The following is a 109,080-nucleotide window of genomic DNA, read 5'->3' on the forward strand; positions in this document are numbered from 1 at the left end:
GATCCCCAAAAATCAGTGTTGAATCTGATTTGCCGGCCCGTGGGAATCCCAATTCCTTAAATCGTCACTACGGCCTAAAATGAAAAAGCTCATCCTTCAGATGCAGATGTCGGTCGACGGCTTTGTCGGCGCGGACGAGGGGCGTCGCTGGCAGCTCTGGGAATGGGGCGATGACAATGCCTGGGACGAAGAACTCAAGCAGGATTTCAACGCTATCTTCCAAACAATCGACACCATCCTGTTGAGCCGCAAGATGGCCGAGGAGGGGTATCTGACCCATTGGGGCAACGCGGCGAGAAAATACCCGAAGGATCGCTTCTATGCCTTCGCGCAACGCATCGTCGAGGCTGAGAAGATCGTGGCGAGCGACAAGCTCGAGGCTTCGCGCTGGGAACGCACCCGCGTCGTCAGTGGCGACCTGCCGCGCGAGGTCGATGCGCTGAAGCAGGGCGCGGGCGGCAACATCGCCGTGTTCGGCGGCGCGGGCTTTGCCGCCGCGCTGATCGCCGCCGGCCTGGTCGACGAGTTCCAGCTCTTCATCAATCCGGCGGTTCTGGGCAGCGGCCGCCGCATCTTCGAGAAGGGCGGTTTTGCCAAGCTGAAGCTCCTCGGCTCGAAGCCCTATGCCAGCGGCATGGTGGTGAGCCGCTACGCGCCGGCACAATGAGGAGCGACACCGAGGTCGCGCCGGCTTGAATCAATCCGTCAGTGCGTCTTCTCAACCGCCTGTTTGGCCGTGCCTTTCGCGCATCGGCGGCGAGCCGCCTCCGCTGACCAACCGCAGGTGCGCGCCTCGCCGGCCGGGCCGTGGCCAAACCGCCTGGTCGTTGCCCGCCGCGACGAACCAGCGGGCCTCGCGCGATGTCAGGCCGATAAGCACCCGGCCGGCATATTCGGCCGGCGCGCCATTGCCCGCATCGAACACCGCCCAACTGCCGCCGGGCGGCTCCTGCACCGCGACGAACCTCATCGCAGACTCCATCTGTGAAGAGGTGGGCAATATAGCAGGCGCGACTTGGCGTTCCTATGACGTGGCTCACATTGGCACACTTTTGCGGTGGATAGCACGGCTCCGGCAGCAAGCAGGCCGTGTGTTCCACCAGTCTCCTTGGCTGCCGGTCGCCCTATTGACCAGCCTGGTCAGCGTCGGTCAGCGTGCCGAGGAAGGCGACGATGTCGTCGATCTCGGCGTCGCTCAGCGCCGGCTTGTCGCCCGGCTTTTTGCGGTTGAAGGGTGGGTCGGTGTTGAGGTTCGGCCAGTAAGCCTTTGGCAGATCGTCGAATTTGTCGACCGTGCCGTCCGCCTTCTTCGGATACCAGCGCCCGGGATCCGTATCGCGGCTGGCGTAGAAGGCGACCGCCTCGCGCAGCGAGTGGAAATAGCCGTTGTGGAAGAAGCTCTTTCGCAAGGCCACGTTGCGCAGGGTCGGCGTCTTGAACAGGCCGCAATATTCGGCGCGGCCTTTGAAATCGGTGCGCAGCGGTCCGCACAGGCCGAGGTCGACATAATTGGGATCGGCGTTGGCGGGGATCGCCGGATTGCGCGGCACGGCGATCGCGATCAGGCCGTAGTCGGTGAACTGCGGCGGCTCGCCGTCATTGGCGGGCTCGCTGAGATGGCAGCTCGCGCAATTGCCCTTCGCTTCGTCCTCGAACAGCATGCGGCCGCGCAATTCCTGCGCCGAGAGCTGCGCCTTGCCGGCGAGGAAAGCATCGTAGCGGCTGGAATAGGGATAGAAATCGGCGCTGCTCTGCTCGAATGTGCCGAGCGCTTCGACCGCGGCGTCGAAGGCATCCTGCGGGTGCTCGAACACATCGGCGCCGAACGCCGCCTCGAAGGCGCCGGCATAGGGCGCCTTGCGCAGCGCCGCGACCACCTCGGCCTCGTCCTTGTTGCCCATCTCGAAGGGCGACAGCAGCGGGATCCTCGCCTGGTCCTTGCCGTGGTCGGCGCGGCCGTCCCAGGTCAGGCCGCCGGTCGGGCCATTGTCGACGCTCTCGTCGCCTTCGTCCTCGGAGTCGTAGAAATGCTCGGTGAAGGCAGGCGCCGCCTGCAGGTAGCGCAGCGACGGCACGGCGCGAACGCCGGGCTGGTCGAGCTTGGCTCCGCCCATCTCGACGGGTGCCGCCGAGGCCGGCCCGAAGGCGTGATTGGGATCGTGGCAGGACGAGCAGGCCTGCTTGCCCGAGGCGGAGAGCGAAGGGTCAAGGAACATCTGCCGCCCGAGCGCCGTCAGCGCGTCGGCGCGGGCGAAGGCTTCCTGGCGCGACATCGGACCGGGGTGGACACCGGACCGCTCCGCGGTGCTCGCAGGCGCGGTCAAGCCGACGATCGAGGCCGCCAGAAGGGTGATCGCGTGATTTTTCCGTCCCATCGTCTGTGGCGACATCCCTGATTTCCTTCGCCCGATTTCGTTCGCGACGTAAGGATCGAGTGCAACGGATTGATGACTGGCTTTCTCGCTCACGAAACCGTGTTCGGACACTGCGGAAATGTCACATGGGTGACAAGGCTCCGAAGTAGCTCGGCATTGATGCAGTTGCGTTCCTGCATTGCCGTCCTCCAGCCATTCCCAAGCCACGAGGCATTTCCCGATGACCCGATTCTTTCTCTCCCCCCGGTCCTTCCTCTCGCTTTGCCTTGCCTCCACGGCGCTGGCATCGTTCTCCGCTGCTGCCCACGCGGCTCCTCCCGGCTACGACAAGATCGACACCGTCGTCGTCATCTACGCCGAGAACCGCAGCTTCGATAACCTCTACGGCGCCTTCCCCGGCGCCAACGGCCTGGCCAACGTTTCGCCCGACCAGGCGCGTCAGCTCGACCGCGACGGCAAGCCGCTTTCCGAACTGCCGCCGGCCTGGGGCGGCTTGACCGGCAAGGGCGTCACGCCGGCGGTGACGGAGGCGCAGAGCGCGCATCTGGCCAACGCCACCTTCGCCATCGACGATCCCAAGGGCTTCAACGAGGGCACCAACGTCGTCACGCACGACCTCTGGCACCGCTTCTACCAGGAGCAGATGCAGATCGACGGCGGCCGGAACGACAAGTTCGTCGCCTGGGCCGATTCCGGCTCGCTGGTCATGGGCCACTATGACGGCTCCAACCTGCCAATGTGGGCGATCGCCAAAAAATACGTGCTGGCGGACAATTTCTTCCAGGGCGCCTTCGGCGGCTCCTTCCTCAACCACTTCATGCTCGCCTGCGCCTGCGCGCCCCACTATCCCAATGCCGACACCAGCCCGGTGAAGGGCCAGATCGCCGTTGTCGAGCCGGATGGCGTGACGCTGAAGCCGGCCGACAACTCGCCCGCCTCGGCGCTGGGCGGCGTGCCGAAATTCGCCAATGACGGCGCCATCACGCCCGACTTCTACGCCGTCAACACCATGCAGCCGCCTTACCAGCCGAGCGCCAACAAGCCGGCCGAGGGCGGCGACGCAGCACTTGCCGATCCGGCTGCGCCCACCACGCTGCCGCCGCAGCACGAGATCACCATCGGCGATCTGCTCTCGCTCAAGGGCATTTCCTGGGCCTGGTATGCGGGCGCCTGGCAGGCGGCGCTCGACGGCAAGAACGCCACGCCCGTGCCGAACTTCCAGTTCCACCACCAGCCCTTCAACTATTTCGCGGCCTATGCCCCGGGCACGGCCGCGCGGGCCGAGCACATCAAGGATGGCGGCCTTGACGGCGTGGAGTTCATCAAGGCGATCGACGACGGCAAGCTGCCGTCCGTCACCTTCTACAAGCCGCAGGGCAACCTCAACGAACATGCCGGCTATGCCGATGTGACCTCGGGCGACCAGCACTTGGCCGACCTCGTTTCGCATCTGGAGAAGAGCCCGCAATGGGCCCATATTCTGGTCGTCATCACCTATGACGAGAATGGCGGCTTCTGGGATCACGTCGCGCCGCCCAAGGCCGACCGCTGGGGCCCGGGCAACCGCATCCCGGCCTTCATCATCTCGCCCTATGCGAAGATGGGCACGGTCGACCACACCCAATACGACACGACCTCGATCCTGCGTTTCATCACCGCCCGCTACGACCTGCCGGTGCTGCCGGGCATCGTCGCCCGCGACAAGGCGCTGCGCAACAACGATCAGCCGCCGATGGGGGATTTGACGGCCGCGCTCGATCTGACGAAGTAGCGTTTCAGAACTGGACACCTCTCCCCCGCCAGAGGCGGGGGAGAGGTGTCCGCGAAGCGGACGGAGAGGGGGCCTTCGTAGGGCGCTCCCCCTTTCCGTCTCGGCTTAGCCGAGCCACCTCTCCCCCATTTCATGAGGGCGAGGAAACGCCAATCGCCCACGGCCTGCCTCGGCGATTGCCTCAGTGAATTCCCGTCCGCTATCAATGTCTCCGAATTGGAGACCACGCGATGGCAGACCTGAAAGTCAGAACCCGAAACGCCGGCGCGCTCGCCGTCCTGCCGCCGGGCGGCCTGCCGGTGGTCACTACACCGACCGGCGGCACCGTCGATGTGGTCACGCAGGTCAGCGCGTCCGGCTTCAGCCCGCTCGACCTGCTCTACGCCTCGCTGGCTGCCTGCATGGTGCTCAGCGCCCGCATCGTCGCCACCCGTCTCGGCGTCGCCGACCGGCTGGGCGAGATGAGGGCGGATGTGACCGGCGACAAGGCGAAGGACGAGCCGTCGCGGCTGGAAACCTTCAATATTCGCCTGACGATCGCCGGCGACCTCGACGCCGCGACGAAAGAACGGATCCTGGCGGATGCCGAGGATATCTGCACCGTCTCAAACACGCTGCGCGGCGCGCCGGCACTTCACGCGAAGCTCGGGTGAGGCCGATGGCGCATCTTTCGCCGATCGACTACGCCACCGCTTCCGCCGAGATCCGCGCCGAGCACGACCGCGAGCTCGCGCTGCGCGGCCGCATGACAAACATGAAGCGCATCCTGCTTCACTCGCCGGCCGCCCACCGCATCTACGCCGAATGGTTCACGCTGCGCGATCTGCTGAAGCCAACGCTCGACGACCGCGCCATCTGGCTGTTCTCGAAGACGATCGCCGAGGCGATGCGCGCCGAGATCCCGGTGACCTTCTTTCGCCGCGCGCTGATCGAGAACGGCCTCGATCCGGAGGCGATTGAGCCGTCGACCGACGAGGCGCTGCTGATCGGTTTCGGCAAGGCGGTTGCCGCCGACGCCAATGCCGTCCCGGACGAGACCTGGGCCGCGCTCAAGGCGCGCTATGACGAGGCGTTGCTGGTCAATCTCGTTGCCTTCGCCGGCATCATGGTGGCGACGTGTGTGTTTACCAATGCGGTGAAGGTGGACCTCGATCCGGAGCTGGAGGCGTATCGCCAGCAGTGAAGCGCGTTTTCCCTTCTCCCCCTTGTGGGAGAAGGTGGATCGGCGCGCAGCGCCGAGACGGATGAGGGATGTTCCAGCTTGGCGAGAGGCTTGAAATCGCCGCCGCCTCATTCCTGCCAGCACTCCTCATCCGACCTCGCTTAGCGCGGCCACCTTCCCCCACAAGGGGACACAAGGCGAGAAGGGTAAAGTCGGCGCCCACCTCCGCAGGAATCGGGTGGCCCCCGCATCGCCTTCGCCCCACTTTGATGGCAAGCAAGGAGGCAACCCATGACCATCCATTCTCTGAACACCAAGCGCGTCGGCCGCTCCGCCGAATCCCGCGTCGACGCGCAAAACTGGCATGCGCTGGTGTCTGATCTGAACGCCCATGGCTGCGCCGTCGTGCCCGGCCTGCTCCCGCCCGAGGAATGCGCCGATATCGCTGCGCTCTATCCGCATGAGGAGCATTTCCGCAGCCATGTGGTCATGGCCCGCCACGGCTTCGGCAAGGGCGAATATCGCTATTTCCGCTATCCGCTGCCTGACCTGATCGAGGGACTGCGCATCGCGCTCTATCCGCGCCTCGCCACGGTCGCCAATGACTGGAACGAGAAGATGGGCGTGGCGCAGCGTTATCCGGCCGAACACGCTGCCTTCCTGAAGCGCTGCCACGACGAAGGCCAGGTGAGGCCGACGCCGCTTCTGCTGCAATACGGCCCCGGCGACTTCAACTGCCTGCATCAGGATCTTTACGGCGCACTCGCCTTTCCGCTGCAGGTGGCGGTCCTGTTGTCCGAGCCGGGTGAGGATTTCACCGGCGGCGAATTCGTGCTCACCGAGCAGCGCCCGCGCATGCAAAGCCGCGCCGAGGTGGTGCCGCTGAAGCGCGGCGATGCGGTGATCTTTGCGGTTCACAACCGGCCGGTGCAAGGCACGAAGGGGTACTATCGCGTCAACCTGCGCCATGGCGTGAGCCGCTTGCGGTCAGGGCGGCGGCATACGGTCGGGATCATCTTCCACGACGCGAGGTGAGTAGGCAATAGGCAATAGGCAATAGGTTACGTCGAGGCCGAGAAGCGATGAGGGGTTCCTTTATCCCGCGCATTCGATTATTGGCCCTACTCCCTACTCCCTACTCCCTACTCCCCACTCCCTACGAGCCCATGATCCGTCTTGAAAATATCGGCAAGCAGAACGGCCGACAGATCGTCTTCATCGAAGCCTCGGCCGCCTTGCAGAAGGGCGAGAAGGTCGGACTGGTCGGCCCGAACGGCGCCGGCAAGACGACGTTGTTCCGCATGATCATCGGCCAGGAGCAGCCGGACGAGGGCCAGGTCTCGGTCGATCGCGGCGTCACCATCGGCTATTTCAGCCAGGATGTCGGCGACATGGGCGGTTTGAGCGCCGTGGCAGAGGTCATGGAGGGCGCAGGGCCGGTCAGCGCGGTGGCCGCCGAGATGCGCGAGCTCGAACATGCCATGGGCGATCCCGACCGCGCCGACGAGATGGACCAGATCATCGAGCGCTACGGCGAACTGCAGCACCGCTTCGAGGAACTCGACGGCTATGCGCTGGACGGCCGCGCCCGCGAGGTGCTCGACGGCCTCGGCTTCAGCCAGGAGATGATGGACGGCGACGTTTCGAAACTCTCCGGGGGCTGGAAGATGCGCGTCGCGCTTGCCCGTATCCTCCTGATGCGGCCCGACGTCATGCTGCTCGACGAGCCGTCGAACCATCTCGACCTCGAAAGCCTGATCTGGCTGGAGAAATTCCTCAAGGATTACGACGGCGCGCTGCTCATGACCTCGCACGACCGCGAGTTCATGAACCGCATCGTCAACAAGATCATCGAGATCGACGCCGGCGCACTCACCTCCTATTCCGGCAATTACGAATTCTATCAGGAGCAGCGCGCGCTGGCCGACAAGCAGTTGCAAGCGCAGTTCGAGCGCCAGCAGGCGATGCTGGCCAAGGAAATCGCCTTCATCGAGCGTTTCAAGGCGCGCGCTTCCCATGCCGCCCAGGTGCAGAGCCGGGTGAAGAAGCTCGACAAGATCGACCGCGTCGAACCGCCGAAGCGGCGCCAGACGGTGGCCTTCGAGTTCCAGCCGGCGCCGCGCTGCGGCGAGGACGTGGCGACGCTGAAGGGCATCCACAAGGCCTATGGCAGCCGCAATATCTATTCGGGCCTCGACTTCCAGATCCGCCGCCGCGAGCGCTGGTGCGTGATGGGCGTCAACGGCGCCGGCAAGTCGACGCTTCTGAAGCTGGTCGCCGGCGCCTCCGAGCCGGACGAGGGCTCCGTCGCGCGCGGCCCGAGCGTCAAGATGGGCTATTTCGCCCAGCATGCCATGGAACTGCTCGATGGCGAGCGCACCGTCTTCCAGACGCTGGAGGACTCGTTTCCGCAGGCCGGTCAGGCGCCGCTGCGCGCGCTTGCCGGCTGCTTCGGCTTCTCGGGCGACGAGATCGAGAAGAAGTGCCGGGTGCTGTCGGGCGGCGAGAAGGCGCGGCTGGTGATGGCGCTGATGCTGTTCGACCCGCCCAACCTGCTGGTGCTCGACGAGCCGACCAACCATCTCGACATCACCACCAAGCAGATGCTGATCGAGGCGCTGTCGCAATATGAAGGCACCATGCTCTTCGTCTCGCACGACCGCCATTTCCTGGCGGCACTCTCCAACCGTGTGCTGGAACTGACGCCAGACGGCATCCACACCTATGGCGGCGGCTATACCGAATATGTCGCGCGCACCGGCCAGGAAGCACCGGGGCTGAGAGGGTAGGCAGCAGGGCCGGCCCTCGGCCGACAGCGCTTCATCTGGCGTCAGAGCGCGTCGTAGACGGCGTCGATCAGGGCCTTGCGGCGCGGGTCCACATCGTCGAAACCCACCATGCGGTTGGTGACATAGCCGAACCCAACGCCGGCGCCTGGGTCGGCAAAGCCGATGGCGCCGCCCCAGCCGGTATGGCCGAATGTCTGCGGCGATGCGCGGCGGGCATAGACAGGATCCTCGATCTGATAGCCGGCGGCGAAGGCGGCTGGCAGCGCGAAGCTGTCGTCCATGCCGCGAAAGCGCGGCCGTGCGGCTTCTTCGATCGCCGCGCGGCCGATCAGGGGCTTGCCCTCAAAGCTCCCGCCCGCCGCCATCATGCCGTAGATACGCGCCAGCGCGTGCGCGGTGGACTGGCCGTTGCCGCCCGGCACCTCGGCGGCACGCCAGGCGCGGTCGTTGGGCGCCAATGCGCGGGGCGTTGGATTGTCGCATGCGTGGGGAAAGGGAGAGGCGCGCACGAAGTCGACCCAATCGGACGTCTTCGGGCCCTCGATCATCTCGGCGGCGCGGGAATCCTGGGCTTGCGGCAGGCCGACATGGAAATCGGCCCCAAGCGGGACTGCGATCTCTTCCGCGATGAAACATCCGATACTGCGCCCGTCGACGCGCCGCAGCACCTCGCCGGCAAGATGGCCGTAGGTGAGGGCGTGATAGACGCACCGGCTGCCGGGCTCCCATAGCGGCGACATGGCGGCAAGCGCGTCGGCATAGGGCACCCAGGCGAGCAGGCCAGCCTCATCCATCGGCACGGCGAGACCGTTCAGCCCGGACTGGTGCGACATCACCTGGTCTAGCGTGATGTACTCCTTGCCGCCCGCCGCGAATTCCGGCCAATAGCGCGCCACCGGTGCGGCATAATCCAGCTTGCCGCGCTCCACCAGCATCGCGATCGCCAGCGCCACGACGCCCTTGGTCGAAGACCAGACATTGACCAGCGTGTCACGCCGCCACGGGCGGGTGCGCGCGGCATCCGCATGGCCGCCCCAGAAATCGACGACCGTCCTGCCATGGACCACGACCGAGACGCCGCCGCCATGCTCGAGGCCTTGAGCGAGACACCAGGCGAACGCATCGCGCACTCCGGCAAAACGCGGATCGCAGACGCCGTCTATGGTCATGCGCGAATTCCCACCAAATGCGCCTCAACCGAACAGCTTGGTCACAAAGCCGCTGAACCAGGCAAGCTGCGCTGCGTGGTGGGCCGCCATCAACCTGTCCTGTTCGTCCCGGTCCTGCGCGCCGAGCGTTCCGTAGGGCGCGCCTTGCCGTTCCTGCCAGCGCCGAAAGCCGGCCGGACCCTGCTCGGCATGGAATTGCAGCGCATAGGTCTTGTCGCCGATCCGGAACGCCTGGTTGGGGAACGTGTCGCTCGAGGCGAGATGCACGGCGCCGGCCGGCACGGCGAAAGTATGAAAGTGGTTCTGCGGCAGGAAGAGCGGCCGGTCGAGGAAATCGCCGGCTTCGGCCGTCGGCGTGATCTCGAAATAGCCGAACTCCCGGATGCCGCTTTCCACCGGCCCGACATCGGCGCCGAGATGCCAGGCGATCTGCTGCGCGCCCTGGCAGATGCCGAGCAGCGGCAGATCGTTGTCCAGGCAATGCTCGATCAGCGCGGCTTCGTCGTTTAGGAACGGGTGTATGTCGGTGTCGAAGACATTGAACGGACCGCCATAGATCACCGCTCCATCGACGGACCCGAGGTCGATCGGATCGCCCTTGAACGGCATCGCGGTCGTGATCGCATGGCCGTTCGCCTTAAGCGTCGTCTGGACATGATCGTCGCCCGGCTCTTCCGAATGCCTGACCAGAACAATGCGCTTCATAGGAACACCTGCCGCTCATGCCGTAGGAATACGATAAAGCTAAGCGGGCTGCCGAAAATGTGCCAGCGCCCAGTTCCGACTGGACGCCGGCAGGCCGCGCAAGCGCGGCACCGGGGCTCACCCTCTCGCCAACCCGCGATCGATCAGTCGCGCCAGGCGCGCCGAGAAGGCCTTGGCGTCAGCCGGCTTGTCGCCGTCGAGCACGCGCGCTTCGTCGTAGAGCAGGTGCGCTGCGTCTTCCTTGAACGCTTTTTCGTCGTCGCCGAGCTTTGCCAGCGCCGCCACGCGCTCATGGCGCGGGTTGATCTCGAGGATCGGTTTGGCGGCCTTCTCGAGCCGGCCGGCGGCATTGAGCAGACGTTCGAACTGGCGGTCCGGGCCATGCTCCGGCGCGACCAGGCAGACGGCGCTTTCGGTCAGCCGGTCGGAGGCCTTCACGTCCGACACCTCCTCGCCAAGCGTGGTCTTCACGAAGGCAAGGAACGTCGCGATGTCGGATGACGTCTCGGTGTCCGGCTTTGCTGCGTGCTCGGGCAGCGCGACATCGGCAAGCTCGGCCGCGCCCTGCGTCACCGACTTGAATGGCTTGCCGTCGAATTCCGGCGCCATCGTCACCCAGAAACTGTCGACCGGGTCGGTGAGCAACAGCACCTCGATACCGCGTGCGCGAAACCCTTCCAACTGCGGCGAGGCCTCCAGCCGGGCGCGGTCGTCGCCGGCCATGAAGAAGATCGCCTTCTGGCCTTCCTTCATCGCTCCAACATAATCGGCAAGGCTGCGCCAGCCTTCGCCTGAAGTCGTCGAACGGAAGCGGGCAAGCTTCAGCAACTGCTCGCGCCGCTCGTAGTCCTCGTAAAGCCCTTCCTTCAGCACGACGCCGAAATTTTCCCAGATTTTGGCGTAGGCTTCGGCATCGTTGTCGGCGAGCTTTAGGAGATCGCCGAGAACGCGGTTGGTCACGCCCTTGCGGATCGCTGCGAGCAACGGGCTTTCCTGGATCATCTCGCGCGACACGTTGAGCGGCAGGTCGGCGGAATCGACCAGGCCGCGCACGAAGCGCAGGTAGCGCGGCAACACGTCGGCGTCGTCGGTGATGAAGACGCGCCGCACATAAAGCTTCATGCGGCCCTTGCGGTCCTGGTCGAACAGGTCGAACGGCCGCGATCCCGGCACGAAGGCGAGAACGCTGTATTCCTGCCGGCCCTCGGCGCGGAAATGGATGGTCGAGGCCGGCTCGTCATACTGGCCGGCGATGCTGCGGTAGAAGTCGGTATATTCTTCCGGCTTGATCTCGCTCTTCTGCCGCACCCAGAGCGCCGTGCCGTCGGCAATGTCGCGCGGCTCGGCGCCGGGTTTCTCGACAAGCGTGATCGGCACCGGCACATGGCCCGACTGCGACTTCGCCAGGCCCTCGAGCCGGTAGGACGTGGTGTAGGAAGAGGCGTCCTCCATCAGATGCAGCACCACACGGGTGCCGCGCCTGGGCGCCGCCTCGAGCGGCGCCGGCGCGATTTCATAGGTGCCCTTGCCGTCGGATGACCAGCGGAAGGCCTCGTCGCTGCCGGCCTGGCGGCTGATGACGTCGACCCGGTCGGCGACCATGAAAGCGGAATAGAAGCCGACGCCGAACTGGCCGATGAGCTGCGTGTCTTCCGCCGCCTTGCCCGCCTCTACGCGCTCCAGGAAGGCGCGCGTGCCGGAGCGCGCGATGGTGCCCAGGGCCTCCGCCATCTCGTCGCGGCTCATGCCGATGCCGTTGTCCTCGACGACAAGCTCTCTGTTGTCCGGATCGGCCGCGATCGTGATGCGCGGCTTGGCATCGTCACCCAGAAGCTCGGGCCGGCTCACCGCCTCGAAGCGCAGCTTCTCGCAGGCATCGGCCGCGTTGGAGATCAGCTCGCGCAAGAAGACGTCACGGTCCGAATAGACCGAATGCACCATCATGTGCAGCAGCCGCGAGACGTCCGCCTCGAATGTCCTGGTTTCCGTATTCTGATCCGTCATCTCGCCTTTCCCAAATCTCCATTCTGCCTGACGCGCCAGAGGCGTTTCAGGGATTCATCCCACGATTGTTCAATTGTGCCGCGGCCCGGGCGGGACCGGCTTCGGCAGGACAATATCGGGATGCGAGGGGAAGGCAACAAGAGGCGGCGAGAGGTATGTGGAAAGCCGACTCCATCGAACGCTCTGCGATCGGATCGGCAGGGGGACTCTGTTTTTAGCGCTCGTTTGTGGCTTTGAAAGTCTTCGCATCGCTCATGTGAATGATGACAAGCAGCTCGCTGTCTTTCCCTTTTGCTGAGCATGCTTTCAGCACCTGCCCTGAGAGAACACTAACATATGTTAAGAGCGGAAGAAGGGATCACCTAGGGCGGAACCGCATAAGGTTGGGACCGGCGATAACCTTAAATTCTGGTTTCCTTTGCCCAGGCTTCCCGAACGGAAGGTAAAGGGATAGATTAGCAATTCGTTAAGTACGCTTGGGGCGAGCGTAAAAGGTGTGTCGTCGATCGTAAGGGATGTGCCGTGATGAATTTCAAGTCTCTGATAAAGCGGGCCGAGGACGTCGATAAGGAATTTCAGGAACTTCAATCGGATCTGGCGGAAGCATTCGAGGACGTTCTTAAAGATGATGAACGGCAGCCCTCGGAGGACGATGCCGTTGCCGGCCAGGAACTGGTGGCAAGCGACGAGAATCCGCCTGCTGAAGAGCCGTCCGGCACAGCGACATCGCGGCTGACACCGCATACCCAGACGCGGCTGGCCGCTCTGGAGGCCGTCGCCGGGCTTTTCCGGGATGGCCAGAGCCATCTGCAGGAGATCGAAGCAAAGCTGGCGGAGATCGCCACCGCGCACCATATGACGCGCGAAGTCCTCAACGTGTTCCATCGCGACGTGTTGCGCTCCAACGAGCTGGAACTGGCAAACCTCGCTCTCACCACGGAACACAAAACGCTTTCAGAACAACTGCTTGACGCCGCCCGCAGGCAGCGCGAACGCGACGGCGCGGCCGAGGCGTGGCAGCAGCGCGAGGCGAGTCTCGTTCAGGACCGGGAGCAACTGCGCTCAGCGCTTGCGGCCGTGCGCCTGGAGCTGGTGGAGATGGGCAACGAGAGCACCAGGCGCGAGACGGAGTTCGGCGAGATCGCCAAGGCTCTGGCGGCCAAAACAGTGGAGCTCGACAGACGCGGCGCCGAGAACAAGCTGCTGCGCGAAAAGCAGGTCGGCCTCTCGGTCGATCTGGAGCAGGCGCAAAAGCGCGAGGCGGAGGCCCGGCACAGGTTCGACGAATTCGCGGCAACCCACGCCGGCGAAACCGCTCACATCGCCGAGCTGATGGCTCAACTCGGCAACCACGAAAAAGAGGAAACCCGACTACAGAAAACGCTGGAGGCAACGCAAGCCAAGCTTGCCGAAACCGCCGAGATGGCGCGGATCGCCGAAAGCGACAGTGCCGCCGAACTGGCGCGCGGTCAGGCGGAAATGCGCGGTTTGCGTGCTGAGATCCAGGAACTGCAATCGCGCCTGGATCACGTCTCGGCCGACAACGACGAAGCCACGGCCGAGATCGCCAGGCTCAGGGCGCAGTTGAACGATGCCGTCACCGAACGCCAGATTGCGGAGGAAAGGCTCGCCGTTCTCAAGGACGAGAGCGAAACCGACAAGAAGAACCTGTCCGCGGTCAGCACCAATCTCTCACAGCTTTCGCTGCAGCAGGCGTCCGAGCAGATCCAGCTCGATATCCAGAAGCAGGAATGCGAGGATCTGCACGCCGAAGTCGAAGCGCTCAATGCCCGCATCCGGGAATTGCTGCCTTACGAACGGCTGCATAGGGTGACCGACGCAAGGTCGCGCAAGGATGCCCCGCCTCAGGCCAATGGGATCATCGCGGAAGCGGGGCGCGCCACCGCCCGGCGTGTTGCTCGGCGCAACATGCGGGCAAACGGAAGCTGAGAAATCGCTGCGTAATTCCGGAGATCGCTCTGCCGGCTATTGCCCCGCCATGCCGTCGGCAAGATCCTGCGCCTGCTTGAGCAGCGCCGGGAAGGACGGATCACCAGGCAGGCGCTGGGCCATGCAGGCGCGGTAGTCGGCGTCGCCCTTTTCCCAGGCGGCGTTGGCGGCATCGGTGGCGGTCGAGTCGTCCTGGTCCGCGCCGTCATCGCTCTGCTGGGTTTTCTGCGCGGCGGCGTCGGCGGCTGCCCACAGCGAACCGCACGCCGCGATCTTCGGCACGGCGGGCGAGGCGGGCGCTTCGGCAATCAGCACGCGGTCGCCCTTCACGACCGCCACGACGACGTGCTGGTCGTAGATCGGTCCGACATCCTGGGTCCAGCCACCGAGCCGGGCGACCACCGCATCGGCGCCGTCGGGTTTCTTCAGCGAAAAATCGAGCGTGCCGGAGAATGCCGCGTCGCTGCCGATGGCCTGGGTGTAGAAACTGTCGAGCTTCAGCGCCGCGCCGATATCGGCGGGCAGCTTGAAATCTGCTTCCGTTTCGGCCGATTTGGACTTGAGCCAGCGTTCGGTCAGCCCGCGCGTCGAGGCGACGATGCTTGGGCCGTCGTCGCTCTGGGCATATCGCAGCCCATCCAGCATGCCATAGCCGATGTCGGAAGCGTTGAGGCTTTCGATGTTCATGGTGCCCGTCGTTGGAAAGCCCTTGACCGCAAGCGGGCCGAGAATGGCGGCGAGACGCTGCTGCAGGTCGGCCAGCGCCTTCTCGTTCTGGGCATCGATGGTTTCGATTGCGGTATTGGCGCTTTCCTGCGCGGTGATGTCGGCAATCGCCTTGTCGCGCGCCGCGACGTAATCGTCTTCCGGCGAGGCGGCGAGCGCCGTGCTGCCCGCCAGTGCAAAGAGAAGCGTTAAAACCAACCGCATGCTGCACCCCAAAATAAGCGATCAAGAACCCTTGCGAGCCATCGCCCGACTTGGCGGCTTTTGCGTGGCGGAAATCAAGGCAGCGGCAAATCTTTATTCCGCTTTGCGCTTCTCCACCTCGGCCTTCCGCAGCAGGAACCGCTGGATCTTGCCGCTTGGCGTCTTCGGCAGTTCGCTGACGAACTCGACCTCGCGCGGATAGGAATGCGCCGACAGGCGCTTCTTCACATGCTGGGCGAGTTCCTCGGCCAGCGCCTCGCTGCCCTTGAAGGCGGGCGCCAGCACCACGAAGGCCTTGACGATCTCGGTGCGCTGCGGATCGGGCACGCCGACCACCGCCGCCTCATTGACCGCCGGATGCTCGATCAGCGCGCTTTCGACATCGAACGGCCCGATGCGGTAGCCGGACGAGGTGATGACGTCATCGGCCCGGCCGATGAAGGAGACCGAGCCGTCCGGCTCATATTCCACCGTGTCGCCGGTGCGGTAATAGCCGCCCACGATCGCCGGCGTCTCGGCCTCGTGGTAGCCGCCGAACCAGCGCAGCGGCGATCTGGCGATATCGACCGCGAGCACGCCCGGCTGGTTGGGGCCGAGCTCGTTGCCTTCGTCATCCAGCACTACCATGCGGTATCCCGGCATGGCGAAGCCGGCCGAGCCGGTGCGCACGATATGCGCCAGCCCATGATGGTTGTTGACCATCATGCCGTTCTCGGTCTGGCCGTAATGGTCGTGGATCGGCGCGGCGAGGTTGGCGTCGAACCAGCGGATCACTTCCGGGTTGAGCGGTTCGCCGGCGCTGCTCACCACGCGCAGCCTGCCTTTGACGCGCGCCGCGGCCTCGGGCCCTTCCGCCATCAGCAGGCGATAGGCCGTCGGCGAGCCGGCAAGGCTGGTGACGCCCAGGCGCTCGATGATGTCGTAGGTCGATTTGGCGTTGAAGGCGCCTTCGTAGAAGGTGGTGGCGATGCCGAACTGCAACGGCCCCGTGATGGCGTAGTAGAGCCCATAGGCCCAGCCGGGATCGGCGATGTTCCAGAAGATGTCGTCGGGCCGTAGTCCGATCGCGTCGCGCATATAGGCGCCGAAGGCGAGCAGCGCGCTGAGCGGCACCGGCACGCCCTTCGGGTGCCCGGTGGTGCCGGAGGTCGACATCATCATGAACAGGTCCGGGCCCTTGCGCATCACCGGCTCGCAGCGGGGGGAGGCGGCCGCGAGCGCCGTGCGAAAATCGATGTCGCCGGCGGGCAGCGTGTCGCCGCGTCCAAGGATGGTGGCGATGCGCGGACGGTTCTCCACCTCGTCGAGCTTGGCGCGGTTGGCGGGGTTGGTCACCACCAGCTTCGCCTTGCTGTAATTCAGGCGATGCTCGACCGCCTTCGGCCCGAAAGCCGTGAACAAGGGCTGGTAGACCGCGCCGACGCGCCACGTGCCGAGGATCAGCGCCACCAGCTCGGGAATGCGCGGCAGCATGCCCGCCACGACATCGCCGGGCCGTACGCCAAGTTCCTTCAGCATTGTGCCGACGCGGCCCGACATGTCGGCGAGGTCGTCGAAGGAGTATTCGCGCAACTCCCCGCCGGCCGAGATCGCGCGGAGCGCCAGCCGGTTCTCGCCCGTGTAGCGGCCGCAGCATTCGACATAGGCATTGATGCCGGTGGCCGGGTCGCCGTGAAGGCGCGCGATCTCGTCCTCGATGCGGAATTGCGCAACGGCATCCTCATAGCGCGGCCGCGCTTGCGTCTTGGTCATGGCAATCCTCCCTCGGCGGCGCACATCTCCCCATGATCGCCGCTGGGCGAGATTGCATGAAAAGAGGACGCGGGTCGATTGCGGCGAAAGTCGAGAGTGAGGCGACGACGGTTGCGCGAAGGAACGCAAGCTTTCGCCGCTCAAAGCGTTTCCAACCAGCAAGTTAGTGGCCAGCTAGCTTTGCGGCAGTTGAATTCCCTGCGCTTCCATGTGCCGTTTCCAGCGGCCGCGCAGCTCAGCCGGCCGGCAGCCGATGCGCTCGTCGAGAAAAGTCGCGGCGGATATCCGGTCGGTGCGGAAATGACGGAAATCCTGGCGCAGCTCGCACCAGGCGGCGAGCAGCCGCACCGTTTCGGCATAGCCGATCATCGTCGGCCAGACGACGCGCTCACTCTCGTCGCCCTGTTCGTTGCGGTAGAAGATACGGATCTTGTGGCCGTTGCGGATCGAGGCCCGCGCCCGCGCGATATCCAGCCCGTCGGGCAGGCTCGCGCGGCTGAGCGGCGCGCCGACGCTGGGCTGGCTGACGAAGGGGCGCAGCCGCTCGGGTACGACGGTGGTGATCTTGGCGATCAGGTCGCGCGCCGCGCCCGCCAGCACCGCATCGCCCTTGTCGGCCACCCATTGCGCGCCGAGCACCGCCGCCTCCAGCTCGTCCGGCGTCAGCATCAGCGGCGGCATGTCGTAGTCGCGGTCGAGCACATAACCGAGGCCGGCCTCGCCCTGGATCGGCACGCGCTGTCCGATGAGGTCGGCGATGTCGCGATAGACCGAGCGGCGCGAGATTTCGAGCTCTTCGGCGATCTGGCCGGCGGTGATCGGCCGGCTCGAGCGCCGCAGGATCTGGATGATCTGAAACAGTCTGTCGGCGCGGCGCAAGGCATGTCTCCTGTTGCCACTATGGTGGCAGCAGGCCTGGTCCACAAGTCGGGGCAGGGTGCCTGAACGGGCGCGTCCAGCCGCGAGGATTTCTTCGTCGGCCACTCCACGGAGACGACCAAATGAATTTCGTTTCGACCCGCATCATCACCACCGACGTCAAGCGGCTCGTGGCCTTCTACGAGACGGTCACGGGCATCAAGCTCATACTCTATACCGAGGATTTCGCCGAGCTCGTCACCGCGGCCGGCACGCTGGCGATCGGCGGCACGCGCACGCTTCGACTCTTCGGCGGCGACCATGTCGCTAGCCCCGCCGAGAACCGCAGCGCCATCGTCGAGTTCCGCGTCGCCGATGTCGATGACGCGTACCGTCGGCTGGGCGGTTTCATCGATGGCGCGCTGGTGCAGGCGCCCACCACCATGCCATGGGGCAACCGCTCGCTTCTGTTTCGCGATCCCGACGGCAATCTGGTGAATTTCTTCACCCCGGTGACGGCGGAGGCGATCAGGAAGTTCGAGCGGTGAGGCAGATCGACAGGGGCGGGCGCATTTCGCCAGTGTTTCCCCTCCTGCCCATCCTCCGAAGCTGCTGCGGAGGATAGTTGTGCAAGGATTGGCCGCGTGCGCACCACCCTGTACTATGGCCTAGTGAATGCAGGGAGGGGAGGGCGCGCATGCGGCTTGATCGGAATCTCTGTCGTTTCAGGATTTGGGCCGTCGTCGTGGGGTTCGCACTTTGGCCCCATGCGACGGCGGCTGACCCCATCACGCCCGAGCGGATCACTGCCGCGCTATCCAGGCTCGAAGTGCTGGCGCAAGGCGCCGTCGCCAATGGTGATGTTCCCGGCCTCGCCATCGCCGTCGTGCACGACGACGAGGTGGTCTTTCTCAAGGGGTTCGGTCATCGCGAAGCCGGAAAGCCGGAGGCCGTCGATGCCGACACGGTGTTCCAGATCGCTTCGCTCTCCAAGCCGGTCTCGTCCACGATCGTAGCCGCGCTGGTCAGCGACGGAGCGGTATCCTGGGATTCCAAGGTCGTCGACCTCGATCCGGCCTTCCGGCTTGCCGATCCCTATCCAACCAGTGAGCTCACCATCCGCGACCTGTTTTCGCATCGCAGCGGGCTTCCAGGCACCGCTGGAGACGATCTCGAGGACATAGGCTATGATCGCGCCACGATCCTCCACCGTCTGCGCTTCGTGCCGCCATCGTCGAGCTTTCGCGCCGGCTACTCCTACTCCAATTTCGGACTGACCGAAGGCGCCATCGCGGCCGCCAAACCGACAGGCAAGCCCTGGGAAGAAATCGCCGAGGAGAAACTCTACCGTCCGCTCGGCATGGCCTCGACCAGCTCCCGTCTCGCCGACTTCATGAGGCGCGCCGATCGCGCCGCGCTCCACGTCAGGGTCGACGGCGTCTGGGCTGCCAAGATCAGGCGCGATCCGGACGCCCAAGCGCCTGCCGGCGGCGTCAGCTCAACCGCGCGCGATCTCGCGCAATGGGTACGCCTCCTGCTCGGCGACGGCTCCTGTGCCGGCAAGACCCTGATTGCCGCCGATGCGCTGGACCAGACCCACGTGCCCTTGATGACGCGCGGCAAGAACCCGGTCTCCGGCGGCGAATCCTTCTACGGCCTTGGCTGGAACATCGAATTCGGCCGGCACGGCCTGAGCTGGAGCCATGCCGGCGCCTTCAGCGTCGGCGCCCGCACCCTGGTGACGATCTTTCCAAAGGAGAAGCTCGGTATCGTCATCCTCGCCAACGCCTTTCCGACAGGAGTGCCGGAGGGGCTGTCCGACAGCTTCGCCGATCTCGTCTTCGACGGTAAAGTCGAGAAAGATTGGATCGCGGCGTGGAACGGCATCTATGTCGGGCTGTTCGGCCCGATGATCGAGGCGGCCAAGGCCGCCTATGCTAGCCCGCCGTCCAGGCCGACCCCGTCCCGGCGCGCCGGCGCCTATGCCGGCCGCTATGCCAACGACTTCATCGGCGATGCCGTGGTGTCGGGCGCCGGCGAGGGCCTTGTGCTCAAGCTCGGACCGTCAGGGGCGCGATCCTATTCGTTGGCGCATTTCGATGGCGACCGCTTCGTGACCTTCCCTGACGCGGAGACACCCGACAGGCCCGCCGGCGTCAGCTTTGCCGTCGGCCCCGACGGCAAAGCGTCGGCGATGACCATCGATTTCCTCGACGACAATCACATGGGCACGCTGCGACGTATCCCCGATTGAAAGCGGTTGGGCGGTCAGGACGCCCGCCCGTACTGGAGCAGCGCGAAACAGTCGCCGCTGCCTGATTTCGACTGCGTCAGCACCGGCTTCGACCGGTCGAGCCATTGCTGGTGCGATTTGGCATCGGCCTCGATCTCATCGACCGGGACAGCTTTGACGAAGCCGCGCCCCTGGCTGAAAAGCCAGCAGGCCCGGGCCAGATGCCTTCTGGCGCGCTGGCGCAGCAAGTCGGCATCGTAGAAGATGTCGAGCACCTCCTGTTTGATCCTGCGTTCCTTTTCGGGATCGGCGACCCCTGTCTGCGCCGGCTCGCCGCCGATCGTCTGCTGCAGGTCCTTGTAGTCGAGCGCAAGCTGTGTGGTGGCGTATTTGATCTCGCTCTCGTCGCGCACGATGTCGAACCACAGCCTGGGATCAAACTCATTGACGACGAAGGAGGATTCGAAATCGCGCGACAGGTTCAGTATTTCGAAGTCGCCAAGATCGACGTCGCGCTCGACCAGGAGGATCTTGGCCGCCTGTTTGCCGAGCTCTGTCCCCTGTAGGCTGACGGCGGTGTTCTTGCCGCCGAGATCGGGGCTGAGATATGGGCCGCCCTCATCCAGTAGCTCGTCGAACTCATCGAGCGACTGCATGACCGGCGCGCCGCGGGCGATGCGCGCGGCGAGCTTGGCGAGCACCTGCTGCAGCTCGGTCTCGCGTTTGCGCTGGTCCTGGTAGTTCTGCTGGAAGAAGAAGATGAACAGCGAGACGCCGATGCCGATCAGGATCACCCCCAGCTGCGAGAAGACGTTGCGGTAGTATTCCAGCAGCTTTTCGCGGTGGCGCACGTCGTCGCGCACGCTGAGGGCTACGCGCAGATTGACGATCAGCGAGAGGATCAGCAGTCCCGCGCCGACCAGGATGAGACCGCCGATGAGGAGGTAGCCATGACCTGCGCTGAAATTCATCTGTGTCGTCCCGAAGCCCCTGAGAGCGCAGACTAAAGCTATTTCGCTCAAATACCTATGGTGCTGCTGGAGCCGCGACGTCGCTCGCCATTGACCCCGCCGTCGATCGGGCCGATATCCCGCGCGAATTGCCACCCGAGATCCCAATGACCTCAGACCTCAGAGAACCGGCCGCCGCGGGCGGTCCTGATTCCGCCCGAAAAAATGGCGCCGCCTGGCAAGACGACGTCCGCGCCGGTGTGCGCCATGTCCGCGACCTCGCGTCCCTGCCGCTCTCGCCGGCCGAGCGCGCCGCCGCGCAGGAAGCCGCAACCGCGCACAAGGTGCGCGTGCCCAAACCCTATCTCGATCTGATCGACTGGAACGACCCTGACGACCCGATCCGCGCCCAAGTGATCCCGTCGCCGGATGAGCTTGTCGCCGCCGAAGGCGAGCTCGACGATCCGATCGGCGACCATGCCTTCAGCCCGGTGTCCAGGCTGACGCACCGCCATGCCGACCGCGTGCTTCTGTTCCCCACCTATCAATGCGCGGTCTATTGCCGCTTCTGCTTCAGGAAAGAGTCGCTGACCTCGATCGGCCGCGGCTATACGCGCGAGGCGCTGGAGCCGGCGCTGGCCTATATCGCCGGACACCCCGAGATCCGCGAGGTGATCCTGACCGGCGGCGATCCGCTGTCGCTGCCCGACAAGGCGCTGGCCGAAATCCGCGCCCGCCTGGAGGGGATCGCGCATCTCAGGCTTCTGCGCATCCACACCCGCGTGCCGGTGGCGCTGCCGTCGCGCATCACACTCGGCCTGGTCGAGGCGCTGCATGGCCGGCTGATGGTGACTGTTGTGACCCACTTCAACCATCCGCGCGAGCTCACCGCCGAAGCCGAGGCGGCCTGCCGCACGATGCGGCAGGCGGGCTTCGTGCTGCTCAACCAGAGCGTCCTGCTGAAAGGCGTCAACGACAAGGTCGAGGTGCTGGAGGAGCTCTGCCGCGAGCTGATGTACCGGCTGGGCGTGAAACCCTATTACCTGCACCACGGCGACCTCGCGCGCGGCATGGCGCACCGCCGCACCACGATTGCCGAAGGCCAGGCGCTGGTCGCCGAACTGCGCCGGCGCCTCTCCGGCATCTGCAACCCGACTTATGTCATCGACCTCCCCGACGGCGGCGGCAAGGTGGCGCTGGCCGCGAGCCATATCGAGGGCCGCGAAGGCGATACCTGGCGGATCAGCGGCCAGGACGGCAAGGTGCGGGAGTACAAGGAAGTGATTGTCTAGACCGCCACGATCTGCGTTGCCGGCGTTCGGCGACTGCGCGTGCCTGCCCGACTTTGGCCCCATTGCGCGGCACAAGGAACTCCATCCCGCGCCCTGCATTCTATGAGAGGGAGCTGAAGGAGCGTTGCGTGAAGGCTTTGTTGGGAATTGCCGGCGGCTTCGTGCTGACCTTGGCCGTGTTTGCCAGCGGGCTTGCCTTCGCCACCTGGCTGCTCGCCGCCAAGCCGGTGCGGCAGGCAACGCCTGCGATCGGCGTTTCCGAGCTCTGGACGAAGGATGCCCAGCCGGTCGATCGGCAGGAACAGAACCTTCAACGCATTCCCGCCCGACAGGTAGTGGCTGCGCCCGCCAAGACTGGCGAGCCGGCCAAAGCCGATAGCGGAACGCAGACGACGGCGCTTGGCGGGGCCACGGCGGCTCCTGCGGCGCCGCCACTGCAGCCATTGCCCGACGTCTCTGGCCCGGGCCAGCCAGCGCCCGACGCCGGCGTGGCCAAACAGCCGGCGACAGTCGATCAGCAGGCGCAGCAGCAGCAATTGCCCGTCGCCCACTTGCAATGGTGCGCCACCCGCTATCGCAGCTACCGCCCGGCGGAAAACAGCTACCGTTCCTACAGCGGCGAGCTGCGCCCCTGCGTCTCACCCTATTACGATCCCGGCGACGGCCGCACCGCCTCGACGGGCGCAGGCCAGAATGACCAGACAGCAGCGAGCGATCGCCAGAACGCCATGCCTGACGACCGGACGAGCGACGATCAGATGAGCGACGACCAGGCCGAGATGGAAGGCTACGCCCCGTCGGCCGACGGCTACGCCACCACCTATGGCGGCCCGCCGGAAGAGATTTCGCCCGAGGCAGAGGCCGCCCGGGAACAGGCATCGGGTCGCCCGGTATCGGGCGACCACGTCGACTACTGCTTCAGCCGCTACCGCTCCTACGACCCGCAGGACAACTCCTACCAGCCCTTCGACGGCGGTCCGCGCCGCCAGTGCGAGTAGGGGAAGAGTCGCACTCCGAAAGGCTAGGGCCGCCAACCTCACCCTACGACCTTTCCCGGATTCATCACATTACCCGGATCGATCATCTCTTTGATCGCCTTTGCCAAATCCCGCTTCACCGGGTCCGCGTGCCGCTCATAGGCATCGCGCTTCTCCAGCCCGACCCCGTGCTCGGCCGAGAATGAGCCGCCGGCCTCGCGCAGACCCTCGTAAAGCACGTCCTCGATCGCTGCGTGCCGCTCATGCGAGACCGGCCCGTCGCAATTGATCGAGATGTGCAGATTGCCGTCGGCGAGATGGCCGTAGACGTATGGTGCGTAAGAGGCGTCGAGCGTCTTCAGCCCCGCCGCGATGCGCGCCACATATTGATCCAGCCCGCCGCCCGGCACGGACACATCGAAGGAGGGCGCCATGGGATGCGCGCGCTCGATCTGCTCGGTCTCCTCGCGCAGCCGCCACATCGCGGCGGCTTGCGCCTCGGAGCTCGCCACCAGCCCGTCGATGATGCCGGCCTCTTCCCAGACCGCCGCCAGCCCGTCCTCCAGCACTTGTCGAGCCGCCTCGATGCTGTCGGAGCCGAGCCCGAGCACCAGAAGGCAGGGCGCGTCGAGGGGCAGGCTGCCTGGCGCATAGTTCAGCGCCCGCTGCATGAGCGACGCGAAATTGCGCCACAGGATCTCGGCGCCGGTGAGCCGGGCGCTGGTCGAGTCCAGAAAATGCCGCACGATGCGCTGCGCGTTTCGTGCGTCCGGCACGCCGACAAGCGCGGTGGCGCTGGCGCCGGCAACCGGATCGAGCCGCACCGCCACGCGGGTGACGATGCCCAGCGTGCCCTCCGCGCCGATGAAGAGATGTTTCAAATCGTAGCCGGCGCTGGTCTTGAGCACCCGAGTGAGATCGCAAAACACCCGCCCGTCCGGCAGCACGGCTTCCAGACCGAGCACGCGGTGGCGCATCGTGCCGTTGCGAAACGCCATGATGCCGCCGGCATTGGTGGAAACCATGCCGCCGATCGTGGCGCTGCCGCGCGCGGCAAGGTCGATGCCCGGGTCCAGCCCATGCCGGGCCGCCGCCTCCCGCAACGCGCCGAGCGTCACGCCCGCCTGCACGATCGCCACGCGCGCGAACGGGTCGATCTCCTCGATTTGGTTCAGCCCGCCGAGATCGCAGATCACCTGGCCGGAGCAAGTCGCTGCCCCGCCCGCCAGCCCCGTGCGACCACCTTGGGGGACAAGGCTGATGCCATGCTCCGCACAGAATTTCACCAGCGCCGCAACACCCTCGACATCGCGCGGCCGCACCAGCGCCGAGGCGCCGAAATTGCGGGCATCGAAGCCGGGATCGCGCGACGCGAGCTCGGCGGCGTTCCAGATGGTCGAGGTAGCACAGGCAATGCGAAGGGAGGTGATGAGGGCTTTGTCGTCGCTCACGCTGGCTGGCTCCATCCAGGAATCCTTATCCTATAGATGCAGCAAAGCATGTGAGCCACCCGCCTTGGCGGGATCAGGATGTCCTGTGAGCGTCTTCCCGCCGTTTGACGTCTTGGATGTTCAGTTCGACAACCAGCTTTTCGGCCCGGCGTGTCCTGATGCCGACCATGATCTTCTGCTCGACCTCGGCAGGTTGGCCGGTGAAGATGTCGAAGACGGTCCAGCTGTTTGGCCGGTCCATTCGAAGCGCGTAACGGTTTGCCATGCTCACATTCCTTTTCGTTTGCGCCTCAGGCGACGGGCCGACCTTGTCAGGCCTTCACCATGACAAATACCGACACCGCCAAGGCGACGATCCAAAGCATCACATACAGCTTCAAGGCGAGCGATCCGTGTGAAGAGAGAGTCGCCAGCCCACGTGTCGCCGCATGCTCCAGGCGCTTGGATCTGACTGGCTCCGCCACGCTGGCGGCCGGCGCCTTGGCGTCGAATTTGCCGAAGGCGTGAGGCGTCGGTTCAGGCATGGAGAGGATCCCGAGTATCGAGGTGGTGGCGGGTGCCGGGAGCGGCGCGCCGGATGACGCGATTGCTTGGGAGAGCGGATTTCAAGGGTGCTTCTTCCTGTGTCGGCAAAGGCGAGGATGCCTGTCTTTATAGACCGCCTGACGGGCGATAGATAGGAATGCCGAAATCAACAGCTGGATTCCGTAAAAATATCGGGCGGAATAATTACGAGACTCGGAAAATATCAGCACGGATGAGAAGAATTTCTGTTTGTTTTTCAGTCTCCAAGCGACGCTTTTTTATTTAACCAGGAAAAATAAAGCGCGTCCGCCATCTTGTTCGCAGCGTAATTGGGGTGCATACATAAAATTCGTTGATTTGGTCGAGGTGGCTTTCGTCATAGTGAAGCCTCGCCATCCGCCTCCGAATTTTCGACAGCGAATGCACTGCGCCGCTCCCGGCGCGGCAACTCGCTTCGTTTGAACCCTGAAATGATGCCGGCGTTGACCACGGATGTACTGGCAGCGTCGGACATCGTTTCGGCGGTTCGGCTGGAATTGAAGCGGAAGGCGCATGCGCGCGTTTCCGCAGGAAGCCGCAAGTGACCACTCGCACCACGCCGACCGTCGTTCGCTTCAATGCGGCGTTTATGCTGCCGGGCTTCGATGCGCCGCGGCCGCCCGGCGACTACCGCGTCGATCTCGACGAGGAATCCCTCGAAGGGGCTTCGCGCAGCGCATGGCGCCGCGTGGCCGCCTTCGTTCACCTGCCGGCGATCTCCGCAAAAGAGTCCACGCGGCAAATGGTACCGATCGAACCGGCCAGGCTCGAGGCCGCGCTCGTCGAGGACCGGAGACAACCATGACAACCCTCTTGCAACGCAACGCACGCCCCATCCAGCACGGGGCTCCCCCTCGTCTTTTTGACATCGGACAAGCGGTCCGGCTGAAGGGCGGTGTTGGCGCCGGTCCGAAGACTGACGAAATCTATCGTGTCACCGGCACGCTGCCGCCAAAGGGAAGCTCCCCACAATACCGCATCCGCAGCGACGGCGAACCGCATGAGCGCGTGGTGACCGAGGACAGTTTGGAGCGCGTCGAGACGCCGGCATCGGACAATGGCATTGCCCTCATCGAAAGGACGTTCGGACATGGCCAGGGCACATAAGCGTTCCAACCGCGAGGCCAGGAAGCCGAAGCAGGAAAGTCTGTTTGGCAACCAGATCGAGTGCGCCGTCATCAATGCCCCGGCGAAGGCCAAGGACTGATGGCGCGGCGGACCCCGATGAAGGTCGTGATCGAATTTTATCGCACGCGTGTCGCCGACGACGCGCGTGCCGTCATCGGCCGCGAGACGGCGCTGGCGGCCGACCTCGATAACGCCATCGCGATCGCGCGGCTCTTGGCGAGGACGCTGAACATGCCGCAATGGCCGGACGCCGTCACGATCTCCGAAGCCGATGGCGCAGCCCTTTATTCGGAGATCATTGCCGCGCAGGGAGGCGGGGAAGGACGGGTATGAACAGAACCATCCCCAACGACGAAACCGAGCGGGTTCAAAATGCCGTATTCGGCGGCTCGCGAAACAACGGCGGCATCTTGGGCCATGACTTCAGCGACCTTCAATATGGTCGCCGCGTCGAATTTGATCATTCCTGGACCGTCTACCACGTCTTCACGGGAATTCCCGCCTATGTCGACGGCGTTCCGATGGTCGGTCTCACCCATGCGCATGCGACGAAAAGGATGTTGGATCTCAATCGTCGCAATGCCGCGGGCCGGAAGGAATGGAGTGGGACCCGGATGGCACTTGAACATACCGAAATGCGGGCGGATCAAACATGACGCTTGCCTTTCCAAATCCCAGCCGAAGTTTCGACGAGACGCGGAACGCCGTATGCTTCATTGGGCATGACGGTATGTTCCAGGTCCGTTTTTTCGTCGAAGTAGAGGCATTAGGCACATTTGGCGACCATCCTGGCGGCAAGGAAACTGCCGAGAACGCATACCTTTCGGCATTCGACGCGTTGCGCGGTTCCATCCAAGACGCCGCAAGCAAAGCTTATGCGCGCGAGCGGCGGAACTCCTACACCTTGACCTCCACCGGTTTCCGATAGGCGGGGAGCCGATATCGAAAGAACGAGCATGCAGGCAAGCGATGCGGCGGCTGGCAGTCCCCCTGGCTGTCGTCTTACGTGAAAGGATAACGCCGATGCGTTCGATGAAAACCCCCGAGGCACCGCCGGTCGCTATCAAGCCGGTCGTGAGGCGCTCAGACATCATGCCAGTGCGGCTGACGATCAGGAAGGACGAGGCAGCGCGGCGCAAACTCGCGGACACCGACGGGACAGTCAGGCGGGCACGCGAGATCGCGGAACGCAATCGCCTGATTTGATATTCCGCCACCGTCCGTTTGGGCCTTCTATCCTATGACCGGTTGCGACCCCAGGCATACCCAAATCCAGGCCGTACAATGATCCAGCGGGAGAAATGCCATGGCGATGAAGCCCAACTATCGATACGAGCGCAGTAAGCGCGATCAGGCGAAAGCGGCAAAGAAGGAGGCGAAGCTCGCGGCCAAAGAGGCGAAAGGCAAGGTAGTGGAGCAGGAAAACGAGCCGGAGCGGAATACTGACAACGGATGATGCCGCGTCAGGCCAGCCTTGGGGACTGCGATGACAAAGCGAGAGTCCGACCACTTCGAAATCGATGTCGAATGCCCTCGGTGCCACCACCAGGCCAAAACACGCGTAGGCTGGATTCGCACTCACACCCAGATGGAGTGCGAAAATTGCGGCGACATCATCGATATTGAAAACAGGAATTTCAGGTCACGTGAGGAGCCTTAGGAGGTCACCAGAATAGCGGCCTCGCGGGCGGCGACTATGAACGCCTTTCGCGCGAATGAGGCCGGGCGGCGCCCACTATTCGTATCCGCGCAGGCCTGAACGGCCGCACGATGCTTTTCGCTGCGTTTGCCGCGCCATCTTCTGAGCAGGAAGTCCAGGCACGCGGCCGCGTCGCCGATTGTCTCGTGCCCGCCGCCAGTCAACTCGGTGACAACCGTCACTGGCTGGTCGAATTTTTCATTAGCCATTGCTGGGCTTAGGCCGGCGCCCCCAACATAGCAAGCGTTGTTCTTACGGATCTGTCGAAAGGCGACCTCGATCGGGTCGCTCCGGCCGCGCGAAACAAAAAAATACTTTGGACGCGCGAACGCGGGTCATATCCGTACGAAGCGACAGCGAAGCTTCTGGACCGTCCGAAGCGAAGCTGCTGGACAGCCCGAAGCGAAGCTGCTGGACAGCCCGACCCGTTTAGCAAGAGGTCAAGCCGGACTGTCCTCGCCGCATCAGCGAGAGTCCACTGTGCGCCCACATTTCCTGCCTGGCTAGCGGAACTATCGAGAAGCGAGAGCCGTTGGGGACGAAAGGGGAATGCAATGGCGCGCGACAAAAGCCAGCCGACGCTTGACGATATCGTCAAGCGGCTAGTGCGGCAGACCGGCATCACCGAAGCTCAGGCGCTCGAACTCATTTACCTTGTCGGCCTGAACTGGCCATCTCTTGTGAGAGAGGCAAAGGCGCTCAAGGCCGGGAAATCATAGTCGGGTCCATGCGCCTGGCATTCGACGTCCCTTGCACGACAAATCCACTTGCATCCTTGCGCGTTCTTTCGTCGCTTGTACGCTGGCGCCGATTGCCGACTGGCTGGAGCAGTTCAATCATCCGTCTGCGACGACGTACTCTGCCGCGACGCTTCCAGCCATCGTAGCCACGGCCGATCCTGCGGCAGACCTAGCTCACCCAGATCGAGCACCCCACCTTCTGCCCCGTGGCCGGGTCCCGCACCGTCTTCGCGAACGTCCGGCGCAGCCCAACCCTGCTGGATGCGACATCCTTGCTGGCGAGATAGGCCGGGTCGCCGACTTCCCAATGGTAGCGTGTGTTTGCAAGCGCCCGTTTCCAGGTGAATTTCGAGCGGTAGGCCACCTTGCCAGGCGTGGTGTCGGCGAACCGGCAGTTGATGGTCGCCGGCATCATGCCCTTGGCGCTCATCGCGCTGACCGCCTTGTCGGCATCGTCGGTCGTCAGCCATTGGTCTATGCTGCTCGTCCGGTATGCGTCCGTGCCAGTTGGCTGGTGCGTCATACATCCTGCAAGCAGCATCAGCGCTACCATGGCGGCCCCTGTCTTGCCTGCTCGCTTGCTGTCTTGCCGATCGATGCCCATGCCCGTCTCCTTCCTGAAGAGAGTGGAAAGTCTCGGGCAAGAGGATGGTCCGCGCGCATCGCTTCGTATATTAGGCGCTTCACACGCCTTGCGAGCTTGGCCGCTATCTCCTCGCGTTGGCAGGGGGAGCGATCGCCCCTGGAACAATGTCGGTGTTTTGGGCCACCTTTATCTGCCAGCCGGCCTGTTCCTTCCCCACCACCAGAAGCAGGATGCCTTCCCGTGTTCCGGCTGGCGAGCCATCCGGAGCAGAGGCGCCGGTCAGGGTCCATCTATAGTGCACCGATGCAAGGCCAGGAGACAACTCGACTACGGACGAGACGACTCCCTCCAACCGGCTGTCGCGAAACATAGTCCCATGAGTCGCGCGGTGCGCCGCTTCGATCTCTGCGCGGCTTTTCCACCACATGCCCACGACATTGACGAAATTGGCATCCTCGGAAAACAGCGCCGTGAAGTCGTCCATGTCATGTCTGTTCCAGGCATCGGCAAAGGCAATGGCCGCATCCTCTGGCCTGCCGACCTCCAACCTCATGACATGATCTCCCTTGCTTTGCGCCAGCTTGGGATGAGACGATAGCGGCATTGGCAAGCCCTGTCACCGCGCTGCCACAGAACTCAGCCGCGTCAGTTGTTAACGGCTCCAATCCCCAAAATTAACCTTTTGTTAACCATTGCCCCGGCACCCTTTAACTATTGAGTAAGGATTCGCTTGGACGTGACCTTCGCCGCCCCTTTGCACAACAAATCGATCCGCTTTCGCGCCCGTTCGTTCGTCGCTTTCACGCTGACGCCGGAGGCGCCGATCGCCGACTGGCTGGAGGGATTGGATCACTGGATCGCCAACTCGCCGGGCTATTTCAACGGGCGTCCGGTGGTGCTGGATCTGAACATTTTGCAGCCGGGGCCGGAGGAGATTGGCGCGCTTGTCGGCGTGCTCGGCTCGCGCGGCATCCGCGTCTACGCCATCGAACTGGAAGGCGCCGAGCTCGGGCCTGATCTGCCGCCTCTGCTCGCCGGCGCCAAGGAGGCGACCGCCGAGGGGCTGCTCGGCCGGGCAGCCCGCAAGGCGCGAGCGGAAGAACTCGAAATGGCCGCCGCCGCCGGGGAGCGGGTGCAGGTGACCCAAGAAACCATCCAAGCGGCGACGCCGGCCGAGGCTCCGCAGATCGAGATGTCCGGCGACGAGCCGGTCGATCCCGAGCTGGCAAGGCTCGAAGCGGTGCGGATCGAGCCGGCGCAGACCGAGGCGGGGCAGGGCGCCGAGAGCGTGCGGACCGAGCCTTCGGCCGGCACTTTGATGATCAAGGCGCCGATCCGCTCCGGGCAGTCGGTCTTCCATCCGCATGGCGACGTGATCGTGCTGGGCTCGGTCGCGTCCGGTTCCGAAATCGTCGCCGGCGGCTCGATCCATGTCTATGGCACGCTGCGCGGCCGCGCGATCGCCGGCTCGGAAGGCAATATTTCGGCGCGCATCTTCTGCCGCAAGAACGAGGCCGAGCTGCTTGCCGTCGATGGCTGGTACACCACGGCCGAGGAGATGGAAGGCGTCTCGCGCGGCAAGGCGGTGCAGGCCTTCCTCGACAACGACGCGCTGTGCGTGGTGCCGCTCGGCTAGTCCGGCGGCGCAAGCTTCGGACCGGTTTCGCGTGCCAAAGTTGTTAACGAGTCCGCCGTGCCGCGCACGGCCAGAGAATAAAAACCGCCAATGGAGGCTGGATATATGGGCAAGGTAGTCGTGGTCACATCGGGCAAGGGGGGCGTCGGCAAGACGACCTCGACGGCCGCGCTCGGCGCCGCCGTGGCCAAGACCGGCAAGAAGGTGGCGCTGGTCGATTTCGACGTCGGCCTGAGGAACCTCGACCTCATCATGGGCGCCGAGCGCCGCGTGGTGTTCGACCTCGTCAACGTCATCCAGGGCTCGGCGAAGCTGTCGCAGGCGCTGATCCGCGACAAGCGGCTGGAGACGCTCTATCTGCTGCCGGCCTCGCAGACGCGCGACAAGGACGCGCTGACCGAAGAGGGCGTGGCCGAGGTCATCGCCCGGCTGCGCTCGGTGTTCGACTACGTGTTCTGCGACAGCCCTGCCGGCATCGAGCGCGGCGCCCAACTCGCCATGCGCTTCGCCGACGAGGCGGTCATCGTCACCAACCCGGAAGTGTCGTCGGTGCGCGACTCCGACCGCATCATCGGCCTGCTCGACGCCCGCACCATGAAGGCGGAGCAGGGCGAGCTGGTGCAAAAACACGTGCTGGTCACCCGCTACGACGCGGCGCGCGCCTCGCGCGGCGAGATGCTGTCGATCGACGACGTGCTGGAGATACTCTCCACGCCGTTGCTCGGCATCATCCCGGAAAGCCAGGATGTGCTGCGGGCCTCCAACCTCGGCTCGCCTGTCACGCTCTCGGAACCGCTCAATGGTGCCGCAAAGGCTTATCTCGAAGCGGCAAGACGCCTGGAAGGCGAGGACCTGCCGGTGGTCGTCCCCTTCGAACGCAAGGGCTTCCTCGACCGGCTTCTCGGAAGGAGGGCCGCATGAGCATCCTCGATCTCTTCAAGCGGCGCACCAGCGCGCCGGTAGCGCGCGAGCGGCTGCAGCTGCTGCTCGCCTATGAGCGCCAGAGCCGCGGCCAGCCGGATCTCGTCTCCATCCTGCGCGAGGAGATCATGGCGGTCATTGCCAGGCATGTGCAGATCGACCAGGACTACCTCCAGGTCTCGATGGATCGCGGCGCCACCATGTCGACGCTGGAGATCGACATCCAGATCCCCAACAAGAGCGCCGCGCCGCTCGCCATGGCGGGGTGAGTTGATGGGGTAGGCCGATCCGCGCAGCGGATCGGGGAGGGGGCGTGCCCTGACGCTCGTCATCCTCGGGCTTGACCCGAGGATCCATTCCGTGACCTTGCCACGGAGTTCGGCCGTGGAGAATTCTACAATCGTTGCAACGCTTTAACGTAACGGCATGGATCCTCGGGTCTGCGCGCGTTGCTTCGCTCCTTGCTCCGCCCTGGGACGGCGAAGGCGACAAGCTTCGCTCCCCTTGCCCCATCGATCCGCCTCCCGCTGCCTCACGACAGCGTGGCGCCCGCGCCCTATCTCCATATCTTAACCAGGGATGGAGCCAGGATTGACCGCAGCACAGGAAGCTAACCAACAGGCCCCTGTCGGCGCCATGCCGGTGCTTGGCCTGCTCGGCGCGATGCTCTCCGTGCAGGTCGGCGCCGCCTTTGCCAAGGGGTTGTTCCCGGTTCTGGGCCCGGAAGGCACGACCATGCTGAGGCTCGCCATTGGCGCGCTGATGCTGGCGGTGGTGCTGAGGCCCTGGAAAGTGCTGCCCTCGCGCAAAAACCTGCCCTGGCTCGCCGCCTACGGCATCACCGTCTGCGCCATGAACATGTTGTTCTATGCCGCGCTCCAGCGCATTCCGCTCGGTGTCTGCGTGGCGCTCGAATTCACCGGGCCGCTGTTCGTCGCCACGCTCGGCTCCAGGCGCCTGCTCGACCTTGTCTGGGTGGCGCTGGCCGTCGTCGGCATCGTGCTTTTGTCGCCGTTTGCCGGTATCAGCCGCGGGCTCGATCCGACAGGCGTGGCGCTGGCGCTGGCGGCGGGCGCCTGCTGGGGGCTCTACATCATCTTCGCGCAGAAGGCCGGCGCCGAACTCGGCGTGCGCACCTCCGCCTACGGCATGGCGATCGCCGCCGTGCTGGCGCTGCCCTTCGGCTTCAACGCCGCTCAGGCCTATCTCACCGACCCGCACATCATGGCGGGCGCCGCCGTGGTCGGCCTGTTCTCCAGCGCGCTGCCCTTCTATCTGGAAATGCTGGTGCTGGTCCGCATGCCGGCCAAAGTTTACGGCATGCTGGTCTGCCTGGAGCCGGCGGGCGGCGCGCTCACGGGCTTTCTATTCCTGCATGAGAAGCTCGACCTTTTGCAATGCGCAGGCGTCGCCGCCGTCATTGCCGCCGCTTTCGGCACGGCGGTTGCGGCGCGGCGGCCGATGCCGTTGCCGGCCTGAATCCATCTTCCGAACCAAGGCGATTCCTGGAAATGCGCGAAGCGGTCAGGCCCGGCGCTTCGCCTTGGCCTTCCGTCCGGAGCTGCTTCAAAACAAGGAGGCGCGGTGGTTTGCCGTTTCCGTGAAACAGTGAACCGCTTCGGAGCCCGCTGCTCGGAATTGGTAGGCTTTGGAAAATGCACCTCTGCGGCGGCAATATTCGACCGCACTCAGTGGTTGAAATAAGACTTAGGTCCTATGAAAGAATTGCAATAGGTCCGAGTGGACAAGACAAGGGTCGTGGGCCACTTCCTTATGCCTTGCCGATTGGGGATGCTTATGCTGCGACATTGCCGGTGGGGTAGTTCGGCCGACGGGCTGAAGGGTTGGCATGGGGAGAGCGGAATGCGCGCGGCGCGCGGGGGCTGCAGGCTAGTCTTGCCAGCACTGGCAGCGTTGGCGCTTGTCGTCACGCCTTTCAGTCTCTCCATCGATGGTCTCGTCGTGACCAAGGCCTATGCCGGCAAAGGCGGCGGTGGCGGTGGTAATGGCGGCGGCAACAACGGGAACGGCAACGGCAACAGCGGCGGAAACAACGGCAATAATGATGGCAACAGCGACAATGGCAACAGCAGCGCCAGCGCGGCAAGCACCGCCGATGTCGATAGTCACGTCAATGCTATAACCGGCGACAAGGTCGAGGCCACACGCAACAGAATCCAGGTCACGCACCGCAATGGAATGAAGGAGAAGATCGAGAACGGTCGGTTCAGGATGGAAGACAAGTACGGACGCACCATCGTCGACCGGAAAGCCACCATGGCCGATCTCAATCGCCTGAAGAATCTGTGAGACAGAGTTTGTGAGAGCGAGGTTTTATCGGGATTAGATCTTAAGGGACCGGAGGTCAGCGCTGCAAAATCAGGTTGCCACCTTTTGCTTCGTCTCTGCGGTCCTGATCGTCTTGCGGTAGAACTTGGCTACTCACCTTACCCCCGCCTTCGTGCGGGGGTAATTTTTTGCGCGGCAAGACCTGTCCGTTGCGACATTGGTCAGCCATGGCGCCGGAAATGGTCCGACTGGCCGGGGCATGGGTCGTGGGCCGCTTTCGTCGCCTCGCCGGATGTGAATTCTTGCCCTGGTCAAGACACCGGTTCCGCCTCGGCTGTGCCGTGAGCGGAACTTCGGCCATGCCGAGGCAGAACCGGAACGAAGAGAAAATATGCGAAACCGCCTCTTCAGCAGGCTTGCTTGGCTCGCGCTGCGCGCGTTTAGCGCGCTGGCGCTGACCGTTGCGCCTTGGCACGTCATCTTTGAGGGTTCGCCGAGGATTGCCGTAGCCACGGCCGATGCCGGCAACAGCAATAGCGGCGGGAACGGTGGTAATGGCGGCAACGGCAGTGGCGGCAATTCGGGTTCCGCCGGCGGCTCGAACTCAGGCAATAGCGGCAACAGTGGAAACAGCAATGCCGGCGGCAATTCCGGCAACAGCAATGCCGGCGGCGGCAACCCCAATGCCGGGCCGGGCAACAACAGCGGCAAGGGCAATACCGATCCCGGCGGTAAGAACAATACTGATCCTAGCGGTAAGAACAGCTACACCAACGCGGCAACCGGCGACACGCTCTCGATCGATGGCGACAAGGTTACCGTCATCCATAGCAACGGCATGAAGGAGCAGGTCCAGAACGGCCGTTTCGAGATGAAGGACGCGCAAGGCCGCACCATCATCGAACGGCAGGCGACGGAGGAAGATCTGTCACGCCTGCTGAACCTGTGAGGGTTGAAGAATTGAAGAAAGAGGGAACCTAGTTCCTCAGTTCCTTTCCCTCGCCTCGTGCATCAGCAGCGCCGCCTCGGTGCGGTTGCGCACATTGAGCTTGGCCAGCACCCTGGTCATGTGATGCTTGACCGTCTTCTCCTGCAGCGACAGCCGGGCCGCCACCTCTTTGTTGCTGAGCCCCTCCGCGACCAGTTTCAGGATCTCGGCCTCGCGGCCGGTGAGTTGGCCGAGCGGATCGGGCTTGCTGCCGGTGGGCTGCAAAAGGTCGGAAAGCAGCCTCGCCGACAGGCTCGGCGATACGTAGCTCTGGCCGTTGGCGACGTCGCGCAGGATCTCGGCCAGCGCCTTGGAGCCGACGCCTTTCAGCACATAGCCGCGCGCGCCGGCCTTCAGCGCCAGGGCGACGTCGGCGTTGGTTTCCGACACGGTGAGCATGACGATCTTCTGCTCGGGCATCGCTGAAAGGATGCCGGCCAGCGCGTTGAGGCCGCCGCCCGGCATGCTGATGTCGAGCAGGAGAATATCGGGTGTGCTGGCGCGCGCCAGCCTTTCGGCGTCCTCGGCGCTGGCGCCTTCGCCCACAAGTTCGAAGCCGCCTATCTCGCCGAGGCTGCGCGCCACGCCCTCGCGAAACAGGGGGTGGTCGTCGACTATTGCGATGCGGATGGATGTGCTCACGGTTGCTCCTCGACAGACAAGGTGATCACCAGCCTGGTTCCTCCCGGGCCGGTCAGCGTTTCGAACTGCCCGCCTATGCTTTCGATCCGTTCCCTGAGGCCGGCAAGCCCAAGGCCTTCGCTTCGGGCCGGGTCGAAGCCGGGGCCGGTGTCCAGCACCTCGACCAGGAGCTTGCCGCCCTTCGTCGTGGCTTTGACCTGCTGGCCTTTGCCCTTGCCGTGGCGGTAGGCGTTGTTCAGGCCTTCCTGCACGAAGCGATAGATGCTGATCTTTTCCGAGGTGCCGAGCTCCGGCAAGCGCTCGGGCAGAGTTAGCAACACTTTGGTGCTGGTGCGCCGCTCGTGCTCGGCCACCGCCAGCCGCAAGATATCGGCGATAGCCTGCGTTTCGATCTGCGGCAGCACCAGTCCGTTGCAGATGCCGCGTATCTCGCGCATCGCCTCGCCGAGCGTCTTGTGGATGCCGGCGATCTCGGCCTCGCGCAGCGTGCTCGATGTGGTCGGATCAACCAGCACCGGGCTGTCCATCCTTAGCGCGGCGAGCGCCACCAGTTGCGCCGGCCCGTCATGCAGGTCGGCGCCGATACGCCGCAGATACCGCTCGTTGATGGCGGTGGCGCGGCGCGAGGCGCGCTGGACGCGCTGGCGCAGCGACGAGTTCTGCGCCAGCGCCGCCTGCAATTCGGCAACCTTGGCCTCTAGCGCAGCCTGTTGGGTGACGATGGTGCGGCTGCCGCGGAAAACGATGCCGGAGAGCAGCGCCAGCGCCGCCGCGGTGGCGGCCGCCACCACCAGCCACGTCCATCTGAGCGCCGAGTTCAGCGTTTCCTGGAAATCGTCGGCGACCTCGTAGAATTCCGACACCGCCACCACTTCGCCCGACCAGGGCTCGCGCACCGGATTGTAGATCTCGAACAGCGGCGCGTTCACCGCTTTCTCGTCTCCCGATTCGGGATCGTCGCTGAGGTTGTTGTATTCGGCCACGACATTGCCGGCGAAGGCCGACTTCAGATTGGCGTTGGGCGGAAAGGTTCTGCCGATCAGGGCCGAGTCGTCGGAGTAGAGCACCATGCCGTCGCGTCGCCACAGCTTGAACGACACCAGCCTCTTTCCGAGCGCGCCCTGGCCGAGCGTCTCGTCCAGCGCCCGCTTGACCGAATCGTCGAGCTCGCGGCTCTTGCGCAGGTCAGGCAGCAGCGGCGCGATCACGCTGTCGACATAGAGCGCTGTCGTGGTGGCGGAATTGTGCATCACCCCTTCGCGAATCTGCGACGTCACCCACAGCCCGACCACGAGCATCACCGCCAGAAGGCCGATGCCGCCCGCGATCACGAACTGCCAAGCCAGCGACAGCCCGCTCCAGATTCGTGCAAGTCGCCTGAAATATCTCCCAAACATCGGCCCCGCTCACCCACCCGCTTGCAAGATTATAGGCGAGGGACGGCAATTGCGACACCGACCTTGGTCCGTGCCCATGGGGAAGGTTAATGGCGACGGGTTTGCGCGCTCTCGAACGGGCTTGGCTTCGCCAGCGGCGAGGGTGGCTCTCCCCGAGCGGCAAAAGCCCGCGTCATTCCTGTTGACGGGGAAGACGCGGGCCGGCTGCCACCTGAAATCATGGATGATTTTAGCAATGCCGAGACAACCACCAATCGAGCGCCGGGTCCATACCAAAAGACGTATAACCTGCAAGATATAGCGCCACGCCCGCGCCCTGGCCCGAGGCGGTCTTTTGTCGGGCGTTGTAGCTGTCATATAGCGGCGGACCTGCCGGTTGGATCGGCATGCAACCCGTCCACATCCGGCAGGCGGAGCCCGCATCGTCCCGGCAGAAGACGCGGACGCCGCGGCAAAATTTGCCCCCAAAAGAAGTCAGAGCCACGGTGTTGATGGGTCGAACAGCCGCCGCATATACGATGGGCTTCACCTCGCGGTTCTTGGCAACGCACTATGGACGCCGGCACAAAAAAACAAAAAAGAAACCAGCGGCTGTCGATCTTTGAGCTCGAAGCTCTGCGGGAAGCTTTCAGGCAGTCCGTTCGTGAGAACGACGTCGCGGAAGCGGAATGGGCGCAGCATGCCGAGCTTTTCGTCAGGAGGGCGCTGCAAAAGGGCGGCCGTCTTACGCGGGCTTGAGCGTTCGGGCGTAGAGCAATTCCAGGAAAAGTATGAGCGGTTAGGCTCGGCGCTTTCCCGTAGCCTTCCGTCCGGAATTGCGGTATCACGTCTCCAGCCGGTCGGACCATTGCGCTGGCGCATAGGACCTCAGCGACAATTGCGGGCGCAACGGGAAACGGACACTCTATTCCTGCGCCGGCTTCCCCCCAAGGAAACCCAATGGTCGGCGCTTTAGCCCGGCTTGTCCGTCAAAGAGCCGTACTCTTTTACCGCCAAGGCAAGCCGGGCTACCCCAGCCGCCGATCCGGCGCGCGCTCATGCTCGATACCGCTTGAAACAGGGCGCAAAGAAATGCGCTTCGCGGGTATCGTGACGCGTGGAGGTCCTGCCGCGCCACCGTCGAACAGGGAACGCGTTAGGGTCGAGGCGTCCGACCCGCCGCTTTCGACGGAACGAAAAGCGGGGCAAGCGCGTTTTCCGCCGCTATGTCGAGGATCCTTCACCATCGCAAGGCCGAAAGGCCTTTTCAGGCCTCGGTTGCCGAGGCCGAGCGCCTAGCGCGCGCGCAAAAGAATGCCAGGCTGAAGGATCTTCGCACGCACGCTTCGTGGCTGGTGCTCGATCCGCAGGCAAACTTCCAGGAGGAGATCGACTGTTCGGCGTTGTTCGGCGACGACCTGTCGATCCGAAAGGTCGTCCACGACGGCTAATGCATGTCGCGCAAAAGTGTGCAGCGGTTTTGCGATAACGACATGCATGAAAACAAAGGCTTAAAAGCGCGTCGCCAGAATCCGCTTCAGCGCGACGCGCTTAGGGCAATTCCAGGAAAAGTGTGTAACGGTTTTCCGTCCGGAATTGCATAAGCACAGAGAGTTGGAGCGGTTCGGCGCTTTCGCGAAACGCTCTTTAGCAAAGCGGCTCGAGCCTCAGACCGGCTGTAGCCCGACTGCGCCATCCTCGCGCGACATCTCGATGAGCCGCGCGACCGCCCATGGCGCCATCAGCGCAAAGAACACCGTGACATCGAGGAAGAGCGACCGTGCCAGATCGAACCCGCTGTGGTCGTAGCAGACTGCGAACTCCATCACGCCTGACCCCTATTGCGCTTGCCATTTCACGCTCTCGGCCAGCATGCCCCTGATTTGCATAAATTACAAGGGACAGCTAATTTAGCTGCCGAGTGAGATTCCGCCGGCATGCGCGGCTGCCCTGGCTGAAGGATCTAGGCCGGCTTCGGCCAAAACAGCCAGGCGAGGGCCAACGCCGCAAGCACCCAGAGCGCGATCATGAAGGCGAGCCCGGCCTTGCTCGCCGGCTTCTCGCGTCGCGCGGCCTCTTCGCGGAATTCCTGCATCAGATCGGACGGAACCAGCTTGACCGCGAGCATGATGCCGACAGGCACGATCAGCAGGTCGTCCAGGTAGCCGATGATCGGGATGAAATCCGGGATAAGATCGATGGGGCTCAGCGCGTAGGCCGCGACTGCGCCCGCGGCGGCTTTTGCATACCAGGGCACACGCGGATCGCGGGCGGCGATCCAGAGCGCAACCACATCGCGCTTGATCTTGCGCGCCCACCGCTTCGCCGTATCGAATGTCGACATGCCGCTTTGCGGGTCTTCAGGCCATTTGGCGATCGATGGCTCGGCCTCTCAGGCGCAGTCCCTCAACTCGACAACCTCGACGCCGAGGCGGAAGGCCTGGCCATCGGCATAGGAGCGCGCATATTGCTCGGCTTCGAAGGGAAAGATTAGCGTCGTGCCATAGGCGGTGACGCGCACCGTCCACTTCTGGCCCCTGACGAGTTCAACGCCGTGAAGCTTCGCCGTAACCATCTCACCCTCCTCAGATCCGGCACTTCGGCGACATCCGCATAACGTCGCCAAAGTCATTTGAATACAAATAATCCGACCTAATCGTGTCGTTGCGGTCTCGATTCCGATATTAGGCCGTTTACGTCCGTGAAATGGTTCACCGACAGCGGCGCTTTTTTGCGGACGGGCCGCGAGCGGGCTGGATGGCCTGCCTGGAACCGCGACGGCCCCAGGCGGGTTAGGTTCTTGGCTCACAAGGAGACCGCCATGATCCGCAAGCTGAAATCCGGCGAATACAGGCTCTATTCGCGCAAAATCGATCCGAGAACCGGCAAGCGCCGCAATCTAGGCACCTTCAAGTCGCGCGAAGCGGCGGAAAAGCACGAACGCGAAGTGCAGTATTTCAAGCGCCATTAGACCGGTCATCGTCCCACGACAGAATCGCGGCTCGGCCCCGGCTCACCCATGCGGTCGCGGCGGGGTGCGTGGGCGAGGGTGGCCCGGCACGTTCGAGCCGATATGGTCGAGGTCGCAACGTCGCGTCACCATCTCGACCGACCGGGTGTCGACGGTCACGCGCCCCAGAACCTGCACGGTCGTGCGTCCGAGATCCTCGTCGACATGCACGACCTCGCCCTCGAGTCTGAGCTTGTCGCCAGCCCTGGCATTGGGCTCGACCATCGAATATTTATGGCTGTCGCCGTCGAGCCTCAGCATCACGCGGTCCTCGGTGCGTTCGACCACCGTGGCGATGACAGCCACCCTGTCGCCTATTTCCACTGTCGGCCGTGTCATCGCGGCCTCCTTTCCGCCCTCGGCGATACCTGGCCGACGCAGCCGGCTGGCGCCACGCTGTGTGCCGGCAGCCGCTGAAATAAACGGCAAAACAAGCATTTGGTTGCCGCCGGCCGCCTGCAGCCGCGGGCGGCCGATCACATGAAGCCCGGATTTCGCGGCAGATACTGCGTCCAGTCGCCATAGCCGGGCGATGCCATCAACAGCATCGGGAAGGTGATGCGCATGCCTTGATCGATCGCGAGGCCAAGCGCGCTCCCGCATGTGCCCGGCAGGAAGGCTGATACGTTTTCGGCCGAGCGATCCGCCGCCAACAGCAACGCCGTTGCAAAGGCATCGCGAACGATATCGGGCCGCGTCACCGCCAGGGGACCAATATGCCCGCCGGCGTTGGTGTATCCGTAGCCGACCGCATCGCCGCCAGCAAAGAGCAGGACGCCTGTCGTCGACGGATCGGTGCGCAGGTAGCGATGATGCTTCACTCGCGAGGCGCCCAGGGCACGGGCGTCGATCTCGGCAAGTTTCTCCATCGTCGCGGCGCTGTCGTCCATTTCGACGGCGCGCAACGGCGGTCGAGCCAATGCCTTGGTCACCCGTTCGCGCGCGGCGCTGAGAAGGTAGATCGGCGTTTTGGGAAACAAGCCGTGCCGCATGTAAAGCCCCTGCGACACACGATTGAAGGTGAATGTTATAAGTGCCTTGTGGGCTGCGCCTGATGCGCGGGCATGCTCCATGGTCCGTTCCAGCAGCGTGTTTCCGATGCCGCGGCCTTGTCGGCCAGGATCGACGAACAGCTGGGCGAGGAACCAGATATCGCCGCATACCCAGCTCCAGGCGAAGCCCGCAATGTCCCCGTCGTCTTCCGCCACCCACAGGCCGCCGGGGTCGTCCTCGAGCGAAAACAGCTGGAAGTTGGGAGGGCTCGTCGCCGCCATCGGGCCAAAGCCGTGCCGAGTGGTAAGCTCATTGATGCTGGCCACCACCAGCGCATCGGTCGCCACGAGATCATCGGCGCGAGCAGGTCTGTAAACGAGCGACATTGAACAACCTCAGCCACGGAGCGTGAGCCGCAACGCCGATCGTATCAGCTGTCCATGCCTGCCGTCTCGGGCGCCATCAGCAAGCATCGTCCGGGGTCCGAGGCCGCGTTGACCCCCCGCGTTTGCCTGCTGCCCTGAGGGATTTCGGCCATCCAAGCTTCGCCATCGTCATCGAGGGAGCTTGTCGGCTAGCGGTGGACGGCCAGCCGCCTTGGCTCCGCGAGCACGTTCAGCACCGCCTTCAGCCGTCATGTCGGCCAGCCACCCGGCCGTTATGCCCGGTCGGTGGCGCACCAGGTTCCGCATGTCGACTGATGTCGCTGCCACGGCAGCGGGCTCGCGGCGGCTGGTTTGATTTACCTAACGCTGATCAGCGCCGTGCCGGCGATGGCCAGCAGCGCGCCGGCCCAGGCGGCCGCGGTCGGCCGCTGACCGCTGCGCAGCCACACCATCGGCAGGATGATGACCGGCGTCATCGAGGACAGCGTCGAGATGATGCCGGCATTGCCGGTGCGCAGCGCGGCCATCAGGCAGGACATGCCGAGCGAGGTGCCGACGAAGGCGGAAAGCACGGCGAGCCCGACCGTGCCGAACTGGACGGCCTCCCGCTTGCCCCTGCCGAACGGCGTCGCGGCGAGCGCGATGAACAGGATCACGGCAAGGCCTGAGCGCAGCGCCATGGCGCTGAACGGCTCGACGCCGGCGGCCATGGCCGGCCGCGCCAAAAGGGTGCCGATCGCCTGGCCGAATGCCGTCATGACGCCGAGCACGATGCCTGGTCCGAGGCGCCCGGTGAGCGGCGGGCCGGGCGCGGTGCTGACCGGCACGGTGGAAGGGGTGACGACCGGCATCGCCGGCGCCAGGTCGCCGCGCTTGAGGAACCGCCGCGGCATGCCGATGGCAAGCACGATGCCGGCAAGCGCCAGCGCCACGCCCAGCGCCTGCCAGCGGCTGATGGTTTCGCCGAGCACGAGATAGCCGAGCGCCAGGGCGAAAGGCGAGGTGAGCGAGAAGAGCAGCGCCGTGATGCGCGGGCCGACCGAATAGATGGTGGCGAAATAGGTCGAGCTGGCAATGCTGATGCCGGCGAAGCTCGATCCGGCAAGCAGCCAGAACTCCCTCGCTCCGATCGTGTGCCAGCCGCCGATCGCCAACGACACCGAGCCGGTCATCACGAAGGTTGCGAGCATCTGCCAGCGGGCAAGCTGGAGCAGGGGAACGCGGCCCTTGAGCTCGCTCAGGAACATGGAACTCAGCGCGCTGCATAAGGCGGCGGTGACGGCGAAGGCTTCGGGGGCGAACATGGCTGGCGGCTGCGAATCCGGGAACCGGACAATTGCCGATGCTTACGCCTGCGCGCAGCGCTCGGCTAGGCCGCGCGGGCGCGCGGCGTGCCGAAGATGGACCATGCGGCGGCGACGAGCGCCGCTATCGTGGCAAGCAGCACGCAGAGGCTCGGCAGGTGGAAGACCATGTCGCGCCATCTGGGCTCGACGACGGCGCCGGTGCTGAAAGACTCGCCGCTATACTGGCACAGGATCCACGACGCGCCGCTGCGCACCATGTCGGCGTCGATATCGGAGATCAGTGCTTTCGCGTTGCGTTCGGCTGAGGGCATCGTCGCCATATGGGTGAGCAGCGCCTTGGCGGTGGCGATGTAGGCGTGGCTGCATTCGTTGAAGGGGCTCTCCTCGTCGGCGAGGCTGCCCGGCATCAAGCCCCAGAGGCAATAGGTGAATTGCAGGTTGCCGTGATTGTAGAGCCGCCGGAAGGTCGGGTCGGTCGCGGTCTGGCGCTGGGCGAGCTCGAGGATCTCGCCGCGGTAGCGGGCGATCACGGCCATCTGGCCGTGGGTCAGGCTCGGGATCTGGATGCCGGGAGGAGGCGGGGCGAAGGATCCGCTATGCGCTTCGGCGGGTGCTGCCGCCGTCATGACCGAAAGGGCGGTCGCCAAAAAGAAAATGGCCGCCAGGGCACGGAACCGTGGCGGCCGACGCATCGGATTTCAGGCGAAGCGGCGGGCGGGGCTGCGCTGGTCGCGCGCAGCGACCACGCGCTCGGCAACCGGGCCGAAGCCGAGCCCGACGACGGTCCATAGCACAAGCTGGATGCCGAGCGAGGCGACGCGGAACTGCCACAGCACCGTCGCCGAGAAGTTCTCCGGTACTTCGTTGATGTCGGGTAGGGCTGCCTTCACCAGTGCGAAGACGACGAGGAAGGCGAGCCCAGCCACGATCGAGGCGTTCCAGGCGCCGAGCCGGGTCCACAGCCGCTGCGCCAGGCCGACCGCCGCCACCATCGCCGCGATCGAGACCACGATCATGATGAAGAACAATTCCGTGCGGTAGCCGATGGTCTCGGCATTGCCGACCGCAGGCGGGTTGGCCGGGTATTTGAGGCCGGGCACCACGATCACCGCCAGGAAGCCGAGCAGCGCGATGAGCGCCGAAGTGCCACGGGGCCCAAGCGAACCCAGCCGGCCATAGGCATAGGCGAAGACCAGCGAGAACAGCCCGCCGAGGGCGGCGCCATAGACCAGCACGCCGGTCGCGAGACCGATGCCGGCCTGCGTGACGCGGCTCACCATGTCGGGCTCCGGCGCCCCGCCGGCCGCCTGGGCCTGCTGTTCCTCGAAGGCGATCGCCTTGTCGACCTGCGGCTCGCCATAGACGCGGGCAAAGGCGAATGCCAGAATCCCCGCAACCAGCCCGACAAGCATGCCGCGCAGCAAAAGTTTTCCGACCATGTCGTTAACCCTCTAAGCAATTCCAGGAAAAGTGCGTAGCGGTTTTCCGTCCGGAATAGCGTTAACCCAACCCAGCAATTCCAGGAAAAGTGCGTAGCGGTTTTCCGTCCGGAATAGCGTTAACCCAACCCAGCAATTCCAGGAAAACTGCGTGCCGACTTTCCGTCCGGAATCGCGTTAGACCAAAATCGAAGCGGGTTCAGCGATGCTGAACCGTCTTAGTGGCAGGGGAAGCCGAGCAGGTGGCGGCCGTCATGCACGAATTCGTGCACATAGGTGCCGCGGATCAGCGACGTCGCGCCTTCTTCCGCCCCGACGAAATAGATCGCCAGCATCAACAGCAGGCCGGCGAAGATAGCCCAGGGCAGAAGCTCGCGAACCGGAATCGCAACCGGACCGTAGCTGGGGGCGAAGGTGGTGTCGGACATATTGACCTCCCGTGGGATACTGCGTCCCGTTGATCGAACAATGCTGCGGAATAAGGCCTGACTTTCGGCTGGTGCCGATCACAGTGGCGCGACCGTGCCGGACTCGCACCGGCTTCCAATCCCGTATAGCGCTAAAACACTTGTCAGCACTTCGTTCGCCTGTCAACGATATGTAATGGCCAACACGGCTTCGCGCGGCCGAAATTTCACTGGACCACGGAGTTTTGGGATGCTCGCCCGCCTGACGATGATCGCAAGCGGCGCGACGCAGGCCACGCGCAAGGGTCGTTTTCCGAGTGACGAGGCGCCGGAGCCGCGAGCCTTCGAGCGTGCCGGCGCGCTGGCCGCTTCGCTGCGCCGCGCCGACCGCGTCTGGACAAGCCCGGCGCTTGCCGCGCGGCAGACGGCCGAGGCGCTCGGCCTCGCGGCGACGGTCGAGCCGCTGCTTGGCGAACAGGATTTCGGGCGCTGGGCCGGCAAAGGCTTCGAGGAGGTGCAGGCCGAAGATCCGGAAGGCATGGCGGCCTGGTTCGCCGATGCGGAAGCGGCGCCCCATGGCGGCGAATCGCTTGCCGCCGTCGCCCGGCGCGGCGCCGCGCTGATGGAACGCCTGGCTTCCGAGAGCGGTCATACCATCGCGCTCACCCACGCCCTGCCGATCCGCGCGGCCATGGTGCATGTTCTGGGCGCGCCGCTCTCCTCGGTCTGGAAGATCGACATCGAGCCGCTGTCGCTCACCGAGTTCCGCGGCGACGGCCGCCGCTGGGTGCTGCATGCGAGCGGGGTCATTGTCGGTGGTTAAACAGTCCGGGCGCGGGTCGGTCCCGTGGACAGCGCGACTCGCAGTCAGCAGATGGTCAAGGAAGCGGTGGACGCTATGGTGAGGTGCCGCAGAACAGCGGGGCGAGGTTGATCGCTAGAAGGCGTTGGTCAAATCGATGGTCACGATATAGGCATTTCGTGGCCAGCACTTTCGAACTTCTCTCGGAAGCTCTTGAGCTCTCTTCGCCGCAGCCTTTGAATTGGGAGTAAAAGGACATCACGTCGAGTGACGTGAGTTTGCCCTCGAGATTTCCCCTTGCCTTGAACGTCGCCTTCAGGCGCAGGTCGACCGCCGATGCTGGAAATCGGACGAGGCTTAGAAGTTTGTCTCTTAGGTCGGTCCGGTCGTCCGCGCCGGCCGGAACAACTGAAGTCAGCAGTAGCGTAACAGTCAGCAGTCTGGTGATCACGGTCTACCGGTATAGTTTCGGGTATTTTGCCTTCTCGGTCTGGCAATTGCCCCCTCTCTGGACCGCCATAGCGTAAGCTCTTTCATAGGTATGAATGGCCCTGTCGAACTTACGTGGATTAGGTGTCAGGTGTTTAGCTCGGCCATCATACAAAAGGACAGGAACAGCTATCATGGCTTTTCCATCTTCAGTTGGCCTCAGCGCCGGGCACCTCTTCATTACGCCGAGGAGGTTGCCGGCGATTGTAGCGGCCAAATCTAACTTGGCGTCGGGCAGTCCAGCCAGGAACTCGATATTTGACTTCGCGGCCCAGGCAGCCGAAGACGTGAATGAAAGTAGTACGGTTGACGCCAAGGCGAGCCTAAGTTTCATTTATCCCTCCCAAGCCTTAACTGAGCGAAGCACGTCTAAGCCCGTGTGAATAGCTGGCGGCGCGCCAAGCGGCTTAGATTTTCGCGACCTCGCTCCGATCATCGCCCCAATCGATAGATTGGAGCAGCTAGGCTGCGCGCTTGTCGAACAGAGCAACCCGACGCCCCCCCGGAAAGCCGCAACAGCCGTCCGTCCGGACACAAAGCCGTTCCGCGTTTCAGTGATCGCTAACGGAACGGAAACGCCTCGCTGCTATGGTGCTGCCCTGTTGCGAGGAGAGCCTTGCCTGAGGAGCCCGCCGGATATGGCCAATTTTCCCGAGACCGAGCGCCGTCTTCATGCGCGCGAATTCGTGCTCAAGGAAGCCACGATCATCGCCGCCGGCGTCAGGATCGGCTGCTCGGTCAGAAATCAGCACGAGCAAGGTGCGGAATTGCGCGTCGGCGCCGATGTGGAGATCCCGGACCGCTTCCTGCTCGAGGTCCCGGCCGACGATACGGCCTATCGCGCTTTGGTGCGGTGGCGGCGCAACGACCGCGTCGGCGTGGCGCTCTACAGCAACGCGCCGAAGGACTGATGCGCGGCCGAAGCGAAAGCTGCTCAGCGAAGCGCCGCCCACCCCGTCACGAGGATGAGAACAAACGTGACCAGCGCGCCCGAGACGTAGAGGATCGTCCTGACGCTGCCGCCCTTGGCGGCGTTTCCCCCACGCAGGTAGATGACCATGTGTACGAGGCGTATCGCCAGGTGAACCCAGACAAGCACGGCGAGCGTCACCGGGCCGACACCGACCATCATCGCCAGCATCACGGGCACGACGAAAGGGGCCAGCGCCTCGACCGAATTCATGTGGACGCGGTCGATCCGGTAGAGCCGGTTGTCGTCGTCCGCCGGGACGACCGGACCCGAAAGCTTGCCCGCAAATCCCTTGGACGAGCCGGAATAGACCGCCAGCGCCACCGACAGGAGACAGAGCGCAAGCACGCCGAGCGTGCTCAGCCAATAAGCTTCCATTTTCCGCGCTCCTTCCAATGGCTGTCGTGTGGGCCAAGCCCTTCGGTACCGGGTGGTGCTGTCAGGCTGCCCGGGAAAAGAGGTCCTGGAACCGCTGCAGGTAGAGCGGCCAGCCCTGATCGCTGTCGACCCCGCCGCGCACGCTTTCCCAGCCTTGGCCATGCCGCTCGATATGGCGATGCTCGATTTCGACGCGGGTGCGGTTTTCCGCCTCGGCCGTGAAGCGGACTTCCCACTCGCTTGTGCGGGTGAGGTCGGTTTCGATCTGCCAGCGCGGGCTGATGTCCCAGCTCAGAAGCAGCCGGTTCGGCGGATCGTAGGCCAGCACACGGGCGAAGCGGCACTCTGAGCCATCGACGCCACGGTCGTAGACGTGGCCGCCGACCCGCTGCTCGAAGATCGTTTCCGCGATCGGGACGGCGAGCAGATTGTGCTCGCGCGGTTTGATGCTGCCGAAATCCTCGGTGAACACTTTGAAGGCGCGTGCGATCGGCGCCGCGACGACGACGGAATGTTTCACGGGCGCGGGTGCCGGCTGCTTGATCATGTTTCGTCCTCCGTCGGTTGCTCGACAAGCCGCGCGTAAGCCGCGAGCGTCTTCACCCAGAACTGGTCGATCTCCGCCCGGAAAGCCGCGAGGCCGTCCGGGTCGATACGGTAGATGCGTTCCTTGCCCGAGCGCGTGTCGGCCACCAGCCCGGCATCCTTGAGAACCTTCAGATGCTGCGAGACCGCCGGCCGCGTCACGGGCAGTGCATTGGCGAGCCCGCTGACCGAGCTGGGGCGGTCGACCAGCAGTTCGAAGATCGTGCGTCGCGTCGGATCGCCGAGCGCTGTCCAGTATTTCGCGTTAGTGGTCACTAACGCGAAAGCTAGGGCGGCACGTCTGTCCTGTCAACCCGGATGGAGAGTGCCACCCATGCGGCACGCACGTGGTCGACCTTGCCGGCCGCGCCTGGCGAGCGGTTCTGGATGGGGCCGAAAATGCGATGGTGTCCTATCCGCTGCTGATCGGCGAGGATGGCGGCAACAACGTGCGCAAAGAGCAACTGGCTGGCGAACCGCACCTTCATCGCCGAAGACGGTCAGGGCCGCATCATCGTCGGCTCGACCAAGGAAGCCTTCTTCTCCGTGGACAGGCTGGCGACCTTCCGGCTGAAAGCAGGACTCGAGATCAAGACCGCGCTCAATCTCGACGGCGGTCCCATCGCCGATCTCAGCGTGCGCTCGGGCAGCTACAGGTTGAAACACTACGCGTGGTGGGAGGCCCAGGTGTCGGAAGGCAAGGTTTCCCTGCCTGCAGGCGCCAAGGAACGTGCCTTGGGGCATGCCTGTCGTGCTCACCGTGGAGCGCAAATAGAGCATCTTCAGCGGGTCAGCGCTGCCGCTTTGCCTTGAGGCTTCGCGCCGCTTGCTCGATCGCCGCGCGGTCGTTGCCCAGCCGGTCGAGCAGTTCCTGCGCCTCGTCGCCGGAAATGCCGGTGCGCATGGCAAGCGCCTCGACCGTCAGCACATCCGCGCTGTCGATCTCGCGCGTTTCGGGCAGCGCATCGCCTGCCGTCAGCGGCAGGGCGGCCTCGCGGTCGATCTCCAACTCCGCCTGATGCCAGTGCCGTTCGTGATTGCCAAGGATGCCGCCCTCGCGTTGAAAGATCTCATAGGCCCGTTGCCTGATCTTCTCGGTCCGATCGTCGTCCATCGCCGTTCCTCCTTGCGTGTCACAAGAACGCAGGACATGGCGGAACGATCCGTGGCATCGCGAAGGTGATCGGCTGATGCGCGCAGCCGTCGAAACGCCCGGCCTGAGGACAATCCCATAGGGCGTCCCCCTCTTCGAGTGGGGGACGGCGCTGATGATTACCGCCGGCCAGCGGCCATTCCGATCCGAAACTGCGAACCCGGCGGCGCCGCTTCCCGCTTATGGCCCATATATCGCCACAGGCTTGCCGAACATGCCGGGCTCCGGTTTCACGCCCAGCCCCGGCCGTTGCGGTACGGCGATGTGACCTTGCTTGATGACGACCGGGTGCTTCGCGTCGAAATGGCCCTTGATGTATTCCTGCGCGATCCAGGCGCCTTCCATGCGGCGCGGCTCGACCGTGGCGGCCAGATGCACGCAGGCCGCCGCGATGATGTCGCCGCCCCAGGCGTCGTCGCAGCTGTGCGGCAGCGAGCGGATGGCGCAGAGGTCGCGCACCGTCGTCATCTTGGTGAGGCCGCCAAGGCGCGTCACCTTGAAGCCGAAGCCGTCGGCGATGCCGAGCGAGATGGCCCTCAGCACGGCGTTCTGGTCCTCGGTGCTTTCGTCGAGATAGACCGGATGCGTCACGCGGCCCTTCAGCGTCGCGATCTCGTCCATCGTGTTGCAGGGCTGTTCGAAGACGAAGGGGATTTGCTGGCAAAGCCGGTCGAGGTGGATCGCGGCGGCGACCGTCAGGCCTCGGTTGCCGTCGACAGCTAGCCGAGCCTTGTAGCCGACCGCTTCCCAGACCTTGTGGACGACGGCCACGTCCTCTTCCAGGTTGCGCCCGCCGATCTTGACCTGCAGGCGCGGGTAGCCGTCCCTCACCTTGTCGGCGGCGATCCGCGCCGTCTCGTCCGGCGCCCCGACGATCAGCGAATAATAGGCCGGCACGCGGTCGGTCAGCGCGCCGCCCAAAAGCGTCGAGACCGGTACGCCGAGCTTCTGGCCGAGCAGGTCGAGGAACGCCATATCGAACGCGGCCTTGGCGTAGCCGTGCCCGCTAAGCCGCTCGTCCATCTGTTTCGCCAGCTGCCTGATCGAGGCGACCTCCGATCCGATCAGGCCCGGCGCGATTTCGGCCATCGCGGCGCGGGCGCCAAGCGCATGATGCGGCTGGTAGACCGGGCCGATCGGACAGGTCTCGCCCCAGCCGGCAAAACCATCGTCTGTGACGATTTCGACCAGTGTGGAGTCGAGCGCCTCCACGTCGGCGCTGGCCATGCGGTAGACGCCGCCTTTAACCGGCAGTTGCGCCGAATAGACGTTGATGCGGTCGATACGCATACGGGCTTCCCTCCGAAGGACACGTCGGCAACGGGGCCTTTGCAGGCCCCGCCTATTACATCCGCGCCCTGGCCGACGTCGGGTCGTAAGGCGAATCCGCGATCACTTCGGCGGCCCTCCATTCGCCCAGGATCGCGACGTCGAGCTTCGTGCCGGGTTTGGAAAAACGCTCGGGCAGCAGCGCCAGCGCCACGTCATGACCGAGCGCGTAGCCATAGCCGCCCGACGTGATGCGCCCGACCAGCGCGCCGTCGCTGTAGAGTCCTTCATTGGCAAGGGAGCTTGCGCCTTCGGTGTCGATCCTGAGCGTCACCGAGCGGCGCTGGTCGTTGCGCTCCTTGTATTTCAGCACCGCGTCGCGCCCGACGAAGTCGCCCTTGTCGAGGCGGATGAAACGCTCCAGCCCGCTCTCCAGCGCGTTGAGCTCGGGATTCATGTCGCGGTACATGGCGCGATAGGATTTCTCGAGCCTGAGCGACTCCAGCGCATGCAGCCCGACCAGCCGCATGCCGTGCTTCTCGCCCTGCTTCAGGATCGCGTCGAGCAATTGACGCTGATAGGGCAGGGGGTGGTAGAGCTCCCAGCCCAGCTCGCCTTCATAATTGACGCGCAGCAGCCGCACGTCGCTGGCGAGAGCCACATTGCCGGTCTTGACGCCGAACCACGGAAAACTTTCGTTGGAAAGGTCGATCTCGGTGAGAGGTTGCAGCACGTCTCGCGCCTTCGGCCCGACGACCGTGAAACAGCCGCGATCGTTGGTGACGTTTGTCAGCTTCACGCTGCCATCGGTGGGGAGCAGCCTGGACAGATCGTCGAAATTCCAGCGCTCGGCGCGCGGCGTCGAGATCAGGTAGAGCAGGTCATCGCCGAGGCGCGCCACCATATATTCTGCCTGCACGCCGCCGTTGGCGGTAAGCTGATGCGCCAGCGTCACCTTGCCGACCGCCGGCAGGCGGTTGGCGATGATCCCGTCCAGCCAGGCGGCCGCGCCTCGTCCCGACACTTCGAACTTGGTCATCGGCGTCATCTCGACCAGGCCGACGGCGTTGCGCACCGCGAGCACCTCCTCGCCGACGAGGTTGCCCTTCGGCGTCCAGCGCCAGCTATACTGGTCCTTGGCCTCGACGCCGTCGCGCGCGAACCAGTTGGGCATCTCCCAGCCATTGAGCACGCCCCAGACGGCGCCGAGCTCGGTCAGCCTGTCATAGGAGGGCGCGGTCTTTTGCGGCCGCGCGGCGGGCATGTCCTGTCCGGGATATTTCTGCTCGGCATGCGTGCCCCAGGCCTCGCGCACCTTTTCGCGCGTCCAAGCCTTGTTGGCGTAATCGCCGAAGCGGCGTGGGTCGAGATCGGAGGTGTCGGTACTGTTGCCGCCTTCGACGATCCGCTCCGACAGATAATAGCCGATCGTGCCGCCCCACAGGATGCCGCCCGGCACGCCCTCGGCCAGCCACACATTGGGCAGGCCCCAGGCCGGACCCATCAAGGGCAGCTCGTCCGCCGTCATCTGGAAGGGGCCGCGCACATTGGCCTTGATGCCGACGCGTCCAAGCGCCGGGACGAGCTGCAGCGCCTGTTCCCAGTTCCACGACACCGCGTCGAAATCCTCTTCCAGCAGGTCGGCGCCGAACCAGGCGGGAACGCCATCCTCGGCGAAGAGCTTGAGGTGCTCGGTGCGCTCGTAAGGCCCGAACATGAAGCCGTCGCCTTCCTCGCGCAGATAGCCCTCGAAACCTTCGTCGCGCAGGATCGGCATTTCGGGCCGGCCCGCGCGCTTGCGCTCCACAACCTCCGGCACGGCTTCGGTGATCCAGTATTGATGCAGGATCGGGATCGCCGGGATGTCGAGGCCGAGCAGCGCGCCGGTCTGGCGCGCGTAATTGCCGGTGGCGCAAATCACATGCTCGCAGGTGATGTCGCCCTTGTTGGTCTGCACCACCCACTCGCCGCTGGCCGTCCGCTTGAAGCCGGTCACCTCGGTGTTGAGATAGACCTTGGCGCCGAGATCCCGCGCGCCCTTGGCCATGGCATGCGTCACGTCGGCCGGCGCGATATGGCCGTCGTCCGGATGATAGAGCGCGCCGAGCATTTCCTTGTTGTTGAGCAGCGGCCAGAGCTTTCGCGCCTCGTCGGACGTCAGCAATTGCGCCCGCATGTTCTGAACCTCGGCGACGCTCATATAGCTCTTGTATTCGTCGAGGCGGTCCCTGGAATTGGCGATGCGCAGTTGCCCGCATTTGTGCCAACCGACCGGCTGCCCTGTCTCGGCCTCCAGCCCTTCATAGATCTCGATGGTCTTGTTGATCATCCGCCCGACATTGATGTTGCGGGCGTAGGACGGGATCAGCCCGGCCGCATGCCATGTCGAGCCGGCGGTCAGCTGCGTGCGCTCCAGCAGCGCGACATCCGTCCAGCCGCGCTTCGCCAGGCCATAAAGGATACCGGCGCCGACGCATCCGCCGCCAACGATCACCACCCGCGCATGTGTCTGCATCAAACCACCGAAACCATATCATTGTTGAACGAGCGCCGCCGAAGCTACAGGCGGGGAAAGCCCGTGTAACGTCTTCAAAAACTGGGGGTCATGATAAGCTGGATTTATGCAACAGGTTACAGCGTGGCGGCCTCGCGACCCGCCGGCATTTCACTGTGCTTGCCCGTCTTGCGCCGTCTCTTGTTTGAAGTCGACTTTGGTGCCGGGCTTGACCATGGCGGCGAGATCTTCGGCATCCCAGTTGGTGAGCCGGATGCAGCCATGCGAGAAGGTCGTGCCGATCTTGCCCGGATCGGGCGTGCCGTGGATGCCGTAGCTTTCGATCGTGAGATCGATCCAGACGACCCCGACCGGATTGTTCGGTCCCGCGGCGATGGTGAAGGGCCGCTTGCTCCTCACCCCCTTGAAGGCGAACTTCGGATTGTAATGGTAGGTCGGATTGTGGACGACGCGCTTGACCTCCGCCGCGCCACTCGGCGCCGGCTTTTCCTCACTGCCGATCGAGGCGGGATAGACCGCAAGCGCCTTGCCTGACGCATCGAGCGCGCGCACCTGGCGGGCGCCCTTGTCGACCTCGACGCTGGCGACGGTCGCGGGAGGGTCGCCGCGGCCGATATCAGGCACCACCAGCGTGGTGTCGGCCTTCCTGAAAACGGTTTTGGGATTGAGCAGCCTCAGCAGTTGTTCGCTGACATGGAAGCGCTCCGCCAGTTTTTCCCGCGCGTTGCGATAGCCGAGCCGCTTCAGATGCGCCATCCGCTCCATGCGGGCGGGGATGCGCCTGGTGAACGGCCCGCGCACATCCTTGGCCGTGATCTCGTAGTTTATCAACACCGGGCCGGCGAAAGTCGCTGTGAGCTTGTCCCAGGTCTCCCGGGTGAGCTTGCCGTCGGAGGGCAGTCCGTTCGCCGCCTGGAAGGCTGCGACGGCCTTGGAAAAATTGTCGGAAAGGCGGCCGTCGATCAGGCCGGGAGAGAAGCGGGCGCGATCAAGCAGGATCTGCGCCCTGAGCACCATCGGATCGACGCCCTTCGGCTCGCCCTCGCTGAATTGCGCCTGGTTGACAGCGGCGAGGTCGAGCTTGGCTGCCAGCGTCCCGCCGCACGCGAGCGCGAGCGCCAACGCAACGACACCAAGCAGCCTGACCATCGACGTCACTCCAGGATCGCGACAAGAGCCTGTCTCTATGACGCGGCACGGCCGATGTGGTTCCTGTCGCGGGGAGTCGCACGAAGATCATCGCGAGTGTGCGCTTTCTCCTATAGACATTTGAATTTTAAGCTGGAAACCAGTTCCCATGAACGCAAAGAACTGGCATTATCGTGCCAGGGCCTGCGCATTTTCTGATTCCATGGCCCCTCGTGCTGGTAACCGACGGCTCCCCAACGCCCCCCGCCCATGCCGTCGGTTGCCCTGTTGGCGCTTTCCGGTCTGAGCCCCATGGGCTTCGTCAGTAGCGGCTGGTCATCGGCTGGAATTGAGCTTCTGGATGCGCCCCTTATCCAGCCGGAATACGCCGTCCGTGCCGCCTTGGATCTCGAAATCGGTTTGCAACTCGTCCCATGAGCCGAGATATTTGCCGCACTCAGCGCAATGGATCGCCGTTTCGGGTTGAGCATCGGCCGGAATTTGCAAACGGATGGTGCCGCAAAACGGGCATTCCAGTTTGTGGTCCAGATACTCGCCAGCCATGGTTGTGCAACATCGCGCAATCGGCACGTCTTCGCAAGGCTGGGATTTTGGCAAGCCTTTGCTTCAGCCCGGCCCGATCTCCTCAAACAGCCAATCGCGAAACGCCTTCACCTTGCGCTGGCGGATCGCCTCCGGCGGGTAGACGAGGTAAAAGCTGGAGACCGCTTTCAGCGCATGGTCGAACGGCCGCACCAGCCGGCCGGTGGCGAGATCGGCGGAAACCAGCATGGTGCGGCCGAGCACCACGCCTTCGCCCTGCACCGCCGACTCCACCGCGAAGGTGGCGGAGTCGAAGGTGAGGCCGCTGTTCGGGTCGATGCCCTCGACGCCGGCACTGGCAAGCCACGCCGCCCAGTCGATGCGGTAGCCGTCGCGGATCAGCGTGTGGTGTCTGAGGTCCTGCGGGTGCTTGAGCGGATGCGGACCCTCCAAGAGCTTCGGGCTGCAGACGGGAAAGACCTCCTCGCCGGTGAGGAATTCCGACGTCAGCCCGTGATAATGCCCGCCGCCATAACGGATAGCGACGTCGATGCCGTCGCCGCGGAAATTGGTCAGCTTGCCGGTGGTCGAGACGCGCACGTCGATGTCGCCATGCGCGCGGTGGAAACGGTAGAGCCTCGGCACCAGCCATTTGCCGGCGAAGCCGTCCGAGGTGCTGACATTCAGCGTCGAACCCGAATGGCGCGAGGTCGCCGTCTGCGTCGCCAGCGCGAGCTGGTCGAGCGTCTCGCGCACGGCAGCCGCATAGGGCTCGCCGACCGGTGTGAGCCGCACCGAGCGCGTGGCGCGTTCGAAGAGCTGCACGCCGAGCTGTTCCTCCAGATGTTTTATCGCCCGGCTGACGGCGCCATGCGTGAGATTGAGCTCGTCCGCGGCCCTGGAAAAATTCAGGTGCCGGGCGGCAGCCTCGAAGGCCGGGAGGGCATTGAGCGGCGGCAGTCTGCGGGTCATGGCCAGATCGATTTGTGAGTGTTGGTAACAAATCCTTGCCAAACTTTGGTTTGTCCGTCGAGCTTTTTCCAGCCAAAAATCCTCACAGAATTTGTGATCAACACTCACTTCAGATCAAACCTGCGAGGACACCATGGCCACCGTTCACCCCTTCCTCTGGTTCAACCTCGACGCCGAAGTCGCGCGCGACTTCTATCTGTCCGTTTTCAAGAACAGCCGCGCGTTGCAGAGCATCGAGTTCACCGACAAGCCGCACGCGATCTTCGACTTCGAACTGGAAGGCCAGCGCTTTACCGCTTTGAATGCCGGCGGCGTGCCGCCCTTCAACGAGCGCATCTCGCTCTACATCGAGACTGAGGACCAGGCCGAGACCGACTATTTCTGGAACGCGCTGACTGCCGACGGCGGCTCGGAGCAGCCCTGCGGCTGGCTGAAGGACAAATTCGGCGTCTACTGGCAGGTCATTCCCAGCGAAGCCCTGCGGCTGATGAACGACCCGGATCGCGCAAAGGCCGACCGGGCTCGGCAGGCGATGTATTCGATGAAGAAGATCATCCTCGCCGATATCGCGGCCGCCCACGCCGGCCGCGCCTGAACATCCCACAATTGAAGAACGGAGAAGACCTATGGCCAGTCTCACGGGAAAGAAGCTCATTGTCGTCGGTGGCAGCTCCGGCATCGGTTTCGGCGTCGCGGCCGCGGCGCTGGAAAACGGCGCCGAAGTCGTGATCGTCGGCCGCTCCGAGGAAAAGTTGAAGGCCGCCGAAAAGCGGCTCGGCGGGGCAGGGCGCGTGACTGGCATCGCCGCCGACATGGCCAATGAGGCCGAGGTGTCCCGCTTGTTCGAGGCAGCCGGCATCTTCGATCATCTGGTGGCCGGCACGCCACCGCCCAATTATCCGATCGGCGAGACCGACATGGATTTCGTACGCGGCTTCGTCGACGGCAAGCTGATCGGCGCGGTGATGCTGGCCAAGCATGCCGTGCGCACGCTGAACAAGGGCGGCTCGATGATCTTCACTTCCGGCATCAACAAGGACCGCCCGCCGGTCCCGGGCGGCTCGGTGGTCTCGGCGGTCGCCGGCTCTTTCAGCTATTTCGCCCGCGCGCTGGCGCTGGAGCTCGCGCCGATCCGCGTCAACATCGTCTCGCCCGGCTGGGTCGACACCGAGATGTGGGACGAGATCGTCGGCGAGGCCAAGTCAGGTTATTTCGAGCAGATGGGCGCGCGTATCCCGGCGGGAAAGATCGCCAAACCCGCCGACATCGCGCCCGCCTATCTCTATCTGATGCAGAACGAATTCATGACCGGCGAGACCGTCCACATCGACGGCGGGCAGCGGCTGGTGTGAGCGGGCAGGGCCGGACCTCTGTCTGAGGATCCGGCCTCATCCATCGCCGCTGCAAAGGCCGGGCGTCGCTTTCCAGGCCTTCGCCGGGCAATGGCGTTTCCGGCGGAACGCCAATATAGATGACGCTTGAATGAGCAGCGCCTCCGCTTCGTCGAGGAATGCCATGCGAAGGGTCATCGTCACAGCCATGTGGATTGGCGCCGCGACAGGCGCCAACGCCCATGACTGGTACGAAAACAAGGTTGACCCGGTAACGAACTTCAAATGCTGTGGCGGCACGGATTGCCGCCCCATACCGGAGTCTGCCGTGCAATCCAGGGCCGACGGCGGCTATGTCTATCTTCCCGAAGGTTTCAGCATCCCGCGAGAGCGCGTGCAGGAATCGCCGGACGGCCGCTACCATATCTGCGAGAACCATTACGTCATAACCAACCAGCCCTATCTGCGCTGCTTCTTCGCGCCGCGGCTCAAGGTCTCGCGGCTGCTCCCGCGCTGATCAAACGATCGCTCCTCGACTACGCTTAGGTCTGGTGATCGACATCAGCCGAATGCTCGGCCTGCGCGTATCCGAAATAGTCCATGATTTCCCGCGCTTCGCCGGCGTCGAAACGGCAAGCTACTTCCGTCGGCAGCCTGGATCGCCAGCCGCCCCTATAATCGGTGATCGGCTGGTTCACCTGGGCGTGCCGGCGAGCGGAATGCGCCGTGCGAACCACCTTTTCCCGCCCCCATACAACAGGCTGCTCGTGATAGTTCAGAATGCCCGGATCGAAGGCCACGCCGATGAAGCGGCACAGCCGTTCGATGGAAAGCGCCGGCGATTCGATGAAGTCCTCATAGCGCCATAGGATGCTTTCGCCCTTTTCGACGCGAAGCATCGAGGCCTTGCTGTCGGCGATCCATCTTTGGAAGGCCTTGTCGAAATCGCCCTCGTAACGCTGCCCGAGCGACGCCACGACATCCCTGCCGTCGCGCGTGACGACGATAAAGCGCGCGCCCGGGATCGTCTCGGTGATCTGCCTTGTATAGTGGATATGGTTCGGAGTCTTTTCGACCCAGACGCTGCGGCGTGAAATGGCCGCCTGCAATAAGACCAGGCTTAGCTTGGTCCATCGCGCTCCACTGTTGGAGACAAAAGCGCTTGTCTCGCGTCGAATGGCGAAGACATCCGGATGGGCAGCCAGTATCCGGGCGAGCAAGGTCGATCCCGTATGCCCACAACCGCAAATGAATATAGAAACCTTGGGCTTCGGAAGAAGCCGCACCACACCCCTATGCACGATTTTATTCTCCCCCGGAAATTTTAATGAACCTTCTTCTTCCGGAGATTGCAATAGGAAATGCTTATATGCGGTCGGCGACGAACAGCTAATTGCCGCTGACGACAGTGATCTGGAGGGCCGGGGCAAGCGCCGGGCGTCCGGCTGGTCCAGCCGGCGGAAACGACCAGGACGTTCTGCCGTCAAACGCGGTGCCGAAGCGCCGCGACGACCACCGCCATCGCCGGCGAGAGCTGTCGCCGGCTTGGGTAATAGAGGTGGTAGCCTGGAAAGGACAGGCTCCAGTCGTCGAGCGCGAGCCTCAGCCGGCCCTCGGCCACATGCTGGCTGACGAGGTCTTCCGGGACATAGGCTATGCCGTATCCGTTCAGCGCGGCGTCGACCATGGGGATGGTCGTGTTGAAGGTAAGTTGGCCCTCCACCCGCACCCTGAGCTCGCGGCCCTTTTTCTCGAACTCCCATGCATAGAGCCCGCCGAATGTCGTCTGCCGCAGGCAGATACAGTCATGCGCGACCAGGTCCTGCGGTGCTTTCGGGATGGGACGGCGCGAAAAATAGTCCGGCGAAGCCACCGCCACCAGCCGCCAGTCGGCGCCGATGCGCACCGCGATCATGTCCTTGTCGACGTTCTCGCCGAGCCGCACACCGGCGTCGAAGCGCTCCTCGACGATGTTGCGCATGCCGTTGTCGCTGTAGAGCTCGACGCGCAGGTCGGGATAGTCGCGCAGCATCGGCTGCAGCTTCGGCCAGACAACCATCCGCAGCGCATGGTCCGACAGCGTGATACGCACCGTGCCAGCGGGCCTGTCGCGGAAGGCGACCAGGCTCGACAGGTCGGACTCGATGCCTTCGAACCGCGGGACGAGCGACTGGTAGAGCCGCTCGCCTGCTTCCGTGGGCGCTACGCTCCGCGTCGTGCGGGTCAGCAGCCGCACGCCGAGCCGCGCCTCCAATTGCTTGATGGTATGGCTGAGCGTCGATTGCGACGTCCCGAGCTCGGCCGCCGCCCTGGTAAAGCTGCGCTCCCTGGCCACCGTCAGGAACCACAGCAAATCCTTCAGATCCTCGCGCTGCATGGGGCACCATCCCGGCTCGGCCGCTCGTTCAAGCTGTGGCGGTTCGTGGCCACCACTCGTCAATTCATATCAAGAATGGATAAGTTCATGCAGATTGCAATGGCTAATCCGGATAGTGCCGATGATCTATATAGCCGCCAGCGAAATGACTGGAGGGCTCGACGGCGAGCCGCGGCACATGGATACGACCTACGACAGCCAATTGGCGAAAGCCCAAGTGGGGAAAGTGCCCAGCGCCTGGGGAGCGGTGACATGTCTGTCGCTGCTCACCTTCGTGCTGGTGGCGTCGGAGTTCATGCCGGTCAGCCTGCTCACCCCCATTGCCAATGAGCTAGCCATCTCCGAGGGGCAGGCCGGCCAGGCGATCTCCGTCTCCGGCTTCTTCGCGGTCCTCGCCAGCCTGTTCGGCAATGCGCTCTTGTCGCGGTTGGACCGGCGGACCGTCATTGTCCTCTACACGGCCATCCTCGTGGTCTCCGGCCTGGCGATCACCTTCGCGCCGAACTATCTCGTCTTCATGCTCGGCCGGGCCCTGATCGGCGTGTCGATTGGCGGCTTCTGGTCCTTGTCCACCGCTATCCTGGCCCGCATCGTGCCTGGCGCCGACTTGCCCAGGGCGATCGCCATGCTGCAGGGCGGAACGGCCTTCGCCTCGGTGATCGCGGCGCCGCTCGGAAGTTTTCTCGGCGGCCTGATCGGCTGGCGCGGCGCCTTCTTCATCGTCGTTCCGATCGGCCTCCTCGCGATTGTCTGGCAGCTTGCCGTCCTGCCGAAAATGCCCGCGGGTGAGCAGGCTTCGGTCGGCAAAATGCTGGGCCTGCTCGGCAATCGCGTCTTCGCCATCGGCATGGCGGCCACCACGCTCGCCTTCATGGGCCAGTTTGCGCTCTCCACCTATCTGCGCCCCTTCCTCGAAAACGTCACCGGCCTCGAGGTGAATACGCTGTCGCTGGTGCTGCTTGGGCTGGGGCTTGCGGGCCTGGTCGGCACGTCGGCGGTCGGGCTCCTGCTCCGCTCGCATCTCGCGGCCGTGCTGGTCGGCTTGCCGACGGTTCTGGCGCTCATCGCGTTGTTGTTGATCGCGCTCGGTCCGTTCGCCATCGCGACCGCCGCCCTGCTGATCGCCTGGGGCCTGTTCACCACGCCGATTCCCGTCGCCTGGAACACCTGGATGACCCGGGTGATCCCGCACGATCTCGAGGCGGGCGGCGGGCTGCAGGTCGCGCTGATCCAGTTCGCCATCACCTTCGGCGCCTTCGCTGGCGGGCTGCTGTTCGATGCCGCCGGCTGGTGGAGCCCCTTCGCGCTCGGCGCCGTGCTGCTTCTCGGTTCGGCGCTGCTTGCCGCCGCGGCGACAGCGCGCGGGAGCAGCCATCGATGACGCGACAACCGGTCAGCCGGCGAACGCTGCTCTGCGCCGCGCTTGCAACCGTGGTCGTGCCGCGGCCGGCCAACAGCCAACACGGCAGGGACCCGGCCAACCAGGAGCCGACCGACATGAGGATCAGGATGACGTTCGATGGCCGGACCATGACCGCCACGCTCCACGACAATCCTTCTGCGCGGGACTTCTTCCCGATGCTGCCGCTGGATCTCAAGATCGAGGACTACGCGCACAATGAGAAGATCGCTTACCTGCCGCGCAAGCTGACCGAGGAGGGCAGCGGTCCATTCGGCAACGAGCAGCCCTACGATCTTTGCTATTTCATGCCCTGGGGCAATCTGGCGATGTTTTACGCCGATTATCGCCATCCCGGGCTGATCAGGCTCGGCCGCTTCGACGAGGGCCAGGAGGCCTTGCACGGTCGCGGCGCTTTCCCTCTTCACATCGAACGCATTTGACGACGTAAAGGAGATTACCATGGACATTCTTCGCGCAGGCACGCGGCCTTCCGGCAAGGGTCCGGCAAGTTGGTTCACCGGCACGGTGCGGATCGATCCGCTTTTCAATCCCTTCGACGCCGAGCGGGTGCAAGGCGCGCAGGTCACTTTCGAGCCCGGCGCCCGCACCGCCTGGCACACGCATCCGCTCGGACAGACGCTGATCGTCGTTTCCGGCCTCGGCCGCGTGCAGCGCGAGGGCGGCCCGGTCGAGGAGATCCGGCCGGGTGACGTCGTCTGGTTCGCGCCTGGCGAAAAACACTGGCACGGCGCGTCCCCCGCAACCGCCATGACCCACATCGCCCTCCAGGAGGTCAAGGACGGCAAGGTCGTCGACTGGCTGGAACACGTCAGCGACGCCGATTACGGCGCCTGAGCTTCCTGCCCGACCCTGTCTGATTGAACGAAAGGAAAGCAAGTGCTCGCAACCGTTCTTCACAAGCCCGGCGACATCCGCTGCGAGGAAGTCGCCGATCCGAAAATCGTGCGCCCGACGGACGCCATCATCAAGCTCTCGGCCAGTTGCATCTGCGGCTCGGACCTGTGGCCCTATCGCGGGCTGCAGCCGGTCGACGGCCCGCAGCACATGGGTCATGAGTATTGCGGCATCGTGGTCGAGGTGGGCAGCGAGGTGCGCAATGTCCGTCCCGGCCAGTTCGTCGTCGGCTCCTTCTGCCTCTCCGACAACACCTGCCCGCATTGCCGCTTCGGCTTCCAGTCCTCCTGCGAGCAGCGCGAGTTCATGAGCGGCGCCCAGGCGCCTTACGCCCGCGTGCCGCTGGCCGACGGGACGCTGGTGGCGACTTCCGAGGTTCCGCCGGCCGAGCTTATCCCTGACTTGCTGGCGGTGTCGGACGTGCTCGGGACCGGCTGGTACGCGGCCGATGCGGCCGAGGTGCGCGAAGGATCGACAGTGGTCGTCGTCGGCGATGGCGCGGTCGGCCTGATGGGCGTGCTCGCGGCCAGGGAGATGGGCGCCGAGCGCATCATCGCCATGAGCCGCCATGCAAGCCGCCAGAAACTCGCGCGCGAATTCGGCGCCACCGACATCGTGGCCGAGCGCGGTGAGGAAGGCATTGCGCGCATCAAGGAGCTGACCAGGGGCGTCGGCGCGGATTCGGTGCTGGAATGCGTCGGCACGGGAGAATCCTTCGACCAGGCGCTGGCCTGCTCGCGGCCCGGCGGCACGATCGGTTATGTCGGCGTGCCGCATGGCGTGAGCTTCGACGGCCAGCGCCTGTTCTTCGGCCAGAAGCGCATGCTGGGCGGCCCGGCGCCGGTGCGCCGCTTCCTGCCCGACCTGATGGAGCGCGTGCTGCAAGGCCGCATCAAGCCCGGCAAGGTCTTCGACCTCAAGCTGCCGCTGGCCGAGGTGGCGGAAGGCTACCGCGCGATGGACGAGCGCCGCGCCGTCAAGGTCATGCTCGAGGTCTAGGTTTCGCCGGCAGGTGGCCGCGAGCCCTCGGCAGTCGGGCCGAGGACCCGCGCATGTCAGTGCAGGGGCACTTCGGCCCACAGTTTGGTGGCAAAGCCGCGCTTGTCGAGCACCCATGGCTGGCCGGTGATCACCGCCTTGCCAGCCGCGCATTTGTAGGCATAGACGGCGTCGTGTCCCGTCGCGAAAGCCGGCACGACGTCGCCATTCGGGTTGGTCCTGCAGAACTCGTCCGCGCCGGGATTGTCGCGCGCGGCGTTCATCTTCGCGCAGGGCAGGTTGGCGCCGACGAAGCAGGCCAGCAGCTTGCCGTTCATGCAGCGATAGTTGGCTTGCGTCGCAAGCTCCGATTCCTGCGGCGCGCTCTTGGCCTCCGGAAACAGCTTCTTGAATGCCTTGACGGTGCCGGCGTGAAGCGCGTGCGAATAGGGGCGGACCGTGTCGTCGTTCTTCACCTGGCGGCAGAGCTTGTGGAGATCCTGCGCAGCCGCCGCCGTGGCGTTGCCGGCGGCAGCGGCGGTAAAGGCAAGTGCCGATGCAAAAAGGCCGATTGCCGAAAGACGAAACGCCGCCATTGTGACCTCCTCGGACTGGCCGGAGCAAAACCCGCGGAAAACCGTTAGGTCCGATTAAGACCATGCAGGAAGCCGCAAGGATGGCACAATCTGTCAACAAAAAGGAACCGCTCGCCTTCCACTTTGCCGATGACGGGCTGGTGCCCAACCATCCGCGCTGGCCGATGCTCGTCTATCCCGGCGCGGTGCAACTGCCGGACGACGTCGATCCGGCGGCCGTCTTTGAGGGTATTTTCGGCGCCAATGGCTGGGGCGACAGCTGGCGAGACGGCATCTACGGCTTCGTCCACTATCATTCGCGCATCCACGAGGTGCTGGGCATCGCGCGCGGCGCCGCCGAGGTCCGCTTCGGCGGCGATAAGGGCAAGGTGCTCAAGGTCAAGGCGGGCGACGTGGCGCTGCTGCCGGCCGGCACAGGCCATCAGCGCCTGTCCGCCTCGGCCGACCTTCTGGTGGTCGGTGCCTATCCGCCTTTCGGCACATATGATCTGTGCCGGAGCGCCGAGCAGCACGCCGAGGCGCTGCGCACCATCCCGGCTGTCGGCCGGCCGGACAAGGATCCGGTCCATGGCGGCGACGGGCCGCTGCTGAAAGCATGGAGCGAAGGCTGAAATGGCAAGGATCGTCGCCATCGAGCATCTGACGCTGGACGGTGTCTTCCAGGCGCCGGCGCGCGCCGATGAAGACACGCGCAACGGTTTTGCGCATGGCGGCTGGGGCATTGCGGGCAGCGACCCGCAGATGCAGGAGGTCATCGGACGCGCCATGGCCGGCGGCTGGTCGCTGCTCGCCGGCCGGACGACCTATGAGGATCTTTACGAAGCCTGGGCTGTCCGCCAGCCAGCCAATCCGATGACCAGGGCGCTGACGGGCGCGCAGAAATTCGTCGCCTCGCATGACGCCGGCTACGAACCGCGCTGGGAGAATTCGACGCTGCTTGCCGGCGATGCCGGGGAGGCCGTGCGCGCGCTTAAGCAAGGCCACGACAAGACGCTGGTCATGTTCGGCAGCGGCAAGCTGCTGCGCGCGCTGATGCGGCACGGGCTGATCGATGAACTGGTGCTGATGGTCCACCCGCTGGTGCTGGGGGAAGGCTCGCGCCTTTTTGAGCCGGGGCAGGCGCCGTCGGCGCTGAAGCTGTCGGACCTGGTATCGACCGCGACGGGCGTGGCGATTCTCACCTACGCGTTCGACGGGGAGGGCGCGGCGGAGCGGCCGCGGTAGAAACCGGGCCGCGGCCCACCGCCTACGGATAATGCGTCTTCTTCGGCGCGTAGGTCGACGGATCGACATCCAGTTCCTTCGGCAGCGGCTGGCTCGAGCACTGCAGGTGTATCTGGCGGGCGAGCAGCCGTCGCTGCTGCTGCTCGTGCTCCTTGGCGGCCGCGACGAGCCCCATGCTGTAGGGGCCAACCAGCACGCCGAAGCCCCAGCCGGGGTTCTGCTTCTCGCGGGTGGCGTAATCCGAGGCCGCCGTGCGGGCCTGCTGGCATTCCGGCGACGCCCATTTCGGATCCTGCTGGGGAAGCGAGGCGCCATAGTCGACTGGGGAGGATACGCACCCAGCCGCTGCCGCGCTCAGCGCGACGATCACCGCAATTCTCATCGTTTGAGTCTCTGCTAATTTAGGGCGAAGACTACACGGAACGCGTCTTCGCACAAGCGAGACGGCTCGAAAGCGGATGGAAGGACCGAGGGCCGCATCGTCGCACTTCGAGCCCGGTTCCCGGATTCTTTTTCAACGCCCCGTTCCATTTCCACCCGCCATTTCGTCCTTTGTTCGTCCACCGCAAAAAGGAGAACCGCAATGGCTGGAATGATCGTCATCTACAAGCAGCCGGCGGACGCGCAGGCGTTCGACAAGCATTATTTCGAGACGCACATACCGCTTGCCAAGAAAATTCCGGGTCTCAGGAAATACGAGGTCAGCCGCGGGCCTATCACGGTGCTGGCCGGACCACCCGACGTCTACCTGATCGGGATGCTGCATTTCGACGATCTCGACGCCATGAAGAAGGGTTTCGCGAGCCCGGAAGGAAAAGCGGCGGGCGCTGATCGCCGGCTTTACGCATCTGACGAGTCGGGCGTTCAGATGTTCATTTTCGACAGCAGTGAAGTTTAGAACCTGCGGCTGAGATAGGCCGATCCGCCGAGGCCAAAGCGCCACTCGGCTTCCACGCCTTTGGTCAGGCCGATCCGGCGACCGGCAAGGATCGCGGCCGGGTCGGCTTCGGAACGGGCGAATTCGAAAGGTGGCGCGGTCAGCGGCAGCCGGTTGTGCGAGCCGTCGATGCCCAGCGCCTGGCAAAGCTTGCCGGGGCCTGAGCAGAGCAGCCGCTCGTCATCCATTCCGCGCCGCGCGCGCATGGCGGCGATACCGGATTGTGGCTGGATGGCGCGGATCAGCACCGCGCTGCCCGGCAGGCACACCGCGTTCAGGCACCAATGCAGTCCGTAGGAGCGGTACACGTAAGCGGTGCCGGGCACGCCATACATCGGCGCGTTGCGCGGCGTGCGGCCGCGAAAGCTGTGCGAGGCCGGGTCGTCGGGCCGGTACGCCTCGGTTTCGACGACGATGCCGCCGACGCCACTGAGCTCGAGCCTCGCGCCGATCAGCGCGCGTGCCACGACAACCGCGTCGCGGGCGAAGAAGTCGGCGGCGGAGCCAGCACTAAATGGCATGGTGATTGACGTCGATCGGGCAGGCCATCTTTGGCGCGCCGCTCAACCCAAAAGATTGCGCGCCGTGCGCATGAAGATGCGCGAGCCGATCGGGATGAGATCGTCGGGGAAATCATAGTCGGGATTGTGCAGCGAGGGGGTTCGCTCGCCGGCGCCGAGGAAGAACATCGCCGACCTGGCATTGTGGCCGAAAATGCCGAAATCCTCCGAGGCGCGCATCGGCAGCGTCTCTTCGCTGCGTAAAACGCCTTCCTCGTCGAGCGCGCGGTTGAGATGCTCCACCGCGTCCGGCGCGTTGACGCTGGCGACGAAGATTTCGTGATAGTCGAAGCGCACGGCAAGGCCGTGCCTGGCGGCGATTTTTGCCGCAAGCGCTTCCGCGGCGGCGACCTGTTCGGCCATGCGCTCGTCGCGGCGGGTGCGCAGCGTCGCCCACACTTCCGCATAGCCGGGCGCGATGCCGAACACGGCTTCGCCCATCACGCAATGGGTGACGGTCACCATGCCGAAATCCTCATCAGTGAAGGTCCCGCGCCCGAGCGCTGGAAGCGCCGGCATCAGCTCGCTCACCGCCGGCATCGGCGAGGTGCCGGTTTCCGGCATCGAGGAATGCGCGGTCTTGCCCTCGAGCACGATGCGCATGCCACGCGAGGCGCAGTTGACGGTGCCGGCCTTCAGCCGCGCCTCGCCGAACGGCACGCCCGGCAGGTTGTGCAGCGAAAACGCAAAATCAGGCTGAATCTCGCCGAAGCGCGGATCGGCGACAACGCCGGCCGCGCCGTTGCCGGTTTCCTCGGCCGGCTGGAACATCAAGACGACGCGGCCGCGTGCCGGCCTTTCGCGCCCGAACTGACGGCCGAGCGCCGCCAGGATCGCGGTGTGCCCGTCATGGCCGCACATATGCGACTTGCCTGGCACCTGCGAGGCATGCGCGACGCCCGAAAGCTCCTCGATCGGCAGCGCGTCGAGCTCCGATCGGAACAGCACCGTCGGCCCGGCATGTCCGCTGTCATAGACCGCCGCCACGCCATGGCCGCCGAGCCCTGTCAGCACCTTGTCCGGCCCCGTATCGGCGAGGAAGGCGACGACCTCGCTCGCCGTCTTCTCCTCCTCGTTCGAGATTTCCGGCTGGCGGTGCAGCTTGCGTCGCCATTCGGTCAGCTCGACGATGTCTCGATTGGTGAGGGTCATGGGTTGGGGCTCCGATTGGCTTGCCGGTCACACAAACACGATAGGGTTTTTCCCGCGCCGTGCCATGTCGATCAATTCCGATGGTCCATCGGCCTTCGCAAAATCAATGCCGCTATCTGACCACCTTCACCTGCGGCAGGTCGCGGCTGATCGGGCGAAAGCCGACGCCGTAATGCATATACCGGGCGGCCGGATCAGCCGGGGCGCCGCGGCAGGCGACCAACATGCGCGTGGCGCCCGCGGCTTTCGCCAGCCGCATGCCGTGCAATTGCAAGGCGGTGCCCAGTCCGCGTCGGCGAAAATCGCAATGCGTGCCGACCGGTTCGAATTCGGCGGTCCGCATCGTCTCGTCCAGCCAGATGATCGCGGTGGCGGCCAGCGTGCCGTCGGGCGCGGCAATGAGCACATGCAGGTTGCCCCGGTACGGCCAGGTCCGCCGTACGCGCTCGAACGCCGCCTCGCTGAAACGCGACGCGTGCCAGGCCCGGCGATGCGCCTCTACCGCGTCGGTCGGCGGCACGTCGTTCGCGTTCAGGAACCGGAAGCCTTCGGGCAGCGCTGGATCGGGCACATCGGTCAATTCCCGCGTGTTGAACTGCACCCAGGATACGTCATCCGCGCCGGCTTCCGCATCGAAGGCATAGCCATGTGCGGCGACAATCCGCTGCGCCTCGATGTCGGCGGATTGCACCGTCAGCAGCTGGTCGACATCGCCGGCGACCTCATCGTACCAGTCTAGGATTTCACCGAGCAGCGCGGCGCGGTGCGGATGCGTCTGCCAGATCAGATTGGCGGTCTCGACCTCGTGCACCGTGCCGCCGCCGGGCGGCACCCGATGGGGCAGGCAGGCCCATCCCCATGCCGCCAGCCGCCCATCCACGAACCACAGCCGATGCCGCCAGAAGGGGCTGAGCGCATCGAAATCCTTGGCCCAGACCCAGGCCAATTCGCCGATTGTCGCATCGCCGTTAAGCAGTTCCGGCCACAGCGCCGTCACGTCCTGGGCGAGGCCCTGCATCAGCCTGAGCTCGGTCGGGCCAAGAGTGTCCATGCTCCACCGTTTATTCCGGCAGCCCCGCGAGCCGCAGCGCGTCGGTCACCTCATCGATAATCCCAGGCGCAATCCCGACGGCCGCCGTCCAGCCGCTGATCGTGAAATGCGTATCGAGCGCCATCAGCCGCCTGGCGGAGGCCTTTGCCTCCTCGATCCGCCCGACCCTGGCCAGCGGCGCCGCTAGCCAGCCATGCAGGATGCTGAAGCCCGGGGTCATCTCTACCGCGCGGCGGCCGGCAATGATGGCTTGTTCATGCCGGCCAGACAGAAAATTGCCGAAGCCGATAATGCCTTGCGGCACGCAGCTCATGGCGTCGAGCGGCGAGAGCCGCATCGCCTGCTCGCACCAGGCGATGGCGCGTGCCGCATCGCCGCCATAGGCCACCGGCACGCAGCCGAAGGCATAGACGAAGGCGCAGGAGGCGCTGAGCAAAAGCGCCGCGGCAAACGCCTCGTCGGCAAGCCTGCGGTCATGCTCGACCAGACCGATGGTGAAGCCGGCCAAGGCCAGCGCCATGGCGTCGCCCGACCCATGTTCGATCGCCGCATGAGCGTGGCGGGCCGCCCTGTCGCGATGCTCTGCTTTGAGACCGCCGCGGATGAACAGGGTCTGGTGTGCCCACGCGGCAAAGCCGTGGGCGAGTGCGTAGGTCGGCTCGATGGCCAGAGCCTGGTCGAGCAGCGGCAGGCCCTTGGCCGCACCTTGCGGCATGAAAGTGTAGACGGCGGGGAGCGCCCGTAGCAGAAGGTCGTAGGCATCGAGACTGTTGGGCCGCTGGCGCTTGACGCGTTCGATCTCGGCCCGGCGCAGGTTGGGCTCGATCGCCGCCACCACGGAGATGGTGATCTCGTCCTGCAGCGCGAACACGTCGGTGAGGTCGCGATCGTATCGCTCGGCCCACAGATGGCTGCCGTCCTCGGCATCGATGAGCTGTCCGGTGATGCGCACGCGGTTGCCCACCTTGCGCACCGACCCTTCCAGCACATAAAGCACGCCGAGCTCGCGCCCGACCTGCTTCACGTCCACAGCGCGGCCCTTGTAGGTGAAGCTCGAATTCCGCGCGATGACGAACAGCCAGCGGATACGCGACAGACCGGTGATGATGTCCTCGACCATGCCGTCGGCGAAATAATCCTGTTCCGGATCGCCGCTCATGTTCTGGAAGGGCAGCACGGCGATCGACGGGCGGGCGGAAGGCTCGGGGCAGGGCGGCTCCTCTACCGAAGGGAGCGGCTGCGCCCCGCCTTCCTCGCGCACGCTGCCGACGAAGCGAAAGCCGCGGCGCAGGATGGTTCGGACGAGCCGCTGCTGCTCGCCGCTGTCCTGGAGGGCATTGCGGGCAGCGTTGACGCGGCTGGCCAAAGTCGCGTCGGAAACGATGCGGCCCTGCCACACGGCGTCGACCAGGTCGTCCTTGCTCACCACCCGGTCGCGGTTGCGGATCAGATATTGCAGAAGATCGAACACTTGCGGCTCGACGGCGATCAGGTCGCTGCCGCGGCGCAATTCGCGCCGGTCGCCGTCCAGTGCAAAGTCCTCGAAATAATACGCCAAAATCAATTGCTCCGGGCCGCGCCGTGAATATGGGGACACTCTAATCGCGTCGGGCACGCAAAATCAAAGCGATCTCAAGGGAAAATCAAGAAGTCCTGAAGGCCGCCTGAAAGCGAGCCCGGCCGCGCCGTCGCATAGTCCTCTTGCAAGCAACGCAAACAACTTTGAAACAGGAGAACTCAAAATGTCGACCACCGCAGCAATCATCGCTTCCGCCGCGCTCGCTCTCGGCGCAACCGCATCGGCAACCTTCGCGGCCAAGGCCGAGCCAGCGAAATCCGTCGTCCTCGTCCATGGCGGCTTCGTCGACGGCTCGGGCTGGGACGGCGTCTACCAGCAGTTGAAGAAGGACGGCTACGACGTCACCATCGTCCAGAACCCGACCACCTCCTTGGCCGACGACGTCACCGTCACCAGGCGCGCCATCGCCGCCGCCAAGGGCGACGTCATCCTGGTCGGCCATTCCTATGGCGGCGTCGTGGTGTCGGAAGCCGGCACCGATCCCAAGGTGAAGAGCGTCGTCTATATCGCCGCCTTCGCGCCGGACGCCGGCGAGTCGGTCTCCTCGCTGATCGCCAACCCGCCTGCTGGCGCTCCGGTGCCCCCGATCCTGCCGCCCGTCGACGGCTTCCTGATGCTGGACAAGGCGAAGTTCGCCGCCTCCTTCGCCGCCGACGTCAAGCCCGAACTCGCGTCCTTCATGGCCGACTCGCAGGTTCCGTGGGGTGTGGCGGCGCTCGAAGGCAAGGTCACCCAGCCGGCCTGGAAGGTGAAGCCGTCATGGTACCTCGTCGCCACCGACGACCACATGATCCCGCCGCCGGCGCAGCGCCAGATGGCCAGCCGCGCCAAGGCGACGACGGTGGAAGTGGCCGGCAGCCACGCCGTCTACGTCTCCAACCCCAAGGCCGTCGCCGACCTTATCGAAAAGGCCGCCGCCGCGAAAAACTGAAACCGCTTTATCCTTGCGAACAGCCCGGACGCCTGGCGGCGCCCGGGCTTTCCGGCTGCCGCGCCGGCCCCTGATCGAGAAATGCACCGTAAACCGCTGAAATCCTTAACACGATTTTCATTCCGCTCGCCTAACCACTATGGCTATGACAGGGCATGATGAGCGGCTGGTTGCAGGTCTCTCCTCCGAGGGACGCAGCGAAGCCGTGGAAGCAGGCATCCTGCGCGACCAGCTTGCGGATCTGAGCAAGTGCGTCTTCATCTCGATGCCCATAGGCACGGTGCTCTCGGCCCTGATCCTGGCGGTGCAGCTCTTGTCGGGCGGCGGCCTTGCCGCGGTGCTGTGGTTTATCGCGATCGCCTTGATCAATGGCGCGCGTGTGGTGCTTGCCGCTGTTCAGTCGGATGCTGCCGACGACAGGCCGGAGGCGGTGGGTGCGCGGCTTTCCCTCTATGGCCTGCTGGCGCTGGCCTCGGGCGTCGCCTGGTCTTTCCTGGCGCTGCTCAGCGACGGATACACCACGCCGCAGGCGCCGCTCTATCTGATTGTGCTTGCCGGCACCTCGGCCGGTTCGGTCACTTATGGGACCTCCTACGTGCCGGCTTCGATCAACTTCATCGTGCTGCCGCTTCTCACCGCCGCCGGCTGCGTGTTCGCGAAAGGCGGCGTCGAAAATGGCGTGCTCGCCTTCACGATCCTGCTTTTTCTCGGCGGCATGATCAGGAGCGCGCTGCTCGGACAGTCCCGTTTCCGCGAGACCAGCCGCCTCAAATACGAGGCGCGCGAATTCGCCGCCGAGATGGAGCGCAATTCCAGGCGGGACCCGCTGACCAACCTTCTCAACCGCTACGGGCTGGAGCAGGCGATCGCCAAGCTCGGGCTTTCCGACGGCCCGTTCGTCGCCATGCTGATCGACCTCGACGGCTTCAAATCCGTCAACGACACCTATGGCCACAACATTGGCGACGACCTTTTGGTCAAGGTGGCGCGCCGGATCGAGGACCACGCCCCGCGGGGCGCTACGATCGCGCGCATCGGCGGCGACGAGTTCGTGCTGCTTTTCTCCGCCGACAGGTGTCCCAAGCAGGCCGGCGAGCTTGCGTCGGCCATCATCGCGGCCATCGCCAATCCGGATCCGGAGCTGAATTCGGTGCGCGTCGGCGCCTCGATCGGCATCTATCAGGCGGAAAAGCCGCGTCTGACGGAAATGCTGCTCAAGGCCGATTTCGCGCTCTACGCGGCCAAGCGCGGCGGCAGGAACGAATATTGCCTGTTCGACGCGGGGCTCGACGCCGCGCTGGAACGCAAGAACCGCATCGAGCGCGACCTGCGCGGCGCGATCGAGGCAGGCCGGCTCTGCTCCTGGTTCCAGCCGCTGGTGCGGCTCGACAGCAGCGCGGTCGTCGGCTTCGAGGCGCTGCTGCGCTGGCATCATGACGTCCATGGCGCCATCTCGCCGCCCGAGATCGTCACCGCCGCGCGCGAAACCGGCCTGCTTTCGCTTCTTACCGAGACGGTGTTCCTCAACTGCTGCGCCATGATCGGTGAACTCGTGAAGCAGGGGCGCGGCGATGTTCGGGTCGCGATGAACCTTTCGCCACGCGAGCTCGAGGCCGGCAATGTCGACGACATGATCCTTACCGGCCTGCGGGCGAACAATGTGCCCGCCGCGATGCTCGAGATCGAGATCACCGAAGAGGCGCCGGTCGACCGCGACCGGGTCGACGAAAAGGTCGGGCACCTGGCGGATGCCGGCATATCGATCGTGCTCGACGATTTCGGCACCGGCTTCTCGACCCTGGTGTCGCTGAAGGACAGCCGCATCCGCAAGATCAAGATCGACAAGGATTTCGTCCGCGACCTGGCGAAATCCGTCGAAGACCAGGCGCTCGTCGAGGCGGTCATCGGCCTTGGCCGGACACTTGGGATAGAGGTGATGGCCGAGGGCATCGAGACCGACGCCGACCGCATGATCCTGCGCTCGCTGGGCTGCATGATCGCGCAGGGCTATCTGTTTTCGGCGGCGCTGCCGATGCGCGACGCGCTGGCCTTCGACGCCGCTGCCGCTGAGGTTATTTTCGAGCCGTTGCGCAATCCTCGCAGCGGCAACGCCGCGTGATGGGTCGCTCGCCCGTGACCCAGCAGGCAAGCAGCCTCGAAAGGGTAGGGTTGCCGTGAGGCGCGGCACTCGGAGCGGCGGAGCGCTCCGAGGGTGTGACGGGCGTGACTGATCGACCTGAGCTTGATTGCCACGTGGTTCCCCCAATCCGTCGCTGCTTCGCAGCGCCACCTTTCCCCCCTCCGGAGGGAAAGGAAGGGAGCGTTGCTGGACGGGCGTTGACGGCAAAAAAGCTTGGCGCCTTTCCTCTACCCGGTCGATCGGGGGAGAGGTGGCTCGGCGAAGCCGAGACGGAGTGGGGGTCGACCAGCGCTACATTAGACAATGCATGCGGTTCCTCGCCCCCGCCAAAGGCGGGGTGGTTCGGCGAAGCCGAGACGGAGAGGGGAGCGCCCCCGGCGATTGGCCTGGGCGGCCCGCATGAAACCTTTTGATTTTTGGGCCGTTGTCGCGCGATGCCCAAGGCCAAAGTCAAACCGGCGCCTGCAGGCGCCGCCACTCCGCGTGGGGTCCGCCAATCGCGCCCGCAGAAGCGGGTAGGGAAGCCGAAGGCGCGGCAGGAGAAGCCGCCCAAGCCAAGCGAAGCCCCGCCCAAGGCGCCTGGGCAAAAGGCGCCCGCCGAAGCAGCACCGGAAGCCATCGGCCATGCCGGGTCGCCGCCGCCGGAGGCCGCCGAGCCGGGTCCCGCGCTTTCGCCGGAGGAAGCCGAGCGGGCGCGCAAGAAATACCTTTTGCGGCGCTTCTGGATCAGCGGTCGCGGCTATTGGGGTTTGCACGGCGACAGGCTCGCCTGGCCCCTGACGATCGGGCTGCTCACGCTGATCTGCGTCAATGTCGGGTTCCAGTACGGCATCAATCGCTGGAACCGCGCAATCTTCGACGCCATCGAGCAGCGCGACGCCCACACCGTCTATTGGCTGAGCGGCATCTTCCTGCCGCTGGTCGCCGGCAGCATCAGCCTGGTGGTCGCGCAAGTCTACCTGCGCATGACCATGCAGCGGCGCTGGCGCTCCTGGCTGACCACGGCCGTCATCCAGCGCTGGCTGGCCAGCGGCCGCTACTACCAGCTCAACCTCGTCAAGGGCGACCATGCCAACCCCGAGGCCCGCCTGACCGAGGACCTGCGCATCGCCACCGAATCGCCGGTCGATTTCATCGCCGGCGTCCTCAACGCCTTCCTGTCGGCCTCGACCTTCATCGTGGTGCTGTGGACGATCGGCGGCGCGCTGAGTTTTACGCTGGGTGGCTCCACCATCACCGTGCCCGGCTTCCTCGTCGTCACCGCGGTCATCTACGCGGCGATCACCTCGACCTCGATGTTCGCCATCGGCCGCCGCTTCGTCCAGCTTTCCGAGGACAAGAACCAGGCCGAGGCCGAGTTCCGCTACGTGCTGACGCGCGTGCGCGAAAACGGCGAGAGCATCGCGCTGCTCGGCGGCGAGGAGGAGGAGAACGCCGGCATCGACCGCACCTTCGCCGGCGTGCTCGGCCGCTGGGCGCGGCTCACCGGCCAGCACATGCGCACGGCACTGGTCTCGCAAGGCTCCAGCCTGTTCGCGCCGGTGGTGCCGGTGCTTCTGTGCGCGCCGAAATTCCTCGACGGCTCGATGTCGCTGGGCCAGGTGATGCAGGCGGCCTCCGCCTTCGCCATCGTGCAGGGCGCCTTCGGCTGGCTGGTCGACAATTATCCGCGCCTGGCCGACTGGAACGCGTCGGCCCACCGCATCGCCTCGCTGATGATGTCGCTGGACGGGCTGGAGCGCGCCGAAGAGAACGACAAGCTCGGCCGCATCCAGCGCGGCGAGACCGAAGACGGGGCGATGCTCAGCCTCAACGATCTTTCCGTGACGCTCGACGACGGCACCGCCGTGGTCAAGGAAACCGAGGTGATGATCGAGCCCGGCGAGCGCGTGCTGGTCTCGGGCGAATCCGGTTCGGGCAAGTCGACGCTGGTGCGCGCCATCGCGGGTCTCTGGCCCTGGGGCAGCGGCAGCGTCGATTTCCACCCCGGCAAGCGGCTGTTCATGCTGCCGCAGCGTCCCTACATCCCGTCCGGCACGCTGCGCCGCGCCACCGCCTATCCCGCCGCCGCCGACAACTGGAAGACGAAAGAGATCGACGCTGCCCTCGACAAGGTCGGCCTCTCCTATTTGAAGGACCGGCTGGAGGAAGAGGCGCCCTGGGACCAGACGCTGTCGGGCGGCGAGAAGCAACGCCTGGCCTTCGCCCGCCTGCTGCTGCACGCGCCGGATATCGTGGTGCTCGACGAAGCGACCTCGGCGCTGGACGAGAAGAGCCAGGACAAGATGATGCGGACGGTGATCAAGGAACTGCCCCAGGTCACCATCATCAGCGTCGCGCATCGCGCCGAGCTGGAAGCCTTCCACACGCGAAAGATCACGCTGGAACGGCGCCAGGACGGGGCGCGGCTGGTCAGCGACGTCGAGCTCGCGCCGAAGAAGCGCGCGCGGGGCCTGCTGCAGCGCGCACTGTGGGGCAGCGGCGGGAATGGCAGCAAGGGGTAGGGGCACTCTAACGTGGCGCGTAATCGCCAGCGGGGGGCAGCGCCGGCATCCGCGATGTTGCACCCGCCTTTGTGCCAACCGACGAACCTTGACGCCGCAACACCCCCCAGTCTGTAATCGCCGCAGGGAGGAACCATGGAAAAGATCATCCTGGACTGCGACCCGGGGCACGACGACGCCATCGCCATCCTGCTTGCGGCCGGCAACCCGAACATCGACCTTCTCGGCATCACCACGGTTTCGGGCAACCACAATGTCGAGAACACCACGCGCAACGCGCTGGCCACCTGCACGGCCTATGGCATCGAGGTGCCGGTGGCGAAGGGCTCGCCCGGCCCTTTGGTCGGCGATCAGGTGCTGGCGATCGAGATCCATGGCGAGACCGGGCTCGACGGCCCCGAGCTGCCGCCGGCCTCGTTCGATCTCGACAGGCGGCATGCCGTCGACTTCATCATCGACACGGTTATGGCGCATGAGCCGAACACCGTCACGCTGGTGCCGGTCGGTCCCTACACCAACATCGCGCTCGCGGCCCGCAAGGACCCGCGCATCGTCGGCCGGGTGAAGAAGGTGGTGGCGATGGGCGGCAGCTTCACGCGCGGCAACATCACGCCCGCGGCCGAGTTCAACGTCTACGCCGACCCGGAGGCCGCGGACGTCGTGTTCCGCGCCGACTGGGACGTCACCATGGTGGGGCTGGACCTCACGCACCAGGCTTTGGCCATCCCTGAGCTGCAGGACAGGGTGCGCGCCGTCGGCGGCTCGATCGCCAAGTTCATCCTCGATATCTGGGAATTCATCGCCACCACGCATGGCGGCCTCCTGCAGATCGAATATCCCGCCGTCCACGACGCCTGCTGCGTGGCGGCCATGATCGACGCAAGCGTCTTCACCACGCAGAAGGCCGACATCCGCGTCGAGACCGCCGGACGCTGGACCAGGGGCATGACAGTCTGCAATTTCGAGAAGATGGGCGGCATGCGCCATTTCGGCGGCACGGCGAGCGAGCAGGTGAACTTCCGCCACAGCGTGGCGATGAAGCTCGACCATCAAAAATTCTGCGACCTGATCGTCGACGCGGTCGAGCGGCTGAGCGGCAAGAAGGCCGGCCGAGGCCGCGGCCTTGGCGGTTAGCGTTCCTCGCCCCCATGAAATGGGCTACGGCATGCACACGTTCCACGCGGCTGGCCTTTGGCGATAGCGTGTATGGCAGCTTGGCGCATGCATTGTCTTATGCAGCACTGGTCGACCCCCACTCCGTCTCGGCTTCGCCGAGCCACCTCTCCCCCGATCGACGGGGTTTTGCCGTCAACGCCCGTCCAGCAAGGCTCCCTTCCTTTCCCTCCGGAGGGGGAAAGGTGGCGCTGCGAAGCAGCGACGGATTGGGGGAACCACGTGGCAATCAAGCCTCGGCCTGATCAGTCGCGCCAGTCACAGAAGATGTGTGCATGGCGTAGACAAAGTGGGGGGAGAGGTGGCTCGGCGCGCAGCGCCGAGACGGAGCGGGGGCGGCGCCGGCGTCTGCGATCACGCGCCAAACACGCCGATGCTAAACAGTCTGTAGAGCGGCTCGCCGTTTCCAGGCAACGAAGAACCGCCTAGAGTTCCACACGACAGACCGGAACCACCGGGGAGGGGAGCAGCGCGATGACCGACGACACGCCACATGATCCAAGACCGCTTGCGGAGATCGCCAGCTACCACGCCCACATCTACTATGGCGATGCGGCGCAGCGGCGGCAAGCCGAATGGCTGCGCCAGCGCATCGGCGAGCGTTTTCGCGTGCGGCTCGGCAACTGGCGCGACGAGCCGGTCGGCCCGCACGCTGAGGCCATGTACCAGGTCTCCTTCGCCACCGGGATCTTCGCCACGCTGGTTCCCTGGCTGATGCTGAACCATGGCGGCCTGAGCATCCTCATCCACCCCAACACCACCAACCCCAAGCGCGACCACCTGATCGACCCGATCTGGATCGGCCGCGCGCTCGGTGTGCATGGCGAGGTGCTGGGCGAGGAGGATGAGGCGGAAGAGGCACTGGAGGTGAACACGGAGCCGACGCTGGGGGCGTGAGGGGGCAAAGACCTGACTGGTGGGGGCCGCTAGTCAGCCAGTCGATGCTATGATCCGACGAACTCATTGCAGCAAGCAGCTGATGTGCAATTCGGCCAACGAGACTCGCAACGCAAATCCCTCGAGACAATGTTTTGAAGTGATGTTAGTCATCGCGCATGTCATTACCTGCCAATCGTGATTCATCAGCGAAAAGCCTCAGCGCTTACTATACACCGGCTACGCTTGCCGATGCGCTTGCTCAGTGGCTGGTCCGCACGGGTACTGAACGTATTCTCGAGCCAAGTGTGGGAGAAGGCGCGCTAATCGATGCTGCCTGTCGGCAAGCACAGCGTGTGCACGAATATCCAAGCGTTCGTTTCACCGTATGTGATATTAATCCAGCGGTCATAGAGGCGATCGGTTCGCGGCTAGGAGCTCGGTCCGAAGCGAGGTCTGTTGATTTTCTTCAACTCGATCCCGCAAGCACAGGGCTTTTCGACGGAGTCCTTGCAAATCCGCCATTCACGAGAAATCATAATCTCGATGCGCCGAGGCGATCAGTTCTTCGGAAGCGCTTCGATATCGTTGGTGCAGCGGGTCTGTGGGTTCATTTCCTTTTTCACGCAATGGAATTTCTCCGCTTGGGAGGAAGGCTAGCTTCAGTGATCCCTGCGTCTGCGCTCTTCAGCGACTATGGGCGCGCTGCTCTCCAGAGGCTGTGTTGCCGCTTTGCGCAGGTAGAAATTCGCGAAATTGTGGACCGCCCGCTTTGGGTCAATGGAGCCGATGAGCGCGGCGCGCTCCTTCTCGCTGATGGGTTCGATCAAGGGGCATCGCACTTGCCTGAACCGACCCGCTGGTCGGCAGACGGAATCCCTGCTGGGCTTTTGCCGATATCGGCTGTGGCTTACGGGCAATTGGCCGATCAGTGCACCCCGCTCGGATCCATTGCGTTGCTGAGCATCGGCGCCGTCACTGGGTGCAACAGCGTCTTCCTAATAAATGAGGAACAGCGCAAGACACTGAAGATCCGGAAATCCGATCTTCAGCCGATGGTGTCGCGGGCTTGGCATATTCCAGGTCTCACCATCGACAGGGCGAAGTTGCTGCAACTTGCCCGGGAGGGTGAAAAGACCTGGCTGTTGGCTCCGAAAAGCTTGGGTAATAAGGGGGGTGGCGTCAGGCGCCAACTTGCGAAAATCTCTGCGCGTCGCCGCGTAGCGACTCTGTGGTTTAAGAAACGCACGCCTTGGTGGAAGGTTGACGTTGGTAAGTCAAGTGATGCGATTTTCACTTATATGAACGACCGTGGTCCCCGGCTGGTCTTGGCTGCCACAGATATTCGGTGCACCAACACTTTGCACTGCGTTCGGTTCTCAGAACACGTGTCTGTCGATCAGCGATTAACGGCATGCTTGAGCCTGATCTCCACCTTCGGGCAGTTAGCGGCCGAACGCCTCGGCCGAATCTATGGGGGCGGGCTGCTTAAATTCGAACTGAAGGATGCCCGAAAGTTTCCAATCTTGCCTTTCCGACGAAACCTACATTCCGCGTTTGACAAGGCAAATAAGGCCCTCAGTGCCGGCGAAATGGCCAAAGCGACGAGGATTGCTGACGAAGCCCTGCTCGCCCCCCTCTTGGGAAAGCAATGGGAGCAGACGATCGAGCAACTTCGCAGCGAAATAGACGCGCGCCGCGAAGTGCGTCGCGGGCGGCGCTAACTGATCAAAGCGTCAGCGGTATTGGACTTTGCATCGCGACAATCGCAAGATGGTTGCTTATCATCTGCCGCCATCCCGTCAGTATTTGGTTGAAGTGGGATCGCTGACGGCCAGGAATCAATCGCAGCTGAGACTTTCCGTTGGCCGACATGACGTCCTCTCGCCATTTCTTCTGGTGAAGTTCGAGGATTGCCCAACTGAGGACAATCTATCGGATGGATGATAGATATCGTTCACCATTCCGTAAAATTGCATATGAAATGTCAGGAAATAAAAAGAAGCCTTCACCGCTATCGCAATGTCAGGCTGCGGAAGGCTCAATAATTATCGATAACTAGGCCTTTCAATTTTTCGAGACTAGATGGAAGCCCTATAGAGGGCGAGACCATTATCTTGCCAAGCCTTCGATTTTTTTTGGCACGATCAAGTAGCTTTTCTCCATCGAAGGTATGTTGACGCAGTACTGCTTGGATCAATTCGCCATACGGAGAATGATCGAGGCTGGCTGCCCCGCCACCTTTTCTTCTCTCATCGGCGAGATAACCAAACATCGAATTTACAGGCAAGTCGAAGGTCAAAGACGCAGATCTGATCGTCTGTGCCAACCGTTGAAGATCGCGTGGAAGCGCGGCCGCCTCCCAATGGGTTTGTAATAGAGCGATGATTTCAGCAACCTCGCGAAATTCCTTATGATCCTTGGCGAGAATTTCGGAGCCGGCTAGCTTATCAAACTGGTCGATAGATAACTCGGCGTGCTCCAGCATCGCGCGTATCTGCGATGCAACACGAAGTTTGGCCCAGCTGACCTCGTCGGTCTTGTATGTCAGGTCGTGTGTGGCGATCGCCCAAGCGTGCTGAAGGAAAGTTTTGACCTGAATTTCGAAGCGAACATCATTGATAGGTTGTCGTCCTCGGAACGACTCCTTTATGCAGGCATAAAGCCGAAGATCATCGAAATGAAATTCCGTTGGCCGACTTTTTGTTGCTGTGCTGTTCGCAGGTCGCCTTTCAATTACGTCAAATACGTTTTCGACGAGCTCGGTCGCCCGTGTGATCTCTTTCGAATTTCTAACGACAATCGTGCAGGCGAAGAAATCTTCAATGATCATTTCTGAATGGCTCAGTCCCGCTTCAATCTTCTGGGCAAAACTTTCCAGAGACTTAAGTCTAGAAATAAAGTGCCACTCCGGAGGAAATTTGTTCCGTAGAGCTATTACGACTTGTTCGACGAGATTGTTCAGTTTTAGCTGATCGTCGTAGGCATCCCTTATTACTTTGTCAATTTTCAATTTTCAAAGCCCGGTGAAGTGCACTAAAGCGCTTAGCGCGTTGCGGAAATTCAGTCGTGGCGCTCTGATTTGCATCAAAGTATTCTAGGGCTTCAGGGGAGGCTATTGTTGTATAATCTACTGGTGTTTGGGGCGCCTGCTCATTTGGCGGTGGCGTAGTCCTCTCAATTTTCTTTTGCTGCGCAACTGCGTCTACCTCTGAAACGAACTTCAAGTACCTACCGATTAGCTCCGCGTCGGTAGGTAATCTTTCCTCGTTGAGAACTAGAACGGCCCATAGAGAGTACAGATTGGAGACGCTTGACAAAAATGTTGAGACGGAATTGTCTGCATCATAGATTTTTTGCAGCGTGGATCGAGATTTAGTCAGCCGCTCTGCAAAAGATTCCTTGTTAAAGGCCAAATCGGGATTGTCAGGATCCTCATAATTGGCATAGGCCTCGTCAATCAAGCCATGGTCGAATCCTACGATGCTCTCATCAATCAAAAGCATGAACAATTCTGCAATAAATTGTGCATCCGCCATTCGCCGAGCTCGACCGGTAGTCACTATGCCAAGGCTTCGCCAGATAGGCTCCTCGAGTTCGCGATCAACCTCGTTACTGAACCATCCGTCATACCGGGCATTTCTTAGTTCTTGCTGAGTAAGTTTTCTAGAATTCTTATTCATCCTTTCGAATATTTCATTAACGACAGTACTATCCACTTCATCGAAGTATTCGACAACAAAAGGATAGTTAAGAAACTGGTTTCGTAGAGGTGTATCCGCAAGGATATCCTTCCAGCGTTTGTTGTTTAGGCGATCATCTCCATAGTTTTCTGGGATGCGAACTTTTCCTTGAGAGAACCGGATAATAGTTTCAATCCGTTGTTTCCCATCGACGATATGGAAGACCGCGCCTCCGGTCGGGTCGATTGTTTTGTGCAGGTAGATAGGAGGACATGGAAAGCCACGGAACAGTGTGTCCAAGAAATATCTTCGGTCCTTTGGGGTCCAGACGCTTCGCCGCTGGTAGGGCGGTGACAGGTCGAGCCTGCCGAGAGTATGCTGGTCTAAAAACCAGGAAATATCTTGAGTCCCAGGTCGCCTGTTGATTTTCAGCAAATGGATAACCCCAGCCAGATTTTTTCAACGTAGGCCGTAACGTTACATCAACCAGAAATAGTTGCAAAAGGGAAAGTTGCAGATCGTAGAAGTTGTTGCGAAATGCGTTGTGCCTAACTCCACCCAAGTCAGAACTATTGGTTGGGGCGGAGTTTGTGGGACAAACTTGCGTAGGCAGTTGGGCTGACGCAGTCAGTCGAAGGTTGGAGGTAGGCCCATCACCCCCCCGCCAACCGCGGCAGCAGAAAAATCTCCGCCCCCTCCGGCAACTCCTTGCTCCACGTGTCCCGATAAATCACCCCATCGATCGCCACCGCGATCCCGCGATCGATCCACGGCTCGATCCCGGGATACTGTTCCGCCAGCTTGCGGAACAGCTCCCTTATGTCCTTGGCCTCGATCTCGTGCTTGGCCTTGCCGCCGGCGACGGCGCTGAGCGAGCCCCAGAGCGTGACGGCGACCATTAGTTCCTCATCGGGTGTGAGCCGAAAACCGCTTCGCGCTTTTCAGCATCAGCCTTCCCGCTCCGCCTCCAGCGCCGCCAGGATGCGCGGCGGCGACATCGGGATGTGGGTCATGCGCACGCCGACCGCGTTCGACACCGCGTTGGCGATCGCCGCCAGCGGCGGCACGATCGAGGTTTCGCCCACGCCGCGCACGCCATAGGGGTGGTTGGGGTTGGGGATTTCCAGGATCTGCGTGTCGATCATCGGCAGGTCGGAGCAGACCGGGATGCGGTAGTCGAGGAAGCCCGCATTCTGCAGCCGCCCGTCCTTGCCGTAGATATACTCCTCGTTGAGCGCCCAGCCGATGCCTTGCGCGGCACCGCCCTGGTACTGGCCCTCGACATAGGTCGGGTGCACCGCCTTGCCGGCATCCTGCACCACCGTGTAGCGGATCACCCGGGCAGCACCCGTCTCGGGGTCGACCTCGATGTCGCAGATATGGGTGGCGAAGGACACGCCCGCGCCGTCGGCGACGAGCTCGCTATGGCCGGCGATCGGGCCGCCGGTCGTGCCCGACTTGGCCGCGATGTCCTTCAGCGACAGCGGCGACAGGTTGCCGTATTTCTCGCCCTTGGCGATGGCATGGCCCTTTTCCCAGACCACGTCGTCGACCGGGATATCCCACATCTGCGCGGCGCGATCCCTGAGAATCTTGATCGCGTTGCGGGCGGCCGAGATCGTCGCCATCGAGGAGGAAAAGGTGCCGCGGCTGCCGTCGGTCATGTCGTTGTAGCCCAGCGAAGACGTGTCGGCGACGATCGCCTTGACGTTGGAGTAGTCGATGCCGAGCTCCTCCGCCGCCACCAGAGACAGCGAGGCGCGGGAACCGCCGACATCCACCGTGCCCACGGCCAGCGACACCGAGCCGTCCATGCCGATGTTCAAGTCCGTGCAGGTCTGGCCGCCGAAGTTGAACCAGAAGCCGCAGGCCATGCCGCGCCCCTGGTTGGCTTTCAGCGGCGCCTTCATGTGCGGATGCTTCTTCACCGCCTCCAGCGTCGGCCCGATGCCGATCGGCCCGTAGACCGGGCCGTAGGAGGCGCGGGTGCCTTCCTGCGCGGCGTTCTTGATGCGGAAGTCCACCGCATCCATGCCGATCTCGCGGGCAAGCTCATCGATCGAGCTTTCCACCGCGAAGGCAGCCATCGGCGCCGAAGGCGCGCGATAGGCCGCCGTCTTCGGCCGGTTGACCAGCACTTCGTAGCCGACCGTCTTGACGTTCTCGAGCTTGTAGCAGGCGAACGCCGTCATCGCGCCGATCTCGGCCCAGGAGCCGGCATAGGGGCCGCAGCTGTAGCGCAGCGTCGCTTCCGCGGCGGTGATGGTGCCGTCCTTCCTCGCGCCGATCTTGACGTCGATCGAGGTGGCGCTGGTCGGGCCGGAGGCGCGAAACACCTCGTCGCGGGTCATCACCAGTTTTACCGGACGGCCGGCCTTGCGGGACAAGGCAAGCGCCACCGGCTCGGCCCAGACATGGGTCTTGCCGCCAAAGCCGCCGCCGATCTCCGACGAGGTGACGCGCAGCTTCGAGGCTTCGAGCCCAAGCAATTGCGCGCAGTGCTGGCGGTAGACGAAATGGCCCTGGGTGCAGACCCACAGATCCGCCGTGCCGTCCGGGTTGACGCTCGCCACGCAGGCATGCGGCTCGATATAGCCCTGATGCGTCTGCTCGGTCTTGAACGAGCGCTCGATGATGAAATCGGCCTGGGCAAACCCCTTGTGCACATCGCCATGGCCGAACTGCGTGCGCTTGGTGACGTTGGAGGGTTTCGCCGGTTTTTCCTCCAGCCCCTCGGTGAAGACCTGGTCGTTGATCAGCGGCGCGTGGTGGTGCGCCGCCTCGTCGACGTCGGTCACATGCGGCAGCACCTCATAGTCGACCTCGATCAGCTTCAGCGCCTGGCGGGCGATGCGGGCGTCGATCGCCGCCACCGCGGCCACCGCATGGCCGTCATAGAGCGCCTTCTTGCGCGCCATCGAATTGTCGAGGATGTCGTACATGGCGGCATCGCCGTCGGTGAGGTCCGGCAGGTCCTTCGCCGTGATCACCGCCTTCACGCCGGCGAGCTTTTCCGCCTTCGAGGTGTCGATCTTCTTGATGATGGCGTGCGCATGCGGGCTGCGCAGCACGCGGCCGACCAGCTGTCCGGCCATGTTGAAGTCGGCGCCGTAGCGGGCGCGTCCCGTCACCTTGTCGATGCCGTCGGGACGGATCGGCCGCGTGCCGACCGAGGAGAAATTGCGTCCGGAGTAGCGCGGATCGAAATTCATGGATTACGCTCCCTTCATCACTTCCGCCGCGTCCTGGACGGCGCGCACGATCTTGTCATAGCCGGTGCAGCGGCACAGGTTCCCAGCCAGCCCGAAGCGGATTTCCTCCTCGGTGGGCGAGGGGTTCTTCTCCAGCAGATCCTTGGCCGCAATCAGGAAACCTGGCGTGCAGATGCCGCATTGCAAGGCCGCGTGCTCCAGGAATTTCTGCTGCAGCGGGTGCAACTGGTCGCCATGCGCCATGCCTTCGATGGTCTCGACCTTGCGGCCCTCGGCTTCCGCGCCCAGCACCAGGCAGGAGCAGACCAGGCGGCCGTCGACGATGACGCTGCAGGCGCCGCAGTCGCCGGTGCCGCAGCCTTCCTTGGCGCCGGTCAGGCCCAGCCGGTCACGCAGCACGTCCAGCAGCGTCTCGTCGGGCTGGCAGAGATATTCGACGGCGTCGCCGTTGATCGTGGTTGATACAGCTACACCGGCCATTATTTGCCTCCCGCACGCTTGTAGGCGATAGCGGCGGCCCTTTGCGCCAGCACGCCCGCGACTTTCCGTCTGAATTCGATGGTGCCGCGCTTGTCGTCGATGGGACGGCAGGCGCCGGAGCAGATCTTGGCCAACCGCTCCAGCGTAGCTTCGTCGAGCTTCGAGCCGACCAGCACCTGGCCCGCTTCCTCGACCAGAAGCACCGTGGGGGCGGCGGCGCCGAGCGCCACGCGGGCGGTCTTGATCGCGCCGTGATCGTCCAGCGTCAGGTTGACGCCGGCGCTCACCACCGCGATGTCCATCTCGGTGCGCGGAATGAAGCGCAGATAGGCGTCGCCCGCATGGTCAGGCCGCTTGTCGAGCAGGATCGCCTCGATGATCTCGCCCTTGGCGAGCGACGTGCGGCCGGGTCCGGTCGGCACGCTCTCCACCGCGATGGTGCGCTTGCCCGAAGGCCCGGCGACGACCGCTTGTGCCGCGGCCGCCACCAGCGCCGGCACGCTGTCGGCGGCGGGCGAGGCGTTGCACAGATTGCCGGTGATGGTGCAGCGGCCCTGCACCTGCTTGGAGCCGATCAGATTGGCCGCCTCGACCACGCCCGGCCATGCCTTGCGGAGCGCCTTGTTCTCGCCCAGCACTGCGCAGGGCACCGCGGCGCCGATCCGAAACCCGTCAGCCGTTTCGGTGACGTCGGCCAAGCCGCCGATTGCCTTGATGTCGACGATCAGCTCGGGCTCGATGAAGCCGCCCTTCATCCTCACCAAAAGGTCACTGCCCCCGGCCAGGATCGCGGCCGGTCCTACCGCCTTGGCGAGTTCGCCAACGGCATCTTCGATTGAAAGCGGACGTATGTAACGCATCGTCTCCCCTTGGTCGTCGCTATGTCAGCGACCGTTATAAAGCGTCTGGTTATAATGGCCATCCCGTTCGTGCATGTCCGGGTTGGGCCAGAGCGATGCTCCAGATGCGCCCAGCGGGCGGGCCAGGGGCGGCGGCACAGCGGATGCGGCAAATCGCCTAGGGAGTTCCCCCACTCCGTCTCGGCGCTGCGAAGCAGCGACGGAGCGGGGGAACCACCCATGCGATTGCCCTGGAGAAGGTGCGGGCAGGCGGATGAGGGACGACGCCACCTCAATGATTGGAATAACTGTTATTCGTCAAGCGATTGCCGTTCCCGATGTCCATAGCGGCTCGAACGACACATTGCGCAACCCGGCCTTGTGGACCCGTTCGACGAACACCTCATTGACGAAGACCGGGGAGGCCCGCATCGGCAGCTTGAACACTTCCGCCGTCCCGATCCTTTCCGCGTCGAAGGCGTAGCGCTCGATCGCCAATATGTCGCCGTCCTCGAACCGGACGATCTGCGAGCGCGCCTCGTCCAGCGCGTCGATCACATTGGTGACGTTGAGCAGCCAGATCTTCTCGCCGCGCAGCGCGACGAGCTCGCCATAGGGCCGCAGCGCCGCCGCCAGCGCGTCGACGGCCGGCTGGCGCAAAAGCGGCGCGTGCTCGCCGAGCCATGGGAAATCGGAATAGAGCCGCTCGCCTTCCTCGACGCGCCGCATCAACGGCGGCTGCCAGCCCTCCAGCGAGCGTCCGTCGAGGCCGAAGAACTCCTCGTAGGTGTCGTCATCGACCGGCAGCACCCATTCCTGCCCTTCCGACACAGCGAATTGATGGATGGTCGTCATCGCCCGATGGCTCCGCGGCTTTCGACGAAGGTCCGGCGATGAGGGCGCCGTGCCGGATTGCGACGCCCGGCGGTCGCCGAAAGCGCGCGCGAGGAATCATGCAACGGTCCAAACCGCTATTCAAGGCCACGCGCTATCCAGTCCGCTCGCCGGTTGATAAACGTCGCGGCTGGCGGTCCAGGATGGCGCCTGGTTCGAATGAGAGGTTGGCTCGCGAATGGCCAAGAAGTTCGCATTTCTTTTGGTGCGCGATTTCACCTTGTCGCCGCTGTCGCTGTTCATCGATACGCTGAGGCTGGCCGGCGACGAGGGCGACCGCAGCCGCAGGATCGAGTTCGACTGGGAGATCGTCGGCGAGCGCGGCCTGCCGATCCGCGCCAGCTGCGGCGTCGAATTGCTGCCGACCAGGGCGATGGGCAATCCGGAGGATTTCGACAATGTCGTGGTGGTCGGCGGCCTGCTCGACACCAACCGCAAGCTGAGTTCGGAAAAGGAAGCTTTCCTGCTGCGCGCCGCCGCGAAAGGCGTGCCGCTCACCGCGCTCTGCACCGGCAGCTTCGTGCTGGCGCGCTATGGCCTGCTCGACGGCTACAGCGCCGCGGTCAGCTGGTTCCACATCAAGGATTTTCGCGCCGACTTCCCCGATGTGAGCGCCCATGCCGACAGCCTCTATTCCGTCGACCGCGGCCGCGCCACCTGCGCCGGGGGCACCGGAGCGGCCGACCTCGCCGGCTATTTCGTCTCGCAATTCATCGGCCAGAAGGCGGCGGAGAAGGCGGCCAAGATCCTGGTGCTCGACCGTATCCGCTCCAGCCGCGACGTGCAGCCGGTCGGCGACCTTTTCCCCGCCGCCGCGAGCCGCGCGGTGAAGCGGGCGCTGCTCCTGATGGAAAGCAATCTGCAGGAGCCGATCCCCGTGGCCGAGATCGCCGCCAGGCAGAACTGCTCGCGCCGCCAGCTCGAGCGCCTGTTCGGCGCCGAGCTCGGCATCGGCCCGATGGCCGCCTATCTGGCGCTGCGGGTTCATTACGCCAGGTCGCTTCTGGAAGGCAGCGACCTGGCGATCGGCGAGATCGCCTATCGCTGCGGCTTTGCCAATGCCGGCCATTTCAGCCGCGTCTTCCGCCAGCAGACCGGCATCACGCCGACCAATCTCAGGCACCCGAACCGCGCGGCTGCAGCCGCCGCGAAATGATCGGGATGCGCCTGGTCGGGTCGCATGCCCGGCCTGGCCGATTGCGCCGGCGCGGAAACGAACCTTAGCTTCGTGACGAGCGGCGGTTGCGCCGCCGTTTCAACAGGTCGAATTCGCCTTCGGAGAGCCATGCCGCATTATCCCGACGCCATGCCCGGATCGAAAACCCTGTTCGAGCGCGCCAGGAAGGTGATGCCGGGCGGCAATACGCGCACCACGGTATTCGTCGATCCGTTTCCGATCTACGCCGCGCGCGGCGAGGGCTGCAGGGTCTGGGATGTCGACGGCAATTCCTATTACGACTGCATCAACAATTTCACCTCGATGATCCACGGCTATGCGCATCCCGACGTCACCGCGGCAGTAGCCGAGCAATTGCCTTCTGGCACGGCCTTCGGCGCGCCGACGCTGAGCGAGATCGAGCTCGCCGAACTCCTGGTCGAGCGGCTGCCCTCGGTCGACCAGGTCCGCTTCACCAATTCCGGCACCGAAGGCGTGATGATGGCGATCAAGGCCGCGCGCGCCTTCACCGGGCGGCCGAAGATCGTCAAGATCGAAGGCGCTTATCACGGCTCCTACGATTTCGCCGAGGTCAGCCTCGACTCGTCGCCCGCCAACTGGGGCGATCTGCCGAGGTCCACGCCCTATGCCAGGGGCACGCCGCGCGGCGTGCTGGACGACGTGATCGCCGTGCCCTTCAACGACAGCGAGGCGCTGCGCGCCGTCTTCGCGGCCGGGGGCGACGGCATCGCGGCGGTGCTGATCGACCCGATGCCCAACCGCGCGGGATTGATCCCGGCGCGCCGGGATTACCTTCACGCCATGGTGGAGATCGCCCACGCTGCGGGCGCGCTGGTCATCTTCGACGAGGTCATCTCGTTTCGCCTTGGATGGTCGGGCGCGCAAGGGCTGTGGGGCATCGAGCCCGACCTGACGGCGCTCGGAAAAATCATCGGCGGCGGTTTCCCGGTGGGCGCCGTGGGCGGGCGCGCCGATGTCATGGCGGTGTTCGACCCGACCGGGGGCAAGCCGGCGCTTCCGCACGGCGGCACCTTCACCGCCAATCCGGTCACCATGCGCGCCGGCCTTGCCTCGATGCGGGCGCTGACCAGGGGAAGCTTTGCCCATCTCGACCGGTTGGGCGCATTTCTGCGCGAAGGGGTCACCGCCTCGTTTGAAAAGTATGAGCTTGCCGGCCAATGCGTCGGCCTGGGCTCGCTGTTCAAGGTTCATTTCACGTCGCATCCGGTCACGGATTACCGCTCCATCTATCCCGGCCAGGCTGAGCGGAAAAAATTCGACGCCTTCCACAAGGGCCTGCTTGGCCGTGGCGTGCTCTCCGCCAGCTACGGCCTGTTCGCGCTGTCGACGCCGATGACCGAAGCGGATGCCGGCGCCATTCTTCAAGCGATCGACGAAACCTTGGGCGACGTCGCCGCGCAGTCGTGAAAGCAGGCGGGCCACAGATGACGGTTGCTCCTCATGTCGCGGTGATCGGCGCGGGCACGCTCGGCATGTGCACGGCGCTCGACCTTGTCGAGCAGGGCGCGCGCGTCACGGTGCTCGAAGCCCAGTCGATCGCTTCTGGGTCGAGCGGCCGGTCGGTCGGCGTCGTCGGATCGCAACTGACCGATCCGTTCGAGATCATGTTGCGCGTCCATTCGCTGCGCCGGTTCCGCCAGTGGGAGGGCGAGGGGCTCCGCTTCAACCGTATCGGCTATCTGCGTCTGGCGCGCACGCCCGCCCAGATGGAGCTGTTCGCGAGATCGGTCGAGATCCAGGGCGAAGCGGGACTGAGGTCGCGCCTGCTCCGCGCCACCGAACTCAGGAACCTCGTGCCGCACATCAATCCTGACGGGCTCGAAGGCGGGTTGTTCGGGCCCGACAACGGCTTCCTTGACCCGCACGAAATGTGCAATTTCCTGGCCGGCATCGTCCGCGCCAAGGGTGGCGAGATCCGCCAGTATCGCAAGCTGCTCGGCGTGCAACGACGCCCGGGTGGCTATACGCTGGAAACCAGCGGCGCCCCGATCGATAGCAGGCGACGACTGATCGATTGCGATGTCGTGGTCAATGCGGGCGGTGCCTGGGCGCCGCAGGTGGCCGCGCTTTTCGGCCAGCGTCTGCATATCTGGCCCGAGCGCCACGAAGCCGTCGTCATCCATCTCGACGAGCCGCTCGGCTACACCATGCCGATGGTCATGGACCTCGTGAATGGCGAAGGCAGCGGGCTCAACTTCCGCCACGAAAAGCCGGACGAACTGATCGCCGAAATCCACAAGGTGAAGTCGATCGCGCCCGAGGATCCCGACAACTACAACGACCAGTGCGAGGAGCAGTCGAAGGTCGACCTGGCGGAGCTGCTTCTGGAGCGCGTGCCCGATCTGCCTGGCGCGCGGCTCGGCCGGGGCTGGGCGGGCCTTTATCCCGTGACAGCCGACCATCGCCCCTTCGTCGGGCCGATAGATCTTTCGGAGCCGACATTGATCACCGCTGCCGGCGCCGGCGGCTACGGCATCCAGCTCGCCCCTGTGATAGGGCAAATCGCGGCGGACTGGGTGCTTCACGGCGCGCCGGTTTCGGTCCCTGGTTCGCAAAGCCTCGCGCCATCGGCCGGGCGAAACATCCCCGGTCACTGACCGATGCGCCAAGCCCGGCTCGGATGCCTAAGATGCGAGCTTTGCCGTTAACCATCAATTAACTATCCGGTCGCCTTTAATAGGGTTCTGGAGGATACTGATTTTGGCCGCGAGCGATGATCTCGCGACTGCCAAAAATTAGAAAAGAGCGGCGGATACCGTCGCCGTCTGCCGGGGAGGCGCCCAGCATCTTAGATGAGGGAGCGCCGGAATGAACATCGAGGAAGCGGTCACTGCGGCGACAGCCGGGTCGAGCGCGCTTCTGTCCTGCCTTGGCCAGCCGGTCGTGGCCTATCACGTCACGGCCATCATGCGTGAAACCGACGCAAGGCATGCGCGGCAGATGCAGCTCGCCTTGCTGCGGCGGAGCATCGAGGCCCTTGTCGACGACGGCCTCGAAGGCATCGAAGCCGAACGATTTGCATCACAGTTCCATGGTCGCGTCGGCTCGGCTTGGGAGCACCTGCATATGGCCAGCGACACGCCGCATTGATCTCTGCCGGACGGCTTTGTCGGAGCCATATGTAACACTCCGCGGGATGAGGTAGACTACCGGCTACGTCTGGGCTGACGTTCATTGAACGGGGGGCATGCGATGCAGGCGATACCGATAGTCCATCAGCCGGAACCGCCGGCCATCGCCGCGGTATCATCCCTGGGCGGCTATCCCACCGCCGTGCTGTGCTGGCTGCTCTCGGCCGGCGTCTATATCGCGGCCAAATGGGTGGCGCCGGAAATGCCGCCCTGGGGGCTGTGCTTCTGGCGGCTCTTGCTGGCCTGCGCCATCCTGTTGCCGATCGTGCACCGCCATCACGGCGCCATGCTGGCGCTGCTGCGCTCGCGGCCGCTGGAGATCGTCGCCGTGGGGGCGATCGGCCTCACGCTCTGCCAGGGCATGATCTACCATGGCCTGAACGACACCGACGCCACCACGGCCGGCATCATCATGGCGATGTCGCCGATCATGACCATGGTGCTCGCGCGCTTGGTGCTTGGCGAGCCGCTCGGACTCTGGAAGTCGCTCGGCGCGGTTGCGGCACTTGCCGGCATGCTGGTGATCGTCGCGCATGGCAAGCTGGATGCGCTGGTGCAACTGCGGTTCAACATCGGCGAATTGTGGATCGTCGGCAGCGCCTTCTGCTGGGCGCTCTATACGGTGCTGCTGCGCCGCTCCAAGTTCGGCCTTGAGCTCTTGCCGCTGGTCGTGCTTCTGCTCGGCGCCGGCGCGCTGGTCGCGCTGCCGTTCCACCTGTGGGAAATCTTCAACGACGAGCGCTCTGCCCTGAACGGCAATGGCCTGCTCGCGCTCGCCTATCTGGCGGGGCCCGGCGGGGCGCTGATGTATTATCTCTACAACAAAAGCGTGGAGGCGCTGGGCGCAAGCCGGGCAAGCATGCTGCTCTACCTGCAGACGCTGTTCGTCGCCGTGCTTGCCTATCTGCTGCTTGGCGAGAGCCTGCACGACTACGATCTGCTCGGCGCTGCCTTCATCGTAGTCGGGGTCGTGTTGGCGACGGTCATCAAGCCGAGGGCGCTTGCGGCAAAGGCGTGAGGGAACGGCAAATAGCGTCGATCGGCTGTCCGCGCCGCCAGTCGATTTGGTTCCTCGGGCCGTGAGCCGTCCGGACCACGCTTCCCTAAATTAGCCGATTTTGCTATGGCGAGCGGCTGCCTTTGGCAGCGCCGGCCAAGGCCGAAGGGGGATCATGGCGATCGACAAGCGCGTGGACGCATGAACGGCGATCAGCACATGCTGGAACTGCGCGTGCTTGGCGATTTTCAGGTTATGCGCGACGGCCAGCCGCTTGACCTGCCGCCGTCGCGCAAGACGCGGGCGCTGCTCGCCTACCTTGCCGTCACCGCCAGGCAGCACCAGCGCGAGCGGTTGTGCGAGATATTCTGGGACATCCCCGACGATCCGCGCGGCGCCTTGCGCTGGAGCTTGTCCAAGATCCGCCAGGTCCTGGGCGGTGTTGAAACAGCCCTTGCCGCCGATCGCAACGCGGTCGCGCTCAATGTCGCGACGGATTACGTGCGGCTGGCGCCGCTGGTGAAGGCCGACCTTTCCTCCCGCTCGACCGAGGAGCTCGAAGCCGTCCTGGCCTCGATCCGTGGCGGCTTTCTCGCCGACCTCTCGCTCGAGCGCTGCTTCGACTATGAAGCCTGGCGGCAGGCCATCGCCAGCGAGGTGGAGATCGTCGAGCTCGGCATCCTGCGCGAGCTGGTCGAGCGCCTGGCGGACCAGCCGCGGCGGGCGCTGCCCTTCGCCCAGCGCCTGCGCAGCCTCGTGCCCGACGATGCGAGGCTCGCCGCCGAGACCGAGGCGCTGGAGGACAGGGTCCGGTCGGCCGCTGCTCAAGCCAGGGGTCGCGCATCGCAGTCCGGTTCCGCCCGGCCGCCGCAAGCCCCGTTGAAATCCGCGTCATCGCAGGATCCCGGCCGCGCCGTGCAATTCTGCCGTGCTCTCGACGGCACCAGGCTCGCCCATGCCAGCACCGGCAGCGGCCCTGCGATCCTGCGCGCCGCGCACTGGATGTCGCATCTCACCTTCGACTGGGACAGCCCGATCTGGCGGCACTGGATGCGGGAACTGTCGCGCCGGAACCGGCTGGTGCGCTATGACGAGCGCTGCAACGGCCTGTCGCAAAGGCATGTCGTCGATATCTCGTTCGAGACCATGCTGTCAGACCTCGAATGCGTGGTCGAGGCAACGGGGCTCGACCGCTTCACTTTGCTCGGCCTGTCGCAGAGCTGCGCGGTTTCGATCGCCTACGCCATCCGGCATCCCGAGCGCGTGTCGGGCATGATCCTTTATGGCGGCTACGTCAAAGGCTGGCGGGCGCGTGGCGACGCGGGCGAGATCGCGACGCGCGAGGCCGCCGCGACGCTAATGCGCGAGAGCTGGGGCAAGCCGAACCCGATGTTCCGCCAGGCGTTCTGCTCCATGTTCATCCCCGGCGCCACGCACGAGCATTTCGCCTGGATGGACGATCTGATGCTGCGCACCGTCTCGCCTGACGATGCCTGGCGCCTGCAGAGCGCCTTTTCCGTGATCGATGTCAGCGACTTGCTGGAGAAGGTGCGCGTGCCGACGCTGGTGCTGCACGCGCGGGACGACAACGTCGCTCCCGTCGAATCCGGGCGCACCATGGCCGCCGGCATTCCCGGCGCGCGCTTCATCGAGCTCGAGAGCCAGAACCACATCCTCCTCGAAGGCGAGCCCGCCTTCGAGGAGTTCATCGACCACGTCCGCGCCTTCATCGCCGAGACGGCGGGCGCGTAGCCAAGCGGTCCAGAAGCTCTCAGCCCCCGGCCAATGGCACGGTGAACACCGTGGCGGTGCCGGTGAGGCAAAGCTCGCCGGCTTCGTTGCGCACCGATGTCTCCAGCTTTGTGATCGGCTTGTCGACGCGCACGTCCTTGACCTCGACGCGGCCGGTGATCAATTCGCCGACGCCGACCGCCTTGACGAATTTCCACGAGACTTCGAGGAACACCGAGCCGGGGCCGGGAAGATCCTCCGCCACCACCGCGTTCAGGATGCCTGAGGTGACGCCGCCCTGCACGATGAGCTTGCCGAACACCGAAGCCTCGGCCAGCGCCTTGTCGTAATGCAGCGGATTGCGGTCGCCGGTCATCTCGGCGAAGGCGTCGATATCCTGAGGCTGCGTGCGCCGCGAGCGCTCGGCGAAAGCGCCCAATTGCGGTCGTCCTTTGATGACACCGACCCACCCGTCCTTCATCACATGCACAGTCATGGTCTTGCTCCGGTTCGGTTGCGATTGAGGTTCGAGCCGGCCGAGGCCGGCGGCTCGTCCTGGTTGGCCGGCGCCCGGTGGGCCGTCGGCCGCGATACAGACGAAGGGGCACGGCGGGCCGGCATGGGCTGCCCGGCCAGCGCCTGCACCTCTGCCTTCAGCACGGCGCTGAAGCGGCGATGCCGCTCGCCGATATCGTCGAGCGTCCAGTCGAAGCCGGCGATCGCGTCGGTGGTATCCAGGATCTGGTTGGCGATCAGGTCGCGCTGCCGCTGCCAGATCGTGAATGCCGCGTCGGACCCGTCGAGGATGGCGCGCGCGAGGCTCTCGGCGTCGCGCAGCGCATCGGAAATGCCGTGCGAGGTGATCGGGTCGCGGAAGAAGCCGGCGTCACCCACCAGCGCCCATCCGGGGCCGTGCGCCTGACGGATATAGCCCGGCACGCCCCGGAACGCCTGCAGGCGGGCGTCCTTCGGCGCCTGGGCCGCTTGTGCTGCCAGCGCCGGCGAAAGCGCTTCGAGCACGTCCATGCGGGCGCGGGCGTGGCCGAGGCGGAAGCGCTGGTCGAACAGGCTCGTCGGCACCGAGGCGACGATGCAGGCGAGGCCGTCATTGGTCGGGATGAACGAGCCGGCGATCCCGTCGCGGAAGTACCAGTGATAGCCGGCGCCCGGCTCGACTGGCGCATAGCCATAGACATGGGCGGCCGACACCGCGCCGCGCCGCAAGGGCTGAGCGTCAACGCATTTCGCCACCAGCGAGCCGATGCCGTCGGCGCCGACCACGATATCGGCGCTGACCCTCACGGATGCGCGGCCGGCGGCGCGGATTTCGATGCCGCGCACGCGCCCGCGCGTGTCGGCGAAGAGGTCGCCGACCGCCACCTCGTGCAGGACCTCCGCGCCGGCCTTGCGCGCCACATCGACCAGGATGCGGTCGAGCACCGTGCGCCGCGGCGCGATCAGCCCGGGAAGGTCCGAACCGGCGGCGAGCGGGACGGCGATCTCCTCCTCGCCATAGTGGAAGGTCGTCGTCTCGATCGGCGGCGTCCCGGCCTTGAGCAGCGGCTCGAGCAGGCCCCAGCGCCAAAGCTGCAACACGGCCGGCCGCATCAGCGCATGCGTCGACAGCGTGTCGGAGCCGTACGGCTTGCGGTCGATCGCAAGCACCTTGAGACCCGCGCGGGCGAGCAGCATCGCGGTCGCCGCACCCGCGCAGCGCGCGCCGACGATGATGGCGTCGTAGTGGCCGCGCCTGGGAGTGGCCATGAGGGAGATGGGATTGGTTGCCATGGTGGTCGTGATCCTCAGGCCGCCTTGCGGCCGTTGCAGTCGAGATGACGCGAGATTTCGGCGGCGATCGCTTCGGCGTCCGCGCCGACGCCGCCGATGAAGTTGGAATCGCGCTTGCGCAGGAAGCGGAAGCCGAGCGCGTAGAGGCCGGGCAGGCAGGTGACGCCGCCCTGATGCGCGAGCTCGCCGTCGGCGCCGAGCGCCAGCGGCTCCAGCCAGCCGAGCGAGCGCGCATAGCCGGTGGCCCAGATGATGCTGCGGATCGATCCGTCGGTGAGCGACAGCTGTTCTGCGCACGCCGCCGGCATCGCAACCGGCTCGGGCCGGTATGGTGTCGCCGCGCCCGTGAAGCGGTCGATCTGGTCGAGCAGGCGCGCCTGTTTCGCTTCCGCCGCTGCCATGTGCTGACCGAGATCGTTGGCGAAGGCGATCTCGCGGTCGCCGACGCCGCGCACCCGTCCGGTCAGCTCCACGCCGAGCACCTGCAACGTGGCGAGATCGACATCGGCCCTGTCGGGCCGGCCGGCGAGCTGCAGCGACGGCTGGCGTCGCGCGCCTTCCGGATTGGCGAGGTCTTCCCGGCGCTGCGCCATCAGGCCCATTGCGCACAGCCAGAAGAAGATATCCTGGCCGCGCCATGTTCTGGGCAGGCGCGTGTGCTTGCCGACCGAAAGCACCACGCGCCGACCAGCGCGGGCGAGCTCGTCGGCAATCTGCACGCCGGAGGATGAGGCGCCGACGACCAGCACGCCGCCGCCCGGCAGCTCGCCGGGCGAGCGATATTGCGAGGCGTGAATGCTGAGCGGTCCGCGAAGGGTCTCAGCCGAAAAAGGGATGACCGGCCGGTCGCAATGTCCCGTCGCGACGACGACCGCGCGCGCCGACCACTCGCCGGCGCCGGTGCGCAAGGCAAAGCCGTCGCCGGTCCGCTTGACAGATGTGACCTCGACATTGGTCTCGACGGGCGCATGCCACTGCCAGGCGTAGCGCTCCAGGCTTTCCACGAAAGCCCCTTTGCTCATGAAGCCGTCGGGATCGCCGCCCTCATAGGGCGAGCCGGGCAGGGCGTTCAGCCAGTTCGGCGTGAGCAGCCTGAGCGAGCGCCAGCTCTGCGAGCGCCAGCGCTCGCCGACGCGGCCGCGCTCCAGCACGGCATGGTCGATACCGACCTGGCCGAGGCAATGGCTGAGCGCAAGGCCAGCCTGGCCCGCGCCGATGATGACGACCGCGCGTCTCATGGTTCTGGTCCGTTTGGGAGGAGGCAGGCGGCCCGGATCGGTCCGGATCGCCTGCCGGCTTCGGCTCACTGGATGGTCTTGATGCCGACGGTGACCGGCACGCCCTTGGTCAGCACGTCGAACACGGCCGAACGGGCGCGCGACTGCTCGACCAGCTGCTGCAGCTTCTCGGCCGGCGCGTCGCCTTCGATCTCGAACGACACCTGGATGTTCTGGAAGCCGTTGCGGACCTCGTCGGAAATGCCGAGGATGCCGCGCAGGTCGATGTCGCCGTCGACCGAGCACTTCACCTTGGTGAGCTTGATCCCGCGCGCGGCGGCAATGTTGGCGACGCCAGCCATCAGGCAGCCCGCCAGCCCGTGCAGCAGCCATTCGACCGGGGTCGGCGCATTGTCGCCGCCGCACAGGATCGCCGGATGGTCGGCGTCGGCATAATGCGGCTTCTCGTGCTTCTGCTCCTGGCCGGCGCCGAAGAAGCCATTCATGACGGTCTTGCTGTGCGTGCCCTCGATCCACTCGTTGTGGGCGCGGAACTGGAATTTTGCCAGCTCCGGCTGCCCGGCGACGAAATTGATCGTCGCCAGAAGGTTCGGCGTGTCGACGCCATTGAGCGGAAGCCGTGCAGGTTTGGTGTTGGGTTGCATCTTCATCTCCAAAGGTTCGTTTGCGGCTTGGTTGCCGTGACGGCCTCTGTTTGCCGATGGAGCGTTTGAACGAGAGTGGGTGCGACCGTGGAATTTTTCATACGTCTACCGTTGGAAATCGCGTTGGATGTATCGTTTGAAACGAATGTCGACGCCCGAATGCGCCGGAACGCAAAAGCCCCCGGCGTGGAGAAGCCCCGAGCCTGTCGAGAGCGTGGTGACGACCGCCATCGGGGGTCATCCGGCGTTGCGGATGTCCATCCCGTCGGCGTCGGAGGCGTGGCGCATCGAGGTGTAATGGTCGATTTCCGAACGGGCGATACCCAAGTCCTTGAGCAGATGATCGGGCATGGCCTGCATGGCGGCGCGGTCGCTGCGCATCCTCATCGCACGATAGGCAAGCCGCAGCGCACGGCTGGCAAAGCCAATCAGGCTGAGGTCCGCGCGGCTGGGTTCACAGGCGGTGTGCTCCAAACTCGTCATTGTCGTCTCCATCTCTTTGCGGCGTGATCATTCACGTCACCAATGGGAGGACTTGTCGCCGATGACCGGGGGAGCGAGCGTTGGACCGGGCGTCGAAATCGCCGTGGGAATCTGGTGGTATCTCAGTTTGAAAATATCGTGCCTTGCCAATGCGGCACGAGCGCTTCGTCGCGAAGTCCTTGGCCTTCTTATTATATCAGGGCTAGCGTATACATGGTTGCGTTACTATGCTCATGTTCAGAGGGGATTAAATTATGCGCAAACAGAAAACGCTTGGACTGGCGCTTCTGGCTTCTAGTTCGCTTTTCCTCGCCGACGTCGCTTTAGCGAAAGATGCCTACAAAACACCATACAGGGCGGATGCCCAGCGACTGTGCAAGATGGTCGACAATGCAAAGGGGTTGAGCTGTCTTAAACAGCACATCAGTGAGCTCACTCCTGCCTGCAAAGCGTTTCTCTCCAAGCAATGAACTGTAATAGCCGTCAAGGGTCGTACTGATTACAGGGCGGTGGCGGCCTTCAGGAAATCCGCCGCCCGGCCTCGTCCAGCAAGACGCAATCGTCCGCGTCGAAGCTGAGTTCGATCGCTTCGCCTTCGCGCAGAACGCGGCCATCGATCGGGGCGTTGGCGCGGATGTTCGTCTTGCTGCCTATGTCGACCTCGTAGATGGCGCTGCCGCCGAGATAGGAGGCCGACACGACCCGGCCAGGCAACCGGTTGCCGCCCGCCTTGGCACCCACCGCGAGTTTCTGCGGCCGCACCACGACGGTTACGGCACTGCCCTGCGGCAGCGCCTTGGGTGAAAGCACATTGACCGTCTGGCCGCTGGCCAGCTTGACTGTCGTCGGCCCGTCCGATCTGCTCACCGTGCCCGAAAGCATGTTGGCCTTGCCGAGGAAGTCGGCGACGAAGGCGGTGGCCGGCCGCTCATAGACCTCTTCCGGCGTGCCGACCTGCTCGGCCGACCCGGCATTCATCACCACGATGCGGTCCGACATCGACAGCGCTTCTTCCTGGTCGTGCGTGACGAAGATGGCGGTGATGCCGGTTTCCTTCTGGATCTTCTTGATCTCGACGCGCATCTCCTCGCGCATGTTGGCGTCGAGCGCCGAGAGCGGCTCGTCGAGCAGAAGCACCTGCGGCTCGAAGACGATGGCGCGCGCCAGCGCGATGCGCTGCTGCTGGCCGCCCGACAGCTGCGAGGGCAGTTTCTTCTCGCTGCCGGGCAGCCGCACCATATCGAGCGCCTGGCCGACCTTGCGCCTGATCTCAGGCTTGGCGACGTTGCGGTATTTCAGGCCGAAGGCGACATTGTCGAACACGGTTTTGTGCGGGAACAGCGCGTAACTCTGGAACACCAGCCCGATGTTGCGCTTGTAGATCGGCACGTCGTCGACGCGCCGGCCGCCGATCATGATCTGGCCGGCCGAAATGTCGACCAGCCCGGCAATGGAGCGCAGGATCGTCGTCTTGCCGCAGCCAGACGGTCCGAGCAGCGTGACGAAGCTGCCCTTGCGGATCGACAAAGAGAAATCGCGTACCGCGACGAACTTGCCATAGGCGATGTCGATGTTGCGGAACTCGACCGCCGGGCTGTTCGCCCCGGCGGCCGCGCTCGCGCCTTCCGTCCCGGCCGAGCCCGGCCGGGGATTGAGTGTCGTATCCTGGCCGTCAGGCACCTTTCGAGATCCTGTTCCACTGCTTGGTCCAGGCGTCCTCGTTGGTCGCCCAGTAGGTCGGATCGGCGAAGGTCAACGCCTTCATCGTGCCGGTGGGATCGAAGGCCGGCAGCTTCGCGATCTTGTCGGTCAGCTTGACCTTGGTCGGGTCGAGCGACGGCGGGTAGCTCTGGCCCTCGGCCACCGCGATCGAGGTCGCCGGGTCGAGCATGAAGTTGATCAACTCCTCGCATTCGGTCATCGGCGAGCCCTTCAGGATCAGCATATCCTCCATCCACGCATAGGAGCCGGCCGGATCGAGATAGCCGATCGGATGGCCCTGGTCCTGCAGCGCGGCGACCCGGCCCGACCAGGCGTCGGTCACCACGATCTCGCCCTTGGAGAGCAGGTCCATAAGTTCCGCGCCGGAGCTCCAGAACTTCTTGGCGAGGTCGCGCGTCTCGCGCACCTTGGCCCAGATCGTGTCCATGTCCTTGAGGTTGTTGGGATCCTGTCCGGTGGCCAAAGCCGCGTACCAGACGCGCGTCGTCATGTCGGAATAGCCACCGACCTTGCCGGCATATTTCTTGTCGAGCAGAAGTGCTGCGCCCTTTTCCTTGGCTTCCTCCGGCGAGATCACCTTGGTGTTGTAGGCGATGCCGGTGGTGCCGTAGTCGTAAGGCACGGCCGACAGCTTCGGCGTCAGCTTGCGGAAGGGCTCGATCATCGGCTGCAGCACATTCGCCATGTTGGGAATGTTGGCCTCGTTGATCTCCGAGGTCAGGCCGCCATTGACGTATTTGATGTAGTAGTTGACGCCCGAGGAATGAATGACCTGGTAGTCGCCGGGCTTCGCGGTCTTGATCTTGGTGATGATCTCGTCCTCGTCGCCGAACGTGCCCTGCACCACCTTGATCTTGGTCTTGGCCGTGTAGGGCTGGAAGGCGAACTTGTCGATCGCGTCCTGCACCGTGCCGCCCCAGCCGTCGAAGCGGACTTCCTCGACCGCGGCGAGCGCCCGGCCCATCCACGGCATGGAAAGCCCCGCCGATGCGGCTGCGGCCGCCGTCAGCGTCAGGAAAGTGCGGCGGCTCAGATCGCCATTGGCATACCGGTCGTGCAGCCGTTCCAGCCGCTTGGTCGTCGTCAGTTTCATCGTACTTCCTCCTTTGGTTCGCCGAGTCTCTTCAACTTCGTCAGGCTTTGCAGGATCAGGCCGCCGATTAACGGGATGCCGACGGTCACCAGGATCATCACGGTGCCGAGCGCATTGATCTCGGGGCTGATCGAGATTTTCAGCATCGAAAGGATCTGGGTGGGCATGGTCTCGACGCCTGCCGGCCGCCAGAACAGGCTGGCCGAGGTGTTGTCGAACGAGATGGTGAAGGCGAGCAGGGCGCCGCCGACGACCGCCGGGATCAGCAGCGGCAGCGTGATCTCGCGAAAGGACGAGAAGCGCGAGGCGCCGAGCGACAGCGCGGCCTCCTCATAGACCCGCCTTATGCCCACCATGCGCGCCTGCGCGATCAGCACCACATAGGGCACGGCAAGCAGGATATGGCCGAGCACCAGAAGCAGCATGGTGCGGGGCTGGTCGATCGCCTTGATCAGCACCAGAAGGCCGACGCCGAGAATGGTTTCCGGCACCAGCGCCGGCAGGATCACCAGCGTGCTCAGCGTCTGCTTGCCTGGGAACTCGAAGCGCACCAGCGCGAAGGCCGTGACGACGCCGATCGCCGTGGTGGCGACAGCGGTGACCAGCGCGATCCACAGCGAGGTGCGGAAGGCGGTCAGCACCGCGTCATTGCCCATCAGCTTGGCGTACCATTGCAGCGAAAAGCCGGTCATCGGGAAGCCGCCGAACATCGAGGCGTTGAACGACAGGATGACGGTCGCCACGATCGGCGCGAACATGAAGATGTAGACGCAGAGCGTGACGAAGCCGGTCAGCCGCCAGGCCCATTTACCTTCCCTGTTCGGTCGCGCAGCCTTCATCCGGCCAACCCCTTCACAATCTGCGACATGCCCATGTAGCGGGTGTAGATTGCGGCGAAGAAGCCGAGCACGACGAACAGCACGATCGACAAGGTGGCGCCCATCGGCCAGTTCAATTCGCCCATGATGGTGTCGTAGATCAAATTGCCGAACAGCGCGTCGCGGCCCGAGCCGAGCAGTTGCGGCGTCACATAGCTGCCGGCCGCCAGCACGAAGCAGAGCAGCAGCCCCGCCGCCAGGCCCGGCAGGGAGAGGGGCAAGGTCACCTCGCGAAACGCCTGCGCGCTGGTGCAGCCCATCGAGCGCGCGGCCGAGATCAGCGTGCGGTCGATACCCTCGAGGCTGACATAGACGTTGAGGATCATGTAGGGCAGGAGGAAGTGCAGCAGTCCCAGGATCACCGCGCCCTCGTTGTAGAGCATCTGCAGCGGCTCGTTGATGATGCCCATCTTGAGCAGCGTGACGTTGATGACGCCCTGTTCGCCCAGGATGTTGATCCAGGAAAAGGTGCGGATGGTGAAGCTGATCCAGAACGGCACGATGAGCAGGAGCAAGAGCAGCCATTTGTGCCTGAAGCTCGTCGCCCAGATGAAATAGGCCGGGAAATAGCCGAGCACGCCGCACAGCAGCGCGGTGATCGCGCCGACCCTCAGCGTCTTCAGAAGGAAGCCGGAATAATAGCTGTCGGTGAAGAATTCCTGCCAGTTGGCGGTGGTCAGCGCGCTGGTTTCGACGCCGGCGGTGACGAAGGTGAAGAAGGTATAGGCCGCCATCACCGCGATCGGCAGTACCAGGAAGAAGATCAGCAGCAGAAGCACCGGTGCAACCAGCATCCAGGCCAGGCGTGGATCGTACAAGGTCCAGCGATTGTTCATGCGCACCCGAAGGTAGGCGCCTTCTTCGAGGCGCGCTTATGTTCCCGCAGTGAAGATTGTTTCATTGCCGCCGCGATGTCTACAGGCGGTGGCCCAAATTCGATTCAGCCAGGGCGTCGCGCGCCGATAGGAACATGTGGGCCTGGGGGTGTCCAGGCTGACTATAACTAGCAGTCCGACAAGGCGGTCTATGGCGCCAGCGCCAAATACGCGCTCGATGCGAACTGGACGTTCAAGTCTGAATATCTCTACACCGATTTCGGCAAATCGACCGTCAGCCCCGATATCCCTCTTGAAAACGACGTCGCATTCCACCGGGTTCGGGCCGGCCTGAACTACAGGTTCTGACCGTTGCAAATCTCCGGCCCGGCAAGGCTGTCGAAGACCCTGGTGATGCCATATCGGCGCCACTCAATACCGCCGGGCCAACCGTCGCTCGAAGAAGCCGAAGCCGGTCGTCACCAATACCGCCAGCAGGAAATATCCGAGCGCTGCGGCAAACAACGGCTCGTAGACGCGGAAGGTCTGCGCGCGGACGAGGTTCGCCGCGCCCATGAGTTCGAAGACCGTGATTGTGGAGGCCAGCGCCGTCCCCTTCAGGAGCAGGATATTCTGGCCGCCGATCGCCGGCAGCGCCAACCGGAAAGCCTGGGGCAGAAGCACGGAAATCATGATCCGCGTTTTCGACAGGCCGAGCGACTGGCCGGCCTCGCGCTGCCCGTCCGGTATCGATTGTATCGCGCCTCTCCATATCTCGCCGCAATAAGCCGCGGTGTTCAAAGACAGGGTGAGGAACGCATAGCAATAGGCGCCCCGCAACATGGGCCACAACGGGCTGTAGCGGATCGAAGGCACGCCGGCGAGAAGCTGGCCGACGCCGAAGTAGCAAAGGTAGAGCTGGACGAGCAGCGGCGTGCCCCGGAAGGCAAGGATGAAGGCGACCGCCGGATAGCGAAGCCATGCCTTGGCCGACAAGCGGGCAAGCGCCACCGGAATGGCCAGCAGATTGCCGACGAGGGCGCAGCCGACAAACAGGATGACGGTGGTCTGGATGCCGGCCAGGAGCTGGCTGGCGAGGTATTGCCCGAACTCTGTCACGCTATCTGCGCCTCCCGGTCTTGGCGGTGGATGTTTCCAGAGTGTGGAAGAGCATCGCCGACAGGCTCGACATCACCAGGAACACGAAGGCGATCGCGCAGTAGAACAGGAAATAGGCGCGCGTCGCGCCGGCGGCCATCTTGCCGGCGAGAACCAGCTCCGTGAAACCGATGAGGCTGACCAGCGAGCTTTCCTTCAGGACGACCAGCCACAAATTGCCGATCCCCGGCAATGCCAGCGGGATCATCTGCGGCAGCGTCACCAGGAAGAAGGTCTGGCGGCGGGTCAGGCCAAGCGCGTGGGCCGCTTCGGCCTGGCCTCGCGGGATGGCGGCGATCGCGCCGCGAAGGACTTCCGTGCTGTAGCCGCCCTGAACGATCCCGAGCGACAGCGTCGCCGCGACGAAGCCGTTGATCTGAAACTCGGAAGCGAGCCCGGTAAAGGTCACGACCGAACGCACTGCATCGGTCGCGGTATAGTAGACGAGAAAGATGATGAGGATGTCCGGGATGGAGCGGATGATCGTCGTGTAGGCGACGGCGACGAAAACGGCCGTCCGGCGCTTCGAAAGCTTGGCCAGGGCGCCCGCAAGGCCAAGCGCCAGGCCGACGATATAGGCGCTGATCGAAATTTCGACGCTTAGCAAAGCGCCGCGAAGCAATTCGTCGCCCCAGCCCTTGTCACCGAAACCGAGCAAGGTCAGCCAAGACACGATCGAATCCATGCGGCAGGTTCCAATGAGGATGGTGCCGGCCAGAACGGGTGACCGGCACTAGGGCATGATGCCGAAAGGTGCGAAGCGGCTGTCGGACGACATCATGCTCTGGTTCTCGGATTTGGAGACGGATTCAGATTTCAGGTCGATACGACCTGAAATCATCCGGCTCCGTGCATCCGATGATCAATCGCCGTAGATGTCGAAGTCGAAATAGCGCTTGGTTATCGTGTCGTATTCGCCGCTGGCCTTCACCGCCTTGAGCGCCGCATTGAGGCGGTCCCTGAGGGCTGTGTCTTCCTTGCGCACGCCGCCGCCGTCTCCGTAGCCGAACATCTTCTCATGCGGCAGGGTGACCTTGATTTCATAGGCCTGGCCTTCCGGCTTTTTCAGGAAGTCCTGGATCTGGATTCCCGCCGCCGCCATCAGGTCCACGCGACCGGCTGTCATGTCGGCGATTTCATCGTCGAGTGTTGGATAGATCTTCACGTCGCCAATGCCGTTCAACTTGTCCTGCATGTAAGTCGCCTGCAGGCTCGCACTCTGCGCCGCCACGGCAACGCCCTTGAAAGTGTCCGGCTTTGCTACGTCGAATTGTCGGGTGTCGGCCTTTGCACCGACAAGCACGTTGGGCGAATAGTAGTACTTGTCGGTGAAGTCGATAACCTCCTTGCGCTTGTCGGTGATCGACATGGAGCTCCAGATCACGTCGAATTTCTTGGCCAACAGCGCGGGAATGATGCCGTCCCAGGCGATATCGACGATCTCGCATTTCGCCTTCATTTGCGTGCAGACGGCATTCATCAGGTCGATTTCCCAGCCTTGCCATTTGCCGCTGGCGTCCTTGACCGAGAAAGGCGCGTACGGCTCGGCGGCGACGCCGAAACGGATGACGTCGTCGGCTGCCGAGGGAGCGCTGGCGGCGCCGAGGGTCGCCGCTATCAGCGATGCGATGACTGCAAGCTTTTTCATGATGGTTCCCCTTTATTGTCTCTGTTGGATTATCTTTTCGCGATGATGATTTCTCAGGCGATGTTCGAAAACGCTAACAGGTCAAATCAAGGCGATCTAATGCCCTCTGCGGCTGGGTTCATCACCAATAGTTATGACAGTGATGAGGCTTTGGATGGTGCAGTCAGGCCCAAGCCTCGACCGCGATCGAAGCCGTCGTCGGAGTGCTGCGATCGGTCCAACCATAAGTTTTCCCCGCTAGCCTCGTTTCGAAGGAAATGGGTTCGGCGCTGTCCGCCAAATCTCGATTATGGCATCGTCTATCGGCTCCTTCCCATGGCGACGGAAATGACGGTAGCGAGATCTCGTGCGACTTGAGCTTGCCAGATGAAAAGCGATGCTTGCGGGTCCATCGAGGAACTGAGCGAGAAGATCGCTTCCGGCCTCCCGCCGGTGAAGATCGTGGAAGGTTGCCTGGAAAGGATCCACGATCTGAATGGGCAGATCAGGGCGATGATCTTCGTGAGCGAAACCGAAGCCCTCGATGCCGCGCTTCAGGCAGAGCGCGAAATCCGATCAGGCCGCCGGCGCGGTCCGCTGCATGGCGTGCCCATCGCGATCAAGGACGTTGTCGATGTGAAGCACTGGCCGACCACCGGGGGTTCCCGATTGTTCGGCGACCGGGTCGCCCAAAACACCGCGGCCTGCGTCGCCAACCTTCAGGCGGCGGGCGCGATCGTCATCGGCAAGACCAACCTTCACGAACTCTGCGCCGGCGGTCACGACAATCCGTGGTTCGGCAAGGTCGTCAATCCGCTCGACAGAAGCCGTGGCACGGGCGGCACCAGCAGCGGATCGGCCGCCGCGGTCGCCGCGGGCTTCTGCGCGGCGGCGATCGGCACCGATACCGGCGGGTCGAACCGGTCGCCGGCCGCCGCAACGGGACTGTTTGGTTATAAGCCGAGCAACGGCTTGATCGATACGAACGGCGTGATGGGTATCGCGCCTTCGCTGGACTGCGTCGGCGTGCTGGCGCGCTCGGCGAGGGATGTTCGCCTGGTGACCGAGGCGCTGGCGGGAACGCGGCTCAGCGTTCAGGATGGGAAGCAAAGCGCGTCGAGGACCGGGATGACGATCGGGATCTGCCCCGAACTGACCGGCGCTCCCGTCGACAGCACTGTCGAGACCGCATTGGCCGCGCTGTTTGATCGTTCAAACGTTCGCACGGTGGAAATCGCCTTCGACGACAGGGAGGAGTTCGTCGCCGCGGGCCTGACGATCCTGCAGTACGAATTTGCGCAGATCTACCGGGAGCCGATCGAGCGGAATCCTGATCTGGTTGGCGAGGCGGTTCGCGCTTTCCTGCAGGATGGCATCGGCATCGGCGCTGACGTCTATGACAGAGCCGTAGAGGTTCGCGAGGAAGCGTGCAGGCGGGTCATGGCAAGGATGGCGGGCCTGGATGCGCTGGCCGTCCCGACCGCGCCCGGATCGGCGCCGCGGCTTGCGGACGAACTCACGCAGGTGAATGGGGAATTGGTGTCGTGGGGCATGGCCGGTGGCCGGTTCCGCCGCTGGGCGAACGTGCTCGCCATGCCGGCTTTGGCTGTGCCCCTGGATATTCCGGGCGGCCTTCCGGTATCGGTACAGCTTGCCGCTCTTCCCGGCCGGGATGCGGCCTTGCTCGATCTGGTCGAGGCGTTGACCGGAAGCTGACCCGCGTCTCGCGAACAGCCAAAGTTCATAACCTGCAGGAATAAACTTCATTCGTGGGGCTATTGGAACGACGGCTATGCTTCGTTAACATCGGCCTCGCCGTGGGTTGCTTCGGCGGCGTATCGATCGACGGGTGGTCAGCGGCCATGAAGTTCACTGAAAAGGACACGATTGCGAAAGACGCGGAGTTCACGCCCCGCGAGATCGAGATTTTCGCTTCCGTGATGCTGCATGGCACGACGACGAAGGCGGCCGATGCGCTGGACATCACGCAGCCCGCCGTCAGCAAGATGCTTCAGCAGCTCACCGACAAGGCGGATTTCCAGCTGTTCAGGAAAAGCCGCCAGCGGCTGATCCCGACCCCTGAAGCACACATGCTCTATGCCGAGGTGCAGCGGGTTTTCGAATCCGCGCGCGGCATCTCCCGCGCCGCCAGGGAAATCCGCGAGCTGCGCAGCGGCAGGCTGAATATCTGCGCGCTGCCGGCCTTCGGCTCCACGCTGCTGCCGTCCATCATAACCAGTTTCTCGAACCAGCATCCGTCCGTATCCATTTCGCTCGATATCCGCAGCTCCGCGACGGTGGTGCAGAGGGCAAGCCGCAACCAGCTCGACATCGGCATCGGCGTCACCGCGTCGGACGAGAACCCCTCCATCGTCAGGCGCGCGCTGACCGCGACGCCGCCTGTATGCGTCATGCCGGCGGGGCATCGGTTGTCTGAGCTCGACGTCATCCAGGCGGACGATCTCGACGGTCTCGACTTCATCTCGATGGGTTCCGCCGATCCGATGCGGCGGCAGCTCGATGCCTTGTGCGAGGAACGCGGCGTCAAGCGCCTGCTGAAGGTGGAGGCGAGCCTTTCCAGCGCCTGCATCGCGCTTGTCGCCGCCGGGGCGGGCGTGACGGTCGTCGACCGGCTTTCCGCCTGGCTGGCGCGCGACTTGCCGATCGAGATCAGGGACTTCCGGCCGCATCTCGATTTGAATCTCAGTGTCTACCGGCCCTGGGGCGTCATCGCATCGACGGCGGCGGACGCCTTCACCGAGCATCTCATCCAGATCACGAGAAGCTTCATGAACGGCGTGGACGCTGGAATCAGCGCCTCGAGGTCGAGGTCGGCTTAGCCGGCATCGAGATCTAACGGAGCGGCAGGCTGCGGAACAGGCGCTCGATATCGGCTTCGTCATTGTAAACGTGCGGCGACACGCGCATCTTGGTGCCGCGCAGCGTGACATGGACATTGACGCGCTTCAATTCCTGCGCCGCATCCGGCGACAGACGATCGCCGATATCGAGGATCGAGATATGCGGCGTCGGGTGGCGCGGACGCGCGACCGGGAGCCCCCGATTTTCCGCCTCGGCCCAGACGCACTCGTTGAGGTGGCGAAGGCGGTCGAACACCCGGCTGACGGTCCATTCGCGGATGAGTGTCATGGCGGCGATCGCCACCGGCAGGACCGCGAAATCGGAGCGTTCGCCCATGTCGAACCGCCGCGCGCCCGGCAGAAACTCCGCCACCGTCACCTTGTAGAAGTCGGACCGATCGCCGCCCAGGCGGTTCCATGAATGATGCTCCAGCGTGCGGCCCGCTTCGTGCCAGCGCGGATCGGCGTAGAGGAAGGCCAGGCGATAGGGACCGAGCAGGAATTTGTAGGTGGCAAAGACCAGGAAATCCGGCCGCACGCGACGGACGTCGAAGGGCACCGCGCCCACCCATTGGGTGCCGTCGACGACAAGCGCGGCGCCTGCCGCCCGCGCGGCTTCCGCCACGGCCTCGAGGTCGATCGCCATGCCCTCGAACCAGTGGACGAGGGTGCCGGCAACGACCGCGATCGGACGGCCCGAGTTGCGGATTGCCGATACGATCGCGCCGGTCCAATCCCCGTCGGCCGGTTGCGCAACGATGTCGACAAGAGCGCCCGAGCGCTGCGCCAGATCGTACCAGACATATCGGTGCGAGGTGTGCTCGTTCTCCATGAGAAGGATCGCCGAACCCGCCGGAACCGCCACGTTGGCGGCCGCGATCGCCATGCCGTAGCTGGTGGCGGCAACGATGGCGATGTCGTCGGTGGCGGCGCCGACCATCGAGGCGGCGAGCTGCCGCGCCTGTTCCACATCGTCGTAATAGGATGCGATGGTCATCTTCCAGGGTTCGGCCTTCACCCTGACGCCTGCCTCTCCGGCCGCGACCGCGGCATTCGGGATCGGAGACATGTAGGCGGCGTCGAGATAGGCCGTCTCGCGGGGTATGGAAAAGAGATCGCGCTGGCAGCTCAGCATGGCGTCACAACCTGAAATCGATCGAAGTGCCCAGCCCGGCCTCGCGGGCGCGGGCATAGACAAGATTGGCAAGCTCGATGTCCTGGGCCGGAACGCCGAGGGACCGGTAGAGGGTGATGTCGGCATCGCCGGCACGGCCGGGCTTGATGCCAGCCAGCACGTCGCCGATCTCGTCGCGAATATGGTCGCGGCCGATCTCGCCGCTCTCTATCGCCTCGACCAGTTCCCCCGCGGCCACCAGCGCCATGGGCAGGTAATCGACCCAGGTCTTCGATCTGCGCACGCATTCGACGTCGATCTCGCGGCATGAGGCGACGCTCGCGCCGACCGCGTTGACGTGGACGCCGGGCGGCAGCCATCTGCCGAACAGCACCGGCTGCTCGGACGATGTCGTCGTGCAGATGATGTCGGCTCGGCGAACGGCCTCGCCGGCATCGCGGTGCGCCTCCGCCTCGAAGCCGTCG

121 protein-coding genes and 1 riboswitch (1 of these 122 only partly in view) are annotated in these 109,080 nt (G+C 64.3%); of the genes, 56 read left to right on the forward strand and 65 right to left on the reverse strand.

All coding sequences use genetic code 11. The features are described from left to right. Positions 1–79: 79 nt before the first annotated feature. Positions 80–667 carry a dihydrofolate reductase family protein gene (locus FJ424_RS01840; protein ID WP_140658361.1) on the forward strand — a complete coding sequence of 196 codons (588 nt, stop codon included), beginning with the start codon at positions 80–82 and terminating at the stop codon, positions 665–667. Positions 668–718: 51 nt separating this feature from the next. On the opposite strand, the gene FJ424_RS01845 is transcribed toward FJ424_RS01840, so the two are convergent. Beyond that, complete coding sequence (locus FJ424_RS01845; RefSeq protein ID WP_140658363.1) at positions 719–970, reverse strand: hypothetical protein; 252 nt, start codon at positions 968–970, stop codon at positions 719–721. Between the two features lie 154 nt (positions 971–1,124). Then, on the reverse strand, positions 1,125–2,390 hold the full coding sequence (locus tag FJ424_RS01850; RefSeq protein WP_140658365.1) for a cytochrome c peroxidase: 1,266 nt from the start codon (positions 2,388–2,390) through the stop codon (positions 1,125–1,127). A gap of 205 nt (positions 2,391–2,595) precedes the next feature. Between FJ424_RS01850 and FJ424_RS01855 the strand changes: the two genes are divergently transcribed. From FJ424_RS01855 to FJ424_RS01875, 5 genes are all read left to right on the forward strand, one after another. Further along, a complete protein-coding gene (locus FJ424_RS01855) occupies positions 2,596–4,146 on the forward strand; it encodes an acid phosphatase (protein ID WP_140658367.1) in 1,551 nt (516 codons plus the stop codon). A gap of 230 nt (positions 4,147–4,376) precedes the next feature. Then, positions 4,377–4,799, forward strand: coding sequence for an OsmC family protein (locus FJ424_RS01860; protein WP_140658369.1), 423 nt, complete (start codon positions 4,377–4,379; stop codon positions 4,797–4,799). 5 nt (positions 4,800–4,804) lie between these two features. Further along, the gene (locus FJ424_RS01865) at positions 4,805–5,329 is read left to right on the forward strand and encodes a hypothetical protein (protein WP_140658371.1); all 525 of its coding nucleotides are present in this window, start codon (positions 4,805–4,807) and stop codon (positions 5,327–5,329) included. A gap of 270 nt (positions 5,330–5,599) precedes the next feature. Then, the gene (locus FJ424_RS01870; RefSeq protein WP_140658373.1) at positions 5,600–6,343 is read left to right on the forward strand and encodes a 2OG-Fe(II) oxygenase; all 744 of its coding nucleotides are present in this window, start codon (positions 5,600–5,602) and stop codon (positions 6,341–6,343) included. A 131-nt stretch (positions 6,344–6,474) separates the two neighbouring features. Beyond that, positions 6,475–8,097, forward strand: coding sequence for an ABC-F family ATP-binding cassette domain-containing protein (locus FJ424_RS01875; protein WP_140658375.1), 1,623 nt, complete (start codon positions 6,475–6,477; stop codon positions 8,095–8,097). 41 nt (positions 8,098–8,138) lie between these two features. On the opposite strand, the gene FJ424_RS01880 is transcribed toward FJ424_RS01875, so the two are convergent. From FJ424_RS01880 to htpG, 3 genes are all read right to left on the reverse strand, one after another. Further along, the gene (locus FJ424_RS01880; RefSeq protein ID WP_140658377.1) at positions 8,139–9,266 is read right to left on the reverse strand and encodes a serine hydrolase domain-containing protein; all 1,128 of its coding nucleotides are present in this window, start codon (positions 9,264–9,266) and stop codon (positions 8,139–8,141) included. A gap of 24 nt (positions 9,267–9,290) precedes the next feature. Further along, on the reverse strand, positions 9,291–9,971 hold the full coding sequence (locus FJ424_RS01885) for a glutamine amidotransferase (RefSeq protein WP_140658379.1): 681 nt from the start codon (positions 9,969–9,971) through the stop codon (positions 9,291–9,293). 117 nt (positions 9,972–10,088) lie between these two features. After that, entirely contained in the window at positions 10,089–11,975 is a 1,887-nt protein-coding gene (gene htpG / locus FJ424_RS01890; protein WP_140658381.1) for a molecular chaperone HtpG, read from the reverse strand. 525 nt (positions 11,976–12,500) lie between these two features. On the opposite strand from htpG, the gene FJ424_RS01895 reads away from it, so the two are divergent. Next, positions 12,501–13,925 carry a hypothetical protein gene (locus FJ424_RS01895; RefSeq protein WP_140658383.1) on the forward strand — a complete coding sequence of 475 codons (1,425 nt, stop codon included), beginning with the start codon at positions 12,501–12,503 and terminating at the stop codon, positions 13,923–13,925. Positions 13,926–13,961: 36 nt separating this feature from the next. Here FJ424_RS01895 and FJ424_RS01900 read toward each other — a convergent pair whose 3' ends face one another. From FJ424_RS01900 to FJ424_RS01910, 3 genes are all read right to left on the reverse strand, one after another. Then, complete coding sequence (locus FJ424_RS01900) at positions 13,962–14,855, reverse strand: hypothetical protein (protein ID WP_140658385.1); 894 nt, start codon at positions 14,853–14,855, stop codon at positions 13,962–13,964. Positions 14,856–14,948: 93 nt separating this feature from the next. Next, complete coding sequence (locus FJ424_RS01905) at positions 14,949–16,607, reverse strand: acyl-CoA synthetase (protein ID WP_140658387.1); 1,659 nt, start codon at positions 16,605–16,607, stop codon at positions 14,949–14,951. Between the two features lie 174 nt (positions 16,608–16,781). Further along, positions 16,782–17,486: a YafY family protein gene (locus FJ424_RS01910; protein WP_140644973.1), complete on the reverse strand. Its 705-nt coding sequence runs from the start codon at positions 17,484–17,486 to the stop codon at positions 16,782–16,784. Positions 17,487–17,608: 122 nt separating this feature from the next. Here FJ424_RS01910 and FJ424_RS01915 point away from each other — a divergent pair, with 122 nt between their 5' ends. Both FJ424_RS01915 and FJ424_RS01920 read left to right on the forward strand, forming a co-directional pair. Further along, positions 17,609–18,013 carry a VOC family protein gene (locus FJ424_RS01915; protein WP_140658389.1) on the forward strand — a complete coding sequence of 135 codons (405 nt, stop codon included), beginning with the start codon at positions 17,609–17,611 and terminating at the stop codon, positions 18,011–18,013. A gap of 149 nt (positions 18,014–18,162) precedes the next feature. Beyond that, a complete protein-coding gene (locus FJ424_RS01920) occupies positions 18,163–19,719 on the forward strand; it encodes a serine hydrolase (RefSeq protein ID WP_140658391.1) in 1,557 nt (518 codons plus the stop codon). 14 nt (positions 19,720–19,733) lie between these two features. Here FJ424_RS01920 and FJ424_RS01925 read toward each other — a convergent pair whose 3' ends face one another. Then, entirely contained in the window at positions 19,734–20,669 is a 936-nt protein-coding gene (locus FJ424_RS01925) for a hypothetical protein (protein WP_140658393.1), read from the reverse strand. A gap of 146 nt (positions 20,670–20,815) precedes the next feature. Here FJ424_RS01925 and FJ424_RS01930 point away from each other — a divergent pair, with 146 nt between their 5' ends. Continuing rightward, positions 20,816–21,940 carry a KamA family radical SAM protein gene (locus tag FJ424_RS01930; protein WP_140658395.1) on the forward strand — a complete coding sequence of 375 codons (1,125 nt, stop codon included), beginning with the start codon at positions 20,816–20,818 and terminating at the stop codon, positions 21,938–21,940. A gap of 128 nt (positions 21,941–22,068) precedes the next feature. After that, on the forward strand, positions 22,069–22,938 hold the full coding sequence (locus tag FJ424_RS01935) for a BA14K family protein (protein WP_140658397.1): 870 nt from the start codon (positions 22,069–22,071) through the stop codon (positions 22,936–22,938). A 38-nt stretch (positions 22,939–22,976) separates the two neighbouring features. On the opposite strand, the gene FJ424_RS01940 is transcribed toward FJ424_RS01935, so the two are convergent. The 3 genes from FJ424_RS01940 to FJ424_RS01950 all read right to left on the reverse strand — a co-directional run bounded on the left by FJ424_RS01940 (position 22,977) and on the right by FJ424_RS01950 (position 24,892). Further along, entirely contained in the window at positions 22,977–24,368 is a 1,392-nt protein-coding gene (locus tag FJ424_RS01940; RefSeq protein WP_181182149.1) for an FAD-binding oxidoreductase, read from the reverse strand. A 73-nt stretch (positions 24,369–24,441) separates the two neighbouring features. Beyond that, positions 24,442–24,633: a hypothetical protein gene (locus FJ424_RS01945; RefSeq protein WP_140644967.1), complete on the reverse strand. Its 192-nt coding sequence runs from the start codon at positions 24,631–24,633 to the stop codon at positions 24,442–24,444. Between the two features lie 46 nt (positions 24,634–24,679). Then, positions 24,680–24,892, reverse strand: a complete 213-nt coding sequence (locus FJ424_RS01950) for a hypothetical protein (RefSeq protein WP_140658401.1) — start codon at positions 24,890–24,892, stop codon at positions 24,680–24,682. A gap of 581 nt (positions 24,893–25,473) precedes the next feature. On the opposite strand from FJ424_RS01950, the gene FJ424_RS01955 reads away from it, so the two are divergent. From FJ424_RS01955 to FJ424_RS33375, 7 genes are all read left to right on the forward strand, one after another. Next, a complete protein-coding gene (locus FJ424_RS01955; protein WP_140658403.1) occupies positions 25,474–25,737 on the forward strand; it encodes a hypothetical protein in 264 nt (87 codons plus the stop codon). Continuing rightward, a complete protein-coding gene (locus FJ424_RS01960) occupies positions 25,734–26,039 on the forward strand; it encodes a hypothetical protein (protein ID WP_140644964.1) in 306 nt (101 codons plus the stop codon). Before FJ424_RS01955 ends, FJ424_RS01960 begins: the two co-directional genes overlap by 4 nt. Positions 26,040–26,156: 117 nt before the next feature. Then, the gene (locus FJ424_RS01965) at positions 26,157–26,393 is read left to right on the forward strand and encodes a hypothetical protein (RefSeq protein WP_140658405.1); all 237 of its coding nucleotides are present in this window, start codon (positions 26,157–26,159) and stop codon (positions 26,391–26,393) included. Continuing rightward, complete coding sequence (locus FJ424_RS01970; RefSeq protein WP_140658407.1) at positions 26,390–26,716, forward strand: hypothetical protein; 327 nt, start codon at positions 26,390–26,392, stop codon at positions 26,714–26,716. Before FJ424_RS01965 ends, FJ424_RS01970 begins: the two co-directional genes overlap by 4 nt. Further along, positions 26,713–26,988, forward strand: coding sequence for a DUF1488 domain-containing protein (locus tag FJ424_RS01975; protein ID WP_140658409.1), 276 nt, complete (start codon positions 26,713–26,715; stop codon positions 26,986–26,988). Before FJ424_RS01970 ends, FJ424_RS01975 begins: the two co-directional genes overlap by 4 nt. 95 nt (positions 26,989–27,083) lie before the next feature. Continuing rightward, positions 27,084–27,266, forward strand: a complete 183-nt coding sequence (locus tag FJ424_RS01980; protein ID WP_140658411.1) for a hypothetical protein — start codon at positions 27,084–27,086, stop codon at positions 27,264–27,266. A gap of 100 nt (positions 27,267–27,366) precedes the next feature. Next, entirely contained in the window at positions 27,367–27,516 is a 150-nt protein-coding gene (locus FJ424_RS33375) for a hypothetical protein (protein WP_181166977.1), read from the forward strand. Between the two features lie 200 nt (positions 27,517–27,716). On the opposite strand, the gene FJ424_RS01985 is transcribed toward FJ424_RS33375, so the two are convergent. Further along, the gene (locus FJ424_RS01985; protein WP_140658413.1) at positions 27,717–27,968 is read right to left on the reverse strand and encodes a DUF982 domain-containing protein; all 252 of its coding nucleotides are present in this window, start codon (positions 27,966–27,968) and stop codon (positions 27,717–27,719) included. A gap of 345 nt (positions 27,969–28,313) precedes the next feature. Here FJ424_RS01985 and FJ424_RS33380 point away from each other — a divergent pair, with 345 nt between their 5' ends. Then, entirely contained in the window at positions 28,314–28,478 is a 165-nt protein-coding gene (locus FJ424_RS33380) for a hypothetical protein (protein ID WP_181166978.1), read from the forward strand. Between the two features lie 190 nt (positions 28,479–28,668). Here the strand turns inward: FJ424_RS33380 and FJ424_RS01990 are convergent, their stop codons facing one another. Together FJ424_RS01990 and FJ424_RS01995 are read right to left on the reverse strand one after the other, a co-directional pair. Then, positions 28,669–29,103 carry a hypothetical protein gene (locus FJ424_RS01990; protein ID WP_140658415.1) on the reverse strand — a complete coding sequence of 145 codons (435 nt, stop codon included), beginning with the start codon at positions 29,101–29,103 and terminating at the stop codon, positions 28,669–28,671. Between the two features lie 103 nt (positions 29,104–29,206). Then, positions 29,207–29,638 (reverse strand): SgcJ/EcaC family oxidoreductase, encoded by a 432-nt coding sequence (locus tag FJ424_RS01995; protein ID WP_140644958.1) that lies wholly within the window; start codon positions 29,636–29,638, stop codon positions 29,207–29,209. Positions 29,639–29,821: 183 nt separating this feature from the next. On the opposite strand from FJ424_RS01995, the gene minC reads away from it, so the two are divergent. From minC to FJ424_RS02025, 6 genes are all read left to right on the forward strand, one after another. Then, the gene (minC, locus tag FJ424_RS02000; protein WP_140658417.1) at positions 29,822–30,721 is read left to right on the forward strand and encodes a septum site-determining protein MinC; all 900 of its coding nucleotides are present in this window, start codon (positions 29,822–29,824) and stop codon (positions 30,719–30,721) included. A 105-nt stretch (positions 30,722–30,826) separates the two neighbouring features. Beyond that, positions 30,827–31,642, forward strand: a complete 816-nt coding sequence (minD, locus tag FJ424_RS02005; RefSeq protein WP_140644956.1) for a septum site-determining protein MinD — start codon at positions 30,827–30,829, stop codon at positions 31,640–31,642. Next, a complete protein-coding gene (gene minE, locus FJ424_RS02010) occupies positions 31,639–31,911 on the forward strand; it encodes a cell division topological specificity factor MinE (RefSeq protein WP_140644955.1) in 273 nt (90 codons plus the stop codon). Before minD ends, minE begins: the two co-directional genes overlap by 4 nt. A 322-nt stretch (positions 31,912–32,233) precedes the next feature. Further along, positions 32,234–33,121, forward strand: a complete 888-nt coding sequence (locus tag FJ424_RS02015) for a DMT family transporter (RefSeq protein ID WP_246677116.1) — start codon at positions 32,234–32,236, stop codon at positions 33,119–33,121. Positions 33,122–33,505: 384 nt separating this feature from the next. Then, a complete protein-coding gene (locus tag FJ424_RS02020) occupies positions 33,506–33,952 on the forward strand; it encodes a hypothetical protein (RefSeq protein ID WP_140786343.1) in 447 nt (148 codons plus the stop codon). 370 nt (positions 33,953–34,322) lie between these two features. Next, on the forward strand, positions 34,323–34,880 hold the full coding sequence (locus tag FJ424_RS02025; RefSeq protein ID WP_140658423.1) for a hypothetical protein: 558 nt from the start codon (positions 34,323–34,325) through the stop codon (positions 34,878–34,880). A 36-nt stretch (positions 34,881–34,916) separates the two neighbouring features. On the opposite strand, the gene FJ424_RS02030 is transcribed toward FJ424_RS02025, so the two are convergent. Together FJ424_RS02030 and FJ424_RS02035 are read right to left on the reverse strand one after the other, a co-directional pair. After that, positions 34,917–35,561 carry a response regulator transcription factor gene (locus tag FJ424_RS02030; RefSeq protein ID WP_140644951.1) on the reverse strand — a complete coding sequence of 215 codons (645 nt, stop codon included), beginning with the start codon at positions 35,559–35,561 and terminating at the stop codon, positions 34,917–34,919. Beyond that, the gene (locus FJ424_RS02035) at positions 35,558–36,958 is read right to left on the reverse strand and encodes a sensor histidine kinase (RefSeq protein ID WP_140658425.1); all 1,401 of its coding nucleotides are present in this window, start codon (positions 36,956–36,958) and stop codon (positions 35,558–35,560) included. Before FJ424_RS02035 ends, FJ424_RS02030 begins: the two co-directional genes overlap by 4 nt. 552 nt (positions 36,959–37,510) lie before the next feature. On the opposite strand from FJ424_RS02035, the gene FJ424_RS02040 reads away from it, so the two are divergent. Further along, positions 37,511–37,696 (forward strand): hypothetical protein, encoded by a 186-nt coding sequence (locus tag FJ424_RS02040; RefSeq protein ID WP_140644949.1) that lies wholly within the window; start codon positions 37,511–37,513, stop codon positions 37,694–37,696. 467 nt (positions 37,697–38,163) lie between these two features. Continuing rightward, complete coding sequence (locus FJ424_RS02045) at positions 38,164–38,388, forward strand: hypothetical protein (RefSeq protein WP_140658427.1); 225 nt, start codon at positions 38,164–38,166, stop codon at positions 38,386–38,388. A 216-nt stretch (positions 38,389–38,604) separates the two neighbouring features. Here FJ424_RS02045 and FJ424_RS33385 read toward each other — a convergent pair whose 3' ends face one another. The 3 genes from FJ424_RS33385 to FJ424_RS02055 all read right to left on the reverse strand — a co-directional run bounded on the left by FJ424_RS33385 (position 38,605) and on the right by FJ424_RS02055 (position 39,512). Next, entirely contained in the window at positions 38,605–38,766 is a 162-nt protein-coding gene (locus FJ424_RS33385; RefSeq protein WP_181182153.1) for a hypothetical protein, read from the reverse strand. 134 nt (positions 38,767–38,900) lie between these two features. Next, positions 38,901–39,281, reverse strand: coding sequence for a YkvA family protein (locus FJ424_RS02050; protein WP_140658429.1), 381 nt, complete (start codon positions 39,279–39,281; stop codon positions 38,901–38,903). Between the two features lie 48 nt (positions 39,282–39,329). Beyond that, positions 39,330–39,512 carry a hypothetical protein gene (locus FJ424_RS02055; RefSeq protein WP_140658431.1) on the reverse strand — a complete coding sequence of 61 codons (183 nt, stop codon included), beginning with the start codon at positions 39,510–39,512 and terminating at the stop codon, positions 39,330–39,332. Between the two features lie 246 nt (positions 39,513–39,758). Between FJ424_RS02055 and FJ424_RS02060 the strand changes: the two genes are divergently transcribed. Next, a complete protein-coding gene (locus FJ424_RS02060) occupies positions 39,759–39,908 on the forward strand; it encodes a hypothetical protein (RefSeq protein WP_112100506.1) in 150 nt (49 codons plus the stop codon). A 42-nt stretch (positions 39,909–39,950) separates the two neighbouring features. Here FJ424_RS02060 and FJ424_RS02065 read toward each other — a convergent pair whose 3' ends face one another. The 6 genes from FJ424_RS02065 to FJ424_RS02090 form a co-directional block, all read right to left on the reverse strand. After that, positions 39,951–40,286: a hypothetical protein gene (locus FJ424_RS02065; protein WP_140658433.1), complete on the reverse strand. Its 336-nt coding sequence runs from the start codon at positions 40,284–40,286 to the stop codon at positions 39,951–39,953. Between the two features lie 137 nt (positions 40,287–40,423). Next, positions 40,424–41,326 carry a GNAT family N-acetyltransferase gene (locus FJ424_RS02070; RefSeq protein ID WP_140658435.1) on the reverse strand — a complete coding sequence of 301 codons (903 nt, stop codon included), beginning with the start codon at positions 41,324–41,326 and terminating at the stop codon, positions 40,424–40,426. 356 nt (positions 41,327–41,682) lie between these two features. Then, positions 41,683–42,630 (reverse strand): DMT family transporter, encoded by a 948-nt coding sequence (locus tag FJ424_RS02075; protein WP_140658437.1) that lies wholly within the window; start codon positions 42,628–42,630, stop codon positions 41,683–41,685. A 65-nt stretch (positions 42,631–42,695) separates the two neighbouring features. After that, positions 42,696–43,280: a hypothetical protein gene (locus FJ424_RS02080; protein WP_140658439.1), complete on the reverse strand. Its 585-nt coding sequence runs from the start codon at positions 43,278–43,280 to the stop codon at positions 42,696–42,698. 51 nt (positions 43,281–43,331) lie between these two features. After that, entirely contained in the window at positions 43,332–44,072 is a 741-nt protein-coding gene (locus FJ424_RS02085; protein ID WP_140658441.1) for a CbtA family protein, read from the reverse strand. Positions 44,073–44,290: 218 nt separating this feature from the next. After that, positions 44,291–44,500, reverse strand: a complete 210-nt coding sequence (locus tag FJ424_RS02090) for a CbtB domain-containing protein (protein ID WP_140658443.1) — start codon at positions 44,498–44,500, stop codon at positions 44,291–44,293. Continuing rightward, positions 44,501–44,644: riboswitch (adenosylcobalamin (AdoCbl) riboswitch) on the reverse strand. An 85-nt stretch (positions 44,645–44,729) separates the two neighbouring features. Here FJ424_RS02090 and FJ424_RS02095 point away from each other — a divergent pair. Further along, complete coding sequence (locus FJ424_RS02095) at positions 44,730–45,302, forward strand: histidine phosphatase family protein (protein WP_140658446.1); 573 nt, start codon at positions 44,730–44,732, stop codon at positions 45,300–45,302. A 433-nt stretch (positions 45,303–45,735) separates the two neighbouring features. On the opposite strand, the gene FJ424_RS33390 is transcribed toward FJ424_RS02095, so the two are convergent. After that, positions 45,736–46,104: a hypothetical protein gene (locus FJ424_RS33390; protein ID WP_181182150.1), complete on the reverse strand. Its 369-nt coding sequence runs from the start codon at positions 46,102–46,104 to the stop codon at positions 45,736–45,738. A 304-nt stretch (positions 46,105–46,408) separates the two neighbouring features. Here FJ424_RS33390 and FJ424_RS02105 point away from each other — a divergent pair, with 304 nt between their 5' ends. Then, the gene (locus FJ424_RS02105; RefSeq protein ID WP_140658448.1) at positions 46,409–46,681 is read left to right on the forward strand and encodes a PilZ domain-containing protein; all 273 of its coding nucleotides are present in this window, start codon (positions 46,409–46,411) and stop codon (positions 46,679–46,681) included. A gap of 23 nt (positions 46,682–46,704) precedes the next feature. On the opposite strand, the gene FJ424_RS02110 is transcribed toward FJ424_RS02105, so the two are convergent. The 3 genes from FJ424_RS02110 to FJ424_RS02120 form a co-directional block, all read right to left on the reverse strand. After that, entirely contained in the window at positions 46,705–47,118 is a 414-nt protein-coding gene (locus FJ424_RS02110; protein ID WP_140658450.1) for an MAPEG family protein, read from the reverse strand. Between the two features lie 61 nt (positions 47,119–47,179). Then, a complete protein-coding gene (locus tag FJ424_RS02115) occupies positions 47,180–47,665 on the reverse strand; it encodes an SRPBCC family protein (protein WP_140644936.1) in 486 nt (161 codons plus the stop codon). Beyond that, a complete protein-coding gene (locus FJ424_RS02120) occupies positions 47,662–47,979 on the reverse strand; it encodes a metalloregulator ArsR/SmtB family transcription factor (protein ID WP_140644935.1) in 318 nt (105 codons plus the stop codon). Before FJ424_RS02120 ends, FJ424_RS02115 begins: the two co-directional genes overlap by 4 nt. Positions 47,980–48,138: 159 nt before the next feature. Between FJ424_RS02120 and FJ424_RS02125 the strand changes: the two genes are divergently transcribed. Next, a complete protein-coding gene (locus FJ424_RS02125; RefSeq protein ID WP_140658452.1) occupies positions 48,139–48,516 on the forward strand; it encodes a hypothetical protein in 378 nt (125 codons plus the stop codon). On the opposite strand, the gene FJ424_RS02130 is transcribed toward FJ424_RS02125, so the two are convergent. From FJ424_RS02130 to FJ424_RS02155, 6 genes are all read right to left on the reverse strand, one after another. Beyond that, positions 48,494–48,817, reverse strand: a complete 324-nt coding sequence (locus FJ424_RS02130) for a DUF2934 domain-containing protein (protein ID WP_140658453.1) — start codon at positions 48,815–48,817, stop codon at positions 48,494–48,496. The genes FJ424_RS02125 and FJ424_RS02130 overlap by 23 nt on opposite strands. A gap of 219 nt (positions 48,818–49,036) precedes the next feature. After that, the gene (locus FJ424_RS02135) at positions 49,037–50,146 is read right to left on the reverse strand and encodes a mandelate racemase/muconate lactonizing enzyme family protein (protein ID WP_140658455.1); all 1,110 of its coding nucleotides are present in this window, start codon (positions 50,144–50,146) and stop codon (positions 49,037–49,039) included. A gap of 55 nt (positions 50,147–50,201) precedes the next feature. After that, positions 50,202–52,640, reverse strand: coding sequence for an FAD-dependent oxidoreductase (locus FJ424_RS02140; protein ID WP_140658457.1), 2,439 nt, complete (start codon positions 52,638–52,640; stop codon positions 50,202–50,204). Positions 52,641–52,790: 150 nt separating this feature from the next. Further along, positions 52,791–53,789, reverse strand: coding sequence for a L,D-transpeptidase (locus FJ424_RS02145; RefSeq protein WP_140658459.1), 999 nt, complete (start codon positions 53,787–53,789; stop codon positions 52,791–52,793). Between the two features lie 315 nt (positions 53,790–54,104). Next, the gene (locus tag FJ424_RS02150) at positions 54,105–54,332 is read right to left on the reverse strand and encodes a hypothetical protein (RefSeq protein WP_140644929.1); all 228 of its coding nucleotides are present in this window, start codon (positions 54,330–54,332) and stop codon (positions 54,105–54,107) included. A gap of 63 nt (positions 54,333–54,395) precedes the next feature. After that, on the reverse strand, positions 54,396–55,283 hold the full coding sequence (locus FJ424_RS02155) for a transcriptional regulator GcvA (RefSeq protein ID WP_140658469.1): 888 nt from the start codon (positions 55,281–55,283) through the stop codon (positions 54,396–54,398). Positions 55,284–55,416: 133 nt separating this feature from the next. On the opposite strand from FJ424_RS02155, the gene FJ424_RS02160 reads away from it, so the two are divergent. The 3 genes from FJ424_RS02160 to FJ424_RS02170 all read left to right on the forward strand — a co-directional run bounded on the left by FJ424_RS02160 (position 55,417) and on the right by FJ424_RS02170 (position 57,131). After that, positions 55,417–55,878, forward strand: a complete 462-nt coding sequence (locus tag FJ424_RS02160; protein ID WP_140658471.1) for a VOC family protein — start codon at positions 55,417–55,419, stop codon at positions 55,876–55,878. Positions 55,879–55,909: 31 nt separating this feature from the next. Next, the gene (locus FJ424_RS02165) at positions 55,910–56,635 is read left to right on the forward strand and encodes an SDR family oxidoreductase (RefSeq protein ID WP_140658473.1); all 726 of its coding nucleotides are present in this window, start codon (positions 55,910–55,912) and stop codon (positions 56,633–56,635) included. Positions 56,636–56,798: 163 nt separating this feature from the next. Then, positions 56,799–57,131, forward strand: a complete 333-nt coding sequence (locus tag FJ424_RS02170) for a hypothetical protein (protein ID WP_140658475.1) — start codon at positions 56,799–56,801, stop codon at positions 57,129–57,131. Positions 57,132–57,156: 25 nt separating this feature from the next. Here FJ424_RS02170 and FJ424_RS02175 read toward each other — a convergent pair whose 3' ends face one another. Then, the gene (locus FJ424_RS02175) at positions 57,157–58,101 is read right to left on the reverse strand and encodes a sulfotransferase (protein WP_181182151.1); all 945 of its coding nucleotides are present in this window, start codon (positions 58,099–58,101) and stop codon (positions 57,157–57,159) included. Then, positions 58,098–58,991, reverse strand: coding sequence for a LysR family transcriptional regulator (locus FJ424_RS02180; RefSeq protein WP_140658479.1), 894 nt, complete (start codon positions 58,989–58,991; stop codon positions 58,098–58,100). Before FJ424_RS02180 ends, FJ424_RS02175 begins: the two co-directional genes overlap by 4 nt. Before the next feature lie 178 nt (positions 58,992–59,169). Between FJ424_RS02180 and FJ424_RS02185 the strand changes: the two genes are divergently transcribed. The 4 genes from FJ424_RS02185 to FJ424_RS02200 are packed head-to-tail and all read left to right on the forward strand — an operon-like array spanning position 59,170 to position 62,307. After that, positions 59,170–60,372: an MFS transporter gene (locus FJ424_RS02185; protein WP_140658506.1), complete on the forward strand. Its 1,203-nt coding sequence runs from the start codon at positions 59,170–59,172 to the stop codon at positions 60,370–60,372. Next, positions 60,369–60,833: a cyclophilin-like fold protein gene (locus tag FJ424_RS02190; RefSeq protein WP_140658481.1), complete on the forward strand. Its 465-nt coding sequence runs from the start codon at positions 60,369–60,371 to the stop codon at positions 60,831–60,833. Before FJ424_RS02185 ends, FJ424_RS02190 begins: the two co-directional genes overlap by 4 nt. Before the next feature lie 19 nt (positions 60,834–60,852). After that, on the forward strand, positions 60,853–61,248 hold the full coding sequence (locus FJ424_RS02195; RefSeq protein WP_140644920.1) for a cupin domain-containing protein: 396 nt from the start codon (positions 60,853–60,855) through the stop codon (positions 61,246–61,248). A 42-nt stretch (positions 61,249–61,290) separates the two neighbouring features. Then, positions 61,291–62,307, forward strand: coding sequence for a zinc-dependent alcohol dehydrogenase family protein (locus FJ424_RS02200; protein ID WP_140658483.1), 1,017 nt, complete (start codon positions 61,291–61,293; stop codon positions 62,305–62,307). A 56-nt stretch (positions 62,308–62,363) separates the two neighbouring features. Here FJ424_RS02200 and FJ424_RS02205 read toward each other — a convergent pair whose 3' ends face one another. Further along, on the reverse strand, positions 62,364–62,882 hold the full coding sequence (locus tag FJ424_RS02205; RefSeq protein WP_140658485.1) for a hypothetical protein: 519 nt from the start codon (positions 62,880–62,882) through the stop codon (positions 62,364–62,366). Positions 62,883–62,962: 80 nt separating this feature from the next. On the opposite strand from FJ424_RS02205, the gene FJ424_RS02210 reads away from it, so the two are divergent. Next, positions 62,963–63,493: a cupin gene (locus FJ424_RS02210; protein ID WP_140658487.1), complete on the forward strand. Its 531-nt coding sequence runs from the start codon at positions 62,963–62,965 to the stop codon at positions 63,491–63,493. Position 63,494: 1 nt separating this feature from the next. After that, positions 63,495–64,106, forward strand: coding sequence for a dihydrofolate reductase family protein (locus FJ424_RS02215; RefSeq protein ID WP_140658489.1), 612 nt, complete (start codon positions 63,495–63,497; stop codon positions 64,104–64,106). Between the two features lie 22 nt (positions 64,107–64,128). On the opposite strand, the gene FJ424_RS02220 is transcribed toward FJ424_RS02215, so the two are convergent. Next, the gene (locus FJ424_RS02220) at positions 64,129–64,488 is read right to left on the reverse strand and encodes a hypothetical protein (RefSeq protein WP_140658491.1); all 360 of its coding nucleotides are present in this window, start codon (positions 64,486–64,488) and stop codon (positions 64,129–64,131) included. A gap of 210 nt (positions 64,489–64,698) precedes the next feature. Between FJ424_RS02220 and FJ424_RS02225 the strand changes: the two genes are divergently transcribed. Next, positions 64,699–65,004, forward strand: a complete 306-nt coding sequence (locus tag FJ424_RS02225; RefSeq protein ID WP_348640101.1) for an EthD family reductase — start codon at positions 64,699–64,701, stop codon at positions 65,002–65,004. On the opposite strand, the gene FJ424_RS02230 is transcribed toward FJ424_RS02225, so the two are convergent. The 4 genes from FJ424_RS02230 to FJ424_RS02245 form a co-directional block, all read right to left on the reverse strand. Then, the gene (locus tag FJ424_RS02230) at positions 65,001–65,564 is read right to left on the reverse strand and encodes a DNA-3-methyladenine glycosylase (protein WP_140658495.1); all 564 of its coding nucleotides are present in this window, start codon (positions 65,562–65,564) and stop codon (positions 65,001–65,003) included. The genes FJ424_RS02225 and FJ424_RS02230 overlap by 4 nt on opposite strands. A 42-nt stretch (positions 65,565–65,606) precedes the next feature. Continuing rightward, positions 65,607–66,755, reverse strand: coding sequence for an amidohydrolase (locus tag FJ424_RS02235; RefSeq protein ID WP_140658496.1), 1,149 nt, complete (start codon positions 66,753–66,755; stop codon positions 65,607–65,609). Positions 66,756–66,867: 112 nt separating this feature from the next. Continuing rightward, positions 66,868–67,773, reverse strand: a complete 906-nt coding sequence (locus FJ424_RS02240; protein WP_210239381.1) for a GNAT family N-acetyltransferase — start codon at positions 67,771–67,773, stop codon at positions 66,868–66,870. 43 nt (positions 67,774–67,816) lie between these two features. Further along, the gene (locus FJ424_RS02245; RefSeq protein ID WP_140786344.1) at positions 67,817–69,364 is read right to left on the reverse strand and encodes a winged helix-turn-helix domain-containing tetratricopeptide repeat protein; all 1,548 of its coding nucleotides are present in this window, start codon (positions 69,362–69,364) and stop codon (positions 67,817–67,819) included. A gap of 184 nt (positions 69,365–69,548) precedes the next feature. Between FJ424_RS02245 and FJ424_RS02250 the strand changes: the two genes are divergently transcribed. From FJ424_RS02250 to FJ424_RS02275, 6 genes are all read left to right on the forward strand, one after another. Then, positions 69,549–70,316, forward strand: coding sequence for an alpha/beta hydrolase (locus tag FJ424_RS02250; protein WP_140658502.1), 768 nt, complete (start codon positions 69,549–69,551; stop codon positions 70,314–70,316). A gap of 145 nt (positions 70,317–70,461) precedes the next feature. After that, positions 70,462–72,435, forward strand: coding sequence for a GGDEF domain-containing phosphodiesterase (locus FJ424_RS02255; RefSeq protein WP_140658504.1), 1,974 nt, complete (start codon positions 70,462–70,464; stop codon positions 72,433–72,435). Positions 72,436–72,890: 455 nt separating this feature from the next. Continuing rightward, positions 72,891–74,960 (forward strand): ABC transporter ATP-binding protein/permease, encoded by a 2,070-nt coding sequence (locus FJ424_RS02260; RefSeq protein ID WP_140659999.1) that lies wholly within the window; start codon positions 72,891–72,893, stop codon positions 74,958–74,960. A gap of 135 nt (positions 74,961–75,095) precedes the next feature. Then, the gene (locus tag FJ424_RS02265; RefSeq protein WP_140659998.1) at positions 75,096–76,094 is read left to right on the forward strand and encodes a nucleoside hydrolase; all 999 of its coding nucleotides are present in this window, start codon (positions 75,096–75,098) and stop codon (positions 76,092–76,094) included. Between the two features lie 513 nt (positions 76,095–76,607). Then, positions 76,608–77,030, forward strand: a complete 423-nt coding sequence (locus tag FJ424_RS02270) for a DOPA 4,5-dioxygenase family protein (protein WP_140652308.1) — start codon at positions 76,608–76,610, stop codon at positions 77,028–77,030. Between the two features lie 158 nt (positions 77,031–77,188). Then, on the forward strand, positions 77,189–78,733 hold the full coding sequence (locus FJ424_RS02275) for an N-6 DNA methylase (protein ID WP_140652306.1): 1,545 nt from the start codon (positions 77,189–77,191) through the stop codon (positions 78,731–78,733). A 317-nt stretch (positions 78,734–79,050) separates the two neighbouring features. Here FJ424_RS02275 and FJ424_RS02280 read toward each other — a convergent pair whose 3' ends face one another. The 7 genes from FJ424_RS02280 to FJ424_RS02310 form a co-directional block, all read right to left on the reverse strand. Further along, positions 79,051–80,022, reverse strand: a complete 972-nt coding sequence (locus tag FJ424_RS02280) for a hypothetical protein (RefSeq protein ID WP_140652304.1) — start codon at positions 80,020–80,022, stop codon at positions 79,051–79,053. Further along, positions 80,012–81,127 (reverse strand): DUF262 domain-containing protein, encoded by a 1,116-nt coding sequence (locus FJ424_RS02285; RefSeq protein ID WP_181181992.1) that lies wholly within the window; start codon positions 81,125–81,127, stop codon positions 80,012–80,014. The genes FJ424_RS02280 and FJ424_RS02285 overlap by 11 nt, the downstream gene beginning before the upstream one ends. 218 nt (positions 81,128–81,345) lie before the next feature. Further along, entirely contained in the window at positions 81,346–81,591 is a 246-nt protein-coding gene (locus FJ424_RS02290) for a MoaD/ThiS family protein (protein WP_140652300.1), read from the reverse strand. A gap of 48 nt (positions 81,592–81,639) precedes the next feature. Beyond that, on the reverse strand, positions 81,640–83,904 hold the full coding sequence (locus tag FJ424_RS02295) for a xanthine dehydrogenase family protein molybdopterin-binding subunit (protein ID WP_140652298.1): 2,265 nt from the start codon (positions 83,902–83,904) through the stop codon (positions 81,640–81,642). A 3-nt stretch (positions 83,905–83,907) separates the two neighbouring features. Then, entirely contained in the window at positions 83,908–84,384 is a 477-nt protein-coding gene (locus FJ424_RS02300; protein WP_140652296.1) for a (2Fe-2S)-binding protein, read from the reverse strand. After that, complete coding sequence (locus FJ424_RS02305; protein ID WP_140652294.1) at positions 84,384–85,244, reverse strand: xanthine dehydrogenase family protein subunit M; 861 nt, start codon at positions 85,242–85,244, stop codon at positions 84,384–84,386. The genes FJ424_RS02300 and FJ424_RS02305 overlap by 1 nt, the downstream gene beginning before the upstream one ends. Positions 85,245–85,541: 297 nt before the next feature. Further along, on the reverse strand, positions 85,542–86,078 hold the full coding sequence (locus FJ424_RS02310; RefSeq protein WP_140652292.1) for a DUF1629 domain-containing protein: 537 nt from the start codon (positions 86,076–86,078) through the stop codon (positions 85,542–85,544). A 217-nt stretch (positions 86,079–86,295) separates the two neighbouring features. On the opposite strand from FJ424_RS02310, the gene FJ424_RS02315 reads away from it, so the two are divergent. The 6 genes from FJ424_RS02315 (at position 86,296) to FJ424_RS33865 (ending at position 93,195) form a co-directional block, all read left to right on the forward strand. Beyond that, complete coding sequence (locus FJ424_RS02315) at positions 86,296–87,273, forward strand: GlxA family transcriptional regulator (protein WP_140652290.1); 978 nt, start codon at positions 86,296–86,298, stop codon at positions 87,271–87,273. A 129-nt stretch (positions 87,274–87,402) separates the two neighbouring features. Beyond that, entirely contained in the window at positions 87,403–88,722 is a 1,320-nt protein-coding gene (locus tag FJ424_RS02320) for an aspartate aminotransferase family protein (protein WP_140652288.1), read from the forward strand. Between the two features lie 17 nt (positions 88,723–88,739). After that, positions 88,740–89,912, forward strand: coding sequence for an FAD-dependent oxidoreductase (locus FJ424_RS02325; RefSeq protein WP_140652286.1), 1,173 nt, complete (start codon positions 88,740–88,742; stop codon positions 89,910–89,912). A gap of 211 nt (positions 89,913–90,123) precedes the next feature. Further along, complete coding sequence (locus tag FJ424_RS02330; protein WP_140644893.1) at positions 90,124–90,405, forward strand: hypothetical protein; 282 nt, start codon at positions 90,124–90,126, stop codon at positions 90,403–90,405. A 102-nt stretch (positions 90,406–90,507) separates the two neighbouring features. Then, positions 90,508–91,464 (forward strand): EamA family transporter, encoded by a 957-nt coding sequence (locus tag FJ424_RS02335; protein ID WP_140652284.1) that lies wholly within the window; start codon positions 90,508–90,510, stop codon positions 91,462–91,464. Positions 91,465–91,644: 180 nt separating this feature from the next. Continuing rightward, entirely contained in the window at positions 91,645–93,195 is a 1,551-nt protein-coding gene (locus FJ424_RS33865) for an alpha/beta fold hydrolase (protein WP_246677118.1), read from the forward strand. 19 nt (positions 93,196–93,214) lie between these two features. On the opposite strand, the gene FJ424_RS02345 is transcribed toward FJ424_RS33865, so the two are convergent. The 5 genes from FJ424_RS02345 to FJ424_RS02365 all read right to left on the reverse strand — a co-directional run bounded on the left by FJ424_RS02345 (position 93,215) and on the right by FJ424_RS02365 (position 97,327). Continuing rightward, complete coding sequence (locus tag FJ424_RS02345; protein ID WP_140652282.1) at positions 93,215–93,670, reverse strand: MaoC family dehydratase; 456 nt, start codon at positions 93,668–93,670, stop codon at positions 93,215–93,217. Further along, on the reverse strand, positions 93,667–94,962 hold the full coding sequence (locus tag FJ424_RS02350) for an NAD(P)/FAD-dependent oxidoreductase (RefSeq protein ID WP_140652281.1): 1,296 nt from the start codon (positions 94,960–94,962) through the stop codon (positions 93,667–93,669). The genes FJ424_RS02345 and FJ424_RS02350 overlap by 4 nt, the downstream gene beginning before the upstream one ends. A gap of 14 nt (positions 94,963–94,976) precedes the next feature. Continuing rightward, positions 94,977–96,200: an NAD(P)/FAD-dependent oxidoreductase gene (locus tag FJ424_RS02355; RefSeq protein ID WP_140652279.1), complete on the reverse strand. Its 1,224-nt coding sequence runs from the start codon at positions 96,198–96,200 to the stop codon at positions 94,977–94,979. A gap of 65 nt (positions 96,201–96,265) precedes the next feature. After that, positions 96,266–96,844, reverse strand: a complete 579-nt coding sequence (locus tag FJ424_RS02360) for an OsmC family protein (RefSeq protein WP_246677119.1) — start codon at positions 96,842–96,844, stop codon at positions 96,266–96,268. Positions 96,845–97,081: 237 nt separating this feature from the next. After that, the gene (locus FJ424_RS02365) at positions 97,082–97,327 is read right to left on the reverse strand and encodes a DUF1127 domain-containing protein (protein ID WP_140652275.1); all 246 of its coding nucleotides are present in this window, start codon (positions 97,325–97,327) and stop codon (positions 97,082–97,084) included. Positions 97,328–97,581: 254 nt separating this feature from the next. Here FJ424_RS02365 and FJ424_RS02370 point away from each other — a divergent pair, with 254 nt between their 5' ends. Then, the gene (locus FJ424_RS02370) at positions 97,582–97,797 is read left to right on the forward strand and encodes a hypothetical protein (protein ID WP_140652273.1); all 216 of its coding nucleotides are present in this window, start codon (positions 97,582–97,584) and stop codon (positions 97,795–97,797) included. A 49-nt stretch (positions 97,798–97,846) separates the two neighbouring features. Here the strand turns inward: FJ424_RS02370 and FJ424_RS02375 are convergent, their stop codons facing one another. From FJ424_RS02375 to FJ424_RS02410, 7 genes are all read right to left on the reverse strand, one after another. Further along, positions 97,847–99,007 (reverse strand): ABC transporter ATP-binding protein, encoded by a 1,161-nt coding sequence (locus FJ424_RS02375; RefSeq protein WP_140652271.1) that lies wholly within the window; start codon positions 99,005–99,007, stop codon positions 97,847–97,849. Further along, on the reverse strand, positions 99,000–100,142 hold the full coding sequence (locus tag FJ424_RS02380; protein ID WP_140652269.1) for an ABC transporter substrate-binding protein: 1,143 nt from the start codon (positions 100,140–100,142) through the stop codon (positions 99,000–99,002). The genes FJ424_RS02375 and FJ424_RS02380 overlap by 8 nt, the downstream gene beginning before the upstream one ends. Next, the gene (locus FJ424_RS02385; RefSeq protein WP_140652268.1) at positions 100,139–100,981 is read right to left on the reverse strand and encodes an ABC transporter permease; all 843 of its coding nucleotides are present in this window, start codon (positions 100,979–100,981) and stop codon (positions 100,139–100,141) included. The genes FJ424_RS02380 and FJ424_RS02385 overlap by 4 nt, the downstream gene beginning before the upstream one ends. Next, complete coding sequence (locus tag FJ424_RS02390; RefSeq protein WP_140652266.1) at positions 100,978–101,856, reverse strand: ABC transporter permease; 879 nt, start codon at positions 101,854–101,856, stop codon at positions 100,978–100,980. The genes FJ424_RS02385 and FJ424_RS02390 overlap by 4 nt, the downstream gene beginning before the upstream one ends. A gap of 411 nt (positions 101,857–102,267) precedes the next feature. Further along, positions 102,268–102,954, reverse strand: coding sequence for an ABC transporter permease subunit (locus FJ424_RS02400; protein ID WP_140652264.1), 687 nt, complete (start codon positions 102,952–102,954; stop codon positions 102,268–102,270). 1 nt (position 102,955) lies between these two features. Next, on the reverse strand, positions 102,956–103,678 hold the full coding sequence (locus FJ424_RS02405) for an ABC transporter permease subunit (RefSeq protein WP_140652262.1): 723 nt from the start codon (positions 103,676–103,678) through the stop codon (positions 102,956–102,958). 177 nt (positions 103,679–103,855) lie between these two features. Next, positions 103,856–104,641, reverse strand: a complete 786-nt coding sequence (locus FJ424_RS02410; protein WP_140652261.1) for a transporter substrate-binding domain-containing protein — start codon at positions 104,639–104,641, stop codon at positions 103,856–103,858. A gap of 366 nt (positions 104,642–105,007) precedes the next feature. Between FJ424_RS02410 and FJ424_RS02415 the strand changes: the two genes are divergently transcribed. Together FJ424_RS02415 and FJ424_RS02420 are read left to right on the forward strand one after the other, a co-directional pair. Continuing rightward, on the forward strand, positions 105,008–106,336 hold the full coding sequence (locus tag FJ424_RS02415) for an amidase (RefSeq protein ID WP_140652259.1): 1,329 nt from the start codon (positions 105,008–105,010) through the stop codon (positions 106,334–106,336). Between the two features lie 146 nt (positions 106,337–106,482). Further along, complete coding sequence (locus FJ424_RS02420; protein WP_140652257.1) at positions 106,483–107,460, forward strand: LysR substrate-binding domain-containing protein; 978 nt, start codon at positions 106,483–106,485, stop codon at positions 107,458–107,460. Positions 107,461–107,473: 13 nt separating this feature from the next. On the opposite strand, the gene FJ424_RS02425 is transcribed toward FJ424_RS02420, so the two are convergent. After that, positions 107,474–108,616, reverse strand: coding sequence for an aminotransferase class V-fold PLP-dependent enzyme (locus tag FJ424_RS02425; RefSeq protein ID WP_140652256.1), 1,143 nt, complete (start codon positions 108,614–108,616; stop codon positions 107,474–107,476). A gap of 4 nt (positions 108,617–108,620) precedes the next feature. Further along, positions 108,621–109,080, reverse strand: partial view of an ornithine cyclodeaminase family protein gene (locus FJ424_RS02430; RefSeq protein ID WP_181181991.1) — the final stretch only. It continues 542 nt past the right edge of the window; 460 of the gene's 1,002 nt are visible here — the last part of the coding sequence; its start codon lies off the right edge, out of view; it ends in the stop codon at positions 108,621–108,623.

The organism is Mesorhizobium sp. B3-1-8 (assembly GCF_006439495.1).
Taxonomy (GTDB): Bacteria; Pseudomonadota; Alphaproteobacteria; order Rhizobiales; family Rhizobiaceae; genus Mesorhizobium.

Excerpts from the sequence above, each read along its gene's own strand:
- FJ424_RS01895 (WP_140658383.1), top strand. The coding sequence starts at position 12,501 with ATGAATTTCAAGTCTCTGATAAAGCGGGCCGAGGACGTCGATAAGGAA.
- FJ424_RS01875 (WP_140658375.1), top strand. The coding sequence starts at position 6,475 with ATGATCCGTCTTGAAAATATCGGCAAGCAGAACGGCCGACAGATCGTC.
- FJ424_RS02085 (WP_140658441.1), bottom strand. The coding sequence starts at position 44,072 with ATGGTCGGAAAACTTTTGCTGCGCGGCATGCTTGTCGGGCTGGTTGCG.
- FJ424_RS02310 (WP_140652292.1), bottom strand. The coding sequence starts at position 86,078 with ATGACGACCATCCATCAATTCGCTGTGTCGGAAGGGCAGGAATGGGTG.
- FJ424_RS01870 (WP_140658373.1), top strand. The coding sequence starts at position 5,600 with ATGACCATCCATTCTCTGAACACCAAGCGCGTCGGCCGCTCCGCCGAA.
- FJ424_RS02260 (WP_140659999.1), top strand. The coding sequence starts at position 72,891 with ATGCCCAAGGCCAAAGTCAAACCGGCGCCTGCAGGCGCCGCCACTCCG.
- FJ424_RS01905 (WP_140658387.1), bottom strand. The coding sequence starts at position 16,607 with ATGACCAAGACGCAAGCGCGGCCGCGCTATGAGGATGCCGTTGCGCAA.
- FJ424_RS02060 (WP_112100506.1), top strand. The coding sequence starts at position 39,759 with ATGATCCGCAAGCTGAAATCCGGCGAATACAGGCTCTATTCGCGCAAA.
- FJ424_RS02025 (WP_140658423.1), top strand. The coding sequence starts at position 34,323 with ATGCGAAACCGCCTCTTCAGCAGGCTTGCTTGGCTCGCGCTGCGCGCG.
- FJ424_RS01960 (WP_140644964.1), top strand. The coding sequence starts at position 25,734 with ATGACAACCCTCTTGCAACGCAACGCACGCCCCATCCAGCACGGGGCT.
- FJ424_RS02195 (WP_140644920.1), top strand. The coding sequence starts at position 60,853 with ATGGACATTCTTCGCGCAGGCACGCGGCCTTCCGGCAAGGGTCCGGCA.
- FJ424_RS02140 (WP_140658457.1), bottom strand. The coding sequence starts at position 52,640 with ATGCAGACACATGCGCGGGTGGTGATCGTTGGCGGCGGATGCGTCGGC.
- FJ424_RS02065 (WP_140658433.1), bottom strand. The coding sequence starts at position 40,286 with ATGACACGGCCGACAGTGGAAATAGGCGACAGGGTGGCTGTCATCGCC.
- FJ424_RS02150 (WP_140644929.1), bottom strand. The coding sequence starts at position 54,332 with ATGGCTGGCGAGTATCTGGACCACAAACTGGAATGCCCGTTTTGCGGC.
- FJ424_RS01930 (WP_140658395.1), top strand. The coding sequence starts at position 20,816 with ATGACCTCAGACCTCAGAGAACCGGCCGCCGCGGGCGGTCCTGATTCC.
- FJ424_RS02315 (WP_140652290.1), top strand. The coding sequence starts at position 86,296 with ATGGCCAAGAAGTTCGCATTTCTTTTGGTGCGCGATTTCACCTTGTCG.
- FJ424_RS02240 (WP_210239381.1), bottom strand. The coding sequence starts at position 67,773 with ATGCAGGGCCTCGCCCAGGACGTGACGGCGCTGTGGCCGGAACTGCTT.
- FJ424_RS02210 (WP_140658487.1), top strand. The coding sequence starts at position 62,963 with ATGGCACAATCTGTCAACAAAAAGGAACCGCTCGCCTTCCACTTTGCC.
- FJ424_RS02265 (WP_140659998.1), top strand. The coding sequence starts at position 75,096 with ATGGAAAAGATCATCCTGGACTGCGACCCGGGGCACGACGACGCCATC.
- FJ424_RS02215 (WP_140658489.1), top strand. The coding sequence starts at position 63,495 with ATGGCAAGGATCGTCGCCATCGAGCATCTGACGCTGGACGGTGTCTTC.
- FJ424_RS02325 (WP_140652286.1), top strand. The coding sequence starts at position 88,740 with ATGACGGTTGCTCCTCATGTCGCGGTGATCGGCGCGGGCACGCTCGGC.
- FJ424_RS02040 (WP_140644949.1), top strand. The coding sequence starts at position 37,511 with ATGGACGCCGGCACAAAAAAACAAAAAAGAAACCAGCGGCTGTCGATC.
- minD (WP_140644956.1), top strand. The coding sequence starts at position 30,827 with ATGGGCAAGGTAGTCGTGGTCACATCGGGCAAGGGGGGCGTCGGCAAG.
- FJ424_RS01970 (WP_140658407.1), top strand. The coding sequence starts at position 26,390 with ATGAACAGAACCATCCCCAACGACGAAACCGAGCGGGTTCAAAATGCC.
- FJ424_RS02075 (WP_140658437.1), bottom strand. The coding sequence starts at position 42,630 with ATGTTCGCCCCCGAAGCCTTCGCCGTCACCGCCGCCTTATGCAGCGCG.
- FJ424_RS02115 (WP_140644936.1), bottom strand. The coding sequence starts at position 47,665 with ATGATCAAGCAGCCGGCACCCGCGCCCGTGAAACATTCCGTCGTCGTC.
- FJ424_RS02405 (WP_140652262.1), bottom strand. The coding sequence starts at position 103,678 with ATGGATTCGATCGTGTCTTGGCTGACCTTGCTCGGTTTCGGTGACAAG.
- FJ424_RS02335 (WP_140652284.1), top strand. The coding sequence starts at position 90,508 with ATGCAGGCGATACCGATAGTCCATCAGCCGGAACCGCCGGCCATCGCC.
- FJ424_RS02045 (WP_140658427.1), top strand. The coding sequence starts at position 38,164 with ATGTCGAGGATCCTTCACCATCGCAAGGCCGAAAGGCCTTTTCAGGCC.
- FJ424_RS01845 (WP_140658363.1), bottom strand. The coding sequence starts at position 970 with ATGAGGTTCGTCGCGGTGCAGGAGCCGCCCGGCGGCAGTTGGGCGGTG.
- FJ424_RS02020 (WP_140786343.1), top strand. The coding sequence starts at position 33,506 with ATGCGCGCGGCGCGCGGGGGCTGCAGGCTAGTCTTGCCAGCACTGGCA.
- FJ424_RS01985 (WP_140658413.1), bottom strand. The coding sequence starts at position 27,968 with ATGGCTAATGAAAAATTCGACCAGCCAGTGACGGTTGTCACCGAGTTG.
- FJ424_RS01850 (WP_140658365.1), bottom strand. The coding sequence starts at position 2,390 with ATGTCGCCACAGACGATGGGACGGAAAAATCACGCGATCACCCTTCTG.
- FJ424_RS02250 (WP_140658502.1), top strand. The coding sequence starts at position 69,549 with ATGTCGACCACCGCAGCAATCATCGCTTCCGCCGCGCTCGCTCTCGGC.
- FJ424_RS02355 (WP_140652279.1), bottom strand. The coding sequence starts at position 96,200 with ATGAGACGCGCGGTCGTCATCATCGGCGCGGGCCAGGCTGGCCTTGCG.
- FJ424_RS02160 (WP_140658471.1), top strand. The coding sequence starts at position 55,417 with ATGGCCACCGTTCACCCCTTCCTCTGGTTCAACCTCGACGCCGAAGTC.
- FJ424_RS02105 (WP_140658448.1), top strand. The coding sequence starts at position 46,409 with ATGGCCAATTTTCCCGAGACCGAGCGCCGTCTTCATGCGCGCGAATTC.
- minE (WP_140644955.1), top strand. The coding sequence starts at position 31,639 with ATGAGCATCCTCGATCTCTTCAAGCGGCGCACCAGCGCGCCGGTAGCG.
- FJ424_RS01995 (WP_140644958.1), bottom strand. The coding sequence starts at position 29,638 with ATGAGGTTGGAGGTCGGCAGGCCAGAGGATGCGGCCATTGCCTTTGCC.
- FJ424_RS02415 (WP_140652259.1), top strand. The coding sequence starts at position 105,008 with ATGAAAAGCGATGCTTGCGGGTCCATCGAGGAACTGAGCGAGAAGATC.
- FJ424_RS02155 (WP_140658469.1), bottom strand. The coding sequence starts at position 55,283 with ATGACCCGCAGACTGCCGCCGCTCAATGCCCTCCCGGCCTTCGAGGCT.
- FJ424_RS02235 (WP_140658496.1), bottom strand. The coding sequence starts at position 66,755 with ATGACCCTCACCAATCGAGACATCGTCGAGCTGACCGAATGGCGACGC.
- FJ424_RS02255 (WP_140658504.1), top strand. The coding sequence starts at position 70,462 with ATGACAGGGCATGATGAGCGGCTGGTTGCAGGTCTCTCCTCCGAGGGA.
- FJ424_RS02135 (WP_140658455.1), bottom strand. The coding sequence starts at position 50,146 with ATGCGTATCGACCGCATCAACGTCTATTCGGCGCAACTGCCGGTTAAA.
- FJ424_RS02330 (WP_140644893.1), top strand. The coding sequence starts at position 90,124 with ATGAACATCGAGGAAGCGGTCACTGCGGCGACAGCCGGGTCGAGCGCG.
- FJ424_RS02220 (WP_140658491.1), bottom strand. The coding sequence starts at position 64,488 with ATGAGAATTGCGGTGATCGTCGCGCTGAGCGCGGCAGCGGCTGGGTGC.
- FJ424_RS01860 (WP_140658369.1), top strand. The coding sequence starts at position 4,377 with ATGGCAGACCTGAAAGTCAGAACCCGAAACGCCGGCGCGCTCGCCGTC.
- FJ424_RS02300 (WP_140652296.1), bottom strand. The coding sequence starts at position 84,384 with ATGGCCGGTGTAGCTGTATCAACCACGATCAACGGCGACGCCGTCGAA.
- FJ424_RS01840 (WP_140658361.1), top strand. The coding sequence starts at position 80 with ATGAAAAAGCTCATCCTTCAGATGCAGATGTCGGTCGACGGCTTTGTC.
- FJ424_RS33380 (WP_181166978.1), top strand. The coding sequence starts at position 28,314 with ATGGCGCGCGACAAAAGCCAGCCGACGCTTGACGATATCGTCAAGCGG.
- htpG (WP_140658381.1), bottom strand. The coding sequence starts at position 11,975 with ATGACGGATCAGAATACGGAAACCAGGACATTCGAGGCGGACGTCTCG.
- FJ424_RS02225 (WP_348640101.1), top strand. The coding sequence starts at position 64,699 with ATGATCGTCATCTACAAGCAGCCGGCGGACGCGCAGGCGTTCGACAAG.
- FJ424_RS01925 (WP_140658393.1), bottom strand. The coding sequence starts at position 20,669 with ATGAATTTCAGCGCAGGTCATGGCTACCTCCTCATCGGCGGTCTCATC.
- FJ424_RS01975 (WP_140658409.1), top strand. The coding sequence starts at position 26,713 with ATGACGCTTGCCTTTCCAAATCCCAGCCGAAGTTTCGACGAGACGCGG.
- FJ424_RS02345 (WP_140652282.1), bottom strand. The coding sequence starts at position 93,670 with ATGACTGTGCATGTGATGAAGGACGGGTGGGTCGGTGTCATCAAAGGA.
- FJ424_RS01865 (WP_140658371.1), top strand. The coding sequence starts at position 4,805 with ATGGCGCATCTTTCGCCGATCGACTACGCCACCGCTTCCGCCGAGATC.
- FJ424_RS02095 (WP_140658446.1), top strand. The coding sequence starts at position 44,730 with ATGCTCGCCCGCCTGACGATGATCGCAAGCGGCGCGACGCAGGCCACG.
- FJ424_RS02370 (WP_140652273.1), top strand. The coding sequence starts at position 97,582 with ATGCGCAAACAGAAAACGCTTGGACTGGCGCTTCTGGCTTCTAGTTCG.
- FJ424_RS02205 (WP_140658485.1), bottom strand. The coding sequence starts at position 62,882 with ATGGCGGCGTTTCGTCTTTCGGCAATCGGCCTTTTTGCATCGGCACTT.
- FJ424_RS02350 (WP_140652281.1), bottom strand. The coding sequence starts at position 94,962 with ATGGCAACCAATCCCATCTCCCTCATGGCCACTCCCAGGCGCGGCCAC.
- FJ424_RS02275 (WP_140652306.1), top strand. The coding sequence starts at position 77,189 with ATGTCATTACCTGCCAATCGTGATTCATCAGCGAAAAGCCTCAGCGCT.
- FJ424_RS01980 (WP_140658411.1), top strand. The coding sequence starts at position 27,084 with ATGCGTTCGATGAAAACCCCCGAGGCACCGCCGGTCGCTATCAAGCCG.
- FJ424_RS02055 (WP_140658431.1), bottom strand. The coding sequence starts at position 39,512 with ATGGTTACGGCGAAGCTTCACGGCGTTGAACTCGTCAGGGGCCAGAAG.
- FJ424_RS01885 (WP_140658379.1), bottom strand. The coding sequence starts at position 9,971 with ATGAAGCGCATTGTTCTGGTCAGGCATTCGGAAGAGCCGGGCGACGAT.
- FJ424_RS02130 (WP_140658453.1), bottom strand. The coding sequence starts at position 48,817 with ATGGACGACGATCGGACCGAGAAGATCAGGCAACGGGCCTATGAGATC.
- FJ424_RS02230 (WP_140658495.1), bottom strand. The coding sequence starts at position 65,564 with ATGCCATTTAGTGCTGGCTCCGCCGCCGACTTCTTCGCCCGCGACGCG.
- FJ424_RS02035 (WP_140658425.1), bottom strand. The coding sequence starts at position 36,958 with ATGTTTGGGAGATATTTCAGGCGACTTGCACGAATCTGGAGCGGGCTG.
- FJ424_RS02090 (WP_140658443.1), bottom strand. The coding sequence starts at position 44,500 with ATGTCCGACACCACCTTCGCCCCCAGCTACGGTCCGGTTGCGATTCCG.
- FJ424_RS02190 (WP_140658481.1), top strand. The coding sequence starts at position 60,369 with ATGACGCGACAACCGGTCAGCCGGCGAACGCTGCTCTGCGCCGCGCTT.
- FJ424_RS02145 (WP_140658459.1), bottom strand. The coding sequence starts at position 53,789 with ATGGTCAGGCTGCTTGGTGTCGTTGCGTTGGCGCTCGCGCTCGCGTGC.
- FJ424_RS02410 (WP_140652261.1), bottom strand. The coding sequence starts at position 104,641 with ATGAAAAAGCTTGCAGTCATCGCATCGCTGATAGCGGCGACCCTCGGC.
- FJ424_RS02270 (WP_140652308.1), top strand. The coding sequence starts at position 76,608 with ATGACCGACGACACGCCACATGATCCAAGACCGCTTGCGGAGATCGCC.
- FJ424_RS01855 (WP_140658367.1), top strand. The coding sequence starts at position 2,596 with ATGACCCGATTCTTTCTCTCCCCCCGGTCCTTCCTCTCGCTTTGCCTT.
- FJ424_RS01945 (WP_140644967.1), bottom strand. The coding sequence starts at position 24,633 with ATGGCAAACCGTTACGCGCTTCGAATGGACCGGCCAAACAGCTGGACC.
- FJ424_RS02165 (WP_140658473.1), top strand. The coding sequence starts at position 55,910 with ATGGCCAGTCTCACGGGAAAGAAGCTCATTGTCGTCGGTGGCAGCTCC.
- FJ424_RS01990 (WP_140658415.1), bottom strand. The coding sequence starts at position 29,103 with ATGGGCATCGATCGGCAAGACAGCAAGCGAGCAGGCAAGACAGGGGCC.
- FJ424_RS01920 (WP_140658391.1), top strand. The coding sequence starts at position 18,163 with ATGCGGCTTGATCGGAATCTCTGTCGTTTCAGGATTTGGGCCGTCGTC.
- FJ424_RS02125 (WP_140658452.1), top strand. The coding sequence starts at position 48,139 with ATGGCGGCAACAACGTGCGCAAAGAGCAACTGGCTGGCGAACCGCACC.
- FJ424_RS01900 (WP_140658385.1), bottom strand. The coding sequence starts at position 14,855 with ATGCGGTTGGTTTTAACGCTTCTCTTTGCACTGGCGGGCAGCACGGCG.
- FJ424_RS02110 (WP_140658450.1), bottom strand. The coding sequence starts at position 47,118 with ATGGAAGCTTATTGGCTGAGCACGCTCGGCGTGCTTGCGCTCTGTCTC.
- FJ424_RS02170 (WP_140658475.1), top strand. The coding sequence starts at position 56,799 with ATGCGAAGGGTCATCGTCACAGCCATGTGGATTGGCGCCGCGACAGGC.
- FJ424_RS02305 (WP_140652294.1), bottom strand. The coding sequence starts at position 85,244 with ATGCGTTACATACGTCCGCTTTCAATCGAAGATGCCGTTGGCGAACTC.
- FJ424_RS02360 (WP_246677119.1), bottom strand. The coding sequence starts at position 96,844 with ATGCAACCCAACACCAAACCTGCACGGCTTCCGCTCAATGGCGTCGAC.
- FJ424_RS02180 (WP_140658479.1), bottom strand. The coding sequence starts at position 58,991 with ATGCAGCGCGAGGATCTGAAGGATTTGCTGTGGTTCCTGACGGTGGCC.
- FJ424_RS33375 (WP_181166977.1), top strand. The coding sequence starts at position 27,367 with ATGGCGATGAAGCCCAACTATCGATACGAGCGCAGTAAGCGCGATCAG.
- FJ424_RS02070 (WP_140658435.1), bottom strand. The coding sequence starts at position 41,326 with ATGTCGCTCGTTTACAGACCTGCTCGCGCCGATGATCTCGTGGCGACC.
- FJ424_RS01880 (WP_140658377.1), bottom strand. The coding sequence starts at position 9,266 with ATGACCATAGACGGCGTCTGCGATCCGCGTTTTGCCGGAGTGCGCGAT.
- FJ424_RS02320 (WP_140652288.1), top strand. The coding sequence starts at position 87,403 with ATGCCGCATTATCCCGACGCCATGCCCGGATCGAAAACCCTGTTCGAG.
- FJ424_RS33865 (WP_246677118.1), top strand. The coding sequence starts at position 91,645 with ATGAACGGCGATCAGCACATGCTGGAACTGCGCGTGCTTGGCGATTTT.
- FJ424_RS02290 (WP_140652300.1), bottom strand. The coding sequence starts at position 81,591 with ATGGTCGCCGTCACGCTCTGGGGCTCGCTCAGCGCCGTCGCCGGCGGC.
- FJ424_RS02050 (WP_140658429.1), bottom strand. The coding sequence starts at position 39,281 with ATGTCGACATTCGATACGGCGAAGCGGTGGGCGCGCAAGATCAAGCGC.
- FJ424_RS01965 (WP_140658405.1), top strand. The coding sequence starts at position 26,157 with ATGAAGGTCGTGATCGAATTTTATCGCACGCGTGTCGCCGACGACGCG.
- FJ424_RS02385 (WP_140652268.1), bottom strand. The coding sequence starts at position 100,981 with ATGAAGGCTGCGCGACCGAACAGGGAAGGTAAATGGGCCTGGCGGCTG.
- FJ424_RS01915 (WP_140658389.1), top strand. The coding sequence starts at position 17,609 with ATGAATTTCGTTTCGACCCGCATCATCACCACCGACGTCAAGCGGCTC.
- FJ424_RS33390 (WP_181182150.1), bottom strand. The coding sequence starts at position 46,104 with ATGAAACTTAGGCTCGCCTTGGCGTCAACCGTACTACTTTCATTCACG.
- FJ424_RS02420 (WP_140652257.1), top strand. The coding sequence starts at position 106,483 with ATGAAGTTCACTGAAAAGGACACGATTGCGAAAGACGCGGAGTTCACG.
- FJ424_RS02425 (WP_140652256.1), bottom strand. The coding sequence starts at position 108,616 with ATGCTGAGCTGCCAGCGCGATCTCTTTTCCATACCCCGCGAGACGGCC.
- FJ424_RS02365 (WP_140652275.1), bottom strand. The coding sequence starts at position 97,327 with ATGACGAGTTTGGAGCACACCGCCTGTGAACCCAGCCGCGCGGACCTC.
- FJ424_RS02185 (WP_140658506.1), top strand. The coding sequence starts at position 59,170 with ATGGATACGACCTACGACAGCCAATTGGCGAAAGCCCAAGTGGGGAAA.
- FJ424_RS02295 (WP_140652298.1), bottom strand. The coding sequence starts at position 83,904 with ATGAATTTCGATCCGCGCTACTCCGGACGCAATTTCTCCTCGGTCGGC.
- FJ424_RS02390 (WP_140652266.1), bottom strand. The coding sequence starts at position 101,856 with ATGAACAATCGCTGGACCTTGTACGATCCACGCCTGGCCTGGATGCTG.
- FJ424_RS02380 (WP_140652269.1), bottom strand. The coding sequence starts at position 100,142 with ATGAAACTGACGACGACCAAGCGGCTGGAACGGCTGCACGACCGGTAT.
- FJ424_RS01950 (WP_140658401.1), bottom strand. The coding sequence starts at position 24,892 with ATGCCTGAACCGACGCCTCACGCCTTCGGCAAATTCGACGCCAAGGCG.